The organism is Streptomyces sp. NPDC051582 (assembly GCF_040681715.1).
Lineage (GTDB): Bacteria > Actinomycetota > Actinomycetes > Streptomycetales > Streptomycetaceae > Streptomyces.
The window spans coordinates 1-83,977 of record NZ_JBFAZJ010000033.1 but is presented as its reverse complement, the minus strand read 5'-3'; the positions used below and the strand labels follow the sequence as shown (position 1 = coordinate 83,977).

Annotated in this window: 83 protein-coding genes and 1 pseudogene; 43 read left to right on the top strand and 41 right to left on the bottom strand. The window is 72.7% G+C overall.

Annotation, left to right across the window (positions count from 1 at the left end; translation table 11 throughout):
• Positions 1 to 96 precede the first annotated feature (96 nt).
• From trpC to AB0M92_RS32500, 6 genes are all read right to left on the bottom strand, one after another.
• On the bottom strand, positions 97 to 903 hold the full coding sequence (gene trpC, locus AB0M92_RS32525) for an indole-3-glycerol phosphate synthase TrpC (RefSeq protein WP_366105934.1): 807 nt from the start codon (positions 901 to 903) through the stop codon (positions 97 to 99).
• A gap of 101 nt (positions 904 to 1,004) precedes the next feature.
• Positions 1,005 to 2,042, bottom strand: a complete 1,038-nt coding sequence (gene trpD / locus AB0M92_RS32520; RefSeq protein WP_366105927.1) for an anthranilate phosphoribosyltransferase — start codon at positions 2,040 to 2,042, stop codon at positions 1,005 to 1,007.
• Positions 2,039 to 2,659: an aminodeoxychorismate/anthranilate synthase component II gene (locus tag AB0M92_RS32515; RefSeq protein ID WP_366105926.1), complete on the bottom strand. Its 621-nt coding sequence runs from the start codon at positions 2,657 to 2,659 to the stop codon at positions 2,039 to 2,041. Before AB0M92_RS32515 ends, trpD begins: the two co-directional genes overlap by 4 nt.
• Positions 2,656 to 4,161, bottom strand: coding sequence for an anthranilate synthase component I family protein (locus AB0M92_RS32510; protein WP_366105925.1), 1,506 nt, complete (start codon positions 4,159 to 4,161; stop codon positions 2,656 to 2,658). Before AB0M92_RS32510 ends, AB0M92_RS32515 begins: the two co-directional genes overlap by 4 nt.
• The gene (locus AB0M92_RS32505) at positions 4,158 to 5,426 is read right to left on the bottom strand and encodes an ATP-grasp domain-containing protein (protein ID WP_366105924.1); all 1,269 of its coding nucleotides are present in this window, start codon (positions 5,424 to 5,426) and stop codon (positions 4,158 to 4,160) included. The genes AB0M92_RS32510 and AB0M92_RS32505 overlap by 4 nt, the downstream gene beginning before the upstream one ends.
• A gap of 12 nt (positions 5,427 to 5,438) precedes the next feature.
• Positions 5,439 to 6,008: an NAD(P)H-dependent oxidoreductase gene (locus tag AB0M92_RS32500; RefSeq protein WP_366105923.1), complete on the bottom strand. Its 570-nt coding sequence runs from the start codon at positions 6,006 to 6,008 to the stop codon at positions 5,439 to 5,441.
• A gap of 414 nt (positions 6,009 to 6,422) precedes the next feature.
• On the opposite strand from AB0M92_RS32500, the gene AB0M92_RS32495 reads away from it, so the two are divergent.
• The 11 genes from AB0M92_RS32495 to AB0M92_RS32445 all read left to right on the top strand — a co-directional run bounded on the left by AB0M92_RS32495 (position 6,423) and on the right by AB0M92_RS32445 (position 18,041).
• Positions 6,423 to 7,844 carry a hypothetical protein gene (locus AB0M92_RS32495; protein ID WP_366105922.1) on the top strand — a complete coding sequence of 474 codons (1,422 nt, stop codon included), beginning with the start codon at positions 6,423 to 6,425 and terminating at the stop codon, positions 7,842 to 7,844.
• The gene (locus tag AB0M92_RS32490; RefSeq protein WP_366105921.1) at positions 7,841 to 9,103 is read left to right on the top strand and encodes a biotin carboxylase; all 1,263 of its coding nucleotides are present in this window, start codon (positions 7,841 to 7,843) and stop codon (positions 9,101 to 9,103) included. Before AB0M92_RS32495 ends, AB0M92_RS32490 begins: the two co-directional genes overlap by 4 nt.
• Before the next feature lie 10 nt (positions 9,104 to 9,113).
• Positions 9,114 to 9,932, top strand: coding sequence for a tryptophan 2,3-dioxygenase family protein (locus AB0M92_RS32485; RefSeq protein ID WP_366105920.1), 819 nt, complete (start codon positions 9,114 to 9,116; stop codon positions 9,930 to 9,932).
• Positions 9,929 to 11,140 (top strand): aminotransferase class V-fold PLP-dependent enzyme, encoded by a 1,212-nt coding sequence (locus AB0M92_RS32480; RefSeq protein ID WP_366105918.1) that lies wholly within the window; start codon positions 9,929 to 9,931, stop codon positions 11,138 to 11,140. The genes AB0M92_RS32485 and AB0M92_RS32480 overlap by 4 nt, the downstream gene beginning before the upstream one ends.
• A complete protein-coding gene (locus tag AB0M92_RS32475) occupies positions 11,137 to 12,414 on the top strand; it encodes a tryptophan 2,3-dioxygenase (RefSeq protein WP_366105917.1) in 1,278 nt (425 codons plus the stop codon). Before AB0M92_RS32480 ends, AB0M92_RS32475 begins: the two co-directional genes overlap by 4 nt.
• On the top strand, positions 12,411 to 14,072 hold the full coding sequence (locus AB0M92_RS32470) for an FAD-dependent monooxygenase (protein WP_366105915.1): 1,662 nt from the start codon (positions 12,411 to 12,413) through the stop codon (positions 14,070 to 14,072). The genes AB0M92_RS32475 and AB0M92_RS32470 overlap by 4 nt, the downstream gene beginning before the upstream one ends.
• Before the next feature lie 71 nt (positions 14,073 to 14,143).
• Positions 14,144 to 15,091 (top strand): branched-chain-amino-acid transaminase, encoded by a 948-nt coding sequence (gene ilvE, locus AB0M92_RS32465; RefSeq protein WP_366105914.1) that lies wholly within the window; start codon positions 14,144 to 14,146, stop codon positions 15,089 to 15,091.
• A 49-nt stretch (positions 15,092 to 15,140) separates the two neighbouring features.
• Positions 15,141 to 15,914: a cyclase family protein gene (locus AB0M92_RS32460; RefSeq protein ID WP_366105933.1), complete on the top strand. Its 774-nt coding sequence runs from the start codon at positions 15,141 to 15,143 to the stop codon at positions 15,912 to 15,914.
• A 23-nt stretch (positions 15,915 to 15,937) separates the two neighbouring features.
• Positions 15,938 to 17,227: an MFS transporter gene (locus AB0M92_RS32455; protein ID WP_366105913.1), complete on the top strand. Its 1,290-nt coding sequence runs from the start codon at positions 15,938 to 15,940 to the stop codon at positions 17,225 to 17,227.
• Between the two features lie 29 nt (positions 17,228 to 17,256).
• Entirely contained in the window at positions 17,257 to 17,484 is a 228-nt protein-coding gene (locus AB0M92_RS32450) for a chorismate mutase (RefSeq protein WP_366105912.1), read from the top strand.
• A complete protein-coding gene (locus AB0M92_RS32445; protein WP_366105911.1) occupies positions 17,481 to 18,041 on the top strand; it encodes a hypothetical protein in 561 nt (186 codons plus the stop codon). The genes AB0M92_RS32450 and AB0M92_RS32445 overlap by 4 nt, the downstream gene beginning before the upstream one ends.
• Here AB0M92_RS32445 and AB0M92_RS32440 read toward each other — a convergent pair.
• Positions 18,019 to 19,086 carry a helix-turn-helix transcriptional regulator gene (locus AB0M92_RS32440; RefSeq protein WP_366105910.1) on the bottom strand — a complete coding sequence of 356 codons (1,068 nt, stop codon included), beginning with the start codon at positions 19,084 to 19,086 and terminating at the stop codon, positions 18,019 to 18,021. The genes AB0M92_RS32445 and AB0M92_RS32440 overlap by 23 nt on opposite strands.
• A 137-nt stretch (positions 19,087 to 19,223) precedes the next feature.
• Here AB0M92_RS32440 and AB0M92_RS32435 point away from each other — a divergent pair, with 137 nt between their 5' ends.
• Positions 19,224 to 19,460 (top strand): hypothetical protein, encoded by a 237-nt coding sequence (locus AB0M92_RS32435; RefSeq protein WP_366105909.1) that lies wholly within the window; start codon positions 19,224 to 19,226, stop codon positions 19,458 to 19,460.
• A gap of 74 nt (positions 19,461 to 19,534) precedes the next feature.
• On the opposite strand, the gene AB0M92_RS32430 is transcribed toward AB0M92_RS32435, so the two are convergent.
• The 6 genes from AB0M92_RS32430 to AB0M92_RS32405 all read right to left on the bottom strand — a co-directional run bounded on the left by AB0M92_RS32430 (position 19,535) and on the right by AB0M92_RS32405 (position 24,598).
• On the bottom strand, positions 19,535 to 20,023 hold the full coding sequence (locus AB0M92_RS32430; protein ID WP_359179478.1) for a DUF3180 domain-containing protein: 489 nt from the start codon (positions 20,021 to 20,023) through the stop codon (positions 19,535 to 19,537).
• Between the two features lie 67 nt (positions 20,024 to 20,090).
• On the bottom strand, positions 20,091 to 20,699 hold the full coding sequence (gene folK, locus AB0M92_RS32425; RefSeq protein WP_366105906.1) for a 2-amino-4-hydroxy-6-hydroxymethyldihydropteridine diphosphokinase: 609 nt from the start codon (positions 20,697 to 20,699) through the stop codon (positions 20,091 to 20,093).
• Entirely contained in the window at positions 20,696 to 21,055 is a 360-nt protein-coding gene (gene folB / locus AB0M92_RS32420) for a dihydroneopterin aldolase (RefSeq protein WP_030158540.1), read from the bottom strand. The genes folK and folB overlap by 4 nt, the downstream gene beginning before the upstream one ends.
• A gap of 130 nt (positions 21,056 to 21,185) precedes the next feature.
• Positions 21,186 to 21,629, bottom strand: coding sequence for a nuclear transport factor 2 family protein (locus tag AB0M92_RS32415; protein ID WP_078865047.1), 444 nt, complete (start codon positions 21,627 to 21,629; stop codon positions 21,186 to 21,188).
• A 22-nt stretch (positions 21,630 to 21,651) separates the two neighbouring features.
• A complete protein-coding gene (gene folP, locus AB0M92_RS32410; protein ID WP_366105905.1) occupies positions 21,652 to 22,524 on the bottom strand; it encodes a dihydropteroate synthase in 873 nt (290 codons plus the stop codon).
• A 214-nt stretch (positions 22,525 to 22,738) separates the two neighbouring features.
• Positions 22,739 to 24,598: a phosphatidylglycerol lysyltransferase domain-containing protein gene (locus AB0M92_RS32405; protein WP_366105903.1), complete on the bottom strand. Its 1,860-nt coding sequence runs from the start codon at positions 24,596 to 24,598 to the stop codon at positions 22,739 to 22,741.
• 152 nt (positions 24,599 to 24,750) lie between these two features.
• Between AB0M92_RS32405 and AB0M92_RS32400 the strand changes: the two genes are divergently transcribed.
• A complete protein-coding gene (locus tag AB0M92_RS32400) occupies positions 24,751 to 25,860 on the top strand; it encodes an alpha/beta hydrolase-fold protein (RefSeq protein WP_366105902.1) in 1,110 nt (369 codons plus the stop codon).
• Positions 25,861 to 25,909: 49 nt separating this feature from the next.
• On the opposite strand, the gene AB0M92_RS32395 is transcribed toward AB0M92_RS32400, so the two are convergent.
• Positions 25,910 to 26,878 carry a betaine/proline/choline family ABC transporter ATP-binding protein gene (locus tag AB0M92_RS32395; RefSeq protein WP_366105901.1) on the bottom strand — a complete coding sequence of 323 codons (969 nt, stop codon included), beginning with the start codon at positions 26,876 to 26,878 and terminating at the stop codon, positions 25,910 to 25,912.
• 153 nt (positions 26,879 to 27,031) lie between these two features.
• Here AB0M92_RS32395 and AB0M92_RS32390 point away from each other — a divergent pair, with 153 nt between their 5' ends.
• From AB0M92_RS32390 to AB0M92_RS32375, 4 genes are all read left to right on the top strand, one after another.
• Entirely contained in the window at positions 27,032 to 27,784 is a 753-nt protein-coding gene (locus AB0M92_RS32390) for an ABC transporter permease (RefSeq protein ID WP_366105900.1), read from the top strand.
• Between the two features lie 4 nt (positions 27,785 to 27,788).
• The gene (locus AB0M92_RS32385; protein ID WP_366105899.1) at positions 27,789 to 28,454 is read left to right on the top strand and encodes an ABC transporter permease; all 666 of its coding nucleotides are present in this window, start codon (positions 27,789 to 27,791) and stop codon (positions 28,452 to 28,454) included.
• Positions 28,455 to 28,534: 80 nt separating this feature from the next.
• Complete coding sequence (locus AB0M92_RS32380) at positions 28,535 to 29,527, top strand: ABC transporter substrate-binding protein (protein ID WP_366105898.1); 993 nt, start codon at positions 28,535 to 28,537, stop codon at positions 29,525 to 29,527.
• Positions 29,528 to 29,628: 101 nt separating this feature from the next.
• The gene (locus AB0M92_RS32375) at positions 29,629 to 30,705 is read left to right on the top strand and encodes a hypothetical protein (RefSeq protein WP_366105897.1); all 1,077 of its coding nucleotides are present in this window, start codon (positions 29,629 to 29,631) and stop codon (positions 30,703 to 30,705) included.
• Positions 30,706 to 30,723: 18 nt separating this feature from the next.
• Here the strand turns inward: AB0M92_RS32375 and AB0M92_RS32370 are convergent, their stop codons facing one another.
• From AB0M92_RS32370 to AB0M92_RS32360, 3 genes are read right to left on the bottom strand one after another with little or no spacing between them, the layout of a single operon-like run.
• Positions 30,724 to 30,939 (bottom strand): hypothetical protein, encoded by a 216-nt coding sequence (locus AB0M92_RS32370; RefSeq protein ID WP_366105896.1) that lies wholly within the window; start codon positions 30,937 to 30,939, stop codon positions 30,724 to 30,726.
• Positions 30,940 to 30,967: 28 nt separating this feature from the next.
• A complete protein-coding gene (locus AB0M92_RS32365; protein ID WP_366105895.1) occupies positions 30,968 to 31,816 on the bottom strand; it encodes an arylamine N-acetyltransferase in 849 nt (282 codons plus the stop codon).
• Between the two features lie 54 nt (positions 31,817 to 31,870).
• Positions 31,871 to 33,013 (bottom strand): NADH-quinone oxidoreductase subunit D, encoded by a 1,143-nt coding sequence (locus AB0M92_RS32360; protein WP_030158514.1) that lies wholly within the window; start codon positions 33,011 to 33,013, stop codon positions 31,871 to 31,873.
• 31 nt (positions 33,014 to 33,044) lie between these two features.
• Between AB0M92_RS32360 and AB0M92_RS32355 the strand changes: the two genes are divergently transcribed.
• Positions 33,045 to 33,536 (top strand): PH domain-containing protein, encoded by a 492-nt coding sequence (locus AB0M92_RS32355; protein ID WP_366105894.1) that lies wholly within the window; start codon positions 33,045 to 33,047, stop codon positions 33,534 to 33,536.
• Positions 33,533 to 34,873: a PH domain-containing protein gene (locus tag AB0M92_RS32350; protein WP_366105893.1), complete on the top strand. Its 1,341-nt coding sequence runs from the start codon at positions 33,533 to 33,535 to the stop codon at positions 34,871 to 34,873. Before AB0M92_RS32355 ends, AB0M92_RS32350 begins: the two co-directional genes overlap by 4 nt.
• A 17-nt stretch (positions 34,874 to 34,890) precedes the next feature.
• Here AB0M92_RS32350 and AB0M92_RS32345 read toward each other — a convergent pair whose 3' ends face one another.
• Complete coding sequence (locus AB0M92_RS32345) at positions 34,891 to 35,559, bottom strand: response regulator transcription factor (RefSeq protein ID WP_366105892.1); 669 nt, start codon at positions 35,557 to 35,559, stop codon at positions 34,891 to 34,893.
• Positions 35,560 to 35,576: 17 nt separating this feature from the next.
• Positions 35,577 to 36,779, bottom strand: coding sequence for a sensor histidine kinase (locus tag AB0M92_RS32340; RefSeq protein ID WP_366105891.1), 1,203 nt, complete (start codon positions 36,777 to 36,779; stop codon positions 35,577 to 35,579).
• Positions 36,780 to 36,970: 191 nt separating this feature from the next.
• Here AB0M92_RS32340 and AB0M92_RS32335 point away from each other — a divergent pair, with 191 nt between their 5' ends.
• On the top strand, positions 36,971 to 37,894 hold the full coding sequence (locus AB0M92_RS32335; RefSeq protein WP_366105890.1) for an SAM-dependent methyltransferase: 924 nt from the start codon (positions 36,971 to 36,973) through the stop codon (positions 37,892 to 37,894).
• A gap of 51 nt (positions 37,895 to 37,945) precedes the next feature.
• On the opposite strand, the gene AB0M92_RS32330 is transcribed toward AB0M92_RS32335, so the two are convergent.
• On the bottom strand, positions 37,946 to 39,505 hold the full coding sequence (locus AB0M92_RS32330; protein WP_366105889.1) for a M28 family metallopeptidase: 1,560 nt from the start codon (positions 39,503 to 39,505) through the stop codon (positions 37,946 to 37,948).
• A 245-nt stretch (positions 39,506 to 39,750) separates the two neighbouring features.
• A complete protein-coding gene (locus AB0M92_RS32325) occupies positions 39,751 to 40,872 on the bottom strand; it encodes a DUF5937 family protein (protein ID WP_366105888.1) in 1,122 nt (373 codons plus the stop codon).
• A gap of 108 nt (positions 40,873 to 40,980) precedes the next feature.
• Between AB0M92_RS32325 and AB0M92_RS32320 the strand changes: the two genes are divergently transcribed.
• Positions 40,981 to 41,202 carry a hypothetical protein gene (locus AB0M92_RS32320; RefSeq protein ID WP_366105887.1) on the top strand — a complete coding sequence of 74 codons (222 nt, stop codon included), beginning with the start codon at positions 40,981 to 40,983 and terminating at the stop codon, positions 41,200 to 41,202.
• Between the two features lie 10 nt (positions 41,203 to 41,212).
• Here AB0M92_RS32320 and AB0M92_RS32315 read toward each other — a convergent pair whose 3' ends face one another.
• The 6 genes from AB0M92_RS32315 to AB0M92_RS32290 all read right to left on the bottom strand — a co-directional run bounded on the left by AB0M92_RS32315 (position 41,213) and on the right by AB0M92_RS32290 (position 47,545).
• Positions 41,213 to 41,950 (bottom strand): GntR family transcriptional regulator, encoded by a 738-nt coding sequence (locus AB0M92_RS32315; RefSeq protein ID WP_366105886.1) that lies wholly within the window; start codon positions 41,948 to 41,950, stop codon positions 41,213 to 41,215.
• A gap of 157 nt (positions 41,951 to 42,107) precedes the next feature.
• The gene (locus tag AB0M92_RS32310) at positions 42,108 to 42,917 is read right to left on the bottom strand and encodes a type III pantothenate kinase (protein WP_366105884.1); all 810 of its coding nucleotides are present in this window, start codon (positions 42,915 to 42,917) and stop codon (positions 42,108 to 42,110) included.
• The gene (nadC, locus tag AB0M92_RS32305; RefSeq protein ID WP_366105931.1) at positions 42,917 to 43,873 is read right to left on the bottom strand and encodes a carboxylating nicotinate-nucleotide diphosphorylase; all 957 of its coding nucleotides are present in this window, start codon (positions 43,871 to 43,873) and stop codon (positions 42,917 to 42,919) included. The genes AB0M92_RS32310 and nadC overlap by 1 nt, the downstream gene beginning before the upstream one ends.
• A 38-nt stretch (positions 43,874 to 43,911) precedes the next feature.
• The gene (locus AB0M92_RS32300; protein ID WP_366105883.1) at positions 43,912 to 45,645 is read right to left on the bottom strand and encodes an L-aspartate oxidase; all 1,734 of its coding nucleotides are present in this window, start codon (positions 45,643 to 45,645) and stop codon (positions 43,912 to 43,914) included.
• Positions 45,642 to 46,643 (bottom strand): pantoate--beta-alanine ligase, encoded by a 1,002-nt coding sequence (panC, locus tag AB0M92_RS32295; RefSeq protein WP_366105881.1) that lies wholly within the window; start codon positions 46,641 to 46,643, stop codon positions 45,642 to 45,644. Before panC ends, AB0M92_RS32300 begins: the two co-directional genes overlap by 4 nt.
• Entirely contained in the window at positions 46,640 to 47,545 is a 906-nt protein-coding gene (locus AB0M92_RS32290; protein ID WP_366105880.1) for a DUF2520 domain-containing protein, read from the bottom strand. The genes panC and AB0M92_RS32290 overlap by 4 nt, the downstream gene beginning before the upstream one ends.
• A 97-nt stretch (positions 47,546 to 47,642) precedes the next feature.
• On the opposite strand from AB0M92_RS32290, the gene AB0M92_RS32285 reads away from it, so the two are divergent.
• From AB0M92_RS32285 to AB0M92_RS32255, 7 genes are all read left to right on the top strand, one after another.
• Complete coding sequence (locus AB0M92_RS32285) at positions 47,643 to 48,764, top strand: beta-eliminating lyase-related protein (RefSeq protein WP_366105879.1); 1,122 nt, start codon at positions 47,643 to 47,645, stop codon at positions 48,762 to 48,764.
• 146 nt (positions 48,765 to 48,910) lie between these two features.
• The gene (locus AB0M92_RS32280; RefSeq protein WP_030158488.1) at positions 48,911 to 49,096 is read left to right on the top strand and encodes a DUF397 domain-containing protein; all 186 of its coding nucleotides are present in this window, start codon (positions 48,911 to 48,913) and stop codon (positions 49,094 to 49,096) included.
• A 95-nt stretch (positions 49,097 to 49,191) separates the two neighbouring features.
• Positions 49,192 to 49,845, top strand: coding sequence for a hypothetical protein (locus AB0M92_RS32275; RefSeq protein WP_366105930.1), 654 nt, complete (start codon positions 49,192 to 49,194; stop codon positions 49,843 to 49,845).
• 13 nt (positions 49,846 to 49,858) lie between these two features.
• Positions 49,859 to 50,032, top strand: coding sequence for a hypothetical protein (locus AB0M92_RS32270; RefSeq protein ID WP_366105877.1), 174 nt, complete (start codon positions 49,859 to 49,861; stop codon positions 50,030 to 50,032).
• A gap of 141 nt (positions 50,033 to 50,173) precedes the next feature.
• Positions 50,174 to 50,674, top strand: a complete 501-nt coding sequence (locus AB0M92_RS32265) for a BlaI/MecI/CopY family transcriptional regulator (protein ID WP_366105876.1) — start codon at positions 50,174 to 50,176, stop codon at positions 50,672 to 50,674.
• Between the two features lie 9 nt (positions 50,675 to 50,683).
• On the top strand, positions 50,684 to 51,214 hold the full coding sequence (locus AB0M92_RS32260) for an amino-acid N-acetyltransferase (RefSeq protein WP_366105875.1): 531 nt from the start codon (positions 50,684 to 50,686) through the stop codon (positions 51,212 to 51,214).
• Between the two features lie 165 nt (positions 51,215 to 51,379).
• Entirely contained in the window at positions 51,380 to 51,718 is a 339-nt protein-coding gene (locus AB0M92_RS32255) for an Lsr2 family protein (protein ID WP_030867899.1), read from the top strand.
• Here AB0M92_RS32255 and AB0M92_RS32250 read toward each other — a convergent pair.
• Positions 51,697 to 52,344, bottom strand: coding sequence for an SCO3374 family protein (locus AB0M92_RS32250; RefSeq protein WP_366105874.1), 648 nt, complete (start codon positions 52,342 to 52,344; stop codon positions 51,697 to 51,699). The two genes, AB0M92_RS32255 and AB0M92_RS32250, sit on opposite strands and share 22 nt — an antisense overlap.
• 450 nt (positions 52,345 to 52,794) lie before the next feature.
• Here AB0M92_RS32250 and AB0M92_RS32245 point away from each other — a divergent pair, with 450 nt between their 5' ends.
• Positions 52,795 to 55,320, top strand: coding sequence for an ATP-dependent Clp protease ATP-binding subunit (locus tag AB0M92_RS32245; protein ID WP_048478491.1), 2,526 nt, complete (start codon positions 52,795 to 52,797; stop codon positions 55,318 to 55,320).
• A 422-nt stretch (positions 55,321 to 55,742) separates the two neighbouring features.
• Positions 55,743 to 56,411 carry a M23 family metallopeptidase gene (locus AB0M92_RS32240; protein WP_366105873.1) on the top strand — a complete coding sequence of 223 codons (669 nt, stop codon included), beginning with the start codon at positions 55,743 to 55,745 and terminating at the stop codon, positions 56,409 to 56,411.
• A gap of 24 nt (positions 56,412 to 56,435) precedes the next feature.
• Here AB0M92_RS32240 and AB0M92_RS32235 read toward each other — a convergent pair whose 3' ends face one another.
• From AB0M92_RS32235 to AB0M92_RS32205, 7 genes are all read right to left on the bottom strand, one after another.
• Positions 56,436 to 57,611, bottom strand: a complete 1,176-nt coding sequence (locus AB0M92_RS32235) for a LamG-like jellyroll fold domain-containing protein (protein WP_366105872.1) — start codon at positions 57,609 to 57,611, stop codon at positions 56,436 to 56,438.
• Between the two features lie 98 nt (positions 57,612 to 57,709).
• Positions 57,710 to 59,023: a two-component system sensor histidine kinase CseC gene (cseC, locus tag AB0M92_RS32230; protein ID WP_366105871.1), complete on the bottom strand. Its 1,314-nt coding sequence runs from the start codon at positions 59,021 to 59,023 to the stop codon at positions 57,710 to 57,712.
• Positions 59,020 to 59,733, bottom strand: coding sequence for a two-component system response regulator CseB (gene cseB / locus AB0M92_RS32225; protein ID WP_366105870.1), 714 nt, complete (start codon positions 59,731 to 59,733; stop codon positions 59,020 to 59,022). Before cseB ends, cseC begins: the two co-directional genes overlap by 4 nt.
• Before the next feature lie 30 nt (positions 59,734 to 59,763).
• The gene (locus tag AB0M92_RS32220) at positions 59,764 to 60,402 is read right to left on the bottom strand and encodes a hypothetical protein (RefSeq protein WP_366105869.1); all 639 of its coding nucleotides are present in this window, start codon (positions 60,400 to 60,402) and stop codon (positions 59,764 to 59,766) included.
• A gap of 38 nt (positions 60,403 to 60,440) precedes the next feature.
• The gene (locus AB0M92_RS32215; protein ID WP_366105868.1) at positions 60,441 to 61,013 is read right to left on the bottom strand and encodes a SigE family RNA polymerase sigma factor; all 573 of its coding nucleotides are present in this window, start codon (positions 61,011 to 61,013) and stop codon (positions 60,441 to 60,443) included.
• 180 nt (positions 61,014 to 61,193) lie between these two features.
• Complete coding sequence (locus tag AB0M92_RS32210; protein ID WP_366105867.1) at positions 61,194 to 62,171, bottom strand: A/G-specific adenine glycosylase; 978 nt, start codon at positions 62,169 to 62,171, stop codon at positions 61,194 to 61,196.
• Between the two features lie 22 nt (positions 62,172 to 62,193).
• On the bottom strand, positions 62,194 to 62,808 hold the full coding sequence (locus AB0M92_RS32205; RefSeq protein ID WP_366105866.1) for a phosphatase PAP2 family protein: 615 nt from the start codon (positions 62,806 to 62,808) through the stop codon (positions 62,194 to 62,196).
• A gap of 169 nt (positions 62,809 to 62,977) precedes the next feature.
• Between AB0M92_RS32205 and AB0M92_RS32200 the strand changes: the two genes are divergently transcribed.
• Positions 62,978 to 63,757 (top strand): hypothetical protein, encoded by a 780-nt coding sequence (locus AB0M92_RS32200; protein WP_366105929.1) that lies wholly within the window; start codon positions 62,978 to 62,980, stop codon positions 63,755 to 63,757.
• A 100-nt stretch (positions 63,758 to 63,857) separates the two neighbouring features.
• Here AB0M92_RS32200 and disA read toward each other — a convergent pair whose 3' ends face one another.
• On the bottom strand, positions 63,858 to 64,982 hold the full coding sequence (gene disA / locus AB0M92_RS32195; protein WP_030158457.1) for a DNA integrity scanning diadenylate cyclase DisA: 1,125 nt from the start codon (positions 64,980 to 64,982) through the stop codon (positions 63,858 to 63,860).
• Positions 64,983 to 65,145: 163 nt separating this feature from the next.
• On the bottom strand, positions 65,146 to 66,549 hold the full coding sequence (gene radA, locus AB0M92_RS32190; protein WP_366105865.1) for a DNA repair protein RadA: 1,404 nt from the start codon (positions 66,547 to 66,549) through the stop codon (positions 65,146 to 65,148).
• Positions 66,550 to 66,744: 195 nt separating this feature from the next.
• On the opposite strand from radA, the gene AB0M92_RS32185 reads away from it, so the two are divergent.
• Positions 66,745 to 68,610 carry a hypothetical protein gene (locus AB0M92_RS32185; RefSeq protein ID WP_366105864.1) on the top strand — a complete coding sequence of 622 codons (1,866 nt, stop codon included), beginning with the start codon at positions 66,745 to 66,747 and terminating at the stop codon, positions 68,608 to 68,610.
• A gap of 30 nt (positions 68,611 to 68,640) precedes the next feature.
• On the opposite strand, the gene AB0M92_RS32180 is transcribed toward AB0M92_RS32185, so the two are convergent.
• Complete coding sequence (locus AB0M92_RS32180; protein WP_366105863.1) at positions 68,641 to 69,483, bottom strand: hypothetical protein; 843 nt, start codon at positions 69,481 to 69,483, stop codon at positions 68,641 to 68,643.
• A gap of 63 nt (positions 69,484 to 69,546) precedes the next feature.
• Here AB0M92_RS32180 and AB0M92_RS32175 point away from each other — a divergent pair, with 63 nt between their 5' ends.
• On the top strand, positions 69,547 to 70,476 hold the full coding sequence (locus AB0M92_RS32175) for a Ppx/GppA phosphatase family protein (RefSeq protein WP_366105862.1): 930 nt from the start codon (positions 69,547 to 69,549) through the stop codon (positions 70,474 to 70,476).
• A gap of 549 nt (positions 70,477 to 71,025) precedes the next feature.
• On the opposite strand, the pseudogene AB0M92_RS32170 reads toward AB0M92_RS32175, so the two are convergent.
• Positions 71,026 to 71,232, bottom strand: a pseudogene (locus AB0M92_RS32170) (hypothetical protein); the annotation flags it as partial.
• A 77-nt stretch (positions 71,233 to 71,309) separates the two neighbouring features.
• Between AB0M92_RS32170 and AB0M92_RS32165 the strand changes: the two are divergent.
• The 5 genes from AB0M92_RS32165 to ilvD all read left to right on the top strand — a co-directional run bounded on the left by AB0M92_RS32165 (position 71,310) and on the right by ilvD (position 76,328).
• Positions 71,310 to 72,500: a Twin-arginine translocation pathway signal gene (locus AB0M92_RS32165; protein ID WP_366105861.1), complete on the top strand. Its 1,191-nt coding sequence runs from the start codon at positions 71,310 to 71,312 to the stop codon at positions 72,498 to 72,500.
• 1 nt (position 72,501) lies between these two features.
• A complete protein-coding gene (locus AB0M92_RS32160) occupies positions 72,502 to 72,816 on the top strand; it encodes a 4a-hydroxytetrahydrobiopterin dehydratase (RefSeq protein WP_366105860.1) in 315 nt (104 codons plus the stop codon).
• Between the two features lie 71 nt (positions 72,817 to 72,887).
• A complete protein-coding gene (locus tag AB0M92_RS32155; protein ID WP_366105859.1) occupies positions 72,888 to 73,724 on the top strand; it encodes a sugar phosphate isomerase/epimerase in 837 nt (278 codons plus the stop codon).
• A complete protein-coding gene (locus AB0M92_RS32150; protein ID WP_366105858.1) occupies positions 73,721 to 74,338 on the top strand; it encodes a TetR family transcriptional regulator in 618 nt (205 codons plus the stop codon). Before AB0M92_RS32155 ends, AB0M92_RS32150 begins: the two co-directional genes overlap by 4 nt.
• A gap of 136 nt (positions 74,339 to 74,474) precedes the next feature.
• Positions 74,475 to 76,328 (top strand): dihydroxy-acid dehydratase, encoded by a 1,854-nt coding sequence (gene ilvD, locus AB0M92_RS32145; RefSeq protein WP_366105857.1) that lies wholly within the window; start codon positions 74,475 to 74,477, stop codon positions 76,326 to 76,328.
• A 60-nt stretch (positions 76,329 to 76,388) separates the two neighbouring features.
• On the opposite strand, the gene AB0M92_RS32140 is transcribed toward ilvD, so the two are convergent.
• Complete coding sequence (locus tag AB0M92_RS32140; protein ID WP_366105856.1) at positions 76,389 to 78,563, bottom strand: serine/threonine-protein kinase; 2,175 nt, start codon at positions 78,561 to 78,563, stop codon at positions 76,389 to 76,391.
• A 109-nt stretch (positions 78,564 to 78,672) separates the two neighbouring features.
• Here AB0M92_RS32140 and AB0M92_RS32135 point away from each other — a divergent pair, with 109 nt between their 5' ends.
• The 5 genes from AB0M92_RS32135 (at position 78,673) to proC (ending at position 82,274) form a co-directional block, all read left to right on the top strand.
• Complete coding sequence (locus AB0M92_RS32135) at positions 78,673 to 78,975, top strand: SH3 domain-containing protein (protein WP_366105855.1); 303 nt, start codon at positions 78,673 to 78,675, stop codon at positions 78,973 to 78,975.
• A gap of 252 nt (positions 78,976 to 79,227) precedes the next feature.
• Positions 79,228 to 79,677 carry a hypothetical protein gene (locus AB0M92_RS32130; RefSeq protein WP_366105928.1) on the top strand — a complete coding sequence of 150 codons (450 nt, stop codon included), beginning with the start codon at positions 79,228 to 79,230 and terminating at the stop codon, positions 79,675 to 79,677.
• A gap of 59 nt (positions 79,678 to 79,736) precedes the next feature.
• Entirely contained in the window at positions 79,737 to 80,603 is an 867-nt protein-coding gene (locus AB0M92_RS32125; protein WP_366105854.1) for an ABC transporter ATP-binding protein, read from the top strand.
• Positions 80,600 to 81,337: an ABC transporter permease gene (locus AB0M92_RS32120; RefSeq protein ID WP_366105853.1), complete on the top strand. Its 738-nt coding sequence runs from the start codon at positions 80,600 to 80,602 to the stop codon at positions 81,335 to 81,337. Before AB0M92_RS32125 ends, AB0M92_RS32120 begins: the two co-directional genes overlap by 4 nt.
• A 127-nt stretch (positions 81,338 to 81,464) precedes the next feature.
• On the top strand, positions 81,465 to 82,274 hold the full coding sequence (proC, locus tag AB0M92_RS32115) for a pyrroline-5-carboxylate reductase (protein ID WP_048476370.1): 810 nt from the start codon (positions 81,465 to 81,467) through the stop codon (positions 82,272 to 82,274).
• A gap of 96 nt (positions 82,275 to 82,370) precedes the next feature.
• Here the strand turns inward: proC and trpS are convergent, their stop codons facing one another.
• Entirely contained in the window at positions 82,371 to 83,369 is a 999-nt protein-coding gene (gene trpS / locus AB0M92_RS32110) for a tryptophan--tRNA ligase (RefSeq protein WP_366105852.1), read from the bottom strand.
• Between the last annotated feature and the right edge of the window lie 608 nt (positions 83,370 to 83,977).

Here is an 83,977-nt window from a genome sequence, read left to right as displayed (position 1 = left end):
CGACCAGCGCCTCCGGGATGAACTTGCCACCGAACTCACCGAAATAACCCTCGGCGTTCGGGGTGTGACCCTCCGGGTCCGGAACGAAGAACGAGGTCATGACCCCTCCTGAATGGTTCGGCGTGCCTGCGTGTTCTTGAGCTGTGCCACCGCCGCGGCCGGATCGGCCGAGCGCATCAGGGTTTCCCCCACCAGCACCGCGTCCGCCCCGTCGGCGCGCAGCCGCAGGGCGTCCTCCGGGCCGCGTACGCCGCTCTCCGCGACCAGCACACGGTCCGCCGGGACCCGCGACCGCAGCCGGCCGGTGAGGCCGAGGTCGATGCGGAAGTCCCGCAGGTCGCGGTGGTTGACGCCGATGTTGACGGCGCCGAGGGCGAGCGCCGTGTCCGCCTCCGCCTCGCTGTGGACCTCCACCAGCAGGTGCAGTCCCAGGGCTTCGGCGTACGCGTACAGCTCGGCCAGCCGGTCCTCGGTGAGGGCGGCGACCACGAGCAGGACCGCGTCCGCGCCGTACGCGCGCGCTTCGGCGATCTGGTACTCGTCGACGATGAAGTCCTTGCGCATGACGGGCAGGCCCACGGCTGCCCGTACGGCTTCCAGGTCCTCGGGCCGACCGCCGAAGCCCTCGGTGTGCGCCAGGACGGAGAGCGCGCACGCGCCGCCCGCCTGGTAGCGCCGGGCCAGTTCGGCGGGCCGGTACGCGCCCGGGTCGACGAGCGGCCCCTTCAGCGGGCTACGGGGCTTGAGCTCGGCGATGACCCCGAGGCCGGGGCCCCGCAGGGCGGCGCCGAAGTCCCGTACGGCGGGGGCGGTTCCGGCGCGCCGCTCCACCTCGGCCAGCGGGACCTCGGCGCTGCGGGCGGCCGTCTGGCGGTGCGCGGCTTCGATCAGCTCGCCGAGCAGGCCCGGCAGGGCGGGCAGGCCCGGCGGGGCGGTGGGGGTGGTCAAGGCGGTTGCTCCTCGTTCGATTCGCGGGGTCGGCGGTGTCGGTGCGGTGCGGGGTGTCACGCGGCGGCCCGCCCAGCCCGCTCGGCCCGCCGGGCGGTGCCCGTCGCCACCCACCGGTCCAGGACACCGGCCGCGTCCCCGCAGTCGATGGCCTCGGCGGCGCGGGCGATGCCCGCCCGCCAGTCCTCGCACCGCCCGGCCGCGCGCAGCGCCGCGGCCGTGTTGAGCAGCACGACGTCCCGGCGCGGGCCGTGCTCACCCGCCAGGATCCGGCGTACGGTCGCCGCGTTGGCGTCGGCGTCGCCGCCCCGCAGGTCCGCCAGGGTGGCGGCGGGAAGGCCCAGATCGGCGGGGTCGAGCCGGTAGGACGTGGTGGTGCCCCCGGCCAGCTCCACGACGCGCGACGGGGAGCAGGTGCTCAGCTCGTCCAGTCCGTCCTCGGCGCAGAACACCAGGGCGCGCTCGGTGCCGAGCCGTTGCAGGACCTCGGCCATCACCTCCAGCAGGGCGGGGTCGGACACCCCCAGGGTCTGGTAGCGGGCGCCGGCCGGGTTGCAGAGCGGGCCGAGGACGTTGAAGACGGTCCGTACCCCGAGTTCGCGGCGGGGACCGGCGGCGTGCCGGAAGGCGGGCTGGAAGACCGGCGCGAAGAGGAAGGTGATGCCGGCCTCGGCCAGGCAGGCCGCGGCGTCCGCCGGGCCCAGGTCGATGGGAACGCCCAGCGCTTCGAGGACGTCGGCGCTGCCGCAGGCGGAGGAGGCGCTCCGGTTGCCGTGCTTGGCGACGGGAACTCCGCAGGCCGCCGCGACGATCGCCGCGGTGGTGGAGATGTTGAAGGTGTCGTGGCCGGCGCCGCCGGTGCCGCAGGTGTCCAGGACCCGGCCGTCACCGGCCAGGCGGGTGCCGAAGGCGCGGGCGGTGGAGACCAGTCCGACGATCTCCTCGACGTCGGCGCCCCGGGCGGACAGCGCCATGGCGAAGCCGGCGATCTGGCCGGGGGTGGCCTCGCCGCGGAGTACGGCGGCCATGGCGCGGCCGGTCTCCTCAAGGGTCAGGCGGTGCCCGGCGGCCAGGGTGCGCAGTGCGGACTTCACCGGACCTCCTGGAGCCGGCGGGAGGTGGAGGACCGTACGGATTCCACGAAGTTGACGATGATCCGCAGCCCTTGGTCGGTGAGGACGGACTCGGGGTGGAACTGCACGCCGTACGTCGGGTGGGTGAGGTGCCGCACGCCCATGATCGTGCCGTCCTGGGCCCACGCGTTGGCGACCAGCTCGTCGGGCAGGGTCCGGGGGTCGACGGCGAGCGAGTGGTAGCGGGTGGCCGTGAACGGGTCGGGCAGGCCTGCCAGGACGCCGGTGCCGTCGTGCCGTACGCGCTCGGTCTTGCCGTGCACGGGGCCCACCCGGACCACGTCGGCGCCGAAGGCCTCGGCGATGGACTGGTGGCCCAGGCAGACGCCGAGCAGCGGGAGGCGTCCGCTGAGCTCGCGGACGGCGGCGAGGCTGATGCCCGCCCGGCCGGGGTTGCCGGGGCCGGGCGAGATCAGGACGGCGTCGTGGGCGGCGAGTTCGCCGGTGGTGACGCCGTCGTTGCGGTGGACGACCGGTTCGGCGCCGGCCTGCGCGAGGTACTGGACCAGGTTGTAGGTGAAGGAGTCGTAGTTGTCGACGACGCCGACGCGGACGGGGACGCGGGGCCGGTCGCTCATGCGGAGGCCTCCGCCCGTTCCACGGCGGCGAACAGCGCCTGCGCCTTGTTGAGGGTCTCCCGGTACTCGGCGGCGGGGTCGGAGTCGGCGACCACTCCGGCGCCGGCCTGGACCCAGGCCTTGCCGTCGGCGATGACCAGGGTGCGCAGCGCGATGGCCGTGTCGAGGCAGCCGCCGGTGCCGATGAAGCCGAGGGCGCCGCCGTAGACGCCGCGGCGCTCCTCCTCCAGCTCGGCGATGATCTCCATGGCCCGGATCTTGGGCGCGCCGGAGACGGTCCCCGCGGGGAAGGTGGAGCGCAGCGCGTCCAGGGGGGTGCGGCCGTCGGCGAGGTCGCCGCTGACCGTCGACGACAGGTGCATGACGTGCGAGTAGCGCTCGACCTCCATCAGCCGGTCCACGCGGACGGTGCCGGGGGCCGCGATCCGCCCGATGTCGTTGCGGCCGAGGTCGACGAGCATGACGTGTTCGGCGCACTCCTTCTCGTCGGCGAGCAGCTCCGCCTCCAGGGCGGCGTCGGTGGCGGCGTCGGTGCCGCGCCAGCGGGTGCCGGCGAGCGGCCGGGTCTGCGCCCTGCCGTCCTCGACCTTCACGAGCAGTTCCGGCGATGCGCCGATGACGTGCCGGCCGCCTCCGAGGGCGAGGTGGAACATGTACGGAGACGGGTTGACGGCGCGCAAGTGGCGGTAGACGTCCAGGGGTTCGGCGGCGAGCGGCTTGCTGAACCGCTGGGAGAGCACGACCTGGAAGATGTCCCCGGCCCGGATGTACTCGCGGGCGGCGCCGACCATGTCGAGGAAGCGTTCCTCGCTGGTGTGGGCGTGCCAGGCGGACCGGTCCTGCTGCTGCGCGGTACGGGTCGGGAACAGCGGGCGGGTGTCCACGCCGCCGCCGTGGGGGACGGCGTCGGTGCAGAGGCGGTCGCGGGTGGCGGAGAGCCGGGCGACGGCGTCCTCGTACGTCTCCGCGGCGGTGTCGTGGAGCGTGGTGATCAGCAGTCTGCGGGTGGCGTGGTCGAAGACGACCAGGTCGTCGGCGCGCAGGAACACCGATTCGGGCATGCCGGGCCCGGCTGCCGGTGCGCTCGGCAGGCGCTCGAAGTGACGGGCGCTCTCGTAGCCGAGGTAGCCGACGGCCCCGCCGTGGAAGGGCGGCAGGCCGGGTACGCGGGCGACGTCGCGGTCGGCGAGCGGCTGGAGCGCGGCCAGCGGGTCGCCTTCGCCGAGGGCGACGGGGCTGGTCCGGTGCGCGATGTACGAGTAGCGGGCCACGGCGACGCTGCTCTCGGTCCCGATGACGCTCTCCAGGAGCAGGCCGGGCTCCTCGGGGCCGCAGAGCCGGGCGAAGGCGGTGACCGGGGAGAGCGCGTCGGCGAGGAGTTCGACGTAGAGCGGTACGTAGGCGTGCGCGGCGGCCAGCGCGCTGGCGGCAGCGGGGCCGGGGACGACCCCGGAGACGAGGGAGGCGGGCAGGGAGGGGGGCAGGGCGGCGGCGGTGGTCACGCGGCGGCCTCCGTTCCCGGCTCGGGGAGCGGGTCCACGGCCCGGTCCACGGCGCCGTGCGCGGTATCGAGGATCTGCCGGCAGGTGGGCTCGTACGGGCCCACGGCCACCAGGGCGGCCAGCCGCGGGATGGCCTGGCGGGGCGGCAGCAGCAGCCGGTCGCCGGGTTCGGCCAGGACGGCGGTGTGGGCGATGCCGGGGACGGCCGCTGCGGCGGTGAGGTCGAGCGGGCGGGCACGGCCGTCGGCGTCCGCGTACACGAACCGGACCTCGGCGGTGCGCCGCAGGGTCGGGGTGAGGTCGGGGAGGCGGCCGAAGGACAGCTCGGCGGCGACCCTGACCAAGTCGATCCCGGTGGCGAAGGCGCTGATGAAGGGGATGAGGTCGCCGCCGAGGCGGGCGTTCAGCTCGATCAGTCGGGGGCCGCGGGAGGTCAGGCGGACCTCGGCGTGCGTGACGCCGGTGGTGACGCCGAGCACCCGGTGCGCGCCGGCGACGAGCTCGCGCACCCCCTCCGCCCACGGTTCGTCGTAGGAGGCGGCGACCAGGTGGCCGACCTCCTCGAAGTACGGGGCGAAGCCGAGGCGCTTGCGGGCGATGTGGACGATGTGGACCTCGCCGTCGTGGACGGCGCTGTCGACGCTGATCTCGGGGCCGTCGAGGTACTCCTCGACGAGGATGCCGTGGCCGGTGGGGAGCGTCGCGAAAGCGGCCCCGGCGGCGAGCGCGAACGCGGCGCGGACCTGGGTCTCGTCGTCGGCGCGGGTGACCCCGATGCTGCCGGCCAGCGCGCGCGGCTTGAGGACGACGGGCCAGCCGAACTCGGCGGCGGCGGCCACCGCTTCGTCGGCCGTGGTGACGAGCCGGTGGCGGACGGCGGCGAGGCCCGCGTCCGCCATCAGGGTGCGGGTGGCGTACTTGTCGCGGCAGTGCCGGGCGGCCTCGGGCGACAGCTGCGGCAGCCCGAGCTTGGCGGCGGCTTCGGCGGTGGCCTCGACTGCGGTCTCGTCCCAGGTCATGACGGCGACCCGGGTGGGGTCCCCGCCGGCCAGCGTGAGCACGGCGTCGGCGATGGCCACCGGGTCGGACAGGTCGGTGACGACGTACGAGTCGAGGTAGGCGCGCTGCCAGGTCGGCTCGGCGGAAAGGACGGCGCTGAGCGCGTACTCCGTGTGCAGGGACTGGAAGGAGTACTCCCGGTACGGGCGTCCGCCACTGCCCACGACGACGAGGCGCTCGGCGGACTGGGGGGAGGGATCGGTCATGGCGGCTTCCTCTCAGACCTGTGCGGGGGAGGCGTCGGCGTCGGCGGCCAGCTTGGCCAGTTCGTCCAGTACGCAGGACAGTTCACCGTCGAGTCCGGCCGGGGCGCGGAACCCGTCGGGGCCGGTCAGCCCGCCGATGCCGGGTACGCGGACGCTGCGCTCGGCGGGGCGGAAGCCGATGCGGGTGAGGATCGGGCGCAGGGCCTCGATCGCGGGGGCGCCGCCGGAGGGGCCGGCGGTGTAGGTGAACAGGCCGACCGGCTTGTCCTGCCACTCGTTGTAGAGGAAGTCGATCGCGTTCTTCAGCGGCGCGCAATAGGTGCCGTTGTACATCGGCATGACGAAGAGGCAGGCGTCGCCGCGGGAGATCGTGGCGCTCCAGTCCTTGGTGTGCTGGTGGACGTAGTTGCCGGTGGACGCCTCCTCCGGCTCGTCGAGGAACGGCAGGGCGACCTCGGCGAGGTCGATGGCCTCGACGTCGAAGGCTCCGTGCCGGCGGGCCTCGCCCAGGGCCCAGGCGGCGACGGCGGAGCCGACGCGGCCGGGGCGGGTGCTGGCGGTGATGATCTGCAGGCGGGGCATGGGTTCTCCTTGGTGGACGTTCCGGTGTCACCGCGGATCGTCCGGAGGGGCGCGGGCCCCTGCAGTGATCCGTAGGTAAGCAGCAGCGCCGGGCGGCGCGCAACCGGATCCGGTCCACCGGACTGGACATACGTCACCATCTGCCCTTGTATGTCCGCCCGGGCCTGCCTGGCGCATTCACGACAGCCGTAAACGCGCGGCCCGGGAGACGGCCCCGGCCGGTGCCGCCGGTGCCACAGTGAGATCACGTCACCGCGGGTCTCCTCGCATTCGTCCCGTCCTTCCGGCGCGACGCGTTCCCTTTCCTTCCCGGTATTTCCTTCCCCGGTATTTCCTGCGCCGCCGCGCTCTCGGCGGCTTTCCCTTCGTGCCGTGATCCGGCATGCCCTGATCCGGCAGAAATGGAGACCGCCCATGGAGAATTCAGCGAATTCGCCCACCGGCCGCTACGTCACCGCGACCGCGGATCCCGACAACGACCTGCGGACCCTGGCCGCGCGGATCGACCTTCCCGCCGAATACGACAAGTCCTACGGACACGTCCTGCTGCCCCGCCCCGTCCTCGTCTCCGAGCGCGAGATCACGGCCTTCGCCGAAGACCTGGCAGCCGTCTTCCGGCTCCTCGTCTCGCTCCCCGGCCGCTGCTTCGGCGGCGACCTCGACCGCTACGGCGCGGCCATCGGCCTGACGCCGGAGCTGATCGAGGTGATGCGCGAGGGGGCGACCGGCGACCCGCTGCCGTACGCCCGCGCCGACGCCTTCCACGACGGTGAGCGCTTCCGGCTGCTGGAGCTGAACGTCGGCAGCGAGCTTGGCGGCGTCGACAGCGCCCAGCTGAACCGGGCGTTCCTGGACGTGCCCGCGTTCCGTGCCTTCGCCGAGGCCAACGGGCTGGGCCACGTCGACACCATGGACCACCTGGTGGCGGAGCTGCGCGCCGCGGCGGCCACGGTCGCCGGCGCCGACCCGGTCAGTCCGGTGGTGGCGCTGCTGGAGGGGCCGGGGGCGTTCGGCGACCACGACGGCGTCTTCCTCTCCATCCAGGAGGACATGCGCGGCCACGGCATCGAGCTGCTGCTCGGCGAGATCCAGGAGCTGACCGAGGAGGCGGACGGCAAGCTCGCCCTCCACGGCCGCTCCCTGGACGTGGTCCTGCGCTACTTCGCCGCCGGCCAGATCGCCGGGGACCCCGTCGCCAGGGCAGCCCTGAGCCGGGTCAACCGCGCCCACGCGGCCGGCCGTACCGCCCTCTTCACCCCGCTCGAAGGGGCCCTGTTCACGAGCAAGGCCGCGCTCGGCCTGCTGCACCGGTCCGCCGTGCGCGCCGAACTCTCCGACGGCGAACGGGAGCTGGTCGACCGGGTGCTGCCGCGCACCTGGGTGCTCGGTACCGATGACCCCGACGCCGCGGAGGCCCTCGCGTACGCCCGGACGCACCGCGCCGAGCTCGTCCTGAAGCCCGGCATCGGCTACAGCGCCGACGGCGTGGTCATCGGCCGCGACGTCACCGACGCCGCATGGGAGGAAGCCCTGGCGGTGACCGCCGTACGGGACTACGTGGCGCAGGAACTGGTCCTACCGGCCCCGGAGCCGGTGTTCGACCCCGGCAGCGGACGCGTCGAGGAGTGGGTCGCGAACTGGGGGATCTTCGTCACCCCGCGGGGATTCGGCGGCGCCTTCTGCCGCGCGCTGAAGCCGCAGGACGGCTCCGTCATCACGTACGCGAACCCCGGAACCCGCGGCACCTGCGTATTCACCCACCCGGAAACCGCGCCTGAATCCGTGCCAGCAACCGCGCCGGAAAGCGCAGCCGCATTCGAGGAGTCCCGGATATGACCGACCATCGTCCGCACGTCGTCGTCGTCAATCGCTGGCGCGAGCGGTACGCGGAATTCACCCGCTACATCGACCATTGCGAGCACCGCGTCAGTTACGTCACCACCGAGGTGGGCACCGGTTCCGTACCGGCCGAGGCCCACGAGGTCGTCCTGGTCCCAGCCACCGACGACCTGGAGCGGGTCCGCACCGAGGTCCGTGCCCTCGCCGCCCGGCACGGTGCGCCCGCGGCGATCGTCGCCCTCAAGGAGGACGACCTGCTGGTCGGCGCGGCCCTGCGCGAGGAGTGGGACGTCCCGGGCCCCCGCCAGCCGTCGCAGATCGTCTTCCGCGACAAGTACGTGATGTGCCGTGCCGTCGCCGACGCGGGACTGGACGTCCCCGCCTTCGCCGCCGCCACCGACGCCTCTGCCGTCCTCGCCTTCGCCGCGGACTCCGGCTGGCCGGTCATCGTCAAGCCGCGCACCGGCAGTTCCAGCGCCGGCGTGGTGAGGGTGGACGGCCCCGAGGAGGTCGGCGGGTTGGACCTGGACAGCGAGCCGATGCTGGTCCAGGCCTTCGTCCAGGCCCCGATCTCCCACGTGGACGGCGTCTTCGACGGCCGCAGGCTGCTGGCCTGGCGCGCTTCGCGCTACCTCAACACCTGCCTGGGCTTCCGCGACGGCAACTTCCTCGGCTCCGTCGAGATCGACGATCCGGAGGTCAACGCGGCCGTCGAGCGGGCGGCGACCGCCTACCTCGGCGCGCTCTCCCCGGGCCGGCCCACCGTCTTCCACCTCGAACTCTTCATCGACCGGGACGCGGACGGCCGCCCCGTCTGCCGGTTCCTGGAGTGCGGCGCCCGGGTCGGCGGCGCCGAGATCCCCTTCCTGTGGCGGGAGGTGCACGGCTTCGACCTGATGCACGCCGCCTGGCAGCTCCAGCTGGACCGCCCCCTGCCGCCGGTGCCGCCGGGTGCCGCCGCACCGCACGCCGACGGCGAGGTGGGCGCCTGGATGCTCGTGCCCGCCCCGGCCGAACGCCCGTGCCGGATCACCGAGTCCACCTCCATGACCGGCCGCGCCGAAGGCCCGTACGCCGAGGTCGTCCTGCGCCCCGGCGAGGTGCTGCCGGACGCCGACGCCTATTACGAGCACGTCGGCGGCCGCTTCCGGTTCCGCGCCGCCACCGGCGCCGCCGCCGAGGCCGCCGTCACCGCCACCGCCCAGGACTTCCGGGTACGCGCCGAGCCGCTCGCCCTGTCCACCACGAACGCCTGACAGGAGCACCGTGTCCGTGTCCAAGGACTACTCGGTTCCCGTACTCGACGGAGACGGGGACAACGACTACACGCGCTACATGCGCACCGACACGCTGCTGTCGCTCCAGCGCCGCCCGGAGGACATGATCCACCGGGACGAGATGCTCTTCCAGGTCGTCCACCAGTCCACCGAGCTCTGGCTCAAGCTGGCCTGCTACGAGGTCGAGGAGGCGGGCCGGCAGATCGACGCGGGCCGCCTGGACACCGCGGCCCGTCTGCTCGGCCGCGCCTCGCTCGGCGCCCGGATGACCTCCGACCAGCTGGAGATGATGCGGCACCTGGCCCCCTGGGACTTCCAGATCATCCGCACCGTCCTCGGCCACGGCTCGGGGTTCGAGTCCCCGGGCTGGAAGCTGGCCCGCCAGGTCAGCCAGGACATCGACAAGTCCTTCTCGCGGCTCGTCGAGGCCCGCGGCATCGACCTCGTGGAGGTCTACCGCACCGGTCACGACACCGCCGAGTACCGGCTGGCCGAGGCGATGATCGACTGGGACGAGCGGATCTCGCTGTGGCGCACCCAGCACTACAAGATGGCCACCCGCGTCATCGGCCACTCCGTGGTCGGCACCAAGGGCGCCCCGGTGGAATTCCTGGCCAAGCTGATCGGCCACAAGTTCTTCCCCTACCTGTGGGAACTGCGCACCGAGCTGACCCTGACCGGCCCGATGGGCGATGCCGAACCGGCACCCGAGTTCGCAGACGAGGCAGGCGAGGCGACCGGGGCCGCCGAGGCGACCGGGGCCGCCGAGGCCGCCGGGCGGCAGGTCTGCCCGGTGAGCCGGGCATGAGTCCCGGCTCACCGGCCCCCGCACCCGTCACGGCCGCCGCCTTCCGCCGCGGGTTCCCGATGCTGGAGCGGACGGTCCACCTGGCCAGCTGCAGCCTCGGCGCCCGTTCCGACGCCGTCGACGCCGCGCTGGAGCGGATGCAGGAGGCCATCGCGGCCCACGGCGCGCCCTGGGCCCGGTTCGAGCAGGAGATCGAAGGCGCGCGCCTGCGCTTCGCGACCCTGATCGGCGCCGCCCCGGAGCAGATCGCGATCCTGCCCAATGCCTCGGTCGGCGCCTACCAGGTGGTCTCGACGCTCGCCCTGGACACCCGGACCGACATCGTCACGACCGTCGAGGAGTTCCCGTCCGTCGCGCACGTCTGGCTCGCCCAGCGGCCGCGCGGGGCCCGGGTGGTCTTCACGGGCGACCGGGGCACGGGGCGGATCCTGCCCTGCGACTACACGGCGGTCCTGGGCCCGGCCACCGCACTCGTGTCGGTCCCGATGTCCACCTACCAGTACGCCGAACGGCCGCCGGTCGCCGAGATCGTTGAGGCCGGCCGCGAGGCCGGGGCGCTGACCTTCGTCGACGCCTACCAGGCCGTCGGCGCGATGCCGGTGGACGTCGCCCGGATCGGCTGCGACTACCTGGTCGCGGGGACGATGAAGTACCTCGCCGGACTGCCCGGACTGGCCTTCCTCTACGCCCGCTCCGGCCTGGCGGGCGCTCAGGACCCGCAGCTGACGGGCTGGTTCGGCCGCGTCGAGCCGATGGCCTTCGACCCGCTGAACCTCGACTTCCCCGCCGTCGCCCGGCGGTTCGAGACCGGTACCCCCGCGGTGCCCGCCGTGTACGCCGCCAACGCCGCGCTCGACCTGTTCCTCGGGGTCGATCCGGCCGACGTACGACGTCACGTCGCGGCCCTGATCGACCGTACGGCGCGCACGCTCGGCGCCCAGGGCGAGTGGGTGCGGCGGGCCGAGACCCCCGAACTCCAGGGGGCGCACCTCGGCCTGTACGACGCCGACCCGCCCGCCCTCGCCGGCTGGCTGGCCGGCCAGGGCATCGCGGTCAGCCCGCGCGGGCCCGTCGTACGGCTGTCCTTCCACTACTACAACTCCACCGACGACGTGGAGGCCCTCTGCCAGGCCATGCGCGAGTTCCGCGCGCTGACCGGTCCGGCCGCCCTTCCCGTCCCACTCCCGAAGGTGAGCCCGCAAGCGTGAATGAGCTGACCGACTGGCTGGCCGATCCTGTGCCCAGCCGGTTCCCCTACTCCGCGGTGACCGCCGAGTTCCACCGCGTCGGCAAGCACTTCGTCCCGGACCAGACCCTGAAGTCCCTGGCCCTGGCCAGGGAGCGGCTCGCCCCGCAGGCACCCACCGGCGCCGACGAGGCCGAGCGGCTCCTCCTGGACCGGTTCCTGGACACCGCGCTCGACAAGTGGGACGGCCGCTACGACTACCCCACCTACACCTCGCTGAGCGTGCTCGGCCTGCCGACCGCGGACGACGGCGCGGCCGCCGCCCGGGCCGCGCGGACCACCCGGGACCGGCTCACCGTCCAGCTCCTCGCCGACCTGCTCCGGTTCGAGCTCTCCGCGGCGCAGGGCCGTACCGACTGGTTGCCGCAGATGCGGCCGGACGCCCGGCTGGTCGAGAAGCGCCACCGCCTCGCCGTACGGGTGGCCAAGCCCGCACTGGCCCGGCTCGGCCACGGCGAGCTGCTCACCGCGGCCGAGCCGGCCGACCAGGCGGCGCAGTTGTGGGAGTTCGTCGAGGGCGAGCTGCTGGACCCGCACGAGCGGAACGTGCTGAGGCTCAGCATGCTGCCCGTGTACACCTCCCACGACGAGCACATGTTCATCCGGGTGCTCCAGACCTTCGAGACCACCTTCGCCTTGCTGGCCCTGAGCATCCGTACGGCCATCGGCTGCCTGGAAGGGGCCCGCGCGCAGGACGCGGCCGGGCACCTGAAGGCCGCCGAGACCGTACTGTCCGAATCGGCGCCGCTGTTCTCGCTGCTCGCCACGATGCAGGTCGAATCCTTCCGCACCTTCCGGGAGTTCACCGACGGCGCCAGCGCCATCCAGTCCCGCAACTACAAGCTGGTCGAGTCCCTCTGCCGGGTCCCCGACCAGGACCGGCTGGACTCCCCGGCCTACCGCTCCACCCCCGAGGTGCGCATGCGGATCCTGGCCGGCCAGCCCACCCTCGACGAGGCCTGCTCCGCCGCCCTCGCCGACGACCGGTTCGGCGCACGGGACCGCGAGCTGCTGACCACCTCGATGCTCGGCTTCGCCGGCGCGCTGCGCCGCTGGCGCCAGACGCACTACCGGATAGCCGTCCGGATGCTCGGCACCCGCTCGGGGACCGGCTCCACGGAGGGCACCCCGTACCTCAGCTCCGTCCGCAAGATCCCGGTCTTCCGCAGCGTCGCGGAGGCGCCCGGGGACACCGACACCACCGACCACGCGAACGAAGGCGAAGCAGCAGCATGAACAGCGACCTGATCCCCGTAGGCATCGTCGGTGCCGGGCCCGTGGGCATGGCCCTGGCCGCCCGCCTCGCCTCCTTCGGAATCCCCAGCGTCCTCTTCGAGCGCGACCCCGAGCTGCGCAAGCAGGGCTCCAAGGCCTGCCTCATCCAGGGCGACGTGCTGGAGGTGCTGGACAAGTTCGGCTGCGCCGAGACGATCGGCGCCGAAGGCGTCACCTGGACCACCGCCCGCACCTACGTGCGCGGCAAGGAGATCCGCGCCGCCGAGTACACGCGCCGGATCGGCTACGGACCGTTCGTGAACATCTCCCAGTTCCGCATCGAACAGCTGCTGCTGGAGACGGTCGAGGCCGGCGCGCTCACCGAGGTCCGCTGGAGCCACGAGATCACCGGCGTCGAGCAGGACGGCGACGCGGTCACCGTCACCGCCGACACCCCGGACGGCCCGCGCTCGTACCGCTGCCGTTACGTGGTCGCCTGCGACGGCGTCCGCAGCCCGATGCGGGCGCTCACCGGGGTCGAGTGGACCGGCTACAGCCACCAGGACCGCTTCCTCATCACCGACCTGAAGGTGAAGCTGCCGCTCGCCAAGGAGCGCCACTTCCACTACGACCCGCCCTTCAACCCCGGCCGCCAGCTGGTCATGCACCCGCAGCCGAACGACATCTGGCGCATCGACTGGCAGCTCGCCCCCGACACCGACATCGAGGCAGAGCGCGCCGACGGCCGCTTCGACGCCCGCGTCCGCGCGGTCATCGGTGACGTCGACTACGAGATCGACTGGCTGTCCACCTACCGCTTCCACCAGCGCGTGGTCGAGAAGTTCCGTCTCGGCCGGATCTTCTTCGCCGGAGACTCCGCCCACTCCCTGCCGCCCTACGGCTCCCGGGGCATGAACAGCGGCATCCAGGACGCCGACAACCTGGCCTGGAAGCTGGCCCTGGTCATGCAGGGCAAGGCCGAGGACGCCCTCCTCGACACCTACCACGACGAGCGCCACGCCGCCGCGAAGGAGAACCTGGCCGTCACCGAGGCCACCATCAAGTTCATGGTGCCGCCGAACCTGGCGCGCCGGATCGCCCGCAGGGTGCTGCTGACCCTCTCCCAGCCCTTCCAGGGAGCCCGCGACAAGGTCAACAGCGGCAGGATGGCCGAGCCGTACACCTACACCGCCTCCGCGATCACGGAGTCCGCCGAACGGCATCCGCTGCTGGGCGCCTTCGCCCCCGACGCACGGATCACCGCCCCGGGCGCCGCCCGCATCCGGGAGCTGTACGGCGCCGGCTTCACCGGTCTGTACTTCGCCCCGGACCGCGGCACCGCCCGCGCCTTCGCCCGGCGCGCTCTCGCCGACACCCGGGGCCTGGCCGCCGGCCTGATCGTGGTGCTGCGGGAGGGCGAGCTGGCCGTACCGTCCGCCGGCCCCGCGTCCGACATGCCCGACGGCGTCACCGTCCTGCGCGACCGCGACGGCGTGCTGCGCGAGGCCTACCGGGCCGCCGAGGGCACGTGCCTGGTCGTCCGGCCCGACGGGCACATCGCCGCCCTGGCAGACGCGGACCGGCCCGAGCTGTTCGGTGCGACGCTCGCCCGCTGCGCCGTCGCCACCGCGCCGGCTGCCGCCCCGGACCGCGCCGAGCGCGTTCCCGCCGCCGCCTGACCCCGGCCGCCCGCCCGCCAGTCCGCCCGCCAGTCCGCCTTCCCGACGCCCTTCACCGCCTGGAGTACGAAGTGACCACACCCCAACCCCCCACCCACGCCTGGCTGGGCGGCACCATCGTCGACTGGGACAAGTGCACGGTCCACGCCCGCTCGCAGGGCGCGTTCTGGGGCGCCAACGTCTTCGAGGGCCTGCGCGCCTACCGCCGCCCCGGGCAGGACGGGCTCGCCGTCTTCCGGATCGACGAGCACCTGGCCCGGCTGCGCCGCTCGATGAAGAGCCTGCGCATGGAGATCCCCTTCAGCGACGAGGAGTTGCGGCAGGGCGTGCTCGACGTCCTTGAGGCCAACGCCTTCGATGAGGACGTGCACATCTGCGTCGTCGCGTACTTCAACATGGGCCCCAACGCCGACCCGCTCAGCCACACCGATGACGCGGGCGTCCACATCACCTCCACCCGCGCCCCGCGCGGCCGGGGCTTCGACGGCGGTCTCGCCGCCACCATCTCCTCCTGGCGCCGCATCAGCGACGACTCGATGCCGCCGCGCATCAAGGCGGGCGCCAACTACCACAACAGCCGCCTCGCCCACCACGAGGCGATCCGCAACGGCTACGACACGACCCTGCTGCTCAACCAGCGCGGCAGCGTCTCCGAGGCCCCCGGTTCCTGCGTGGTCATGCTCCGCGAGGGCAAGCTCGTCACCCCGCCCGGCACGAGCGGAGTCCTCGAAGGCATCACCGTCGCCACGATCGGTGAGATCGCCGAGCGCGAGCTGGGCATCCCCATGGAGCGCCGCGAGATCGACCGTACCGAGCTCTACACCGCGGACGAGATCTTCGTCGCCGGCACGCTCGCCGAGATCGCCCCGATCACCAGCCTGGACCGGATCGTGGTCGGCGACGGCGCTCCCGGCGTGACCGTCCGCAAGCTCCAGGAGATCTACGACGCGGTCGTGCGCGACGGACACCCGGATTACCGGCACTGGTCCACGATCGTCCACACCACCCGGGGGAACTGACATGACGAACACCGGCGACACCGCCACCCGGTCGGCGACCGCCGCCGACATGCCGTCCGCGGGAGCCCTGGCCCCGCTGCTGACCGCCCTGCTCGACGGTTCCGTCCAGGTCGTCGACCTCACCTCGCCGCTCTCCGAGCAGACCCCCCTCATTCAGCTGCCGCCCGAGCGCGGCCAGCCCTGGCCCTTCGAGCGCGAGGTCATCAGCCACTACGACGAGGCGGGCCCGACCGTTTACTGGAACAACATCCGCCTCTCCGAGCACACCGGCACCCACTTCGACGCCCCGATCCACTGGCTCACCGGCAAGGACCTCGACGACGTCTCCCAGGTCCCCGCGCAGCGCCTGGTCGGCCCCGCCTCCGTACTGGACTTCTCCGCCGAGGCCGCCGCCGACCCCGACTTCCTCCTCCAACGCCACCACGTCGAGGCCTGGCAGGAACAGCACGGCCCGCTCGCCGCCGGCGGCTGGCTGCTCTACCGCACCGGCTGGGAGTCCCGCCAGGACTCCCAGGAGAACTTCCTCAACGGCAGGCACACCCCCGGCATCGCCCCCGAGTGCGCCAAGTGGCTGGCCGAGGAGACCGGGATCATCGGCATCGGCGTCGAGACCGTGGGCACCGACGCCGGCCGGGCCGGCGAGTTCGAGGACCAGCCCTACCCCTGTCACTGGTACTTCCACGGCGCCGGCAAGTACGGCGTCACCCAGCTGCGCAACCTCCACCGGCTGCCCCCGCAGGGCGCCGTACTCATCGCCGCCCCGCTGCCGATCGTCGGGGGCTCCGGCAGCCCGGCGCGGGTGCTGGCCCTCGTATCCGGCTGACCCCACGGAAGGTGGCTCATCCCGTGTTCCGCACGTCCGACGGCCCGGCCGCGCTGCGCCGCAGGTCGGTCAACCGCATCCTCGTCCTGCACGGCCTGTCGTCGTTCTGCTACGGCATGGTCTTCCCCTTCATCGGCATCCACCTGGCGGCCCGACCCGGTATCGGCACCGGCGGGGTCGCCGTCTACTACGGCGTCAGCGGCCTCGCCAACCTCGCCGTCTCGCTCCTGCTCGCCTCGGCGGCCGTGCGCCTGCCCCGGCACGCCCTCGGGATCACCGGCCTGCTGCTCTGGCTCAGCTGCTTCCTGCTGCTGACCGGGGGCGACACCCTGGCCGCCGCGGCTGCCGCGGCCGTGCTGGGCGGCGCCGGGCAGGGCTGCTTCATGGCCGCGATCATCCCGATCGTCAACTCCCTGGTCCCGCCCGAGGAGCGCCGCCAGGTCTTCGCCCGCCGCTACCAGATCCTCAACGCCACCCTCGCGGGCGGCTCCCTGGTGGCCGGCCTCTTCCTGACCGTCTTCTCCCGCGAGGCCATCACCTGGCTGCTCCTCGCCAACGCCGTCGGCTACCTGCCCGTCGCCTTCGCCCTCGGCATGGCCCGCAGGGTCCCCGAGGTCCCCGACGGTGCCGAGGTCCCCGAGGCCGGCGCGATCGGCGCGGCGCCGACGGCGGACGGCGCCCCCGCCCCGCTGGGCATCGGCCTCCTCGTCCGGGCCTCGCTCGGCGCGGCGCTCTTCCAGTTCGGTGCCTACGCGGTCGGCTTCAGCCAGTTCGAGGCCACCGCCCCCCTGGTCGCCGACCGGCTCATGGACACCGGCATCGGCTGGATCTCCGTGATGCTCACCCTCAACGTCGTGAGCATCGTGGCCTTCCAGCGCCCCGTCACCCGGCTGCTGGAGAAGCGCCCCGAGGAACACGGACTGCGCATCGCCGTCGCCCTGTGGGCGGCGGCCCTGGTGGCCGCAGGGGTCACCGCCTTCGGCCCTGAGCCCGTCCGGCTCGGCGGACTGCTGGCGTACGCGGTCCTCTTCGGCCTCGGCGAGTGCGCGTACTCCTGTTCCTTCCACCCCTGGCTGATCTCCAAGGTGCCCGACCGGGAGCTCACCCGCGCCAGCGCCCTGTGCAACTCGATGATGGGCGTCGGCATGTTCTTCGGCCCCTCCCTCGGCGTCCTGCTGATCGGCGCGCGGCACGCGGCCTGGGTGTGGCTGCCGCTCGCCGCGCTCTGCGGCCTCGTGGCCCTCACCACCTTGCGGCGCAGGACCCGTACCGCCGCCGCCGTTCCCGTGTCCGAACCCGTACCGGTCGCCTGACCCCGCCCGAAACGACAACGGAGAGCCCCATGTCAGACGAGATCGCCACCCTCGACCAGCAGATCATCCGCCTCGTGGGCCGCCGTGCGGCGGCCGCCCGGCAACAGACGCACGCCCGGGTGAACTCGGGCGGCTCGCGCACCTCCCTCGCCGAAGAGAACGTCGTCATCGACCGCTACCGGGAGGAGTTCGGCCGTCCGGGCGTCAACCTGGCCCTGCTGCTGCTCGGGCTGCCCGACCGGATGCCCGCCCGGTGACCCTCCCCGCCACCGCCCCGAAGAGCTCGGCGCTGCGCTGTTTCGTGTACGCGCGGACCCCCGGCACCCCGGGCACCCCCGGCACGCCGTGGCTGCTGGGGGTGGTCCCCGGAGACTCACCGCAGCTGCCGCACGCGGTGTTATCGCACGGCGCCGATCCCGCGGACACCGCCGACGCCGCCGACGCCGCCGCGGAGGCCGTCCGCCGGCTGACCGGGCGGACGCCCCTGCCGGTCACCCCGCCGGTACCGCCGCTGGAGTCGGCCGGGCCGGCGGCGGCCTGGTGGCTGCGGGCGCCGCACAGGGGGCCGTACGAGACCGAGTACGAGTACGTGATGACCCTGCCCGGCCCCCCGCCGGCCGGGCTGGCGTGGCTGGACCCGGCGCTCGCCGGGCTCCACGATCCGCACGACGAGAACCTGCGGCTCGCGGCGGCGCTCGGCGCCGTGATGGACGCGCTGCTCGCCGGGCGGATCACCCCGGAGGTGATCCGCGCGATGACGCTCGGGCACAGCCGCCGGTCGGTGGGCCGCCCTAGGGCCGTTCCTCTGTGGTGAGGTCCTCGGCGGCCGGCCCCTCGGCGGTGAGGCCGCCCGCGGCGCCGCCCGCCTCCTCCAGGCCCACCAGGTAGCCGGTCTGGAAACGGCTCTTCGTGTCGAGGGTGCGCATGATCTCGGCGACGTGCCGCTGCACGGTCCGCATGGACATGCCCAGGCGCCGGGAGATGGCCTTGTCGTCCAGTCCCTCGGTCAGCAGCCGGACGATCGAGTGGCGGAGATCGTCGGAGACCTGCTTGGCCCACTCGCGGTCGAAGCCCACGGGGAAGGGGTCGGCGGCCCGCCACGCCGTCTCGAACGAGGACACCATGAAGGCGACGAGGTTGGGTTCGTACACGACGAGCGCGTGCGCGGAATTGCCCTCGACGCTGACCACCGCCGCCTTGCGGTCGTAGACCAGCATGCGGTCCGGGCCGTCCGCCAGGGTCCGCACCTCCGCACCGCGCTCCATCATCCACTCGGCGAACTCCACCGTGTGCTGGCTGTAGCGGGCCGGGTGCTGGTAGATGGAGCGGCTGCTCACACCGCGGCCGAGCAGCCGACCCATGCTGCCGCGCGCCTTGAGCAGGGCCTCCGGGTCCCGTGCGCCGCCCGGCTGGACGTGCAGCGCCTCGGTCCGGCAGCTGTCCGTCAGCTCGTCGATCATGCGCCGTACGTCGTCCAGATCGGTGAGCAGCTCGACGTCCTTGCGCTGCTGGCGCTGGCGGCCGTTCTGGTAGCAGGGGCCGAGCGCGGCGAACGCCGTGCGGATCCGCTCCACGTCCTCGGTCTGACGGCGGATCTCGCGCTCCAGGGGCCACAGCAGCTGGCCCGCCGCGAACTGCGGCGAGACGACGGTGAGCCGGTCGGGCTGATCGGCGTCGCGGCGCAGCAGCCGCAGCTCTTCGAGCCGTTCGATGGCAGCGCTCAATTCCGGCCGTGCGAGGCCCAGCGCGGCACTGGCCTCCTCCCTCGTGAAGGAGGGGATGCCGGCCGCGTATTCGTAGAGCGCCAGGCCGGCGGGCGTCAGCTCCACGGTCTGGGCGCCCTGCTCGGCATGGTCCATATCGATTTCCACCCTTCGTGTTTGCGACAGGCGTGAATACCGCAGGTCAGGGGGTCTCCCTAGGCAAAGTCAAACACGGCAGGCTGACAGCGTCGCAGGGCAGGCCGGAGCCCGGCGACGCAGGAAGCGAGCGCTGCATGACCTACAGCGCCGCCCGTTATGCCCCTATCGCGTTCGTGTCACGCATCACGAAAAGGATCACAATGCACTCGTTCACCGTACGAATCACCCTGCTCGTCTCTGGCCTCGCAGCGGCAGTGGCGCTCATTATCGGCCACTCCGCTGTGGGTGACACCCCCTCGGACCGGGTCGTCGCAGACAACGGCTGGTCGGCCCCCGTCCCGCAGGTGACGCTCGACAACGGCTGGTCCTAGCAGGACCTCGGCGCAGGCCTCGGCGCACCGCGTCCGGGCCGCGTCCGGGCCGCGGGCGGGCGGCCGCGCGGAGATCAGGCTCGGGAGGGGGTCTGGGGGGTCGTGTCGTCGTCTTCCGGAAGTTTGAGGACGTGCTCCAGGAAGAGGGCGGCGGCGATGACGGCCGCGCCCGCCAGCACCGCGAAGCCGGCGTACCAGGTCTGGTCGCGGCGGGCCGGGACGTCGAGGGAGTCCATCAGCAGGAAGACGCCCACGCCGCCGTACATGCCCGCCACGAGGGCCGCGACGAGCGCGCTGGCCTGGCCGAAGACGACCGCGCGGGCCGCCATCAGCGGCTCCACGCCCTTGGCGCCCGGCCTGCGCTCGCGCTGCGCCTTGAGGCGGGCGCGCAGCGAGAGGGCCGTGGCCAGCAGGACGACCGCGATGGCGCCCAGCACGACGGGTGCGGCGAGCGGGACGCCCGGCAGGGTCCCGTACGCGTTCCACAGCCGGGCGCCCGCCCAGGACAGCACCCCGGCGACGGCGAAGATCCCTGCCAGGACCGCCGGCCTCAGTTGCTTCACGTGCCCGTTCCCCGCTTTCCGCGCCGCGGACCCGTCGACGTCCGCGGCTCCAGCCACAGGTTAACGACTACTCGGGCAGGCGGAGTTCCAGGTCCGGGCGCGGCGTGACGCCCGCCAGGCCGATTCCGGCCAGCAGAGCGGCGACGGGGCCGCGGCCCGGGATCTGCGCCTCGGGGTCGATGTCGTTCCACGGGGCCAGGACGAAGGCCCGCTGGTGGGCCCGCGGGTGCGGGAGGGTGAGGACCGGGTCGTCCGAGACCACGTCGGCGTACGACACGATGTCGACGTCGATCGTGCGCGGGCCCCAGCGCTCCTCGCGGACGCGGTCGAAGGCCTCCTCGATGGCCTGGCCGCGCTCCAGCAGGGAGGACGGCGGCAGGGTCGTCTTCAGCGCCACGACCGCGTTGAGGTACGAGGGCTGCGAGCCGGGCTCGACGCCCCAGGGCTCGGTCTCGTAGACGGGGGAGACGGCCTTGACCCGCAGGCCCGGGGTGTCGCCGAGGGCGTCGATGGCGCCCTGCAGGGTCTCCAGGCGGTTGCCGAGGTTCGCGCCGAGCGCGATGACGGCCCACTTGGGGTTGGAGAGGGTGGTGTCCGCAGCGTCCACCGTCCGGACGACGGATGCGGGCACGGGCTGGACGGTGGGGTCGCTCGGGGCGTTCAATCCGTTGTTCACACGCGGCTCCGGGTGATCGTGATGGTCACGTCGTCGAAGGGGACGGTGATGGGGGCGTCCGGTTTGTGGACGACGACCTCCACCTGTGCCACCGCTTCGTGCTTGAGGCACTGCTGGGCGATCCGCTCGGCGAGGGTCTCGATCAGGTCGACGGGCTCTCCCTGGACCACATCGACGACCTCTTCGGCGACGACCCCGTAGTGCACGGTCTTCGCCAGGTCGTCGTCGGCCGCCGCGGGGCGGGTGTCGATGTGCAGCACGAGGTCGACGATGAAGGTCTGGCCCTCTTCGCGTTCCCGGGGGAAGACGCCGTGGTGCCCGCGAGCCTTGAGGCCGCGCAGCGCGACACGATCCACGCGAATCACTCCTGCTTTCGTAGGTGCTTCCGGTCCGGGACTCCCCGGATCCATGGGCCTGCGCCGAGTGCGGTCGGCGTCGTCCGTCTTCGAATTTACCTGCGAAAGACCTCGGCCCCCGCCGGTGGGGTCAGGCGGGGTCCTCTTCCTCGTCCTCGGCGGAGTCCGTCAGCACGGGAGAACCGTGGTGGGACCAGAGGCGCCAGCCCTCCGATGTGCGTCGGAACACATTCGTGGCGACGACCAGCTGGCCGACGAGCGGTCCGAGCTCCCCGCCGTCCTCGGCGGGCCCGCCGCTGAGGATGTTCTCCGTGCACGTCACCAGTGCGGTGTCGCCTATGACGGCGACTTTCGTGTCGGTGAGGAAGAACTGGATGTAGTCGGTGTGGGACATGATCAGCGCGTACGAGCGCAGCACCTCCCCGCGGCCGGAGAGCACGGGCCAGCCCGGGTGCACGCAGGAGATCTCGTCCTCAAGCCAGAGCGCCGACAGTGCGTCGAAGTCCCCCCGTTCCATGGCCTCGTAGAAGGCCGTGTTGACCTCGTCGACCGCTTCGATGTCGGTTCTGCTCACCGTGCTCCTTCCAGTTCGATGGTCACAGCGCTCCTTCCACGGCTCGGGCCACCCGAACCGCGTCGGCGGTCGCCCGTACTTCGTGGACCCGTACCGCCCACGCGCCCTGGTGGGCCGCGATGGCGGAGACGGCGGCCGTGGCGGCGTCGCGCTCGCGGGCGGGCGGCGGGGCGGCATCGGCGGCGCCGGCCAGGATCCGGCCGAGGAAACGCTTCCGCGAGGCGGCGACCAGCAGCGGGAAGCCGAGGGCGCGCAGCTCGGGGAGGTGGGCGACCAGGGCCAGGTCGTGCTCGGCCATCTTCGCGAAGCCGAGGCCGGGGTCGACCAGGAGCCGTTCGGGGGCGATCCCGCCGGCCACGACGGCCTCGATGCGGATCCGGAGCTCGGCGGTGACCTCGGCGACGACGTCCTCGTACACGGCCAGCTTGTTCATGCCGTCGCTGAAGCCGCGCCAGTGCATCACCACGAAGGGCACCTCGGCGGCGGCGACGGCCGGGATCATGCCGGGGTCGGCGAGGCCGCCGCTGACGTCGTTGACCAGCGTGGCGCCGGCGGCCACGGCCCGGGCGGCGACGGAGGCGCGCATGGTGTCGACGGAGACGGTGATCCCCTCGGAGGCCAGGCCGCGCACCACGGGGACGACGCGGCGCAGCTCCTCCTCCTCGTCGACGCGGGTGGCGCCGGGGCGGGTGGACTCGCCGCCGACGTCGACGAGGTCGGCGCCCCGGGCGACGAGGTCGAGGCCGCGCTTGACGGCCGCGGTGGTGTCGAACCAGCGCCCCCCGTCGGAGAAGGAGTCGGGGGTGACGTTGACGACGCCCATGACCCCGCAGCGGTCCCATTCCGGCAGGCCTGCGACCCGGCCCCTGCCGGCGGCCCCGCGCTCGATGTTCATGGCTCCAGGGTAGGGCCGGTGTCCTGGCCGGGCCGTATGCGGGGACCGGGGCCCGGGCCGCGCACCGCCGCCCGGGCCGCGGAACGGCGGAGCCCGGTCCGCCGACGGTGCGGCGGACCGGGCTCAGAGGCTCCGGGACCCCCGGACCCGGGGGTTCCAGGGCTCGGGTTCCGGCACGCCGGGGTTCCCCGGCTCCCGGCTCCCGGCCCCCGGATCAGGCGACCTGGACTTCGCGCTCCTGCTTGGCCTGGGCGGGCACCGGCGTGCTCAGGTGCGTGTGGGCGCAGGTGCGGACCGGCTTGGGACGGCGGCGGCTCGCGAACAGCCGCGGCAGGGCCAGCGTGACGAAGCCCTCGGCCTGCATCACGGCGAAGCCGATGCGGGGCAGGTCGCGGCTGCTGCGGTAGACCATGAAGCGCGGCTCCCAGCGGGGCCGGAACTTCTCGTTGAACTTGTACAGCGACTCGATCTGGAACCAGCGGGACAGGAAGACCAGCAGGCTGCGCCACATGCGCAGGACCGGGCCCGCGCCGATCTTCTCGCCGCGGGCCAGGGCCGCGCGGAACATCGCGAAGTTCAGGGAGACCTTCTCGATGCCGAGGTCGGGGGCCTGCTGCAGGGAGGCGACGATCAGCAGCTCGTTCATGCCCGGGTCGGCGGCGCGGTCGCGGCGCATCATCTCCAGCGACATGCCGTCCTTGCCCCACGGCACGAAGTGCTGGATGGCCTTGAGGTCGCCGAACGGGCTGGTGTCGCCCTCCTCGACCCGGTGGGCGGTGGCGATGTAGCAGTCGCCGTCTCCCTCGTCGCCGACGCGGCCCAGGGCCATGGAGAAGCCGCGCTCCGTGTCGGTGCCGCGCCAGGCGACGGCCGCGCCGCGGACCTGCTCCAGCTCCTCCTCGGTCAGCTCGCTGACGCGGCGGACCTTGGTGGTGTAGCCGTTGCGCTCGATGCGCTTCACCATCTGGCGGACGTTGCGCATGGGGCGGCCGGTGAGCGAGAAGTCTTTGACGTCGACGATCGCCTCGTCGCCCAGCTCCAGGGCGTCCAGCCCGGTCTCGCGGGTCCAGACCTCGCCGCCGGTCTCGCTGCAGCCCACGACGGCCGGGGTCCAGGAGTGGGCCTTGGCCTCCTCCATGAACCGCTCGATGGCGCCGGGCCAGGCCTCGACGTCGCCGATGGGGTCGCCGGAGGCGAGCATCACGCCGGAGACGACGCGGTAGGTGACGGCGGCCTTTCCGCTGGGGGAGAAGACGACGGCCTTGTCGCGGCGGAGCGCGAAGTGGCCCAGCGAGTCGCGGCCGCCGTGCCTGGCGAGCAGCTCGCGCAGCTTGGTCTCGTCGTCGGTGGTGAGCCGGGCGGCCGGGTGCTCGGGGCGGAAGGCCAGGTAGATGGTGGTGAGCGCGGTCAGCATGCCGAGGGCGCCGAGCGAGTAGCCGACGGTCCACGAGACCCGGCCGGCGTAGTCGACCGGCCCCTCCATGCCGAAGAGCCCGTACACGACGTGGCTGATCTGCTCGTAAATACCCGGATGGCCGACGACCTTGCCCGGGTGGGAGTTGACGATGACCAGACCGAGGCCGATGGAGCCGGCGCTCATCAGCACGAAGTTGGCCAGCGCCTTCCAGCGGCTGCGCGGGTCGGGCAGGGCCTTGAATTCACCCTGGTGGCGCACGATGAGCCCCAGGAGCACCGCCGCGATGACCACGCTGATGACGGAGTGCCGGTACATGAACTGCGCCGCGGCCCCGGCCGGGAGCAGGACGACGGCCGCCCGCCAGGCACGGCGCTTGCGGCGCTTGAGGCCGTGGGCGAGCAGGAGGAGCAGGACGCCCGCGCTGATGGCGAGGGCGGCTGCGAACGGGCCCAGCGAACCGGGCAGCACTTCGGTGACCGCGTGGATGCGGCTGTGCCGGAACCGCGGGAACACGCCCGCCGCGATGTCCAGAAGGCCGACGATCATGACGGCCGTACCTACGAGCCCGGGCACCGACTCCGGTCGTGGGCCGCGGAAGATTCGGCGGACCTGCTTCGGAACCTGTCCCGACTTATCGCCATCTATCCTGCTAGACATCGCTTCCCGTTGCTCCGCGAGAGATCATGTGGCCGAAGGCCGCGACAGCCTCCGGAGTGTGGTGCGTCCACTAGGACGACATCGGGGTCGAGCGGGTTCACTCTTCCGCCGAGAAAAACTAGTCCTGCCATCAGAAAGTCGACTGACTGCTCATGGGTCTCACCAGTAATACGGTTCTGGCGCTGGCCATCATCGCCGGTGTGCTGCTGTTCGCAGCCACGGTGTGGTTCTGGCCCCGGCTCGCCGGCCGCACCTGGCGTGCGCTGCTCGGCCGGGTCGGGCTCCTGCTCGCGACCCAGCTGGCGCTGTTCTCGGCCGTGGGCCTGGCGGCGAACAAGTCCTTCTCCTTCTACGGCTCGTGGGCGGACCTGTTCGGCCAGCAGACATCTGTCGGCAAGGTCGTGGACCACTCCATGAGCAGCAAGGACATCAAGGTCGTCGACAAGCAGAAGCTCGACGTGCCGGGCGGGGCCCAGCCCCAGGTCGGCGGACAGATCCTGAAGGTTGCCATAACCGGGCAGAAGTCGAAAATAACGAGCCCCGGCTACGTGTGGCTGCCGCCGGAGTACTTCCAGCCGCAGCACAAGCAGCAGAACTTTCCGGCCTCCATCGTGCTGACGGGCTACCCGGGCACCGCCGAGAACCTGATCAAAGGGCTGAACTACCCGATGACGGCCTTCAAGCAGGCCAAGGCGGGCAAGATGAAGCCGATGATCCTGGTGATGCTGCGCCCGACCATCGCGCCGCCGCGCGACACCGAGTGCGTGGACATACCCGGCGGACCGCAGACCGAGACCTTCTTCGCCGAGGACCTGCCGCAGGCCATCCAGGCGACCTTCCGGGTCGGCAAGAAGCCGCAGAACATGGGCTTCATCGGGAACTCGACGGGCGGCTACTGCGCCCTGAAGATCGCCGCGCACTACCCGCAGACCTTCGGCGCCGCCGCGGGTCTGTCCGCGTACTACGAGGCGGCGAACGACGCGACCACCGGCAACCTGTTCCAGGGCGACGACAAGCTGAAGAAGCGCGCGGACGTCCTGCACAGCATCGAGCACAAGAAGCCGACCGGTACGTCGTTCCTGGTCACCAGCAGCGAGACGGGCGAGCCCAACCTCGACGACACCAAGAAGTTCATCAAGCTGGTCAAGGGCCCGGACCGGGTCTCCTCGATCATCCTCGACAGCGGCGGCCACAACTTCAACACCTGGCGCCGCGAGATCCCGTCGATGCTGGTGTGGATGAGCGACCGCATCCAGGCCTGACCCCCGGCCAGCCCCGGCCGGCCCCGGCGCGGGGCCGTGCCCGTCGGCCCTACGCCTCTTGCAGCTGGGCCCGGCGCAGCGCCCGGTGGACCCCCTCCGGGGTCAGTACGCCGACCAGCTCACCGGAGTCCGGGTCCGTGACCCCGATCCGGCCGGAGTCCTCCTGCAGCAGCAGTGCCAGTGCCTCCCGCAGACTCGCCCCCAGCGCCACTTCGGCGGTGGGGGCCTTCCCGTCCGCGCCCGCCCGCGCCAGGTCGGCCCGCTCCACAGGGGTGACCGCGAGGTGCTTCAGGCCCCGGTCCGCGCCGACGAAGGAGGCCACGTACTCGGTGGCGGGCGCGGCCAGCACCGCGGCCGGGCGGGCGAACTGCTCGATGGTGCCCGCGCCGTAGACGGCGATGCGGTCGCCGAGCCGGATCGCCTCCTCCAGGTCGTGCGTGACCAGCAGGATCGTCTTGCGCACCGTCCGCTGGAGCGCCAGGAACTCGTTCTGGAGGCGCTCGCGGACCACCGGGTCCACCGCCCCGAACGGCTCGTCCATCAGCAGCACCGGCGGATCGGCCGCCAGGGCGCGCGCGACGCCGACGCGCTGGCGCTGCCCGCCTGACAGCTGCTCCGGATACCGGCCCCCGTAGACGGCCGGATCCAGCCCCACCAGTTCGAGGAGCTCGGCGGCCCGGGCGCGGGCCTTCGCCTTGGGGGTGCCGATCAGCTGCGGGACGGTCGCGGTGTTCTCCAGCACCGTCTTGTGCGGGAACAGCCCGACCTGCTGGATGACGTACCCGATGTGCCGGCGCAGTTCGACCGGGTCGGCGCTCGCGATGTCCTCGCCGCCGATCAGGATCCGGCCGGAGGTCGGCTCGATGAGCCGGTTGACCATCTTCATCGTGGTCGTCTTGCCGCAGCCGGACGGGCCCACGAGCGTGACCAGCTCACCCTCCGCCACCTCGAAGGACAGGTCCTCGACGGCCGTGGTCCCGTCGGGGTAGCGCTTGGTCACATGCTCGAATCGGATCACATGCCCATCCTCCCCCACACGCCGCGGGTTGTTTGTGACGGGAGTATTACCCCGGCGCGAAGGTTTCCGGCCGTTGTCCGCCCCGGGGGTTATGGTCGCTTGTGACCGAGCCCGTTCGGACGGGTGTACGCAATGGCGGCAGGGGGTGAGGGCATGGCAGGGCAGAACTGCCTGGTGGCGAACGACTGGATCTGCTGGGACTACGTCACGTCCCGCTCCCAGGAGCTCACCGACGCCACGGTCCAACATGTGTGGATCACGGGCGTGTCGGTGCTTGTCGGCCTCGTGGTGTCCCTGCCGCTGGCCCTGCTGGCCCGCCGGGGCCGGCGCTGGTCCGCGCCCGTACTGGGCCTGACCACCCTGCTCTACACGGTCCCCTCGCTCGCCATGTTCTCCCTGCTGCTGCCGCTGTTCGGGCTCTCGGCCTCGCTCGTGGTGACCGGGCTGGTGCTGTATTCGCTGACCATCCTCGTCCGCAACGCGATGGCCGGCCTGGAAGCCGTCCCCGAGGAGGTGCGCGAGGCGGCGCGCGGGATGGGGTACGGGCCGGGGCGGCTGCTCTGGCAGGTCGAACTGCCGTTGGCGCTGCCCGCGCTGCTCGCCGGGGTGCGGATCGCCACGGTGTCCACGGTGGCGCTGACCACCGTCGGCTCCATCGTCGGCAAGGGCGGCCTGGGCAACCTCATCGCACCCGCGGTCAACAGCTCCTTCAAGGCCCAGGTGCTCACGGCCTCCGTGCTGTGCGTGCTGCTCGCCCTGGCGGCGGACCTGCTGTTGCTCGGCGTGCAGCGGCTGCTCACGCCGTGGACGCGGGCGACGCGCGCACCGCGGACGGCCCGGCGCGTGAAGCCGGTCCCCACCGAGCCCGCTCCGCCCGCCGCGACGACTCCGACGAAGGGGGCCTGAGGCCATGGGCGTGCTGGGACAGGCCTGGGACTGGCTGGCGGACGGGGCCAACTGGGCCGGGGAGAACGGGGTGTGGCACCGGCTCGGCGAGCACGTCTACGTGAGCGGGATCTCCCTCGCCATCGCCTGCGCGCTGGCCCTGCCGATCGGCCTGTGGCTCGGCCACATCGGCAAGGGCGGGGCGCTCGCGATCAACATCTCCAACATCGGGCGGGCCGTCCCCGTCTTCGCGGTGCTGGCCCTGTTCATGGTCTCGCCGCTGCGCAGCGCGGGCTATCTGCCCACCATCGTCGCGCTCGTGCTCTTCGCCGTACCGCCGCTGCTGACCAATGCGTACGTGGGCATGCGCGAGGTGGACCGCTCGGTGGTGGAGGCCGCCCGGGGCATGGGCATGTCCGGCGGGCAGCTGTTCTGGCGGGTGGAACTGCCGCTCGCGCGCGAGCTGGTGATGACCGGGCTGCGCTCGGGCGCCGTCCAGGTGATCGCGACGGCCACGATCGCGGCCATGGTCGGCCAGGGCGGCCTCGGCCGGATCATCACCGCGGGCTTCAACACGTACAACACCCCGCAGGTCTTCGCGGGGGCACTGCTGGTGGCGGCGCTGGCACTGCTGGTCGAGGGCGCCCTGGTGGCGGCGGACCGGCTCTTCCCGCGCCCGGCGGCGCGCTGACCCGTGCGCCCGCCGTCCGCCCGTCCCCGCGGGCCCTTCCTCGTCCGTTGGTCGTTCCCACTCCCTTGGAGGAGCACAAGATGAGCAAGTCCACGCGCGTCCTCGGCGCCGTACTGGGGGCGGCGGCCCTGACCGCCTCCCTCGCCGCGTGCGGCGGCGACAGCCTGGAGAAGAGCAAGGACACCGGGTCGGGAGCCTCGGCTCCCTCCGACTCCGGTTCCGGTTCCGCCAAGGGCAAGATCGTGATCGGCGCGGCCGGGTTCACGGAGTCCAACGTGCTGGCGGAGCTGTACGCGCAGGTGCTCAAGGACGCGGGCTACAGCACGTCGATCACCACGGTGAACAACCGCGAGCTGTACGAGCCCTCGCTGGAGAAGGGCGAGATCGACGTCGTCCCGGAGTACGCGGCCACCCTCGCGGAGTTCCTCAACGCCAAGGTGAACGGTCCGAAGGCGCCGGAGGAGAAGCCGGTCGCGTCGAGCGACGTGGCGGCGACGGTCGCGGGGCTGGAGAAGCTGGCGGCGCCGCTCGGCCTGAAGGCGCTGCCCGCGGGCCCGGCGGTCGACCAGAACGCGTTCGCGGTGTCGAAGGAATTCGCCCAGAAGAACAACCTGAAGACGCTTTCCGATCTTGGCAAGTCGGGTCTGAAGGTGAAGATCGCGGCGGGTGACGAATGCGCCGTACGGCCCTTCTGCGCGCCGGGGTTGAAGAAGACCTACGGAATCGACGCTTCCGGCATCGACCCGAAGGGCGTCGGCACCCCGCAGGCCAAGCAGGCGGTCAAGGACGGCGTGGACCAGCTGGCGCTCACCACGACCACCGACGCCACGCTCGACACCTTCGGTCTGGTCCTGCTGGAGGACGACAAGAAGCTCCAGAACGCCGACAACGTCCTGCCGGTGGTCAACGCCAAGGACGCCGGATCCCCTGAGATCGCGGCCGCCCTCGACAAGCTGACCAAGGTCCTCACGACCGCCGACCTCGTCGAGTTGAACAAGCAGGTGGACGCCCTGCGCGAGAAGCCGGCGGACGCCGCGAAGGCGTATCTGAAGGCGAAGGGCCTGACGAAGTAGCAGTAGCTACGGGTTTGGTGGAGAAATGACGGGTAACTGCCCGGCCACAGATTGCCGGGCAGTTACCCCACTGGACCTCCACGCCCTGTAAATTTCAGGCCATGCCCCGTGGACGCCACCGCAATCCCGAACCCCTGCACCGGCTGCTCACGCCGACGACCGTGGCCGGAGTCTCCGTCGCCAGTGCGGCCGCGGCCTGGCTGCTCGCGGAACCTTTGCCCCTGCGCCTGCTCGTGGCCCTCGCGGGTGCGGCGGGCGTGTCCGGCGCCGTCCTCATGCGCGCCTGGGACCGCGCGGCCGGTCGCCGCGTGGCCGAGCTCGCGCGCGAGCGGGTCAAGGACGAGTGGAAGACCGAGGAACGGATAGCCGAGCTGGAGTCCGACCTCGAAGAGGCCCGGGCCCTGCGCGCCAAGCTGGACGCGAAGCTGCGGGCCAAGCGGGTCGAACTCGCGGGGCTGCGCGGCGAGCACGCCGCGCTGCTGCGGCGGTACGCCACCGCCGAGACCGAACGGGCCAGCGCCCTGGAGGGCCGCCGGCTGCTCGCCATCGAGGCCTCGGCGGCCCCGGCCTCCCCGGCGGCCCCGAAGGAGCTCCCGGCGGTGACCGAGGAGCGCACGTCGAGCGGGGCACCCACCAGCGTGGGCTACGCCCGGGCCAACGCCGCGATGGCGGCCCTGGTCCGCAAGGCGGAGGCGAAGGAGAAGGCGGAGGCGAAGGCCCCGGGCGAGGGCGGGGCCGAGCCGTCCCAGCCGAAGATGCTGCAGGCCAAGGCCGCCGCCGAGCCGATGGCGTTGGAGGCCGGGCACGCCCGCCCGGGCGCCGTACCGGCGCGCCGCCCGGCCGCCGCGGTGGCCCCGTACTCGGCCGCGCGCCGCTCGGCGTCCCGCGTCGAGGGCGGCTTCGACTTCTTCGGTACGAAGAACGCGGCCCAGGCCCGCGCCGTGATCGAGTCGGTCCAGAACGAGGACCTGGCCGACGTGGTCGGCGCGGAGGCCCTCGCGGTCCACGAGGCGGAGTCCGCCCGGGCGGAGCCGGCCGCCGCCGAGCTGCCGGTCAAGGAGCAGGGCTTCAAGCAGGCCACTCCCGAACAGCGCGCGGTGGGCCAGGTCATCGACCTGACGGCCCACGACGAGACGGAACCGATCGACGTCGTCCGCCTGCGCACCGCCATCTCGTAGGCGGACGCCCGCCGGCCCTCAGAACAGCGGGAGCTGGCCCGGCAGGGGCGGGAGGGTGAAGCCGTCCAGGGTCGGGGCCGAGGCGCCGAGCACCACGCGGGCACGCGAGCCCGGGCAGGAGATCAGGTCGGCCCGGGTGCGGCCGGCGGGAGGGTCGTGGCGGGCGATCCGGCCGGCGGTCACGGCGCAGTCGCGCCCGCATGCGGGGCAGGCCCGTCGGGGGGAGAGGGACATGCCCCAAGTCTGCACCCCCGTACCGACATCAGCGCCGGGCGGCCAGCCATGACTCGTGGGCCGCGCAGACCCGCTCCCACAGGGTCCTCCGGTCCGCCGGGGAAAGGTCGTCGAGTTCGCGCCCGAAGACGCCGCCCACCACCGCCCAGAACTCGCCCGGCGTGTCCAGGACCCGCTCGGTCGTCCCCTTCCCGGGCTCGGTGCGGCTCAGCACCCGGCCCCGCAGCGCGTCGATGCCGTGGGCATCGCGCCGCAGCAGCGCGAGGGTCCGTACGAAGCCCGAGTCCTGCGAGGACGACAGCCGTACGTGCGTGGCCTCGAAGTCGGCCGGAACCGCCGCCGGCGCCGCGAGCATGTTGACCACCGGGAAGGGCCCCGCCTCGTAGACGTACCGCCAGCCGGGCAGCTCCCCGTCCAGCGGGTGCAGTTCGTAGGTGAACTCCCCCTGCCGGTACGTTCCGACGCGCAGCGGCAGCGGCTCGTACGGGCCGTCGCCGAGCCCGGTGTCGACGAAGAACTCCTCGCCGCCGACCCGGACCGTCAGCGCGAGGTGGTCGCCGTTGACGTCCCTGCGCTCGCGCTCGTCCCGGCCGATGACGCCCGCCAGGTGCCGGGTCACGTCGAAGCCGAGGCCCTCCAGGAGCACCGCGAAGGCCCCGTTGAGGTGGAAGCAGTAACCGCCGCGTCCGGCCGCGATCCGGCGTACCGACAGCTCGGGGTCGATGCCGGGCGGCCGGCCGAGCTGGATGCCGAGGTTCTCGTACGGTATGCGCTCGACGTGGGCGCGCTGGAGCGCGAACAGCGCCTCCGCGGTGGGCCGGGGCGGCCGCGCGAAGCCGAGCCGCCGCAGGTAGCCGTCGAACAGGCCAGGGGTCATGTCCGCACCCTAAGCAGGAAACGCCCGCTCAGGCGCGGGAGTTCCCCGGTCTTATCACTTGTCGATGTCTCCCACGACGAAGAACAGCGAGCCCAGGATCGCCACCATGTCCGCGACCAGCTGTCCCGGCAGCAGCACCGCCAGCGCCTGGATGTTGTTGTAGGAGGCGGAGCGCAGCTTCAGCCGGTACGGGGTCTTCTCGCCCTTGGAGACGAGGTAGTAGCCGTTGATGCCGAGGGGGTTCTCGGTCCAGGCGTACGTGGCCCCCTCGGGCGCCTTCAGCACCTTCGGCAGGCGCTGGTTGATCGGACCGGGCGGCAGCTCGGCCATCCGGTCCAGGCAGGCCACGGCCAGGTCGAGGGCGTTGTGGGTCTGGTCCAGCAGGCACTCGAAGCGGGCCAGGCAGTCGCCCTCGGTGCGGGTGACCACCTTCAGGACGTCCTGGAGCTCCCCGTACGCCAGGTACGGCTCGTCGCGGCGCAGGTCGAAGTCGACGCCGGAGGCGCGGGCGATCGGGCCGGAGACCCCGTACGCGTGCACCGCCTCGGCGGACAGTACGCCCACCCCGCGCGTGCGGCCGCGGAAGATCTCGTTGCCGTGGACGAGCTTGTCGTAGACGTCCATGCGGGTGCGGACGTCGGCGATCGCGGCGCGCGCCCGGCCGAGCCAGCCCGCCGGGAGGTCCTCCTTGAGGCCGCCGACGCGGTTGAACATGTAGTGCATGCGGCCGCCGGAGATCTCCTCCATCACGGCCTGGAGCTCCTCGCGCTCGCGGAACGCGTGGAAGATCGGGGTGATCCCGCCCAGTTCGAGGGGGTACGAGCCGAGGAACATCAGGTGGTTCAGCACCCGGTTCAGCTCGGCGAGCAGGGTCCGCATCCACACGGCCCGCTCGGGAACCTCCATGCCGAGCATCCGCTCGACGGCCATGACCACGCCGAGCTCGTTGGAGAACGCGGACAGCCAGTCGTGGCGGTTGGCGAGCATCACGATCTGGCGGTAGTCGCGCGCCTCGAAGAGCTTCTCGGCGCCGCGGTGCATGTAGCCGACGACGGGCTCGGCGCTGACGATGCGTTCGCCGTCCAGGACGAGACGCAGGCGCAGCACGCCGTGCGTGGAAGGGTGCTGGGGTCCGATGTTGAGCACCATGTCGGTGCTCTCCGCCGCTCCGCCGATACCGACCGTGGTCTCCGTCATGGCGGCATTGTCGCAGCCCTACGCTGAAGGGATGGAAACGGGGACGACGGGTGGGACGGACAGCGCCGAGTGGGTGGGGCTGCCGGGTGGGCTGCTGCGGCTGCGGCGGCTGCTGCTGGTGATGTGGACGGTGCCGCTCGCCGCGGGGACCGCCCTGCTGCTCGGGTGGACGGCCGGTCCGGCGTGGGCGGCCATGGGGGCGTTCTGGCTGGTCGGGCTGGGCTGGGGCTGGGTGCTGCTCGGCCGCAACTGGCGGTCCTGGCGGTACGCCGAGCGCGCCGACGACCTGCTGATCAGCCGGGGCGTGCTGTGGCGGGCCCAGACGGTGGTCCCGTACGGGCGCATGCAGCTGGTCGAGGTGACCTCGGGGCCGCTGGAGCGGCGCTTCGGGCTGGCCTCCGTACAGCTGCACACGGCGGCCGCGGCCACGGACGCCAAGATTCCGGGACTGGCCCCGGAAGAGGCGCAGCGGCTCCGGGACCGGCTGACGGAGCTCGGCGAGGCAAGGTCGGCGGGGCTGTGACCGCCGAGACAGGAGCCGAGGCCGGAGCCGGAGCCGGAGCCGCCCCCGCCGTCGAGCGTCGGCTGCACCTGCTCACGCCGCTGCGCCGGGCATGGGTGCCGATCGGCGCGACCGTCGGTGTCGCCGCCCAGCAGGCCGACCAGATCCAGCGGTGGGCGAGCGGACTCTCCGTGACCCTGCGCGGCCTCGCGCTGCTCGCACTCGTCGTGGTCTTCGGCGTGTACGGGTTCCTGAGCTGGTGGTTCACCCACTACGCCGTCACCGACACCGAGCTGCGCATCCGCAGCGGGCTGTTCTTCCGGCGCACCGCGCACATCCGCCTCGACCGCATCCAGGCCATCGACGTGACCCGGCCGCTGCTGGCCCGGGTCGCCGGGGTCGCCAAGCTGCGGCTCGACGTGATCGGCACCGAGGACAAGGACGAGCTCGCCTTCCTCGACGAGCGCGAGGCCGTGGCGCTGCGCGCCGAGCTGCTGGCCCGCGCGGCCGGGTTCGCGCCCGCCGAGGCCGTCTCGCTCGGCGAGGCCCCGCAGCAGGAGCTGCTGAACGTGCGGCCCGCCGATCTCGTGGTGTCGCTGCTGCTCACGCTCTCGGTGTGGGCGGCGCTCGCCGCCGGGCTGATCGCCCCCGTCGCCGTGTGGTGGTTCAGCGGCAACCCGTGGGCGACGATCGCGACCCTGCTGCCCATGCTGGGCGGGGTCTGGTCCGGTACGGCCGGCCGTTTCCTCACCGAGTACGGCTGGCGGGTCGCCGAGTCCCCCGACGGGCTGCGCCTCGACCACGGTCTGCTGGACCGGGCCCACGAGACCGTGCCGCCGGGCCGCGTGCAGGCCGTACGGATCGTGGAGCCGCTGCTGTGGCGGCGCCGGGACTGGGTGCGGGTGGAGCTGGCGGTGGCCGGATCGAAGAACGGGGTCCTGGTCCCGGTGGCCTCGCGGGCCGCCGCCCAGGCGGTCGTCGCCCGCGTGCTGCCGGGCGTGGACCTGGCCGCCCTCGACTTCGGCCGGTCCCCGAAGGCGGGATCGCGGTGGGTGGTCCCGGTGTGGTGGCGGGGCTACGCCCTGGCCGTCTCCGCGGACGTGTTCGCCGCCCGCAAGGGGCTGCTGTGCCGCCGTACGGAGATCGTCCCGCACGCCAAGGTGCAGAGCGTCCGGCTCACCCAGGGCCCGTGGGAGCGGGTGCAGGGCCTCGCCGACGTCCATGTGGACAACGGGGCGGGCGGCACCGTCACGGCCCGGCTGCGCCCGGCGGCCGGGGCCGCCGGGCTGCTGGACGCCCAGGCGGCCCGCTCCCGCACCTCCCGCGCGGACGCCCGCCCGGACCGCTGGATGACCTGACGGGCGACCGGGTCCGGTCACGCGCCGCCGGCGCGGACCAGGCCCGTTTCGTACGCGAGGACGACCACCTGGACGCGGTCGCGCAGGTTCAGCTTGGTCAGGATGCGGCCCACGTGCGTCTTGACCGTGGCCTCGGAGAGGACCAGGCGGGCGGCGATCTCCCCGTTCGACATGCCCTGGGCCACCAGCAGCATGACCTCGCGCTCGCGCTCCGTCAGCCGCTCGATCTCCTTGTTCTGCGGCTCCTGGGTGGTCGTGGGCAGCATCGGCGCGAAGCGGTCCAGCAGACGCCGGGTCGTGGACGGGGCCACCACCGCGTCACCGCTGTGCACCGAGCGGATCGCGGCCAGCAGCTCGGCCGGCGGCACGTCCTTCAGCATGAACCCGCTCGCGCCCGCCTTCAGCCCCGAGAAGGCGTACTCGTCCAGGTCGAAGGTGGTCAGGATGATCACGTCGGGGTGCTCGTCCCGCTCGCAGATCCGGCGCGTGGCCTCGACCCCGTCGAGCTTCGGCATCCGGACGTCCATCAGCACCACGTCCACCTTCGTGGACCGCAGCACCTCCAGCGCCTCCAGGCCGTCGCCGGCCTCGGCGACGACCTCCATGTCCGGCTGGGCCGCGAGCACCATGCGGAAGCCCGTGCGCAGCAGCACCTGGTCGTCGACCAGCATCACTCGGATGGACATCAGTTACCTCGACCTCGTCATTTCTTCTTGAGCGGGAGAAGTGCGCTGATCCGGAAGCCGCCGCCCGGACGCGGGCCCGCGTCCAGGGTGCCGCCGACCATGCCGATCCGCTCGCGCATGCCGATCAGCCCGTGCCCGGCGCCGTCGGCGCCGCCGTCCTCGTACAGCTCGTGGGCGGCCCCCCGGCCGTCGTCCTCGACCAGCAGGCCGAGCCCGTCGTCGAAGTAGACCAGCCGGACGCTCGCCCTGGCCTCGGGGCCGCCGTGCTTGCGGGTGTTGGTCAGCGCCTCCTGCACGATCCGGTACGCGGTGAGCTCGACGCCCGTGGGCAGCCGGCGCGGTGCGCCCTCGACCTCGAAGTCCACCGTGAGCCCGGCCGCCCGGACCTGCTCGACGAGGACCTCGATCTGCTCCACGTCCGGCTGGGGCACGTAGTCCTCGGACTCCTGGGGCTCCCCGGTGCGCAGCACGCCGAGCAGCCGGCGCATCTCGGCCAGGGCCTGGCGGCCGGTGCCGGAGATGGTCTGGAGGGCCTCCTTGGCCTGGTCCGGGGCCACGTCCATGACGTACGCGGCGCCGTCGGCCTGGACCACCATCACCGAGACGTTGTGCGCGACGACGTCGTGCAGCTCGCGGGCGATCCGGGCGCGCTCGGCGGCGACGGCCACCTTGGCCTGGGCCTCGCGCTCCTTCTCCAGGCGGTGGTTCCGCTCGACGAGCTGGGCGTAGTAGGCCCGGCGGGTGCGCAGGGAGTCGCCGAGCACCCAGGCGAGGGCGAAGGGGACGATGGCGAAGAGCGAGGTCAGGATGTTCTCGGAGGTGTCGAGCTGGTTCGCGCGGAAGCGCAGCACGTACAGCGGCGCGGCGGACAGGCCGATGGCGAAGGCCGTACGGGACAGCCAGCGGGGGATCTCGGCCGAGGCGGCCACCGTGTACAGGATGATCAGCATCGCGAGGTCGGAGTTGATCAACTCGGTGTGCGTGACCAGCTTGTAGGCGCCGACGCCGACGGCCAGCCAGAACATCGCTTGCGTCCACTTGCGGCGCAGGGCCACCACGACGCCCATCGCGAGCACCGAGGGGACGGCGATCAGGCGCGCGGCGGTGCTGTTGAAACTGTCGTCGGCGACTTGCAGCAGCCCGAGCCCGACCAGGAGGACAGCCCAGAAGCTGTCGACGCCCGTCGGGTGTCTGCGGAGGAAGTCGTAGAGGCGCTGCACGTCACCCAGAGTAGGCAAAGGAGATAGGTGCTGGAGTCAACCACAGGTGCGATCCGTGTGACGGGGCTGTACTCCCCAAGGTGGAGGGCGAGCTTAACCTTTCGGGGATGAGGACTGAGGGAGAAGTCGCACTTCCGGATCCGGTTCCGCATCCGGTTCCGCAAACGGCTCCGGTCGGATGGCGGTCGGCGATGGAGGCCGCGCTGTACGGGCCGGACGGGTTCTACGTACGGCCGGGCGGGCCGGGGCCGGGCGGGCACTTCCGCACGTCCGTGCACGCCTCGCCGCTGTACGCGGGGGCCGTGGCCCGGCTGCTGCTGTGGGTGGACGCGGAGCTGGGGCATCCGGCGGAGCTGGACCTGGTGGACGTCGGGGCCGGGCGCGGGGAGCTGCTGACCGGGGTGCTGGGCGCGCTGCCGGCGGAGGTCGCGGCGCGGGTGCGCGCGGTGGCGGTGGAGCGGGCGGAGCGGCCGGCGGGACTGGACGGGCGGATCCGGTGGGCGACGGAGCCCCCGGAGGGCGCACGGGGGCTGTTGTTCGCGAACGAGTGGCTGGACAACGTACCGCTGGACGTGGCGGAGGACGGTCGCTACGTGCTGGTCGCCCCGGACGGTACGGAGAGCCCCGGTCCGGCGGTGCAAGACGCGGACCGGGCATGGCTGGAGCGGTGGTGGCCGGGCCCGGGCCGGGCGGAGATCGGGCGGGCGCGGGACGAGGCGTGGGCCGGGGCCGTGCGCTCGCTGTCGCGCGGCCTGGCGGTGGCGGTGGACTACGCCCACGTGCTGGACGCCCGGCCCCCGTACGGCACCCTGACGGGCTTCCGGGGCGGCCGGGAGGTGGCGCCGGTGCCGGACGGGAGCTGCGACGTGACGGCGCACGTGGCGCTGGACGCGTGCGCGGGGGAGGGGGCGGTGCTGGTCCCGCAGCGCGAGGCGCTGGCCCTTCTGGGGGTCTCGGGGGCCCGTCCCCCGCTGCCGATGGCGTCTTCGGACCCCGCCGGGTACGTCCGCGCCCTCGCCCGCGCCGGGGAAGCGGCGGAACTCACCGCCCGCGGCGGTCTCGGCGACTTCGGCTGGCTGGTCCAGCCGGTGGGCGTCGCCACCTGGCCGGCCTGACCGGTCCCGCCGCGCGGGGCTCCGCCCCGCCCCGCGCGGCGGACCCGCGGCCTACTCCGTGGTGTCGTGGCCGTGGTCGTGCCCCGGGCGCAGGCCGCCTCCCGTGGCGCCGCCCGTCGTCGGCTTCGAGACGACCGGCTTCGCCAGCGGGGCCAGGTCGAAGGCGTAGTGGCCGACCGCGTTCGCGATCACGTCCACATTGATGTCCAGCGCCTTCTGGTCGATGTTCGTGATGTCGTCGCCCTTGCCGTGGTAGTTCACGTCGTACGCGACACCCGCCTGGCCGCCGAACTTCGCCGCCTGCGCCGCCGTCTTGATGCCCTCGGCGCCCGTGTCCGTACCGCCCGACGGGATGCCGGCCTCGATGAACGGGCCGTAGTCCGAGCGGCCCGTGAAGTCCGACCCCTCGTGCGGGATCCTCCGCGCGTCGAGGAAGTCGGTGATGCCCTTCTCCAGCTGCGCGGAGCCCTCCGGTCCCGGGCCCGAGCCGACCTTGTCCGAGTCGTCGCCGTCGTAGACGAAGTACGCCGCGTTGGGCGAGGCGATCATGTCGAAGTTCAGGTAGAGCCGGATCTGCTTCTTCTGCGCGTCCGTCAGCCCGCCGACATAGGCCTCGGAGCCCAGCAGGCCGAACTCCTCCGCCGACCACCACGCGAACTTGACCTTGTTCTTGATCTTCGTCTGGCTGCTCGCGAGACGCTGCGCGACCTGGAGGATCCCGGCCGAGCCCGACCCGTTGTCGTTGATGCCCGGGCCGGCCGCGACCGAGTCGAGGTGCGCACCGAGGAAGACCGTGTTGTCCTCGTCGCCGCCCCGCGTCTGCGCGACCACGTTGTACGTCTTGCGGTTCTCCCGGAACTCGCGGATGTCGAGGGTGACCTCGACCGGCCCGGCCGCCGCCTCGGCGGCCAGCCGCTCGCCCTCGGCCTTCGAGAGGCCGCCGGTCGGCACCTTGCCCGCGTTCGCGTCGCCCAGGGTGCCGTTGAGGGCGCCCTCGGTGTTGTTGTAGATGATCGCGCCGGCCGCCCCGGCCGCCGCCGCGTTGGCCTGCTTGACCGCGAAGGTGCAGCCGCCGCGCTTGACGAGAGCGATCTTCCCGGTGAACGCGCCCGCGGCGAAGTCGCCCGCCTCGCAGCCGTTCGTACCGTCCGCGTCCACCGGCACCACGGCGATCTGCGCGCTCACCCCGTCCTCGGGGCCGCTCGCCGTGTACGTCATCAGCTTGATGGGGACGTCGCGCCCGCCCGCGCCGTTGACCTTCAGCGTCTCGGCGATCGTCTCGACGTACACGAAGTCGAACTCGTTCTTCGAGACCTCGTAGCCGGCCGCCCGCATCACGGCCTCGACGTACTGCGCGGACTGCACGTGCCCCTTGGAACCGGCCACCCGCGTGCCCTTGTTGTAGTCGGCGATCGCCTGGAAGACCTTCAGGTGGTTGTTGGCGCCCTTGCCGGTCGAGTCCTTGACCAGCTTCCGGGCCAGCGCGTCACCCCGTGCGGCGTCGCTCTGCGGGCTGCCGGCGGCACCGGCCGGTCCCGCGAGCGTCAGCGGGGAGACGAGGGCCGCGGCGGCCAGGACTGCGGTTGCTGCGGCTATACGGCGTGAGGGCATGAAGGTCCTTCCACGACAAGTACGAGCAGACAGACGGACATGACGGCGTGACGGACATGACGGCGTGACGGACATGACGGCGTGACGACGTGACGGACACGACGACGTGACGGACCGTCGGGCGCCGGCGGTGCGCGGTGGACGCACGGTATAGACCGTGGCGCCGGTCTCGCCAGAGGTTTCGCTGATTCCGGGTGGTGGCCTCCGCATACCGGTGAAAGCCGCCGCCGGCTTTCGGGCATCCGTCAGCGCAGGATGCCCTCGATGAACTCCGAGCCGATCCGTGCCACGACCTTCAGGTCCAACTGGTGCTGGACGTACCGCCCTTGCCGCCAGGTGTGCAGCAGGCCCGCCTTCTTCAGCGCCGACAGGTGCCGCGAGACCTCCGGCGCCGTGATCCCGTGCACGGTCGCCAGCTCGCTCGTCGTGTACGGGGCCCGCGCCAGGCTGCGGCACAGCATCATCCGCATCGGATGCGCCAGCGCCTCCATCCGCCGCTGGAGCAGCTCCACCGAGCCCGGCTCGGGCAGTTCGGGGGAGCGGATCGGATAGTGGACCACCGGCACCCAGCCGGGCGCGTGCAGCACCAGCAGGTGCGGCCAGCCGAAGTTCGTCGGCACGAAGACCAGGCCGGGGCCTATCTCGGGGTCGGTCGCGGTGGCCGAGCCGTGGACCATCTTGTCGACGGTGATGGTGGTGGCGGCCGAGTCGACGCTCAGCGCCGGCGACACCTCGCGCAGCGTCGCCGCCAGCCCCTTGCGGCGCAGCACCTCCGTCTTGTGCCGGGCGTCCGCGCTCTGCTGCGGCTCCATCCGCCGCCAGGTCTGCGCGAAGAACGCCTCGTCGCAGTCCTCCAGGAGCCGCCGCAGCCACACCCGTACCGAGGCCGTGTCGTCCAGCAGTCGCAGCGAGAACTCCAGCTGGCGCGGGCCGCGCGCGGCGGCCGTCTCCAGCGCCTTGGTCCTGGCCCGCGGATTCTTCAGCGGGGAGGGCCCGCCGCCCTCGTTGTACAGCGCCAGCCAGCAGTGCTCCAGGGCGGCCATCACGAACCGCTCGTCGTCCATGCGGTCCAGTACGTCGAGCTCCTCGGCCAGGGTCGCGGCCGGCAGCCCGTCGCCGCCGGGGATGCCCGCGAAGGCCATGAAGATGTCGGAGAACGAACTGCGCCACATGAAGTCGCCCTCCAGCAGCCGGTCCGCCAGGCAGGGCTCCAGCGCGGCGGCCGTGGCGGTGGTCCAGGAGGCCAGGCCCGGGTGGTGGGCGGGCTGCGAGAGGGCGTGCAGCGTCATGCAGAGCTCGGAGAGCGGAGAGGGCGCGAAACGGATGCGCCCCGCGGGGAGCCCGGCGATGTCGATGGTGACGCTCATCGGGCCATTCTGACCTGTCCCGGGCCCGTGACCTGGACGGACACGGTTCGATTGACGAGGAGCGTCAATCGTCGTGCGGGGTGGCCCGAGCGGGTTCAGGGTGGAGTCATGACAGCGATCGAGCAGTACCTCATCGACACCTACCGGGCGACCCAGCAGGGCGCGCCCATGCCCCCGCCGCCGGGCCGCGACGACGTCGCCGTCCTGCGCTCGGCCCGTACGTACGCCCAGTTCCAGGCCGTCGTCGACGGCAGAGGGGCCCGGCACCCCTGGTGGGCGGCCCTGCGCCGGCTGACCCACCCCCACGGAGCCCGGCAGTGCGGCCCCTGACGCGGGCCGGTCAGCGGTCCCCGGGATGGAAGTCGATCTCGTACGCGATCTCCGAGCGCCGGTCCGCGACCACGATGTCGGCGGTCTCCACCGCCCGGCCGTCCACCGCGTAGTACGTCCGCTCGATCTCGGTGATCAGCTCGCCGACGCCGATGCCGAGCAGACCGGCCTGCACCTGGTTGGCGCGCGCCGGGCGGGGGACCTCCGTCGCCGAGGCGACCAGCACGCCGATCGAGCGCATCCGCTCGATGACCCCGGCCCCCTTGAACGGGCCCGCCTCCGGCAGCACCACCGGAGTGCCGTCCGTGACCGCCATCGGCTCCCAGGAGTCGCAGACCTCCACCGGCCGGCCCTCGGCCAGGAACTCGTACGTGGTGTGCACGCACGGGTCGCCCGGTGCGACCGAGAGCCGCTCCGCGATCCGCTCGGGTGCCGGTGTACGGGCAGTGGAGTGCGATTCCCACGTCAGGCCGCCCCCGCCCGGCCCCGCCCGGCGGCGCCGCCGGGAGCGGACCATCCGCAGCCGCTCGCGCGGCGCGCTCAGGTAGGTGCCCGATCCCGCGCGGCCCTCCAGGAGCCCCTCGATGATCAGCAGCTCCAGCGCGCGCTGCGTGACGCTCTGCCCGACCCCGTACTCCAGGGCGAAGCGGGAGCGCGACGGCAGCTTGGCGCCGACGGGCCACTCCCCGGCCCGGATCCGGGCCCGCAGCGCTTCGGCCACCTTCAAGTACGCCGTATCACGGGCCATGTGAGCCGTCCTGTGCCTGTCGACGAGTTGGGCTCAAGCTAATTCATCAGGTCGGACCCGGGACTTCGGAACGGCGGGGAGTGAGACGAGCACCACACCCGCGCCCGCCCGCCGACGGCGGTCGGCGGGCGGGCGCGGGCGTGGTGGGGGGACGGCCTCAGTCGAAGTTCGGCGCGTTGCGCTCGTAGACCAGGCGCAGCCCGATCAGCGTCAGCCACGGCTCGTGGTCGTCGATGACCGAGGACTCGCCGAGGACCATCGGCGCCAGCCCCCCGGTGGCGATCACCCGCACGTCGCTCGGATCGCCGTGCGGTCCGGCCAGCTCCTTGGCCATCCGCGTGACGACCCCGTCGACCTGCCCGGCGAACCCGTAGACCACGCCCGACTGCATGGCCTCGACCGTGGACTTGCCGATGACGTTGCGCGGCCGCGCCAGCTCGATCTTGCGGAGCTGGGCCCCCCGTACGCCGAGGGCCTCCATCGAGATCTCGATGCCCGGGGAGATCACCCCGCCCACGTACTCGCCCTTCGCGGAGACCGCGTCGAAGGTGGTCGCCGTACCGAAGTCCACCACGATCGCCGGGCCGCCGAAGAGCTCGACGGCGGCGACCGCGTTGATGATGCGGTCCGCGCCGACCTCCTTGGGGTTGTCCATCAGGATCGGCACCCCCGTCTTGATGCCGGGCTCCACCAGCACCGCGGGGACGTCGCCGTAGTAGCGGCGGGTCACCTCGCGCAGCTCGTGCAGCACGGACGGGACGGTCGAGCAGATCGCGATGCCGTGGATGCCGTCGCCGAGCTCGCTGCCGAGCATCGGGTGCATGCCCATCAGGCCCTGCATCAGGACGGCCATCTCGTCGGCCGTGCGGCGCGGGTCGGTGGAGATGCGCCAGTGCTCGACGATCTCGTCGCCGTCGAACAGGCCGAGGACGGTGTGGGTGTTGCCGACGTCGATGGTCAGCAGCATTACCGCTCCTCGCGCAGGTCCAGGCCGATGTCCAGGATCGGGGAGGAGTGCGTGAGCCCGCCGACCGCCAGGTAGTCCACGCCGGTCTCCGCGTACGCGCGGGCGTTGGCCAGCGTGAGCCGGCCCGAGGACTCCAGCACCGCGCGGCCGGCGACCAGGGCCACGGCCTCCTCGGTTTCGATCGGGGTGAAGTTGTCCAGCAGGATCAGGTCCGCGCCCGCGTCCAGCGCCTCGCGGACCTGGTGCAGGGTGTCCACCTCGACCTCGATGGGCAGGTCGGGGAACTGCTCGCGGACGGCCCGGAACGCCTCCGCGACACCGCCCGCCGCGATCACGTGGTTGTCCTTGACCAGCGCCGCGTCCGACAGGGACATGCGGTGGTTGACGCCGCCGCCGCAGCGCACCGCGTACTTCTCCAGGGAGCGCAGGCCCGGCGTGGTCTTGCGGGTGTCGCGGACCTTCGCCTTGGTGCCCTCCAGCTCGTCGGCCCACTTGCGGGTCGCCGTCGCGATGCCCGACATCAGGCAGAGCAGGTTCAGCGCGCTGCGCTCGCCGGTGAGCAGGTCCCGGGTGCGGGCCTTGACCGTCAGCAGCACCTGGCCGGGCTTGACCCGGTCGCCGTCCTCCACGTGCCGCTCGACCTCGAACTCGTCCTCGCAGACGACCGACAGGACGGCTTCGGCCACGCGCAGGCCGGCGACCGTGCCCGCCTCGCGCGCCGTGAAGTCGGCGTGCGCGACGGCCTCCTCGGGGACGGTGGCCACGGTGGTCACGTCGACCCCGCCGTCCAGGTCCTCGGAGATCGCCATGTGGGCGATGTCCTCGACCTCGATCGGGTCCAGGCCCGCGCCGGCGAGCAGCGCGGCGAGCGCCGGGTCCAGGCCGCTCTCCTCGCCGTCGCCGCACGCGCAGTCGTCGCCGCAGCCGCCGCCCGCGGACTGGTCGAGGAGCGGCAGCTCCGCGTGCTCGTGGTCGTGGTCGTGCTGTTCGGTGCTCACGATGACTGCTCCTGGCTCAGGGGGTGCTGTACGGACGGAAAGCCCGCGGAGTCGGTGGGGGTGACGACCAGGGCCCGCCTCTCGGTGGCGGACAGCCGGACGACGAGGTGGCGGCGCCAGGCGGCGTCGTCGCGCTCGGGGTGGTCCTCGCGCCAGTGGCAGCCGCGGGTCTCCTCGCGGCGCAGGGCCGCGGCGACCAGGACGCGGGCCACGCACAGCAGGTTCGTGGCCTCCCAGGTCTCGACGCCGGGCACGGCGGTCTTGCCGTCCGTCTCCAGCGCCGTGAGGGCCTTCGCGTACAGGTCCTCCAGGGCGGCGGCCGCCGTGCGCAGGGACTCGGCGGAGCGGAGCACGCCCGCGCCGTCCGTCATGATGCGCTGGACCTCGTACCGCGCCTCGGCGGGCTGGAGCGGGCCGGTCGCCGGGACCGGGATGCCGGGGCCGCCGCTGGCGGGCGCGCCGCCCGCGATGTCGGCGGCGATCCGCTCGGCGAAGACGAGCCCCTCCAGCAGGGAGTTGGAGGCGAGCCGGTTCGCGCCGTGCACGCCGGTGCAGGCGACTTCGCCGCACGCGTACAGGCCGGGGACGGTCGTGCGGCCGTGCAGGTCGGTGCGTACGCCGCCGGAGGCGTAGTGCGCGGCGGGCGCGACCGGGATCGGCTCGGTCACCGGGTCGATGCCGTGGGAGCGGCAGGCGGCCAGGATGGTCGGGAAGCGCTGTTCCCACATCCGCGCGCCGAAGTGCCGGGCGTCCAGGTACATGTGCTGCGCGCCCTGCTCCTGCATGCGGCGCATGATGCCCTTGGCGACGATGTCGCGCGGGGCCAGCTCGGCCAGCTCGTGCTGGCCCTGCATGAAGCGGACGCCGTCGGCGTCGACCAGGTACGCGCCCTCGCCGCGGACCGCCTCCGAGACCAGCGGCTGCTGGCCCTCGGCGTCCGGTCCGAGGAACAGCACGGTCGGGTGGAACTGGACGAACTCCAGGTCGGAGACCTCGGCCCCGGCCCGCAGCGCGAGCGCGACGCCGTCGCCGGTGGACACCGACGGGTTGGTGGTGGCCGAGAAGACCTGGCCCATGCCGCCGGTCGCCAGGATCACGGCGGGCGCGTGGACCGCGCCGACGCCGTCGTGCTGGCCCTCGCCCATGACGTGCAGGGTGACCCCGGCCGTCCGGCCCCCGGCGTCCTGGAGGAGGTCAAGTACGAGCGCGTTCTCGACCGTACGGATGCCCGCCCGCTGGACGGCTTCGACCAGGGCGCGGGAGATCTCGGCGCCGGTGGCGTCGCCGCCCGCGTGCGCGATCCGGCGGCGGTGGTGGCCGCCCTCACGGGTCAGCTCTATCTCGCCGGTCTCGGCGGAGGTGTCGAAGACGGCTCCGGTGGCCATCAGCCGGCGCACGGCGTCCGGCCCCTCGGTCACCAGGAGCCGTACGGCGGCCTCGTCGCACAGCCCGGCGCCCGCGACGAGCGTGTCGTCCAGGTGCTGCTCGGGGGTGTCGCCCTCGCCGAGGGCCGCGGCGATCCCGCCCTGAGCCCAGCGCGTGGAGCCGTCGTCGAGGCGGGCCTTGGTGACCACGACCGTACGGCGGCCGGCGGCGGCGCAGCGCAGTGCGGCGGTCAGGCCGGCGACGCCGGAGCCGACGACCACGACGTCGGCGTCGAGGGCCCAGCCGGGGGCGTTGGCGTGCAGCCGTATGCCGGTACCGGCGGTGCCTGTGCCTGGGGTGCTCACGTGTGTGCTCCGAACTCCAATGGAATGTTGTCGATCAGCCGGGTCGTCCCCACCTTGGCGGCGACGGCCAGGACGGCCTGCCCGGTGAAGTCGGGACGGACGTCGGTGAAGTCACGCGGGTCCACCAGCGCCAGGTAGTCCAGCAGCAGCGGCGGATCGTGGCGGCCCGCCTCCTCCAGGACGTGCCGGGCGGCGGCCCGTACGGCGTCCGGCAGGCCGGTGCCCGCGGCGGACACGGCGTGCGCGTCGGCGGCGGAGCGGATCTCGCCCAGCCGGGCCAGGGCGGTGGCCCGCTCGTCGCTGGCCGGAGAGGCCTCGGCGCGGGCCCGCAGCGCGGCCTGCGCGGCGAGCCGGTCCTGCCCGGCGAACAGGGCGCGGGACAGGGCCAGGGCGGTGCGGCGCTCCTGGGCGGAGAGGAACCGGTTGCGCGAGGACAGCGCGAGCCCGTCCTCCTCGCGGACGGTGGTCACGCCGACCACCTCCACGGGGAAGTTCAGGTCGGTCACCATCCGCCGGATCAGGGCCAGTTGCTGCGCGTCCTTCTGGCCGAAGAGGGCCAGGTCGGGGCGGGTGAGGTGGAGCAGCTTGGCGACGACGGTCAGCATGCCGTCGAAGTGGCCGGGCCGGGTGGCCCCTTCGAGGCGCTCGCCCATCGGGCCGGCGCTGACCCGCACCTGGGGGTCGCCGCCCGGGTAGACCTCGTCGACGGCCGGGGCGAACACGGCGTCGGCGCCGGCAGCGCGGGCGATCTCCAGGTCGGCGTCGAGGGTGCGGGGGTAGCGGTCGAGGTCCTCGTTCGCCCCGAACTGCAGCGGGTTCACGAAGACGGTGACCACGACCTGGCCCGTCCGTCCGGCCCGTTCGCGCGCCGAGCGGATGAGGGTGGCGTGGCCCTCGTGCAGGGCCCCCATGGTCATGACGACGGCGCGGGGGCCCCCGGCGCTGCGCGGGAGTCCGTGCAGCTCCCGGGCGGTGTCGATCAGCAGCAGGTCGGTCACTGGTCCCCACCCTCGCGATCGGCGAGCACGCCCAGGAGGTCCTCGGCGAGTTCGGGCTTGAGGAGGCCGTGCGCGAGGGCCCGGTCGGCGGTGGTGCGGGCCATCGCCAGGTACCCGGCGACCGAGGCGGGCGCGTGCTTGCGCAGCTCCGCGACGTGTGCGGCGACCGTACCGGCGTCGCCGCGGGCCACCGGGCCGGTCAGCGCGGCGTCCCCCGAGCGCAGGGCGTTGTCGAGGGCGGCGCCGAGCAGCGGGCCGAGCATCCGGTCGGGGTGCTCGACCCCGGCCTTGTGCAGCAGCTCCATGGCCTGGGCGACCAGGGTGACCAGGTGGTTCGCGCCGAGGGCGAGGGCGGCGTGGTAGAGCGGACGGTTCTCCTCCGCGATCCACTCGGGCTCCCCGCCCATCTCGATCACCAGGGCCTCGGCCGCGAGCCGCAGCTCTTCGGGGGCCGTGACGCCGAACGAGCAGCCGGCCAGGCGCTGCACGTCCACCTCGGTGCCGGTGAAGGTCATCGCGGGGTGCAGGGCCAGCGGGAGCGCGCCCGCGCGCCGGGCCGGGTCCAGGACGGCGGTCCCGTACCGCCCGGAGGTGTGGACGAGCAGCTGTCCGGGCCGGATCGCGCCGGTCTCGGCGAGCCCCTCGACGAGGCCGGGCAGCGCGTCGTCGGGGACGGTCAGCAGCACCAGGTCGGCCAGCTCCAGCACCTGCGCGGGCGGTACGAGCGGCACGTCCGGCAGCATCCGCGCGGCACGCCGGCGGGAGGCGTCGGAGACGCCGGAGACGGCGACCGGCCGGTGTCCGGCCTGCTGGAGCGCACGGGCCAGCGCGGGGCCGACCCGGCCTGCGCCGACGACGCCGACGGTGAGCCGGGCGGGGCGCGGTTGCTGGGATGAGTTCACGCGGGGAAGGCCTTCCGTTCCAGTCCGCGGGGGGTACCGGACGATACGCCGCCATGCTAGCCCCTGGGCGTGTTGACCGGTCGGGGATGATCGGGGCATGACCGGTGACGAGGATCTGGCGAAGCGGCTGGTGGCGGCGGGGCGTGCGGCGGAGCGGACGCTCTCGTACAGCCTGCGCGAGGCGACGGTGGGGGAACTGCTGGCGGGGCTGGCCGCGCCGGACCCCGACGAGCCGGCCGACGTGTACGGGGACGGGGTGGTGACCCGGCTCGAACAGCGGGTGGCGGAGCTGCTGGGGACGCAGGACGCGGCGTTCTTCCCCTCGGGGACGATGGCCCAGCAGATCGCGCTGCGCTGCTGGGCGGGGCGGACCGGGAACCCGGTGGTCGCCCTGCACCCGGCGAGCCATCCGGAGCTGTGGGAGGGCGGGGCGCTGTCGCTGGTCTCGGGCCTGCGCACGGTGCACCCGACGAAGGACCCGCGCCAGCCCGTGGCGGAGGAGGTCGCGGACCTGGCGGAGCCCTTCGGCACGCTGATGCTGGAGCTGCCGCTGCGCGAGGCGGGCTTCCTGCTGCCCACCTGGGAGGAGCTGGAGGCGCTGGTCGGGGCGGCCCGCGAACGGGACGCGGTGGTCCACTTCGACGGGGCCCGGCTGTGGGAGTCGACGGTGCACTTCGGGCGGCCGCTGGAGGAGATCGCGGCGCTCGCGGACTCCGTGTACGTCTCGTTCTACAAGTCGCTCGGCGGCCTCAGCGGCGCCGCCCTGGCGGGCTCCTCCTCCCTGATCGAGGAGGCGCGGGTCTGGCGCCACCGGTACGGGGGCCAGATCTTCCGCCAGTTCCCGCAGGCCCTGTCCGCGCTGGACGGGCTGGAGCGGGAGCTGCCGCGCCTGCCCTCGTACGTGGCCCAGGCGCGCAGGGTGGCCTCGGCGCTGGCCGAGGCGCTGGCCGGCGGCCCGGTCCCGTGGTTCCGCATCAACCCGGAGACCCCGCACACGCACCAGTTCCAGGTCTGGCTGCCGTACGAGGCGGACCGGCTGACGGAGGCGGGCGTGCGCACCGCGGAGGAGACGGGCACGGTCCTCTTCCGGCGCTGGTCGCCGGCGCCGGTGCCGGGCGTCTCGGTGACGGAGCTGACGGTCACCGCTGCGGGCCTCACCTGGACCGAGGAGGACGTGCACGAGGCGCTGAAGGCCTTCGTCACCCGCCTCGCCCCCTGACGGGACGCGGGGCCGGGGACGGGCGAATGGTCCCGTTCGTGCAACGGCGACGCACCGATTTCCGCCGAAGTCGTCGGTCCGGCGCCGCCTGCCGGTTACCTTCCCTCCACGGGAAGCAACGGAGCCGTCCCCCCGGAGGAGTCACCATGACCGCTCACCCCGCCTGGCAGAAGTCCACGTACTGCGGCGAAGGAGACAACTGCGTGTACGTCTCCGCCGCCCCGGGCCACCTGGTCCGGGTGGCCGACCGGGCCGACCCGGCGCACCTGGTTCTGGCCACGACCCAGTCCGCCTGGGCCGACTTCCTTGACGCCGTGAAGGCGGACGGGTAACCGTCGGCGCGCCCGGAATCATGCCGCTGAGGGGATTTTGTCCGATTAGCGCGTATCTTCGGCCCATGCCCACGCCCTACGGATCCCGCGGCGGCATGGCGTTCAGCGCCGCCGAGCTGCACGTGCTCAGGCGAACGCTCGCCCACGCCCTCCAGTCCTCCACGGCCCCCGCCCCCCTGACGACCCCGGAGGTCCAGGACTGTCTGCGCCTCGCGCAGTCGGTGGACGAAGCGGTCCAGGAGGCGGGGCGGCTCAGAGCGTTCCTCCTCGCCGACCTCGCCCGCTACCGCGGCGCCCTGCCCGGCAGCCTCTCCGGCTACCTGGAGCTGCTCCAGGACGCCCTGGCGGCGGGGTACGAGCCCGCGCCCGACGACCTGGCCGCCCTGCGCGCCCTGCGGGCCAACCCGGTCGCGGCGGCGCTGCTGGAGCGCTGCCAGACCATCGCCGAGCGTTCTCTGCGCAGGCGGCTCTCCACGACCCCGCCGCCCCGGACCCGGCTGCTGGCCCTGTCCGGGGGCAGGGACACGAGGGAGTCCAGGAGCGTCAGGGAGGCCGGGAACGGCAAGGAGGCCGGGAACGGCAAGGACGGCAAGGACGGCAAGGAGGAGCCGGCCCGGCCCGCTCCGGCGCCCAAGGAGCCGTCGCACCCCGAACGCCCGTCCGAGCGCCCCATCCCGACGCCCGGCGAGGTGTTCCCGCCGCGCCGCAAGCCCACCCCGCCCCCGGCGGCCGGGCTCGCCGCCGGGTAGCTACGCTGGGGGCATGGACTACGTTTCCGCGCTCGTGCCCCCCGTAGTGATGGCCGGCTTCTTCATCGCGCTCGTCGTGACGATCGTGAAGAGCCAGGGCGGCGCCAACAAGGCCAAGGAAGACGCGGCCGTCGACGCCGTGATCGCCCGCGCCGAGGCCGTTCAGCAGACCCCGCCCGGCAAGTAGTCCGACCGGTCTTCCCCGCCTGACCGGCGCGCGTATCGCGCCCGCGCGCCCTCCCGTGTAACGCTGCGCCCCCACATTCTCGCGGCGCGTTGCGTTCTGAATAGCCGGGCAATTCCACACATTCCGCACTATCGTGCTGTTGTGCCTCGCCCCTTGGGAGAACTCGAAGACGCGGTCATGACGCGGGTGTGGCAGTGGAACCGCCCGGTCACTGTTCGTGAAGTTCTGGAAGACCTCCAGCAGGAACGGTCCATCGCGTACACCACGGTCATGACCGTTATGGACAATCTCCATCAGAAGGGCTGGGTCCGCCGGGAAGCCGAAGGCCGGGCCTATCGATATACCGCGGTCTCCACCCGGGCCGCCTACTCGGCCGCACTGATGAACGAAGCCTGGTCGACGAGCGACAACCCCGCGGCCGCCCTCGTGGCCTTCTTCGGGATGATGTCCGCCGAACAGCGCGACGCCCTGCGGGACGCCTTCCGCATCGTGGGGTACGACGACGGGACGGCCGCCGAGCCGCCCGCCGAGTCCGCAGGCCGGCCGCCCGCCGCCCCGCCCACCGCCCCCGCCGCCCCGCCCGCCGAACCCCCTTCCGCCGAAGGGGACTCCGCCGGGCGCGCGCCCGAGCCCGGGCGATAGCGTCCGGGCATGGGTGAGTTTTCCGCTGAACACGCAAAAACAGTGACGATCCGCCGTGCCCGCACCGGCGATGTTCCCGCGCTGCGACGTCTCCTCGACCAGTACGTGCAGCAGCGGATCCTCCTCGACAAAGCCCCGGTCGTCCTTTACGAGGACATCCAGGAGTTCTGGGTCGCGGAACGCGACCGGGACGGCCAGGTCGTCGGCTGCGGCGCTCTCCACGTCATGTGGGAAGACCTGGCCGAAGTCCGTACTCTCGCGGTGGACCGCGAGTTGAAGGGCGGTGGAGTCGGTCATCAGCTGCTGCGGCAGTTGTTGGACACCGCGCGGGCCCTCGGCGTCGCCAAGGTTTTCTGCCTGACCTTCGAAGTGGACTTCTTCGCGAAGCACGGCTTCGTCGAGATCGGGGAGACCCCGGTCGAGACGGATGTCTACATGGAGCTCCTGCGTTCCTATGACGAGGGCGTCGCCGAGTTCCTCGGTCTCGAACGGGTGAAGCCGAACACCTTGGGCAACAGCCGGATGCTTCTGCACCTGTGAACGATCACGGTGGCTTTTCCCGTGCTCCGCGCACCTGTGGCCTATGTCCGAATCGCGCACGTTTCCCGCCGCGTTGCGGTCTCGAACCTCTCCAGGGGGGTTTGTGTTTTCCAGGGAAAAGCGGTTTCCTTTCCGCGTACTGCTTTTCGATGAAAGGAAATCCCGGTGGCACAGAAGGTTCAGGTCCTTCTTGTCGACGACCTCGACGGTGGCGAGGCGGACGAGACCGTGACGTTCGCTCTGGATGGCAAGACCTACGAGATCGACCTCACCACCGCCAACGCGGAGAAGCTGCGCTCCGCGCTCGCCGACTACGTGAAGGGCGCCCGCCGCACCGGCGGCCGCGCCTCCGGCGGTCGTGCCAAGACCCGTACGGCCGCGACGTCCGGAAACCCGGACACCGCCGAGATCCGCGCGTGGGCCAAGGCCCAGGGGATGAGCGTCAACGACCGCGGGCGCGTCCCGCAGGAGATCCGCGAGGCCTACGAGAACGCCAAGGGCTGACCCTCGGCCTCTCGTTCCCTCGGGGCCCTCGGGCCGGCGGGGGAAGGGGCCCTCAGGGGCGTACGCCGCCACAGGCGCGCCCGGTGGCATTCCGTCGCCGCCGCCGCGACCAGGCGTACGAGATCGGGCCCGGCACCACCGTGCCGGGGACCGGAGCCCTGCCCAGGACCGGGCAGGGACGGCAACAGTGCCTCACACCCCTGCTCGGGGGGTCGCAACCACACGGCGGCCCCCCGGGGACTTCCCCCGGGGTGTCCCGGCGGGACCGGGGCCGAGATCCGGCCTCCGGCGCCCAGCGCGGTGAGGTCCAGGGCGACCCCGCCCCACTCCAGCCACTCCAGCAGACCGTCCAGCTCCTCCGCGCTCCCCGCGGCCACCAGGAACCTCATCCTGCGTCCGGCGAACGCCACCGGGCCCGTGGCGACCGGCCCGCGCAGCAGCCGCTCCCCGGCATCGGCCGGCAGCTCCAGCACGTCGAACCGCACCCCGGTGACCAGCTCCGCGGGCGGCCCTTCCGCAACGGGCCAGCCGAGCACCCCCTCGTACCAGGACGCGTACGCGTCCCGGGGCGGATCCGCGGGTGAATCCTCGGGCGCGACGTAGGGCGGCGCAGCGGTGACGGCCATGACCGGAGCAACTCCGGAGCGCCATCGGGGTTACGCAGTGCGCCGGACTCAATGCGGAACGTAAACATCCGCCGAGGTGGAGTCCCACATTCGGGACGCAATCGTGTTCGCCCGTAGCGGAGGGAACCGGTGCCACCGGCATGGAGTGTCAGTCCTTACGGGTAAGACATTCCTAGTGGATCGGGGCGACACGCTGATTTGAGCGGCTTCCGTTCGCCATCGGCGTACACGTGTGACGGGTATCTGCCTGGCCTGCGGGAACATCGTCTCGCACCATCGGGTTGGAGCAGTTGTCGGCTGTTGAAGCCGGTTTTCCCCACTGACGTGGGGGTGATCGCGGACGGATGTCGGCAGTTGGAATGAGCTGTCCCGCCCCGCGGGACTAGCATGCGGAAGGACAGGGCGGGGACCGACCCCGAACTGCCCGACCGCTCTGAGGAGCGATAAACGATGTTCGAGAGGTTCACCGACCGCGCGCGGCGGGTTGTCGTCCTGGCTCAGGAAGAAGCCCGGATGCTCAACCACAACTACATCGGCACCGAGCACATCCTCCTGGGCTTGATCCACGAGGGTGAGGGTGTCGCCGCTAAGGCCCTGGAGAGCCTCGGGATTTCGCTCGAGGCTGTTCGCCAGCAGGTTGAGGAGATCATCGGTCAGGGGCAGCAGGCCCCGTCCGGCCACATCCCCTTCACCCCGCGGGCGAAGAAGGTCCTGGAGCTTTCGCTCCGAGAGGCCCTCCAGCTCGGCCACAACTACATCGGCACCGAGCACATCCTGCTCGGCCTCATTCGCGAGGGCGAGGGCGTCGCCGCCCAGGTCCTGGTGAAGCTGGGCGCCGATCTCAACCGAGTCCGGCAGCAGGTCATCCAGCTGCTCTCCGGCTACTCCGGCGGAGGCAAGGAGTCGGCCACGGCCGGCGGCCCGGCCGAGGGCACGCCCTCGACCTCCCTCGTCCTGGACCAGTTCGGCCGCAATCTCACGCAGGCCGCCCGCGAATCCAAGCTCGACCCGGTCATCGGGCGCGAGAAGGAGATCGAGCGGGTCATGCAGGTCCTGTCCCGCCGTACCAAGAACAACCCCGTCCTCATCGGCGAGCCCGGCGTCGGCAAGACCGCCGTCGTCGAGGGCCTGGCCCAGGCGATCGTCAAGGGCGAGGTCCCCGAGACGCTGAAGGACAAGCACCTCTACACGCTTGACCTCGGCGCCCTGGTCGCGGGTTCCCGCTACCGCGGTGACTTCGAGGAGCGCCTGAAGAAGGTGCTCAAGGAGATCCGCACCCGCGGCGACATCATCCTGTTCATCGACGAGCTCCACACCCTCGTGGGTGCGGGCGCCGCCGAGGGCGCGATCGACGCCGCCAGCATCCTCAAGCCCATGCTGGCCCGTGGTGAGCTCCAGACCATCGGTGCCACGACGCTGGACGAGTACCGCAAGCACCTTGAGAAGGACGCGGCCCTTGAGCGCCGCTTCCAGCCGATCCAGGTGGCGGAGCCTTCCCTCCCCCACACGATCGAGATCCTCAAGGGGCTGCGCGACCGCTACGAGGCCCACCACCGCGTCTCCATCACGGACGAGGCCCTGGTCCAGGCGGCGACGCTGGCCGACCGGTACATCTCGGACCGCTTCCTGCCGGACAAGGCGATCGACCTGATCGACGAGGCCGGCTCCCGGATGCGCATCCGCCGGATGACCGCGCCGCCGGACCTCCGCGAGTTCGACGAGAAGATCGCGGGCGTGCGCCGCGACAAGGAGTCGGCCATCGACTCCCAGGACTTCGAGAAGGCGGCTTCCCTCCGCGACAAGGAGAAGCAGCTGCTGGCGGCGAAGGCCAAGCGCGAGAAGGAATGGAAGGCCGGCGACATGGACGTCGTCGCCGAGGTCGACGGCGAGCTCATCGCCGAGGTCCTCGCGACCGCGACCGGCATTCCCGTCTTCAAGCTCACCGAGGAGGAGTCCTCGCGGCTGCTCCGCATGGAAGACGAGCTCCACCGCCGGGTCATCGGCCAGAAGGACGCCATCAAGGCGCTCTCCCAGGCGATCCGCCGTACCCGTGCGGGTCTGAAGGACCCGAAGCGCCCGGGTGGCTCGTTCATCTTCGCCGGCCCGTCCGGTGTCGGTAAGACCGAGCTGTCCAAGACGCTCGCCGAATTCCTCTTCGGCGACGAGGACGCACTGATCTCCCTCGACATGTCGGAGTTCAGCGAGAAGCACACGGTTTCGCGCCTCTTCGGTTCGCCCCCCGGCTACGTGGGCTACGAGGAGGGTGGCCAGCTCACCGAGAAGGTGCGCCGCAAGCCGTTCTCCGTCGTCCTCTTCGACGAGGTCGAGAAGGCCCACCCGGATATCTTCAATTCCCTTCTCCAGATCCTGGAGGACGGTCGCCTGACCGACTCCCAGGGCCGGGTCGTGGACTTCAAGAACACGGTCATCATCATGACGACCAACCTGGGTACGCGGGACATCTCGAAGGGCTTCAACCTCGGTTTCGCCGCTGTCGGCGACACCAAGACCGGCTACGACCGGATGAAGGCGAAGGTCAACGAAGAGCTCAAGCAGCACTTCCGGCCCGAGTTCCTGAACCGTGTCGACGACACGGTCGTCTTCCACCAGCTCACCGAGGAAGACATCATCCAGATCGTCGACCTGATGATCGCCAAGGTCGACGAGCGCCTGAAGGACCGCGACATGGGCATCGAGCTGAGCGGTGACGCGAAGCTCCTGCTCGCCAAGCGCGGCTACGACCCGATCCTGGGTGCCCGGCCGCTGCGCCGGACCATCCAGCGCGAGATCGAGGACGTCCTGTCGGAGAAGATCCTCTTCGGCGAGCTGCGCCCCGGCCACATCGTGGTCGTCGGCAAGGAGGGTGACGGCGAAGAGGCCAAGTTCACCTTCCGCGGCGAGGAGAAGTCGGCCCTGCCGGACCTCCCCCCGATCGAGGCCACGGGCTCCGGCCCGGACCTGTCGAAGGGCGCGTAGCGCGCGGGCGGTAGCCCGGCCGTACCGAGGGGCGGCCCCGGAACCACACGGTTCCGGGGCCGCCCCTTTGCGTTGACGGCCTCCGGTCCCGGGGTCGGAGGGCCCCGGGGCTTCGGTCCTCCGGGGGGCGGCAGAGGTCCCGGGGCCGGTGACAAGCCGCACAGGGCAAAACGGACCTACTAGAACGTCTCGTAGGTTCGATGTCCGTTTTGCCCCTGTCGGGCCGGGGCCTCGGGCCAGTCGGGGCGCGGTCAACCGGCTGCGTCACACCCCCGGGGCCTACGAGCCCGGGTAGTAATCGGGAGGTTTGGGGATACCGCGGGGCACGGGTTACCAAGGGTGGGCAAGCCCGGCATCGCTCTCCAGCGTGCCGGGTGGCTTCTTGCCCGAACCGCCCTTGTCCCCGGCCCGGAGGTCTCCCTATGTCCGCGAAGCGCAGCATCACCCGTCGTACCCGTATCGCCGTCGGCGCCACCGCTCTCGGTGCCGTGCTGGCTCTCGGGGCCGGGACGACCGCCGCCTTCGCCGACACGGCTCCGGAGACCGCCCTGACCGGCACCGCCGGGCTGGTCGCGACCCAGGCCAAGGCCCAGGCCGCCCAGGCCGCCGCCGCCAAGGCCGCTGCCGCGAAGGCCGCCGCTGCCGCGAAGGCCGCCGCTGCCAAGGCCGTCATCGCCTGGCAGAAGCCGGTCGCGAGCTACACGCTCTCCGCGACCTTCGGCAAGGGCGGCACCATGTGGTCCCACAAGCACTCGGGCCAGGACTTCGCCTGCCCCGTCGGCACCCCGGTCAAGGCCGCCTCCGCGGGCACCGTCGTCAAGGCCGGCCCGAACGGTGGCGGCGACGGCCCGGCGTACGGCAACGCCATCGTGATCAAGCACGCGAACAACACGTACTCGCAGTACGCGCACCTCTCGAAGATCAAGGTCCGGATCGGCCAGAAGGTCACCAAGGGCTCGCAGATCGCGCTGTCCGGCAACACGGGCAACTCCAGCGGCCCGCACCTCCACTTCGAGATCCGGACCACCCCGAACTACGGCTCGGCCGTGAACCCGGTCTCCTTCCTGCGCGGCGCCGGCGTCAGCGTCTGACCCGCGGCACCCCTCCGGCCGAGGTCAGTACAGGAGCCAGGAGCCCGTCGGCTTCGTCTTCGCGTCGACCCGGCCCGGCTTGAACGTGTCGATCTGGGCGGGCGAGAGCACCGAGGCGTAGGTGTGCACGGTCTCCATGGCCCCGTTCCACGGCGCGGTCCACTTGTCCTCGTGCCGTGAGCGGGCCAGCTGGAGCGGTCCCTGCGCCTGGAAGATTCCGGGGACGGCTGCCTCGCCGGTCTTCTTCCCGTTGACGTAGAGGGCGATCTGCTTGCGCTCCGCGTCGTAGGTCCCGGTCAGGGTGGAGAAGGTCTTCTCCATCTTGGGGCTCTCGCCGGTCACGGTCACCGCGGTCGCCTCCGCCCCCTGGTCGCCGGTCTGGACGCGGAAGACCCAGGCCGGCTTGCCGTTCACCTGGTCCAGGCCCAGTTCGAACGAGAAGGACTTCTCGTTGCCCTGGCTGACGGCGATCTGGCGCCCCTTCGGCGCCCGGTTCCAGACGTGGGCCGAGACGGTGAAGCTCTTGCCCGTGTCCACCACGGCCTTCTGGGACTCGGCGTACGAGTTCTCGTTGCCCTTCGTGCGGATCTCGAAGCGCTTGTCGATCGGGAAGACCCCGGCGTCGGGGCCCATCTTCAGCGGGGACTTTCCGCTGCGGTCCCGGATCTGCGTCGGGTCGTCCTTGACGGTCGGGGTGTTGTCGACCGGCGCCTTGGTCTTCGAGCCGCTGGGGGAGGGCGAGGCCGAGACGGTCGGGGACTGCTTGTCGTCCACCGCCTCGTTCCCGCCCTTGTCGTCGCCGCCCATCAGCAGGAACGTTCCGCCGCCGGCGAGCAGCGCCAGTACGGTCACCGCGCCGGCGATCATCCACAGCCGCTTCTTGCGCTTCTCGGCCGCCGACCGGTCCGCCATGGCCTCCCAGTCCGGCTGGTCCGGCGCCGGGGCGAACGGCCCGGGCGCGCCGGGGAAGCCGGGACCGCCCGGAGCACCCGGCGGCACGGGCGCGCCCATGTCCGGGAGCCCCTGGGCCCACTGCTGGGGGGCCGGGCCGAAGCCACCGCCGCCGTCCTGGGCCGGAGCGCCGGGCGGGTAGCCGTAGCCGGCCGCGGGGGCCGGCGGGGCGGGCGGGAACCCGTAGCCCCCGTTCCCCGGGGCGGGCTGGGGCTGCGGGTTGCTGGGGGGATTCGTACCGTCGGTCATCCAGGGATGCTAGAACACCGGTCCGCGCACGGGTACGGCCCGGTCCCGGTCGGACCGCACCACGGCGGCGGGGCCCGTTCCGGGCCGCCCCGACGCCCCTATCCCGACAGCTTGATGATCGGGAAGCTGCCGGTCGCCGTCGGCGCGTGCTCCGGCAGCCACAGCACCGCCACCGCGCCCGCCGCCGCGCCCTCGCGGTCCACGCCGCCCGGAGCCGCCACGTTGCGGAACGTCAGCCGGGCGCCCAGTACCCTGGCCTGCCCCTCCGCGATGGTCAGCCCCAGCCCGTGCCCGACGCCCGCCCGGTCCGTGGACCCGGTGCGGAACCGGCTCGGCCCCTCGCGCAGCAGCGCTTCCGGGAAGCCCGGCCCGTGGTCGCGGACCCGTACGACGCGGCCCTCGATGTCGACCTGGATGGGCGGCTGCCCGTACCGGGCCGCGTTGGCCAGCAGGTTGCCCAGGATCCGCTCCAGCCGCCGCGGGTCGGTGCTGACCATCTCGTCCGCGACCACCCGTACCGAGGCCTCCGGCATCAGCGCGGTCACCCGCCGGCTCACGAACTCGCCCAGTGCCACGACCTGCAGCTCCGCCCGTTCGGACGCGCTGTCCAGCCGGGCCACCTCCAGTACGTCCTCGACCAGCGCCCGCATCGCCTGCGCCCGGTCCCGCACCAGTTCCGTCGGCCTGCCCGGCGGCAGCAGCTCCGCGGCCGTGAGCAGGCCCGTCACCGGGGTCCGCAGTTCGTGCGCGATGTCCGCGGTCACCCGCCGCTCGGCCTCCAGCCGCTGCTGGAGCGCGTCGGCCATGGCGTCCACGGCCCGCGCGAGGTCGTCGGTCTCGTCCCGTACGACGCCGCCGACCGCGTCCCGCACCCGTACGTCGGGGTCCCCGTGCGCCACCCGCTGCGCGGCGGCCGCGGCCTTGCGCAGCCGGCGCGAGATCTGCCCGCCGATGAGCACGCCGAGCGCGGCGCCCGCGACGACGACGGAGATCGACCCGACGACCAGGGCCCGGTCCAGGTCGCGCACCATGTTGGCGCTCTCCTTGAACTCGTTGTGCAGCGACAGCACCTGCCCGTTCCCGAGCGGCACCGCGGCCCACACCACCGGCACGCCCCGGCGCGACTCCTGGACGTACGTGCCGCGCCGCCCCGAGCGCGCCTTCTCGCGCAGCGCGGCGGGCAGATCGGGGTCGTTGACCTTCGCCCCGAGGACCGGTTTGCGCCCGGTCTCGACGACGCGGGCGATGATGTTCACGTTCGCCAGCTGGGCCTCGCGCGCGCTCTCCAGCATCGACACGCGGGCAGCGCTGTGCACGACCAGGCTCAGTGCCACGGCGACGAGCGCGCCGACGGCGGCGATGGCGAGCGTGATCTTCCAGCGGATCCCCGTACGGAGGGTGAAGCGCCTCATGCCTTCAGCTTGTATCCGAATCCCCGGACCGTTTCGATCCGGTCCTGTCCGATCTTGGTGCGCAGCCGCTGGACGTGGACGTCCACGACGCGGGTGTCACCGCCCCAGTCGTAGTCCCAGACCCGCTCCAGCAGGCGGTCGCGCGAGAGAACGGTGCCGGGCGCGGAGGAGAACTCCAGGAGCAGCCGCATCTCGGTCGGCGTCAGCGCCACCGGGGCGCCGGCCCTGCGGACCTCCATGCCCTCGGTGTCGACCTCCAGGTCGCCGAAGGCCAGCACCCCGCGCTCCTCGGAGCCGTCCTCGTCGTGGGCACCGGGGCGGCCGTTCTGCGGCCCGCCCGCGTGGCCGAAGCGGCGCAGCACCGCGCGGATGCGGGCGACGAGGACCGAGCCGTCGAAGGGCTTGGTGACGTAGTCGTCGGCGCCCGCCTCCAGGCCCAGGACCACGTCGATCGAGTCGGCGCGGGCCGAGAGCATGATCACCGGGACGGTGGACTCGTCGCGGATCCGGCGGCACAGGCTCACGCCGTCCATGCCGGGCACCATCACGTCGAGCAGGGCGATGTCCGGGCGGTTGGCGCGGAAGGACTCCAGTCCGGACAGGCCGTCGGGCATGGCCGTGACCACGAACCCGTCGCGTTCCAGCGCCAGCGTCGTGGCCTCACGGATGACGTCGTCGTCCTCCACGAACAGGACATGGGTCTCGGCCATGCGGGAGCCTCGCCTCGGTTGCTCGGTACGTCAGTTCTTCTGAGTGACGGCGGGGGCGGGCTGGGCCCCGCCGTCGATGTTGCTGTAGTCGGTGTGCACGCGGTCCTGCTCGGCGAACTTCTCCCCGTTCCAGCGGTACGTGATCACGTCCTCGCCGGACGGGTACGCGAGCGCGTCGCTCTTGCCGTACACCGGCCTGGTGACCACCAGGTCGCCCCGGTCGATCTCCGCGTAGACGGGCGGCTGCTCGTCCGAGAACACATTCTCGTACGTCCCGCCCTCCGACCTGTACACGTAGGAGCCCCGCCCCAGTGCGTCGGCGCAGGACAGCACGTTGACGACGATGTCGACGACCGAGTTCCCGGTGACCTTCCCGTAGCTCACGTCGATCGGGTAGTCCTTGCCCGCGCAGGGCTTGAGGTCCCGCTTGACCGCGTCGCTGACCTTGGGGTCCGCCCGGAGCAGCGCGACCGGGTCGACCTTCTTCGAGGGCTTGCCGGAAGCGCCGGTCGTGGCCGGGACGTGGTCGGGCGGGGTGGCCGTCGGCGAGCCGGTCTTGGACACGGGGTCGGTGTGGGCCGGCCCGCCGTCACGCAGACCGGTCCCGCCGGCGCTGCAACCGGCCGCGAACAGCACAGTGCCGGCGAGGACGACCGTCCCCGCCGACATCAGCGCCAGCGAACTTCTGCCCCTCAGGCATTGGCCGTTCAGGCCGCGCACCGCTCACGCCCCTCGTACCGGATGGTGTGGTCACCGCGGTGGTCACCGCGCTCCAGCGCGCGCATGTCCAGATCCCGGCTCTCCAGTTCCTGCCGGAGACGGGCCAGTGCGCGGTGCAGGGTGCTCTTCACAGTACCCGCAGACATCCCGAGCGCGGCGGCGGTCTCGTCGGTGCTCATCTGCTCCCAGTGCCGCAGCACGACCACGCTGCGCTGCTTGGGTGCGAGCACCTTGAGGATGTCCATCAGCAGGGCGCGGTCGGCGCGCTGGTCGGAGCCGTCCTCGACGGAGGCGTCCGGGAGCTGCTCGGTGGGGACCTCTTCGAGCTTGCGGGCGCGCCACCACTCGGTACGGGTGTTGATCATGACGCGGCGCATGTAGGCGTCGGCGAGGGACTTGTCGGCGATGCCGTCCCAGCGGCCGTACGTGCGCACGAGGGCGGTCTGGAGGAGGTCCTGAGCGTCCGTGGGGTCCGGAACCAGGCGCCGGGCACTGCGCAGGAGCGCGTCCTGCCGAGTGCGTACGTACTCTTCGAATCCGAGTACCTCGCCGTGCGCCATCTCAGACCGCCTCCGTCCCGTGCAACCGCTCGTCCGTTGCCTCTCGCCCTACGGATTCGAAGTTACGGAGGGGTTGTCACGGGCCTGTGCGGGCCAGCCTTCGGTGGGCGCACGGACACCCATAGGTTGTGTAACAGAGCCGTGAGCTGGGGTTTCGGCGAACCAAACGGAATCTTTGGCTCAGTTTGTGGCGGGGCTCGCCGGGGTGCTCGCGGCGGGGCTGGTGGGGGTGGCCGCGGGGGTGCCCTGCGGCAGCCGGTACATCCCCGCCGCGAGCGGCTCGACCAGTCCGTCGGAGACCAGCCCGTCCAGTGCCCGGGCCCGCTGCACCGGCTCGTCCCAGACCGTGTCCAGCAGGGCCTGCGGAACCGGCCCGACCGCGTCCCTCAGCACCGCGAGGAGCTTGCCGCGCACCTGCCGGTCCGTCCCCGCGTACGTCTGCCCGCGCCGCGGCGGCCCGTCGTGGGCCGGCTTCCCGGCGAGGCGCCACGCGCACAGTCCGGCCACCGGGCAGCGCGCGCAGTCCGGGGACTTGGCGGTGCACACCAGGGCGCCGAGCTCCATCGAGGCGGCCGCCCAGCGCGCCGCGGTGTCCTCGTCCCCGGGCAGCAGGGCCCGGGCCAGGCGCCGCTCGGCCGCGGTGGTGGCGTTCGGCGGGTACTCGACGCCGGTCGTGGTGCGGGCGAAGACCCGCCGCACGTTGGTGTCGAGCACGGCGTGCCGCTGCCCGTACGCGAAGGAGGCCACGGCCGCCGCCGTGTACTCGCCGATCCCGGGCAGCGCGAGCAGCTGCGCGTGCTCGCGCGGTACGTCGCCCCCGTGGCGCTCCGTTATCGCCACGGCCGCGCCGTGCAGGCGCAGGGCCCGCCGCGGGTAGCCGAGCCGCCCCCAGGCCCGTACGGCCTCGCCGGGGGCCTCGGCGGCCAGGTCGGCGGGGCGGGGCCAGCGGGCGAGCCACTGCTCGTACACCGGCAGGACCCGGTTGACGGGCGTCTGCTGGAGCATGAACTCGCTGACCATGACCCCCCAGGGGCCCGCCTCGGGGCGGCGCCAGGGCAGGTCGCGGGCGTGCTCCTCGAACCAGGCGATGACCGGGGAGTGCAGCGCGTGGGACGCGTCGGGGGACGTCTCGGGGGAAGGGCTGGTGGATGCAGTCATGGCAATGGCATCCTGGCACGTTTCAGGGCTGCCGCGCGGGGCCCGGGCCGGTGAACCAGACAGCGGCGCGCCCCCCGCTCGCCCGCACGGCGGCGGTGATCGTACTGATCGGACCGGTCAGGGCGCGGACGGCGAGCGCGGCGAGCGCCCCGCCGAGCAGCAGGCCGGCCAGTACGTCGTGGGGGTAGTGGACGCCCACGAAGACCCGGGAGAAGGCCATCAGCACCGCGAGCGGGACGGCCGCGAGCGCGAGGCGGCGTACGGCGAGGGCCAGTGCGACGGCGGCGGCGCCCGCGATGGCGGAGTGGTTGCTCGGGAACGACCAGTCGCCGGGGGCGGGGCAGGCGATGAGCGGGGCGGCGGCCCCGGCGACCGCCCGGCAGGGCCGCTCCTCGTCCACGGCGGACTTCACGAGCTCGGAGGCGACGTACGCGAGGGCGGTGGCGAGCGGCGCGGCGACGGCGAGGGCGACGGCCCGCGGGCCCGTCCGGGCGCGCGCCCGCCACCACACGGCCATGAAGAGCAGACCGAAGAGCAGGAGTCCGTACTCCGTCCAGACCTCGAACGCCGACCGCACCCAGCCGGGTGCGGAGCGGGCGGAATCGGTGATGTCGCGGTAGAGGCCGGAGGAGTCCATGCTCACCGACCGTACTCAAAACCGATCAAATCCGGCGTCGGACTCTTGGCCGATTCTCGTCGGTGCCGGGTCCGCCCGCAGGATGATCATCGGCAAAACAAGCCGGTTGCGCGGCATGTGGGGCGCGGATCGGGCCGCGGACTCTCGTAAAGTTCCGTCCGTGGGATCTATGCGCAATCCGGTCGGGCCGCTCCCCTCCTCCATCTACTGGCGACGGAGGGCTGTGCTGGCGTCCGTCGTCGCGCTCCTCGCGCTCCTCGCCGTATGGACCGTCAGTTCCGGTGGGGGCAGGTCGAGTACGAACGGCAAGGGCGGGGACAAGGGGCCGAAGCCCGTCACGTCGATCACCCCGGGGCCGGCGGGGACGGGTCCGGCGATCAGTCAGGCGCCGGGCGGGCGGGCCGAGTCGGGCGGCGGCGCGGGCAAGAACGGGGAGCCGGGCGGCACTCCGGGCACGGGTTCCGCTTCGGGCGGCTCCGCCGGTGCCGGCGGCAGCGGCGGAGCCGGTGGCGGCGCGCCCCAGGTCCCGGCGGACTCCCCCCTCCCCACCTGCGCCCCGGGCGGGCTGCAGTGGGAGGTCAAGAGCGTGAAGAACGAGTACGAGACGAGCGAGAAGCCCCGCCTCGAACTGGTCGCGCGCAACGTCTCCGGCACGACCTGCAAGGTCGATCTCGGCCCGAAGCAGGCGGTCCTGACCATCCTCCAGGCGAGCACGAGCAAGGCGGTGTGGTCCTCGGCGGACTGCCCCTCGGGCGCGGGCAACGCGTTCTTCCGGGTCCCGGCGCAGGGCGAGACGAAGCAGTCGCTGGAGTGGGACCGCAAGTTCAGCGCCCCCGACCAGTGCCAGACGCCTCCGGCGGGGGCCGCGGCCGCGGACACGTACGTGGTGGAGGTCAAGTCCCCGGGCATGCCGGTCGCCCGGACCTCGTTCGTGCTCAAGCAGGACTGAGCCGGGGCCGGCCGCGGCCGGCCCCGCGGCGCCGAGCGGTGCGAGGACCGCGGCGCAGGACCAGACGTACCGCTCCAGGATCAGACGTGCCGCTCGCGGATCAGACGTACCGCTCCAGGATCGAGGACTCCGCGAGGCGGGACAGCCCCTCGCGGACGCTCCGGGCGCGGGCCTCGCCGACGCCGTCCACGGCCTGGAGGTCGTCCACCGACGCGGCCAGCAGCTTCTGCAGGCCGCCGAAGTGCTCCACCAGCCGCTCGATGATGGCCCCCGGCAGCCGCGGTACCTTCGCCAGCAGCCGGTACCCCCGCGGGGACACCGCCGAGTCCAGGGTCTCGGGCGAGCCCGTGTACCCCAGGGCGCGCGCCACGATCGCCAGCTCCAGCAGCTCCGGATGCGTCAGCGCGTCCAGCGCCGGCAGCGCTTCCTCCACCGTGCGCGAGCGCTTCGCGGTCGGCTCCGGAACGTAGTCCCGGATCACCAGCTCCCGCTCCTGCTCGATCCCGACCGTCAATTCGTCCAGCTGGAGCGACAGCAGTCGTCCGTCCGTGCCCAGCTCGACCACGTATTCAGCGATTTCCGTGGCAATGCGGCGGACCATTTCCAGCCGCTGCGCCACCGCCGTCACGTCGCGCACCGTGACCAGGTCCTCGATCTCCAGCGCGGACAGCGTCCCGGCGACCTCGTCCAGGCGGAGCTTGTACCGCTCCAGCGTGGCCAGCGCCTGGTTCGCCCGCGACAGGATCGCCCCGGACTCCTCCAGGACCCGCCGCTCCCCGTCCACGTACAGCGCGATCAGCCGCATCGACTGGGACACCGAGACGACGGGGAACCCGCACTGCTTGGAGACCCGGTCCGCGGTCCGGTGCCGCGTCCCCGTCTCCTCCGTCGGGATCGAGGCGTCCGGCACCAGCTGGACGCCCGCCCGCAGGATCTTGGTGAGGTCCTTGTCCAGGATCAGCGCACCGTCGAGCTTGCACAGCTCGCGCAGCCGGGTCGCGGTGAACTCCACGTCCAGGACGAATCCGCCCGTGCACATCGCTTCGACGGCCTTGTCCATGCCCAGGACGATCAAGCCGCCCGTGTTACCGCGGACGATCCGTTCCAGGCCGTCGCGCAGGGGCTGACCGGGGGCGACCGCACTCAGCGAGGCACGCATCAGCGCATCGTGCTTGGAGCTCGCGCCGGACTTCCCGGGTGCTGCTGCCCCGTCCTTGGCTGCCACTGCACTCCTCCGGTCGCGGGTTGCGCCGCCTGCGTACGGCCGGGCGGACCAGCACAAAGTCTACCGGCGTGCGCTGCGGCCCCGCCGTGGCTTGGCCAGGTGCGCCCCCGCGGGACCCCGTACGGGCCCCCTCGCACCCCGCTCACCAGCGGCTACCCGCCCGCTATTCCTTGGCCGCCGCCCGCGAACGCCCGCGCGGCAGCACCCGCAGCGCGTCACCCATGTCCGCGACCTCGATCACCTTCATCCCGGCCGGGACCTTCCCCGGATCGCCCGGCACCAGCGCGTGCGTGAAGCCGAGCCGGTGCGCCTCGGCGAGCCGCCGCTGCACGCCCGTCACCCGCCGCACCTCGCCCGCGAGCCCGACCTCGCCGATCGCCACGAGGTTCTTCGGCAGCGGGACGTCGCTCGCCGCCGAGGCCAGCGCGAGGGCGATCGCCAGGTCGGCGGCCGGCTCGGTCAGCTTCACCCCGCCCACGGTGGCCGAGTAGATGTCGCGCTTGCCGAGCGCGGTGATCCGGCCGCGCTGCTCCAGCACCGCCAGCATCATCGAGACGCGCGAGGTCTCCAGGCCCGAGGTGGTCCGCCGGGGAGAGGGGATCTGCGAGTCGACGGTCAGCGCCTGCACTTCGGCGACCAGCGGGCGCTTGCCCTCCAGGGTCACCGTCAGGCAGGTGCCGGGGACGGCCTCCGCGCGCCGGGTCAGGAACAGCCCGCTCGGGTCGGCGAGCCCGGTGATCCCCTCGTCGTGCAGTTCGAAGCAGCCGACCTCGTCGGTGGCGCCGTACCGGTTCTTCACCCCGCGTACGAGGCGCAGGCGCGCGTGCCGGTCGCCCTCGAAGCTGAGGACCACGTCCACGAGGTGCTCCAGCAGACGGGGGCCGGCGATCGCCCCGTCCTTGGTGACGTGCCCGACCAGCAGGGTGGCCATCCCGCGCTCCTTGGAGGCGCGGATCAGCGCGCCGGCCACCTCGCGGACCTGGGCCATGCCGCCGGGCGCGCCGTCGATCTCGGGGGAGGCGACGGTCTGGACGGAGTCCAGGACCAGCAGCGAGGGCTGTACGGCGTCGAGGTGGCCCAGTACGGCGGACAGGTCGGTCTCGGCGGCGAGGAAGAGGTGGTCGCTGAGGGCGTTGATCCTGTCGGCCCGCAGCCGCACCTGGCTGGCCGACTCCTCGCCCGTGACGTAGAGGGTGCGGTGCGCGTCGCTGGCCGCCTTCGCCGCGACGTCGAGCAGCAGCGTCGACTTCCCGACACCCGGCTCGCCGGCCAGCAGCACGACGGCGCCGGGCACGAGCCCGCCGCCGAGGACCCGGTCCAGTTCGTCGACGCCGGTGCTGCGGGCGGTCGCGGTCCGGCCGTCGACCTGGGCGATGGGGAGCGCGGGCGCGGAGACCCGGCCGGCGGCGGTGGTCCGTACGGCGGGCGCGCCGCCCATTTCCTCGACGGTGCCCCACGCCTGGCACTCGGGGCACCGCCCGAGCCATTTCGCGGTCGTCCAGCCGCACTCGGAGCAGCGGTAGGACGGCCGGTCCTTGGCGGATGAACGAGATGTACGGGCAGCCATGCGGCCCACGGTATCCGGCGCCTGTGACAGCGCGTGCCGCCCGGCGGGGTCGGCGGCGGACGGCACGGCGAAGGGCGCGGCGGAGGGCACGGCGTCAGGGCCGCGGTCAGCAGACGTTCGATCTGTTCACCCGTAAGGGCTAAAACAGCTGAAGGCTTCACGGCCGTCACCGGCGTGCCGCCTACCTTCGCCAGGGTGAACAGCAGCAATCAGGAAAGCCCCACCCAGCGCACCGGCGCACACCGGGCGCACGGGCGCACGCCCCCCGCGGGCCCCGCTGGCACCGGGGGCGCCGCTGGCTCCGGGGGTTCCGGGGCGGGACAGCCGGCCCCGTCGCCGCCCCCGTTCCGGCACGAGCCGTACCTGGACGGCCTGTTCACCTACTGCCTGTCGGTCCTCTGCGACCACGACGCCGCCACCGACGTGCTGGCCGAGGTGCTCGCCGTCGCCGAGCGGTACCCCGGCCGCTGTCCCGACGAGGGCGACCGGCGGGCCTGGCTGTACGCCCTCGCCCGCTGGGCCTGCCTGCGGCGGCTGGCCGAGTACCGGCGGAGCCGGGTGGGAGCGCACTCCGCCCGGCGCACGCCGGAGCGCACGGACGCCGAGCGCGCGCTGCAGGAGTACCGTTCCGGCGCGGGATCCGACTCCGGTTCCGGCTCCGGCTCCGGCTCAGTCTCCGGATCCGGCCCCGGCCCCGGCCCCGGCCCCGGCTCCCTGGACGTGTCCGCGTACCGGCGCACCGAGCTGGCCCGGCTCGCCTGGCCCGAGGCCGCCGGGACCACGCCCGCGCAGCGCGAGGCCCTCGAACTCGCCGTCCGCCACCGCCTCGGCGTCCCCGAACTCGCCGCCGTCCTCGGCACGCCCCCCGCCCTCGCCCGCGAGCTGCTGGCCGGCGCCGCCTGCGAGGTGGAGCGGACCCGCGCCGCCCTCGCCGTCGTCGAGACCGGCGGCTGCCCCTCCGTATCCCGCCTCACCGGCGACGGCGACGGGCAGGTGCTGCTGTCCACCACCCTGCGCGCCGAGCTGGTCCGCCACGTCGACGACTGCCCGCGCTGCCGCCGCGTCGCCGAACGCGTGGACGCCGCCGCCCCCTGGCCCGGCACCGGCGGCATCGACGCGGCCCTCCCGCTGGTCCCCGCCCCGCGCACCGCGGTCCGCGCCGCCATGGTCCGCTCCGGCGGCCGCCGCGGGCGCCGTCCCGGCCCGCGCTTCGACCGCACCGGCTTCCCGATGGACCCCCGCGACCGCGCCGCCCGCCGCGACCGGCTGCGGGCCCGGGCCGTGACGACGACCGTCGTGGCCACGGTCGTCGCGGCCCCGGTGATCGCGCTGTGGGCGGCGTACCGCGGTGCACCCGAGACCGGCGAGCCCGTGGGCGCGGACTCCACCCGGATCTCCGCGAGCGAATCGGAGATCCCGGCCCTGCGGCAGGACGGCCGCCCGCTGCGCGCGTACGAGAACGCCGGCAACACCGCGCACACCACGGGAGAGCCCGGCTTCGGCCCGGGCGCGTCCGACCCGGACGGCTCGGACGTCTCGGTGGAGGTGATCAGTACCGGGGCGGCGCCCGCCGCCCCCGACGGCCGGCCCGGGAAACCCGGGCGGCTCTCCGTCGCCGCCTCCTCGCACCGGGGCACGACCATGCTCACGCTGACCGTCTCCGGCGGGGCTCCCGTGGACTGGCAGCTGTGGTCCGACGCGCCGTGGCTGCGGGCGAGCCGGAGCGCCGGGACGCTGGATCCCGGGGAATCGGTCACCGTGTGGATCACCGTGGACGCGCAGGCCCAGCCGGTCGGCGCCTGGTCCGCCCGGATCGGGGTGGAGCCGGGTGGCGCGGTGATCTCCATCCAGGGCCGCGGCCGCCCCGCGCCCACCCCGCCGCCGGAGCCCGGGGACCCGACGCCGACGCCGAGCCCGACGCCCACGCCGAAGCCGACGGACACCCCGGCGCCGACCCCCACGCCGACCCCGACCCCGACCCCCACGCCGACCCCGGCGGCGAGCGCGTCAGGAGGAACGGTTGGCCCGCCCGCGGATCCGAGCGGGCCGGGGCCCTCGTAGGCCCCTCGCCGTTCCTGGCGGGCCCTCCGTCTACGGGGTGGCGGGGTCGACCGGGTCGGCGGGGTGCGGAGCCATGGGCAGCAGAGAGGACAGTCGCGCCTCGCACAGCTTCACGAGGGCCTCGTACCCTTCCTTGCCCATCAGCTCGGTCAGCTCGGGGCGGTACGAGACGTACACCGGATCGCCCGCGCCGTGCGCGGACGTCGCCGACGTGCACCACCAGTGCAGGTCGTGCCCGCCCGGACCCCAGCCGCGCCGGTCGTACTCGCCGATCGACACCTGGAGCACGCGGGTGTCGTCGGGCCGGTCGATCCACTCGTAGGTCCGGCGGATCGGCAGCTGCCAGCACACGTCCGGCTTGGTCTCCAGCGGCTCCTGGCCGCTCTTGAGCGCCAGGATGTGCAGCGAGCAGCCCGCTCCGGCGGGGAAGCCGGGCCGGTTGAGGAAGATGCAGGCGCCCTCCCAGCGGCGGGTCTGCTTCTCCCCGTCGTCGTCGGCTTGGGTCCACCCGGTCTCGCTGCCGACGTCGTGGAACTGCCACAGCTCGGGGGTCAGCCGCGCGACGTGCTCGGCGACCCGCTTCTCGTCGTCCTCGTCCGAGAAGTGCGCGCCGAGGGTGCAGCAGCCGTCGGAGGCCCGGCCGGCCTGGATGCCCTGGCAGCCGCTGCCGAAGATGCACGTCCAGCGGGAGGTCAGCCAGGTCAGGTCGCAGCGGAAGACCTGCTCGGCGTCGGCGGGGTCGGGGAACTCCACCCAGGCCCGGGGGAAATCGAGCCCCTTCTCGTCGTCACGGGGGGCGGCGACGGAGGCTTCGGCGGAGGCCTTGGCCTTCTTCACCTTGTTGGACTTGTTGGCCTTCTTCGTATTTGGCACAAACCCAAGCCTAAGGGCCCCTTACGCCACCCATACTCCAGCCGCACAGTAGCGTTTCCTCGTATGAGACTCGGTGTCCTTGATGTGGGTTCGAACACGATCCATCTGCTGGTGGTGGACGCGCACCCCGGCGCGCGCCCGCAGCCGGCGCACTCGCACAAGGTGGAATTGCGGCTCGCGGAGCTGCTCGACGAGCGCGGGGCGGTCACCCCGGAGGGCATAGAGCGCCTCGTCGCGGTGATCGGCGGGGCGGCGCAGGCCGCCGAGGACAAGGGCTGCGAGGACGTCGTCCCCTTCGCGACCAGCGCCGTGCGCGAGGCCACGAACGCGGACGAGGTCCTGGCCAGGGTGCTGGCCGAGACGGGCGTCGACCTGCCGATCCTGAGTGGCGAGGACGAGGCCCGGCTGACGTTCCTGGCCGCCCGGCGCTGGTTCGGCTGGTCCGCGGGCAAGCTGCTGGTCCTCGACATCGGCGGGGGCTCGCTGGAGATCGCGTACGGCATCGACGAGGACCCGGACGCCGCCGTCTCGCTGCCGCTGGGCGCGGGCCGTCTCACCAAGGGCTGGCTGCCGGGCGACCCGCCGGACCCGGCGGACGTACGGGCCCTGCGGCGGCACGCGCGGGCCCAGATCGCCCGCACGGTCGGCGAGTTCAGCCGCTTCGGGGCGCCGGACCACGTGGTGGCGACGTCGAAGACGTTCCGCCAGCTGGCCCGCATCGCGGGCGCGGCCCGCTCGGCGGACGGGCTGTACGTCCAGCGGGACCTGACCCGCAAGTCCCTGGAGGAGTGGGTCCCGCGCCTGGCGGCGATGACCACGGCCCAGCGCTCCGCCCTCCCGGGCGTCTCGGACGGCCGCGCGTCCCAGCTCCTGGCGGGAGCCCTGGTCGCGGAGGGCGCGATGGACCTCTTCGGCGTGGACGAACTCGAAATCTGCCCCTGGGCGCTGAGGGAAGGCGTGATCCTCCGCCGCCTGGACCACCTGCCGTCCTGAGCCGACGGCACGAGCGCCATCCGCTCAGGCAGGCCCCGCCCCGGCCAGACCGGGGCTTCGGGGGGCGGTAGCCCGCTGATCGGCATCGGGGAGGGTCAGGGGGTTCCCGCCAGCCCCCATCGTCTCTCCGGGGCGGGCCGGGCCCTCAAGGGCGCTCCCGGCGGTCGCGTCGCTTCGCGACGGCCTCCGGCCGCCCCTGACCGCCCGTCCCTCCCCGGAACGACAAGGGCTGTCGGGAAGCCCCCTGAAGGACGGTCACCGGGGCACGAGCCTTGAGCAGGCGGCATCAGCGCCGCCAAAGCCCGTTCCGGGGGTGCCGGCTGCCCAGCCGGGGTCCGTAAAACAGGCTCGTCCGGACCGGGGCAAGCCCTGCCGGAGCCGGACAGCGGCCAGATCACCACCGGCGCCGGGCAGGCGGGCGCATGCGTCAGATCGCTACGCGCTTCGGTCGGCACGGCGTCCTGCGGCCGTCCGGGCTCGCTCATGAGGGTCGGGGCCGGGTCCCGGATCGAGCGTGTCCGGCTCCGTCTGGCCGGCGCTCGGGCCTGTGGCAGGTTCGACGTTGTCGACCGACGTGGAGAACTCACGGCCCGATGCGGCCCGGATATAAGCCAGATCGATCCAGTACTCCCGGGCGGCCACGGCCGAGACGTTCTCGTTGATCACTGCCATCAGCTCGCCCTCCACCCCGGAAGCGACATCGCGCACCCGACGGCGCAGCAAGGGGTGCGGTCGGTACTCATGTGCCTCAGACATCGGACCGCTCGCCTGCGCTGCGCAGGAATCGCAATGACGCTCTCAGGGCAGCGCGACTCCGCGTCGGCTGGCGCACGATGGACCAGGCCGCGAAGGGCTTGTCCATACATGGGCGGCAGTTCCTCGACGATCGGCACTTCGACGTGTCGCCGCGTACTTGGCGGCGGTGGGAGGGCGCGCGCCCCGGGTGGCCGCCGGCCGAGACCGCTGCCGTTCTGCACGACGTCTTCGGACAATGGCCCGAGGATCTGGGCTTCACGACGCCCCACGGCTGGATCCGTCCCGCAACACACCAAGAGGACGACGTGAACCGACGGCAGTTCGTATCCGTCACGGCTGCGGCTCTCCTTGCCGGGCCGACTGCGCCCCAGCACGTCGACCCGGCCCTCGTCGACTACTTCCAGCAGCAGCTCGAAGGCCACTACCGGGCCGACATGTACCTCGGCCCCCACGATCTGATCGGTACCGTCAGCGCGCAGTACCAGCTGATCGACAAGCTCATCCGCTCGGCGAAAGGCGAGGTGCGGCGTGGGCTCCTCCGCGCCGGGGCCGCCTACGCCGCCCTCGTCGGCTGGCTGTACCAGGACGCGGGCGACCTAGGCGCTGCCGCCTTCTGGAGGGGCGCCACCCAGGAGATCGCGGTCAGATCGCGTGACCCCCACCTCATCGGGTACAGCCTGGTCAATCAGGCTCAGGTCCGTACGGATCTAGGCGACGGCCGTGGGGTCATCGACCTGTGCGAGGCCGTCCTCGATGAGTCGGACGGACTCTTTCCCAAGGTGAGGATCATGGCCATGCAGCAGCAAGCACACGGCGCCAGCCTCACGGGTGACCGGACCGCCGCGGATCGGCTCATCGACGCGGCTGGGAGACTTCTCTCCCGTGTCGACGATGACCTGCCCTGGGGCAATGCCTGTCGCAGGACGCCGGGATACCTGGAGGTGCAGCGGGCCACCTGCTACGGGCGGCTCGGCCTCGGCCGGGAAGCCGGCGCGCTCTGGACACAGGTTCTCGACGGTGTGCCCGCCACCGCTCGCCGGGACCGTGGCGTGTACCTCGCCCGGCAGGCCACGGCAGCCGCCGTGGCACGGGAGCCCGACCACGCTGTCGAGGTCGCACGCGAGGCCGCGGGGATTGCCGTCGAGACCCGTTCGGCTCGTATGCGCCGTGAACTCGCCACTCTGGAGCGGGTGATGCGGCCGTGGCACGATGCCCCGGTAGGCCGGGACCTGGCCGAGATCCTGGCGCCTGTGAACGAGGGGAGCTGACATGGGTGCACCTGAGCCGCTGTCCGACCGGGAGATCGCGGACCGACTGGCGGGTCTGCCCGGCTGGGAGCGGAAGGGTGACGAGATCACCCGTGTGTACGAGATCCGCTACCACGCCGCGGTGGCCGCGATCGTGACCATTGCGGACCGGTCCCGGAGGATCCACCACCATGCGGACCTCGATCTGCGCATCGACCACCTCCGGGCGTCCATCACGACGCACGATGCCGGCTACCGTCTCACCACTGCGGATTTCGACCTCGCGCACCGGATCGACGTGATCGTCGCCGCACACCAAGCCATCCCGCTGGACTGATCAGGCCCCCCGGCCGGGGGCGGGTGGTGGGCGTCACGGTCCTTCCCGGCCGGGACCCGTACCCTGTCCCCGTGGCAGAACCCGTTCGGATCCCGACTGCGAAAGTCGCCCTTTCCACCGCCTCCGTCTATCCGGAGTCGACGGCGACCGCGTTCGAGATCGCCGCGCGCCTGGGGTACGACGGCGTCGAGGTGATGGTCTGGACGGATCCCGTCAGCCAGGACGTCGACGCCCTGCGGCGGCTCTCCGACCATCACCAGGTCCCGATCCTGGCCGTGCACGCCCCCTGTCTGCTGATCACGCAGCGCGTGTGGTCCACCGATCCCTGGACCAAGCTCCAGCGGGCGCAGTCCGCCGCCGAGCGGCTGGGGGCCTCCACCGTCGTCGTCCACCCGCCCTTCCGCTGGCAGCGGCAGTACGCGAAGGACTTCGTCTCCGGCATCTGGCGGATGGCCGACGAGACCGACGTCCGGTTCGCCGTCGAGAACATGTACCCGTGGCGCTACCGGGACCGCGAGATGCTCGCGTACGCCCCCGAGTGGGACGTCACGAAGGACGACTACCGGCATTTCACCGTCGATCTTTCGCACACCGCCACCGCCCGTACGGATGCCACCGCCATGATCGACCGCATGGGGGACCGGCTCGCGCACGTGCACCTCGCCGACGGGAACGGTTCGGCGAAGGACGAGCACCTGGTTCCGGGACGGGGGACGCAGCCGTGTGCCGAGCTGCTGGAGAGCCTCGCCCGCACCTCCTTCGACGGGCACGTCGTCATCGAGGTCAACACCCGCCGCGCGATGTCCTCCGCCGAGCGCGAGGCCGACCTCGCCGAGGCCCTGGCCTTCACCCGCCTGCACCTCGCGACCCGTCCCACCGGCTCCCCGGTCAAGGCCCCGCGCCCATGACGGAACCCGCCAAGCCGCGCCGCGGGCCCGGCCGGCCCCGCCAGGACGAGGCGGACGAGGGCCCCGGCACCCAGGAACGCATCCGGCTCGCCGCCCGCGAGGTGTTCGCGGAGCGCGGGTACGACAAGACCTCCGTACGCGGCATCGCGAAGGTGGCCGGCGTGGACCCGGCCCTGGTCCACCACTACTTCGGCAGCAAGGACGACCTCTTCGCCGCCGCCATCGAGGTCACGATGGAGCCCGCCCTCGTCGTCCCGCTGATCGTGGGGGAGGGCCCCGAGGGCATCGGGGAGCGGCTGGCCCGCTACTTCCTGGGCATCTGGGAGAACCCGGCCAGCCGGGCTCCCCTCCTCGCCGTCATCCGCTCCGCCCTCACCCACGAGGCAGCGGCGGCGGTGCTGCGCCGACTGGTCCTGCGCCGGGTCCTGGAGCGGGTCGCGGCCGACCTCGACGTCCCCGATCCCACCTTCCGCGCCGAGCTCGCCGCCTCCCACATGATCGGCATCGCGCTCCTGCGGTACGTGGTCCAGGTCGAGCCCCTCGCGTCCGCGGACCCGGAGGACATCATCGCCCTCGTCGCGCCCACTCTCCAGCGTTATCTGACCGAGGAATGAGCCGTCCGTATCGACATGCGGACCGGCTGTCCGCATCGCGGGCCAGGAGCGTAGCCTCGTAACCGAGCCATATCCACAGTCATGCACAGTCGCGGCGGGCGTGCGAACGCCACCGTACTCATGGGGAGTGAACCCGATGCCCGAGCTGAGGTCCCGCACCGTCACCCACGGCCGCAACATGGCGGGCGCACGCGCCCTTATGCGTGCGTCGGGCGTAGCGAGCGCGGACATCGGGAAGCCGATCATCGCGGTCGCGAACTCCTTCACCGAGTTCGTGCCCGGCCACACGCACCTGGCCCCCGTCGGCCGGATCGTCTCCGACGCCATCCGCGCCGCCGGTGCGATCCCGCGCGAGTTCAACACCATCGCGGTCGACGACGGCATCGCCATGGGCCACGGCGGCATGCTGTACTCCCTGCCCTCCCGCGACCTGATCGCGGACAGCGTGGAGTACATGGTCGAGGCGCACTGCGCCGACGCGCTCATCTGCATCTCCAACTGCGACAAGATCACGCCCGGCATGCTGATGGCCGCCATGCGCCTCAACATCCCCGTCGTGTTCGTGTCCGGCGGCCCGATGGAGGCCGGCCAGGCCGTCCTCGTCGACGGCACCGTCCGCAAGCTGGACCTGATCGACGCCATGGTCGACGCCTCCAACGAGAACGTCTCCGACGAGGACGTGCTGCGCATCGAGGAGAACGCCTGTCCGACCTGCGGGTCGTGCAGCGGCATGTTCACCGCCAACTCCATGAACTGCCTGGCCGAGGCCATCGGCCTCGCGCTCCCCGGCAACGGCTCGGTCCTCGCCACGCACACCGCCCGCCGCGCCCTGTACGAGGACGCGGGCCGGACGGTCGTCGAGATCACCAAGCGGTACTACGAGCAGGACGACCACTCGGTCCTGCCGCGCTCCATCGCCACCCGCCAGGCCTTCGAGAACGCCATGGCCCTCGACATCGCCATGGGCGGATCGACGAACACGATCCTGCACCTGCTCGCCGCCGCACAGGAGGCGGGCCTGGAGTACGACCTCACCGACATCGACGAGGTGTCGAAGCGGGTCCCGTGCCTGTCCAAGGTCGCGCCGAACGTGGCGCCCGGCGGCACGTACTACATGGAGGACATCCACCGGGCCGGCGGCATCCCCGCCATCCTCGGCGAGCTGCACCGCGGCGGGCTCCTGAACAAGGACGTCACGACGGTCCACTCGGAGAACCTGGAGGACTGGCTGGCGGAGTGGGACGCGCGCAGCGGCACGGCGAGCGAGACGGCCATGGAGCTGTGGCACGCGGCCCCCGGCTGCGTCCGCTCCGCCACCGCCTTCTCGCAGTCCGAGCGCTGGGACACCCTCGACCTGGACGCCGAGGGCGGTTGCATCCGGTCGGTGCAGCACGCGTACTCCAAGGACGGCGGTCTGGCGGTGCTGCGCGGCAACATCGCGGTCGACGGGTGCGTCGTGAAGACGGCGGGCGTCGACGAGTCGATCTGGACCTTCGAGGGCCCGGCGGTCGTCTGCGAATCGCAGGACGAGGCGGTCGACAAGATCCTCCGCAAGGAGATCAAGGCGGGCGACGTCGTCGTCATCCGGTACGAGGGCCCGCGCGGCGGCCCCGGCATGCAGGAGATGCTCTACCCGACGTCGTTCCTCAAGGGGCGCGGGCTCGGCAAGGTCTGCGCGCTGGTCACGGACGGCCGGTTCTCCGGCGGTACCTCGGGCCTGTCCATCGGCCACGCCTCCCCGGAGGCGGCCTCGGGCGGCGACATCGCCGTCGTCGAGGACGGGGACCGCATCCGGATCGACATCCCGAACCGCTCGATCGAGCTGCTCGTGGACGAGGCCACGCTGGCCGCCCGCCATGCCGCCCTGGGCGGCGTCTACGCCCCGAAGAACCGCGAACGCAAGGTGTCGGCGGCGCTGCGCGCGTACGCGGCGATGGCGACGAGCGCCGACAAGGGCGCGGTCCGCGACGTGTCCAAGCTGGGCGTCTGACGACTCGGCCGGACGCCGCCGGAGCCCCCGCCCGGAGCTCCCGGCGGGGTCCGGCCCCGGTCACCAGCTCGTCGGGTCGGTCGCGTCGACCGCGAAGATCGAGCCGTCCGGGGACGTTCCGTAGACGCGGCCTTCGGCCGGGACCGGGGCCGGGAGCGTCGCCGTGAAACCGGCGCGGCCGTCCGTCGGGCGCGACCGGGTCTGGCCCACCAGCCGCCCGCTCCCGGCGTCCACCGCCAGCAGCCGCCCGTCCGGCGCGGTCAGGAGGATCCGGCCGTCGGCCGGCACCGGGCGGGACGCCGCGGCCAGACCCGTCTCCAGCCGCCACCGTTCCCGCTCCGCACCGACCGCGATCAGCGCGCCCGTGGCGCCGACGGCGTACACCACGCCGTCCGCGCCCACCGCCGCCTCCGTGTCGAACAGCGGAACCGACAAGCGGACCCGCCGTACCGCCTGCGTCGCCGCGTCCACCCGGACCACCGCGCCCGTCTTGCCGTCCGCGTCGGTGTCCAGCAGGTAGAGCCCGCCCCGGGCGGCCCCGACCGGCCGCAGCCGCCCCGCCGTCCGCAGCTGCCAATGCACCGTGCCGCTCGCCGGATCCACCGCCAGCAGCTGCGAGCTCCCGCCACCGTCGTCCGGAGTGGACACGTAGACGACGGCGCCGCCGCCCGCGACGGGGCCGCCCCCGCCCCACCAGAGCGAACCGACCCCGCCGAGCTGCTTCGTCCAGCGCGCCGCCCCGCTCGCGGCGTCCAGCGCCGTCACGTTCCCGTTCGACGGTGAGAGCAGCACCTGCGCGCCCGCCGCCACCACCCGCGTACCGTCCGCCAGCTTCCGCTGCCAGCGCTCGGCGCCCGTCCCCGGATCCAGCGCCCGCAGCGTCCCGGCGCCCGGCTCGGCCACGAGCACCAGCCCGCCCGCGTGCAGCGGCGCACCGTCCCCCGCGGTACGGGCGCCGGCGGCCGTCGCCTTCAGCGACCACACGAGCGACCCGTTCGCCGGGTCGAGCCGCGCCACCGCCACTCCCGGCCCCGCGCAGTACAGGGCGGCCGCCGCCTCCCCCCACGAGCAGGAGCCGGTCCGGTTGCCCGCCCCCGGCTCGCCCAGCGCGACCGTCCACGGTACGAACGGCTTCGCCGGAGCCGGAGCCTTCGCCCGATCCGCCTTCCCCCCGACCTGCCCCGAGGCCCCGGCACCCGTCCCGAAGTGCAGGTACCCGCCCACGGCCCCGCCCGTCAGCAGCAGCCCGACCGCGGCCGCCACCACCGCCCGGGCCCGGAGCCGCCCCCGGCCGGAGCCGGCGGGCTCTGCGGCGGGCTCTTCGGCGGGCTCTTCGAGGGGGATCCGCTCCCTCGCGTGCGTGGGTTCCTCGACCGGCCGCCGGGGCTGCGCGAGGAACACCTGTGTGTCCTCGGAGGTCGGGTACGCCACCGCCCGCATCTCCGCGATCAGCTGCTCCGCGGTGGGCCGGTCCGCCGGCTCCTTCGCCAGGCACCGCGCCACCAGCGGTACGAGCCGCTCCGGCAGCCCGCTCAGATCGGGCTCGGCGTGCACGACCTGGTACGCCACCAGGTAGTGGCTGTCGGAGTCGAAGGGCCCGTGCCCCGTGGCCGCGTGCACGAGTACGGCGCCCAGCGCGAACACGTCCGCCGCCGACCCCACCTCCCGCGGCCGCTGGAACTGCTCCGGCGCCATGTACGGCGGCGTCCCGATCAGCTTCCCCGTCTCGGTCCGCAGATCGCTGTCCGCCGGCCGCGAGATGCCGAAGTCGATGACCCGGACCCCGTCCGGGGCCATCAGCACGTTGCTGGGCTTCAGGTCCCGGTGGACCACCCCCACCCGGTGGATGTCCCGCAGGGCCTCCGCCAGTCCGGCGGCGAGCCGGGCCAGCTCGGCCGGGTCCAGCACCCGCTCCCGTACGCGCTCGGCCAGCGTCGGGGCGTCGATGAACAGGGTGGCCATCCAAGGCCGTTCGGCATCCGGGTCGGCGTCCACGACGGGCGCGGTGAACGCTCCGCTCACCCGCCGGGCGGCGGCGACCTCCTGCCGGAACCGGGCCCGGAACTCCGGATCGACCGCGTGCTCGGCATGCACGATCTTGACGGCGAGTTTCAGCCCCGAACCGGAGGTGGCCAGATGGACGACGCCCATCCCGCCGGACCCGAGCACCGATTCCAGCCGGTACTGGCCCGCGTACTCAGGAAAGCCCACGTAGTCCGCGCGCAGCGAATGCACCGCTCAACCACCCCCGCCGGAGCCTAGTCGATGGGCCGTACGAATCTCCAAGGGTCCTGCTACCCTGCGCGAGTTGCGCACGGCAACACCCATGGGGGGAGATTTCAACATGTCCGTGGAGAACGATTCCGGCCAAGTCCAGAGCCTCACCGGGGGCTCGGGATTCCCGACATTTCCCGTCGCTCCGGGCTACCGCGTGAACGTCCGCAGCGGCCCGGGGACGAACTACTCGATCGTCGACACCCTGCCGTACGGCGCGACCGTCGGGATCCGCTGCCAGTGCGACGGCACGACCGTCTCCGGCCCGTACGGCACGTCGGACATCTGGGACTGCATCGGCAACGGCCGCTTCGTCTCCGACGCGTACGTGAAGACCGGCAGCGACGGCTACGTGGCCAACCGCTGCAACTGATCCCCGGACCGGGGCGGCTCGCCGGACCGGGCGGCTCCCGGGACCGGGGCGGCCGCCCGTCTGCCACGTGAGACGCTCCCGGCCCGCCCGCCCCGGCGGGGGATAATCGCTGATGTGAGCGACGACGACCAGCGAGACCAGACCCCCGCCGAGCCGGCCCCGGCCACGCCGGCCGGGCAGACCCCGGCCGGGCAGACCGCCGCCGGGCAGGCACCGGCGGCACCGGCCGCCACCGGGCCCGAGCCCGAGCCGATCCGGTTCTTCGGCACCACTTGGGTGGACCACGACGGCGGCTACGCACTGCGCCGCGCCGCCGTCGGCGCCGGCTCGCTCGTCACCGCCGTCGCCGCGGCCGTGCTGCTCCGCCTCTCCTACGAGGGGCTGGAGATCGGCAACGTCGGCCCGTTCCTCAGCATCTCCGTCGTCGTCCTCTTCGCGATCGCCAGCTCCATCGCCTTCGTGAAGACCTGGGACTCCTTCAGCCGTCGCCCGGCCCCCTCCTCCGACGAGGCCGCCCTCAAGGGCCTGAAGACGATCGGTTTCATCGGCTCCCTCATCGCGTACTTCCTGCGCTGCTTCTTCGAGGCTCCCGGCGAGAAGCTGCGCCGCGCCGAGTACGCGCGCGCCACCGCCGAGTTCGCCCGCCGCCGCAGCGCCCGTACGGGCAACCCGGCCGCGCGCCGCCCCAAGCGCAAGAAGTAGCGGCCCCTTCGAAGCCTCGCTGTTGACGCCCCGGCACAGCCAGGAGCATTATTCATCACATGATGAATAACCCGCAGGCGCCGCCCGGCGAATCCGCCCCGCCCGCCCCGCCCGCCATCCACGCCCGCGGGCTCACCGTCCGCCGCGGCACCGGCCGCAGCCCCCGCACCGTCCTCGACTCCATCGCCTTCGACGTCCCCCGCGGGCGCATCACCGGCCTCCTCGGCCCCTCCGGCTGCGGCAAATCCACCCTCATGCGCTCCATCGTCGGCACCCAGGCCCACGTCACCGGCACCCTCGACGTCCTCGGCCGCCCCGCCGGCCACCCCGAACTCCGCTCCCGGATCGGCTACGTCACCCAGGCCCCGTCCGTCTACGACGACCTCACCGTCCGCCAGAACCTCGACTACTTCGCCGCCGTCCTGCACCCCGGCCGCGCCGCGGCCGACCGCCGCCGCGACACGGTCACCCGCGCCATCGCCGACGTCGACCTCACCGGCCGCGCCGGCGCCCTCGCCGGGAACCTCTCCGGAGGTCAGCGCAGCCGCGTCTCCCTCGCCGTCGCACTCCTCGGCACCCCCGAGCTCCTCGTACTCGACGAGCCCACCGTCGGCCTCGACCCCGTCCTGCGCCGGGACCTGTGGAACCTCTTCCACGACATCGCCGCCACCCGCGGCGCCACGATCCTCGTCTCCTCCCACGTCATGGACGAGGCCGAGCGCTGCCACGACCTGCTCCTCATGCGCGAGGGCCGCATCCTCGCCCAGGACACCCCCGACGCACTGCGCACCCGTACCCGCTCCGCCACCGTCGAGGAAGGCTTCCTGCGCCTCGTCGACGAAGCGAACGCCCAGGCCAACGCCGACGCCCATGCCGGCCCCGACGCCTATGCCGACGCCGACGCGAAGTCCGAGGTCACCCGATGAGCGCCGCCCGCACCGCCGCCACCGCCGCCCGCGTCCTGCGCCAGCTGCGCCACGACCCGCGCTCCATCGCGCTGATGCTGCTGGTCCCCGTCCTGATGCTGACGCTGCTGCGCTTCGTCTTCGACGGCAGCCCGCGGACCTTCGACAGCATCGGTGCGTCCCTCCTCGGGATCTTCCCCCTCATCACCATGTTCCTGGTGACCTCGATCGCCACCCTGCGCGAGCGCACCTCCGGCACCCTCGAACGCCTCCTCGCCATGCCGCTGGGCAAGGGCGACCTCATCGCCGGCTACGCCCTCGCCTTCGGCGCCGTCGCCGTCGTCCAGTCCCTCCTCGCCACCGGCCTCGCCCTCTGGCTCCTCGGCCTCGACGTCGTCGGCTCGCCCTGGCTGCTCCTGCTCGTCGCCCTGCTCGACGCGCTCCTCGGCACCGCCCTCGGCCTGTTCGTCTCCGCCTTCGCCGCGTCCGAGTTCCAGGCCGTCCAGTTCATGCCGGCCGTGATCTTCCCGCAGCTCCTGCTGTGCGGCCTGTTCGCGGCGCGCGACACCATGCAGCCCGTCCTCGAAGGCATCTCGAACGTGCTGCCCATGTCGTACGCCGTCGACGGCATGACCCAGGTCCTCACCCACACGGACATGACCGCCGACTTCGTCCGCGACGCCGTCATCGTGGCCGGCTGTGCACTGCTCGTCCTCGCCCTGGGCGCGGCCACCCTCCGCCGCCGTACGCCCTGACCGCCGCCTGACCGCCACGGAGCCTGACCGCACTGCGGACACCGCCTCGCCGCCACGCGCACGGGTGCAAGGATGAGGAGGGAGAAGCCAGCACACGTGCAAGAAAGTTCGGCGAGGTGAATCGGGCATGACCCAGACAGTCGCAGTCCTCGGTACCGGCAAGATCGGCGAGGCGCTGCTCAGCGGAATGATCCGCGGCGGCTGGCCCGCCTCCAAACTCCTCGTCACCGCCCGCCGCCCCGAACGCGCGGAGGAGCTCCGCTCCCGCTACGGCGTCGAGGCGGTCGGCAACGCCGAGGCGGCCAAGCGCGCCGACACCCTCATCCTCACCGTCAAACCGCAGGACATGGGCAAGCTCCTCGAAGAGCTCGCCCCGCACGTTCCCGCCGACCGCCTGGTCATCAGCGGCGCCGCCGGCATCCCCACCTCCTTCTTCGAGGAGCGGCTCGCCTCCGGCACCCCCGTCGTCCGCGTCATGACGAACACCCCCGCCCTCGTCGACGAGGCCATGTCCGTCATCTCGGCCGGCAGCCACGCCACCGCCGCACACCTCGCCCACACCGAGGAGATCTTCGGCGGCGTCGGCAAGACCCTGCGCGTCCCCGAGTCGCAGCAGGACGCCGCCACCGCCCTCTCCGGCTCCGGGCCCGCCTACTTCTACTTCCTCGTCGAGGCGATGACCGACGCCGGCATCCTCCTCGGCCTGCCCCGCGCCCAGGCCCACGACCTCATCGTGCAGGCCGCCATCGGCGCCGCGGTGATGCTCCGGGACAGCGGCGAGCACCCGGTCAAGCTCCGCGAGGCCGTCACCTCCCCGGCCGGCACCACCATCAACGCGATCGTCGAGCTGGAACGGCACGGCGTACGGGCCGCCCTGATCGCGGCCCTCGAAGCGGCCCGCGACCGCAGCCGCGAACTCGCCTCCGGCAACAGCTGACGCAGACGTCCGCAGACGTCGGAGTCCGCAGACGTCCGCAGGAGAGGGGTCGTACGGGCCCCCGCGCGAGCGCGGGCCCGCACGACCCGTTCTCCTTCAGGCCTCCAGCAGCCCGATGGCCCGGTACGCCCGGTCCACGACCGGCCGCGCCAGGGCCCGCGCCCGCCCGGCCCCCTCGCGCAGCACCTTCTCCACCGCCGCCGGATCGGCCGCCAGCTCGGCGTGCCGCTCCTGCACCGGCCGCAGCAGCTCCACCACCGCGTCGGCGACGTCCCGCTTGAGCGCCCCGTACCCGCTGTACTGCTCCGCGAGCGCGGCCGGGTCCCCGCCGGTACAGGCGGCCAGCACGTCCAGCAGGTTCGCGACCCCCGGCCGCGCCTCCCGGTCGTAGACGACACCGCCGTCCCCGCTGTCGGTCACCGCCCGCATGACCTTCTTGCGGATCACCCCGGGCTCGTCCAGCATGAAGACCACCCCGGGCCCCGCCCCGCCGGACTTCCCCATCTTCGACGTGGGCTCCTGAAGGTCCATGACCCGCGCGGCCACCTTCGGCAGCGTCACCTTCGGGACCGTGAACGTGTGCCCGTACCGCTGGTTGAACCGCACCGCCAGATCCCGGGCCAGCTCCACGTGCTGCCGCTGGTCCTCACCCACCGGGACCTCCTCGGTCCCGTACGCGAGGATGTCGGCGGCCATCAGCACGGGATACGTCAGGAGCGACAGCCGTACGCCCTCGCCGGACGCCTGCGCCTGCGCGGACTTCTCCTTGTACTGGATCATCCGGCGCATCTCGCCGTCGGTGGCGGTGCATTCCAGGAGGTACGAGAGACGGGTGTGCTCGTCGACGTGGCTCTGCATGAACAGGGTGCACTTCTGTGGGTCCAGCCCGGAGGCGAGGAACAGCGTCGCCACCTGCCTGCTGAGCCGGCGCACCCGCGCGGGATCGTGCTCGACGGTCAGTGCGTGGAGGTCCACGACGCAGAACAGCGCCTCGTCCGGCTGCCGGTCGGCCGCGACCCACTGCCGCAGGGCCCCCAGGTAGTTCCCCAGCGTCAGGTGCCCGGTCGGCTTGATCCCGCTGAAGATCCTCGTCATGTCCTGTCTCCCTGTTCGTGGCTGGTGTCGGTGTCGGGACCGCCGCGTCGGGCGACCGAGCCACTCCCGGGAGGGGAGAAACAGAAACGGCCGCCGGAAGCGGCGGCCGTGAGCGCATGCGTGCTCGCGTGGTGGTCGGCCGCCGTCAGGCGGCCCACCAGCGAAGGCTGGACGTGAGCGCATGCGTAGTCATGGGGAGAAGGCTAGCTCCTCGGGGCGGCCCCTGTCCTGGGGTTGACACGCATGTCCGGCATCCGTAAGGTTCTTCGAGTTGTCCGACGTGAGCGCCGACCCCGGTCGGTCCCCGGACAGCCATTCCGCTCTACACATTCGAACGAACGACGCACTGTGTCGTCTCGTTTTCATGCGTATTTGCGAATGAGGAATCCGTGTCCACGGACGCAGTCGCCGATTAGGTTCGGGGGCAAGGAATCCGCTACTGTCTCACTCGCCGCAAGGGCCCAACAGCCCGAGCAGCGAAACCCGCTGACTGGGAGTCAGGCCCGAAAGGATCTGATAGAGTCGGAATCGCCGGAAAGGGAAAACGCGAAAGCGAAGAACCTGGAAAGCAAGCGGAACTGACTCTGATAGAGTCGGAAACGCAAGAA

Excerpts from the sequence above, each read along its gene's own strand:
- AB0M92_RS32280 (WP_030158488.1), top strand. The coding sequence starts at position 48,911 with ATGACCGCTCACCCCGCCTGGCAGAAGTCCACGTACTGCGGCGAAGGA.
- AB0M92_RS32240 (WP_366105873.1), top strand. The coding sequence starts at position 55,743 with ATGTCCGCGAAGCGCAGCATCACCCGTCGTACCCGTATCGCCGTCGGC.
- trpS (WP_366105852.1), bottom strand. The coding sequence starts at position 83,369 with ATGACGAGGATCTTCAGCGGGATCAAGCCGACCGGGCACCTGACGCTG.
- folP (WP_366105905.1), bottom strand. The coding sequence starts at position 22,524 with ATGAACATCGAGCGCGGGGCCGCCGGCAGGGGCCGGGTCGCAGGCCTG.
- AB0M92_RS32470 (WP_366105915.1), top strand. The coding sequence starts at position 12,411 with ATGAACAGCGACCTGATCCCCGTAGGCATCGTCGGTGCCGGGCCCGTG.
- AB0M92_RS32460 (WP_366105933.1), top strand. The coding sequence starts at position 15,141 with ATGCCGTCCGCGGGAGCCCTGGCCCCGCTGCTGACCGCCCTGCTCGAC.
- AB0M92_RS32505 (WP_366105924.1), bottom strand. The coding sequence starts at position 5,426 with ATGACCGATCCCTCCCCCCAGTCCGCCGAGCGCCTCGTCGTCGTGGGC.
- AB0M92_RS32260 (WP_366105875.1), top strand. The coding sequence starts at position 50,684 with ATGGGTGAGTTTTCCGCTGAACACGCAAAAACAGTGACGATCCGCCGT.
- AB0M92_RS32495 (WP_366105922.1), top strand. The coding sequence starts at position 6,423 with ATGGAGAATTCAGCGAATTCGCCCACCGGCCGCTACGTCACCGCGACC.
- AB0M92_RS32315 (WP_366105886.1), bottom strand. The coding sequence starts at position 41,950 with ATGGCCCGTGATACGGCGTACTTGAAGGTGGCCGAAGCGCTGCGGGCC.
- AB0M92_RS32375 (WP_366105897.1), top strand. The coding sequence starts at position 29,629 with ATGCCCCGTGGACGCCACCGCAATCCCGAACCCCTGCACCGGCTGCTC.
- AB0M92_RS32210 (WP_366105867.1), bottom strand. The coding sequence starts at position 62,171 with ATGACTGCATCCACCAGCCCTTCCCCCGAGACGTCCCCCGACGCGTCC.
- AB0M92_RS32125 (WP_366105854.1), top strand. The coding sequence starts at position 79,737 with ATGATGAATAACCCGCAGGCGCCGCCCGGCGAATCCGCCCCGCCCGCC.
- AB0M92_RS32345 (WP_366105892.1), bottom strand. The coding sequence starts at position 35,559 with ATGTCCATCCGAGTGATGCTGGTCGACGACCAGGTGCTGCTGCGCACG.
- AB0M92_RS32400 (WP_366105902.1), top strand. The coding sequence starts at position 24,751 with ATGGGTCTCACCAGTAATACGGTTCTGGCGCTGGCCATCATCGCCGGT.
- AB0M92_RS32245 (WP_048478491.1), top strand. The coding sequence starts at position 52,795 with ATGTTCGAGAGGTTCACCGACCGCGCGCGGCGGGTTGTCGTCCTGGCT.
- AB0M92_RS32250 (WP_366105874.1), bottom strand. The coding sequence starts at position 52,344 with ATGGCCGTCACCGCTGCGCCGCCCTACGTCGCGCCCGAGGATTCACCC.
- AB0M92_RS32175 (WP_366105862.1), top strand. The coding sequence starts at position 69,547 with ATGAGACTCGGTGTCCTTGATGTGGGTTCGAACACGATCCATCTGCTG.
- AB0M92_RS32360 (WP_030158514.1), bottom strand. The coding sequence starts at position 33,013 with ATGACGGAGACCACGGTCGGTATCGGCGGAGCGGCGGAGAGCACCGAC.
- AB0M92_RS32370 (WP_366105896.1), bottom strand. The coding sequence starts at position 30,939 with ATGTCCCTCTCCCCCCGACGGGCCTGCCCCGCATGCGGGCGCGACTGC.
- AB0M92_RS32135 (WP_366105855.1), top strand. The coding sequence starts at position 78,673 with ATGTCCGTGGAGAACGATTCCGGCCAAGTCCAGAGCCTCACCGGGGGC.
- AB0M92_RS32120 (WP_366105853.1), top strand. The coding sequence starts at position 80,600 with ATGAGCGCCGCCCGCACCGCCGCCACCGCCGCCCGCGTCCTGCGCCAG.
- AB0M92_RS32165 (WP_366105861.1), top strand. The coding sequence starts at position 71,310 with ATGGACCAGGCCGCGAAGGGCTTGTCCATACATGGGCGGCAGTTCCTC.
- AB0M92_RS32450 (WP_366105912.1), top strand. The coding sequence starts at position 17,257 with ATGTCAGACGAGATCGCCACCCTCGACCAGCAGATCATCCGCCTCGTG.
- AB0M92_RS32380 (WP_366105898.1), top strand. The coding sequence starts at position 28,535 with ATGAGCAAGTCCACGCGCGTCCTCGGCGCCGTACTGGGGGCGGCGGCC.
- AB0M92_RS32500 (WP_366105923.1), bottom strand. The coding sequence starts at position 6,008 with ATGCCCCGCCTGCAGATCATCACCGCCAGCACCCGCCCCGGCCGCGTC.
- AB0M92_RS32220 (WP_366105869.1), bottom strand. The coding sequence starts at position 60,402 with ATGTCGGCGGGGACGGTCGTCCTCGCCGGCACTGTGCTGTTCGCGGCC.
- AB0M92_RS32355 (WP_366105894.1), top strand. The coding sequence starts at position 33,045 with ATGGAAACGGGGACGACGGGTGGGACGGACAGCGCCGAGTGGGTGGGG.
- AB0M92_RS32160 (WP_366105860.1), top strand. The coding sequence starts at position 72,502 with ATGGGTGCACCTGAGCCGCTGTCCGACCGGGAGATCGCGGACCGACTG.
- AB0M92_RS32205 (WP_366105866.1), bottom strand. The coding sequence starts at position 62,808 with ATGGACTCCTCCGGCCTCTACCGCGACATCACCGATTCCGCCCGCTCC.
- AB0M92_RS32385 (WP_366105899.1), top strand. The coding sequence starts at position 27,789 with ATGGGCGTGCTGGGACAGGCCTGGGACTGGCTGGCGGACGGGGCCAAC.
- AB0M92_RS32270 (WP_366105877.1), top strand. The coding sequence starts at position 49,859 with ATGGACTACGTTTCCGCGCTCGTGCCCCCCGTAGTGATGGCCGGCTTC.
- AB0M92_RS32440 (WP_366105910.1), bottom strand. The coding sequence starts at position 19,086 with ATGGACCATGCCGAGCAGGGCGCCCAGACCGTGGAGCTGACGCCCGCC.
- AB0M92_RS32200 (WP_366105929.1), top strand. The coding sequence starts at position 62,978 with ATGCGCAATCCGGTCGGGCCGCTCCCCTCCTCCATCTACTGGCGACGG.
- AB0M92_RS32515 (WP_366105926.1), bottom strand. The coding sequence starts at position 2,659 with ATGAGCGACCGGCCCCGCGTCCCCGTCCGCGTCGGCGTCGTCGACAAC.
- proC (WP_048476370.1), top strand. The coding sequence starts at position 81,465 with ATGACCCAGACAGTCGCAGTCCTCGGTACCGGCAAGATCGGCGAGGCG.
- AB0M92_RS32285 (WP_366105879.1), top strand. The coding sequence starts at position 47,643 with ATGACCGGTGACGAGGATCTGGCGAAGCGGCTGGTGGCGGCGGGGCGT.
- AB0M92_RS32390 (WP_366105900.1), top strand. The coding sequence starts at position 27,032 with ATGGCAGGGCAGAACTGCCTGGTGGCGAACGACTGGATCTGCTGGGAC.
- cseB (WP_366105870.1), bottom strand. The coding sequence starts at position 59,733 with ATGGCCGAGACCCATGTCCTGTTCGTGGAGGACGACGACGTCATCCGT.
- AB0M92_RS32310 (WP_366105884.1), bottom strand. The coding sequence starts at position 42,917 with ATGCTGCTGACCATCGACGTCGGCAACACCCACACCGTCCTCGGCCTG.
- cseC (WP_366105871.1), bottom strand. The coding sequence starts at position 59,023 with ATGAGGCGCTTCACCCTCCGTACGGGGATCCGCTGGAAGATCACGCTC.
- AB0M92_RS32320 (WP_366105887.1), top strand. The coding sequence starts at position 40,981 with ATGACAGCGATCGAGCAGTACCTCATCGACACCTACCGGGCGACCCAG.
- AB0M92_RS32405 (WP_366105903.1), bottom strand. The coding sequence starts at position 24,598 with ATGTCTAGCAGGATAGATGGCGATAAGTCGGGACAGGTTCCGAAGCAG.
- AB0M92_RS32330 (WP_366105889.1), bottom strand. The coding sequence starts at position 39,505 with ATGCCCTCACGCCGTATAGCCGCAGCAACCGCAGTCCTGGCCGCCGCG.
- AB0M92_RS32215 (WP_366105868.1), bottom strand. The coding sequence starts at position 61,013 with ATGGCGCACGGCGAGGTACTCGGATTCGAAGAGTACGTACGCACTCGG.
- AB0M92_RS32480 (WP_366105918.1), top strand. The coding sequence starts at position 9,929 with ATGAGTCCCGGCTCACCGGCCCCCGCACCCGTCACGGCCGCCGCCTTC.
- AB0M92_RS32435 (WP_366105909.1), top strand. The coding sequence starts at position 19,224 with ATGACCTACAGCGCCGCCCGTTATGCCCCTATCGCGTTCGTGTCACGC.
- AB0M92_RS32235 (WP_366105872.1), bottom strand. The coding sequence starts at position 57,611 with ATGACCGACGGTACGAATCCCCCCAGCAACCCGCAGCCCCAGCCCGCC.
- AB0M92_RS32275 (WP_366105930.1), top strand. The coding sequence starts at position 49,192 with ATGGCGTTCAGCGCCGCCGAGCTGCACGTGCTCAGGCGAACGCTCGCC.
- AB0M92_RS32365 (WP_366105895.1), bottom strand. The coding sequence starts at position 31,816 with ATGACCCCTGGCCTGTTCGACGGCTACCTGCGGCGGCTCGGCTTCGCG.
- AB0M92_RS32150 (WP_366105858.1), top strand. The coding sequence starts at position 73,721 with ATGACGGAACCCGCCAAGCCGCGCCGCGGGCCCGGCCGGCCCCGCCAG.
- radA (WP_366105865.1), bottom strand. The coding sequence starts at position 66,549 with ATGGCTGCCCGTACATCTCGTTCATCCGCCAAGGACCGGCCGTCCTAC.
- ilvD (WP_366105857.1), top strand. The coding sequence starts at position 74,475 with ATGCCCGAGCTGAGGTCCCGCACCGTCACCCACGGCCGCAACATGGCG.
- AB0M92_RS32325 (WP_366105888.1), bottom strand. The coding sequence starts at position 40,872 with ATGAGCGTCACCATCGACATCGCCGGGCTCCCCGCGGGGCGCATCCGT.
- AB0M92_RS32335 (WP_366105890.1), top strand. The coding sequence starts at position 36,971 with ATGGAGGCCGCGCTGTACGGGCCGGACGGGTTCTACGTACGGCCGGGC.
- AB0M92_RS32490 (WP_366105921.1), top strand. The coding sequence starts at position 7,841 with ATGACCGACCATCGTCCGCACGTCGTCGTCGTCAATCGCTGGCGCGAG.